We start from the raw sequence: 114,188 nt of genomic DNA on the forward strand, positions 1-114,188 counted from the left end.
AAAAAACAATTGGCATCGATTTCGGCACGCTGTTGAGTTCTCAAGAATCGGTTGCCACTTCGCTTCCGGCCCTTTCAGGCCTTTCGCTCGGCGACTTCTCTAGGTTATCCTTTCTTCTGAGCGAGTGTCAAATCCGCGTTTTCTTGTTTTAAAAACAAGAAATCTCGTTTTTGCTATCCGCCCGGGACAACCCGTAAAACTTTGCCACCCTCTTTGCCTGGAGTCAAATCGGCCCTTGTGATGAACAAGGCATCACAAAGTGAGCCTCTTTTAGAGGCTTACTAGGAAGGGGATGACGCAGGTGAAACCTGCATCTACCGATGCGCTCCCGAACGGGGCAACTTGTCTAAGGTACACCGAAGGCAGGGCCGTTTCAAACTCAGGCCGCAGCCGTGTCGCGCCCCTCAGGGAAGTACATCGGGCAGGTGCGCCTCTCTATAAGAGGTGTCTTCTTAGTCCAGCTCCGCCCGACAAGTACTCAAACCCCTACCTCTCCTCCCCAACATCCATAAGGAACCGACCGGGTAAACCGGCCCCCGCGTAGGCCGTCGACGCCAGCTCGTGGGCAGCAGATGAGGAGCGCGCGTCCCTCTCCGCTCAGATCCGCCTCGAGCTTCGGCCCGGAACGGGATCCGAGGACCGGTCGGCGCACCACGCCACGCAATCTGCAGGAAGAGATTGCAGATGATTCTCAGTGTCGCTACGTTTTGCGGGTGTCTGCCCTGGCCCGTCCGGCCGTATCGACGTCCCCCCGCTGGGTCGACCATCCCGGTCGGCTCATGCTTCTCTGTTGCCTCCTGACCGTATTCCTCTGCGCGTCACTCCTGATCGCCATCTCCAGTGGAAGCGCGGTCATCCCCCTGACCGACACACTCCACTACCTCACCCAAGCCGTCACCGGCGGCGTCATCGATCGGGCCGATTTATCCGCCTACCAAATCATCTGGCAGGTCAGAACTCCCCGAGTACTCATCGCTGCCCTCGTCGGAGCCGGGCTCAGCGCCACCGGCGCCGTCATCCAGGCCATGGTCCGCAACGTCCTCGCCGACCCCTTTCTCCTCGGAGTCAGCGCCGGCGCATCCGTCGGAGCCGTCAGCGTGACCATCGGAGCAGTAGGAATGAGCTCGCTCGGGCTGAGCGCGCTGGCCACCAGCATGGGAGCCTTCTTCGTCACCGGAGGAGCCTTCGCAGGTGCATTATTCGCCAGCGCCCTCGTCTGGGCTGCGGCCTGGCAACGCGACACCGGTGTGACCCCCGTCAGGCTCGTCCTCACCGGCGTCGTGCTCGCAGCCGGATTCCACGCCATCATGAGCGTTCTCATCTACCTGGTCCCCGACACCGAATCGACAGCGACAGTCCTCTTCTGGTCGATGGGATCCTTCGGCGCCGCGTCCTGGGCCGTCCTACCCATCGTCACCGCCTTCGTCCTCCTCGGGCTGATCGCCTACCGAAGGCACGCCCAAACCCTGGACGTCCTCGCGCTCGGCGACGAAGCCGCAGCCAGCCTCGGCATCGACGTGACCTCAGCCCGTCGAACACTCTTCGTCCTGCTCTCCCTCACCACCGGCGCCGTCACCGCCGTCAGCGGCTGCATCGGCTTCGTCGGACTCGTCGTCCCCCACATCGTCCGCATGATCGTCGGCGCCACCCACGCGCGCGTCCTCGTCGTCGCACCCCTCGTCGGCGCCATCCTGATGGTCTGGGTCGACCTCCTCGCCCGCACCGTCGTCGCACCCAGAGAACTTCCCCTCAGCGCCATCACCGCCCTGATCGGAGTGCCCGTCTTCATCGTCCTGCTCCGACGCCGCGGCCACATCCTCGGGAACCGCTGATGACCGCCCACCTGAGTACCCACGGCCTCGGCATCCGGATCGGCGCCACCACCATCGTCGACGACCTCGACCTGACCGTCCCCTCAGGAGAAGTCGTCGGACTCCTCGGACCCAACGGCAGCGGCAAGTCAACCGTCCTCCGCACCGTCTACCGATCCTTGGCCCCCAGCCGAGGAACCCTCCGCCTCGACGGCAAAGAACTCACCACGATGAGCCTGCGCGAGAGCGCACGACATATCTCCGCCCTCGCCCAAGACAGCAGCTCAGACCTCGACTTCACCGTCGAAGAAGTCGTCCGCCTCGGCCGGACCCCCCACCAAAAACGCGGACGCAGCCTCACCCGAGGTGAACTCGAACTAACCGAAAAAACCATGGCGCAGATGGACATCCTCCACCTCAGACACCGAGGAATCCTCAGCCTCTCCGGCGGCGAACGCCAACGCGTCCTCATCGCCCGCGCACTCGTCCAAGAACCCCGGCTGCTCGTCCTCGACGAACCGACCAACCACCTCGACATCGCCCACCAACTACGCCTCCTCACCCTCCTCCGCAGCGGCATATGCACCGTGCTGACCGTCCTCCACGACCTCAACCTCGCCGCAGCCGCCTGCGACCGGATCTACCTGCTGGACGCCGGACACATCGTCGCCAGCGGACCACCCGAAGACGTCATCACCCCGGAAACCATCCGGACCGTCTACGGCATCGACGTCCTGGTCATCCCCCACCCGACCACCAGACGCCCCCAAGTCCTACACACGCTTGAATCCCTGGAGACCGCCACATGACCCGCCCCCGACCAACCCGCGCCGCACTCGTCCTCACCCTGGCCGCAGCCACCGCACTGACCGCATCCTGCGGAGCCAAGGTCGCCGACAACACCACCACAGCCGACGGGAAGAAGACCACCGGAGAAACCAAGGTCCAACGCTGCGGAGAAACCGTCACCTACCGGAACCCCCAACGCGTCATCGCCTACGAAGGCGGATCCGCCGACAAGATGTTCGCCCTCGGACTGACCGACCGCATCCTCGGCTACGTCATGACCCCCACCAACCCCGACCCGACGACCTCCCCCTACGCAGCCGAGTACGCCAAAGTGCCCCTGCTGTCCTCCGACCTGCTCAACAAAGAACTCGTCGTCGAGAAAAAAGCCGACATGGTCGTCGCCGGATGGAACTCCGGCTTCTCCGAGAAACGCGGCATCACCCCCCAGATCCTCGACGGACTCGGCATCGCCAGCTTCATGCACACCGAATCGTGCTTCGCCTACCCCGGAGCACCCGAAACCATGAAACCGCTGCCCGCCCTCTACGCCGACCTCGAACGACTCGGCAAGATCTTCCACGTCGAAGACCGCGCCAAAGCCAAGATCGACGAACTCAAAGAACGCATGGACAAGGTCCGCAACACCGGGAACCAGCTCCCCAACAAACCCAAAGTCTTCCTCTACGACTCCGGCACGGACCAACCCGCCACCGCAGGGAACCAGGTGCCCGTTCAGGAGATCATCGACGCAGCCGGCGGCACCAACATCTACGCAGACCTGAACCAACGCTGGACCAAAACCAGCTGGGAATCCGTCGTCGAAGCCAACCCCGACGTCATCATGGTCATGTCCTACCGGGACAAACCCGCGGCCGAGAAGATCGCCTTCCTCAAATCACACCCCGCGCTCTCCCAGGTCGCCGCAGTCAAGAACGACAAGTTCTACGTCATCGACTACAACGAATGCATCTCCGGCCCCCGCAACATCGACGGAGCCGAAAAATTCGGGGACTGGCTACAGAAGAACCGCTGAAACACCATCCACACAGAACTGCGGTCGCCCGACGGAACAACACGACATCCGCCAGGCGACCGCAGCCATCGAACCGACAGATCACTCCTTCGCCAGGGAGTCCCCCGCAGAAGCCCCCACCGCGAGTTGCCGCGTCCACCGGTACAAGCCCCAGACGACCGCAGCGAAAGCCAGCACACCGAGCCACTGAGACATCGCAGCAAAGTCCTTCCCGACCAACGCCAGCGGCTCTTCCTTACCACTGGCCGCCACGATCCCGGCGAAGACCACACCGAACAAGCTCTCACCGACGATCAGACCCGTCGCCAACAAGATGCCCATCCGCTTGCTCCGCTCCGGGTCCTCGGTACGAGCTGCCCACCGGTCGTACCCCAGGCCCAGCACCGCACCGATCGGGATGACGATCGTTGTCGCCACCGGGAGATACATACCCATCCCCACAGCCAGCGGAGGAAGACGCAGCCCCTTCCCCAGGAACCCGAGGGTCTCGTCGATCGCGACCACGACACACCCGATCAAAGCGCCGGTGCCGATCAGACCCCAGTCGAGAGAGCCGCCGAAGACCCCCTTCGCCAGCGAGGAAATCAGCGAAGCCTGCGGCGCGGGCAGCGCATTCGGGCCGGCGCCCGGCGCACCCACGAAACCGAAACTGGTGCTGATCAGATGCAGCACCGGCGGGATGACCAACGAACCGAAGACGACACCGATGACCAGAGCCACCTGCTGCTTCCACGGGGTCGCCCCGACCAGCTGACCGGTCTTGAGGTCCTGCAGGTTGTCATTGGAGATCGTCGCGACACCGAAGACCACCGCCGCTGTGAACAGCGTGTAAGCCACCAAGGCCTCGGTGTGCCCACCGGAGTCGCCGAAGACCGCCTTGATCAGCAGCGCGGCCGTGATGACCACCAGGATGCCCACACCCGAGATCGGACTGTTCGAAGCCCCGATCAGACCGGCCATGTAACCGCAGACGGACGCCACGACCAGACCGATCAACAGGATGAAGAGGATGCTGGTCAGGATCAGACCCACCGCACCCTCAGCCAGCGGCGTGCCCTGCACGAAGAGCCACAGCAGGACACCGACCGGCAGCATCGACGCCACGATCACACCGAGGACCACATTCATCGACAGATCCCGCTCCGTCTCGACGACCTGCTCGCCGCCACGACGGGCCTTGGTCGCCGCCAAGGCCTCCACCACACCGCGCACGATGGGGCCGATGATCTTGAGCAGCGTCCACACAGCGGCGACCGCGATCGTCCCGGCACCGATGAACCGCACATCCTGAGCGAAGACCGAACTCACCGCAGCCGACAACGGCTCGCTGTCGGACAGCTTGTCCGCGGAGAACACCGGCAGCAGCACGCCGTACGCGATGACCACACCGACGACCATGGCCACACCGACGGTGATACCGACCAGGTGACCCACACCGATCAGAGCCACCGACAGGCTCATCCCGAACATCGTCCCACCGGAACCCACCCGGAAAGCCGAAGCGATAGAACTGCTCACCACCTTGAACGACGCCAGCAACGACAGACCGGCCGACGCCACCGCACCGATGATGATGACCTGCAACCCACGGGCGTTCTCCTCCGCGCCCGCGCTGGTGTCACCGACACGCAGCACCTCAGCGGCAGCCACACCCTCCGGATAAGGCAGATCCGATCCGGTCACCAACGCCCGCCGCAACGGGATCGAATACATGACACCGAGAATTCCGCCCACGGCACAGACCGCGACCGTCGTCCAATAAGGGACACCGGTCCACCAGCCCACGATCACCAGACCCGGCAGGACGAAGATGATCGCAGAAAGCGTGCCGGCCGCCGAGGCGATCGTCTGCACGATGTTGTTCTCGACGACAGTGTGATCCGCGAAGAAACGGAGAATCGACATCGAAATGACCGCGGCCGGGATCGAGGTGGCGAAAGTGAGCCCCACCTTCAGCCCGAGATAGACATTCGCCGCGGTGAAGACCACCGTGATCAGACCACCGATGATGATGCCCCGAATAGTCAGCTCGCGGGGGCCCGATCTCGTCCGCGCTGTCTGTGATGTCGTGACGGGCAAGGCACTCTCCTCCTCGAGGGCGCTCCAGAACGGCAAGCTGCTCGCCTACCGACCCGGCCGTTCCCGGGCAGACACGGGTGTGGCTCCCGACGGCGACATTCATGCTAATCCTCTAAGACTGTCCGACAAGGTCATTCACGTCTTTTACGGTCTCGCGCCTCAGCCGTCGGAAACCGGGCCCCAGAATGACCAGGGCCCCTCCCCGGATAACCCGATCAGATCACTCCGCCTCGCTCACCGCTCCCTCGGCCACGACCAGATCCTGCCAGGACATACCCACCGTCTTCACGACATTCGGCCGGTCGACAGCCCGCTCCACCCGACCCAGGACCACATCGCGCAGGACATGCAGATCCGCCTCGGCAAGAGCGCCCTCCTCGATCGCCATGATCACGTCGCCGGCCTCCCGCAACGCCGTAGCCACATCCTCGACGACGACCTGCGAACGACCCAGGAGCCCCGCATCCAGTTCGCGGCGGTCCGGCTCGTGAGAACCGATCGCCACGACACAAGCACCGTCCGCCACCCATTCCCCGTCGATGACCGGCTCGGCGGACGACGTCGCACAGACCACGATCCCGGCCCGACGCACCGCCGCCTCGACATCGTCACGAGCCGTCACCGCGTCGCAGTCCAACCCCAGCTCGCGCACCTGTTCCGCGCAGGCCTCCGCCCGGTCACCCTCGACATCCACCACGCTGACATGACCGATCCGACGGATCGCAGCCATCGCCTCGGCATGGCCCCGGGCCTGCGGCCCCCCACCCACCAGGACCAGCTCGGCCACCTCGTCCGGAGCCAGCACCTCCGCTGCGAGCGCCGAAGTAGCCGGGGTCCGCAGGGCCGTCAGTGCCGTGCCGTCGAGCAGGACACTCGGGGTCAGGGTCTCGGCGTCCATCAGGACGTACCAGGCCTGGATGCGGGGAAGGCCGCGGTCGGGGTTCTTCGGGGCGACCGAAAGGACTTTCACGCCCGCGGAGGTCGACGTCGAGGAGGGCATGAGCAGGAGTTGACCGGCGCCGGCGTCGGGGCTGCTGCGCGATGGATCGAGGGCCGGGTCCAGCCCGCCCTCCACTGCTGCGCGGAGCAGGGTGCGGGCGCGGTCTGCGCTCACCCGTCGCAATACCTCGTCGGCGTCGATCCAGGTCGGTGTGCTCATCTTCTTCCTCCTACAGTCGACATCTCTTCGTCGGTGGGGCGGTCCTCGACCACGGCAAGTCGTGGTGCGAAGGACACCGAGATCGCGGAGATCACGCCGAGTGCGACGATGTACGCCGCGATCGGCCACCAGCTCCCCGACGCTTTGAACAGCCATTCGGCCAGGAGTGGCGCGGTGCCGGAGAAGACCGCTGCCCCGATCTGGTAGCCGAGGGTGATTCCGGTGTATCGCACTTTCGCACTGAAGGTTTCGGACATCAAGGTGCCCAGGGTCGCGGTGACCGGAGCCCAGGCGACTCCGAGCATCAAGGCCGAGGCCAGGTAGAAGGCCGGCATCGATCTCGTGTTGACCAGGAGGAAGTACGGGAAGGCCATCGCGGTCAGGAGTGCCACTCCGACGAGGTAGGTGCGGGTGCGGCCGACCCGGTCGGACAGTGCTCCGAAGGCGGGGATGCAGAAGCAGCTGACCAGCGCGCCGAGCAGTACGGCGTTGAGTGCGTCCTGTTTGTCGTAGCCGATCTTCATGGCGTACGACCCGATGAAGGTGACCACGATGTAGAAGGGCGCGGTCTCCACGGCTTTCGCGCCGACGGCTACGAGCACCGAGCGCCAGTGTTCGCGCAGTGTGGTGGCCAGGGGGAGTTTCTCGACGGTGCCTCCTTCCTTGACCTCACGGAAGGCGGGGGTCTCACCCAGGCCGTCGCGGATCCACAGGCCGATGACCACCAGGACGAAGCTGAAGACGAAGGGGATCCGCCAACCCCAGGTCTCGAAGGCCTGTCCGGGCAGTGTGGTGGCCAGGAGGATGGCGGCATTGCCCAGGAGGAGGCCCAGGGTCACGCCCATCTGGGGGATGGCACCGAAGAGTCCTTTGCGGCGGGCCGGTGCGTATTCGTAGGCGAGCAGTAGTGCGCCGCCCCATTCGCCGCCGATGGCGAGGCCTTGGACGATGCGGAAGAAGTACAGCAGGAGGGGTGCGGCCACGCCGATGGTCGCGTAGGTGGGCAGCAGGCCGATGGCGACTGTGCCGAGTCCCATGATGGACAGGGTCATGACGAGGGTTTTCTTACGTCCTACGCGGTCTCCGATGTGGGCGAAGACGATGCCTCCGAAGGGGCGGACGACGAAGGTCAGCAGGTTGCCCAGCCAGGCCAGCATGAGGGCGACGAAGAGGTCGTCGTTGGGGAAGAACTGTTTGCTGAAGATGATCGGGGCGACGCTGGCGTAGAGGAGGAAGTCGTACCACTCGATGGCGCTGCCGGAGAGACTGCCGATCAGCACCCGGCGGTGGGTCGCTTTCGGGTCGGGGGTCATGCGACGGGGATGCGGGTCAGGGAGCGGCGGAGGATCCGGTCGACCAGGGTGGTCGGTAGTCGGTCCAGGAGTTCACGGCCTCGGTCGAGGCGCACCGGGTAGCGGGTTCTCGCCCTGCGTGCGGTGGCCGCGTGGAAGACGGCTTCGGCCAGGACGGAAGGGTCGGAGGCCTTGGCGTCTTCTTCTGCGACCCGTGCCCTGGCTGCGCGGGCCAGGGGTTTGAAGGGTGAGTCGTCGGGGACGGCGTCGAAGGTGGCGGTGATCCGGGAGGTCATCTCGGTGCGGAAGGGGCCGGGTTGCATGAGGGTGACGTCGATGCCGACGAACATGAGTTCGCGTCGTAGTGCGTCGGCGTAGGCCTCGATGGCGTGTTTGCTCATGGCGTAGGCGCCGTTCATCGGCATGGCGTGTTGTCTGCCGGTCTCGGAACCGATGAGGATGATCCGCCCTCCTGCGCGTCGGACGAGTTGCCAGGAGGCCTGGATCGTGCGGTGGGTGCCGAGGACGTTGACGTCGAGGATGCGGTGGATGTTCTGGGTCGGGGTGTCCATGAGTGGGCCGATGCCGGTGACTCCGGCGAAGGTGGTGACGGCGTCGAGCCCGTGGGGTGTCCATTCCTCGATGCGGTGGAGTGCCTGGGTGACCGAGTCGTCCTGGGTGACGTCCATGTCCAGGGTGAGGATGTCGGCGGTGGTGCGGTTGCCGAGGTCGGGTGCGGTGAGGTCTGCGGCTGCGACGCGCCATCCTCCGGCGAGGAAGCGTTCGGCGGCGGCTGCGCCGAGTCCGCGGGCTGCTCCGGTGATGAGGATGGATCGGGTTCTGTTCTCCGGCGGGTCTTCCACCCGGGGAGCGTACGACGGTTCTTCTCGGTGGCAGCGGGTTGTTCATCGGGTTTTTCGTGGTTCGGGCGGGGTGGCGGGTTTTCTGGGTGGGGGAGGCTTGGTGGGTTCCGGCCGGTGGGCGGCTTAAGGAGCATCCCCTTCCGGCTCACCAAATCGTTAGTGACACAATCGGAGTCGCGGGCAGCCCCCTTGCGGCGGGCGCCTTTTGGGGCACCCTATGGCCCGGCTTAGTTAGGCAAGCCTTACCTTAGTGATGACGACGGCGTCAGTCCCCCACCCACCACCGACAGACGCCCACATCCGGCGTCCCTCGACGGTGGCCCCCAGGCACATCCACCACAAGGAGACACAGATGCAGGCCCCGACGGAGAGCGAGGCCACACGCGTCTCGCCTGACGGGAACCTCGACCGCACACTGCGACCGCTCCCACCCTTCCGCAACCGCCACCAACCCCTCATCGGCGCCGGCGTCATCATCGCCGCCTTCCTCTTAGGACTCCTCGCCAAAAAACCCGAGACCTTCGCCCTGTACATGGGCACCGGGCTGGCCCTCGGCTACATCCTGACCCGCAGCAGATTCGGCTTCGCCGGCGGCGTCAAACGGATCTACATGACCGGAGAAGGCAGCCTCTCCAAAGCACTCCTGCTGACCTTCGCGATCGCCGCCATCGTCACCGCAGGAATCCACTGGGCCGCAGTACAGGACGGCGCCGTCGCAGCCTGGAACGCCGGACGCGGCGACAAAGTCATCCCCGGAACCCAGGTCATCCTCGAGATCGGCCTCCCACTGATCCTGGGCGGCGTCATCTTCGGTGCAGGCATGATCATGGCCGGCGGATGCGCCTCAGGCACCCTGGCCGACCTCGGCGAAGGCGCCGTACGCGTCCTCTTCTCCCTGCCCTTCTTCATCCTCGGCTCCATCCCCGGCCACTGGCTCCGAGCCGTGATGACCGACAGCCCCGTCGGCACCGGAGTACGCGTCTACCTCCCCGACCACCTGGGCTACTCCGGAGCAGTGATCGCCACCCTGCTCGGCCTGATGGGCCTGTGGATCCTCGTCCGACGCTACGAGCAGTACCGCAAGCGCGAAGGCTACTACCAGGTCGAACAATGGGACGCCGACGAACGGTACATCCCGCAGGAAGACACCGGAAAACCGTTCCGATTCTTCAGCGCCCGCACATACCACCACCTCATGGTCACCCGGTGGGACTTCCGCACCGGCGGCATCCTGCTGGCCTTCATGTTCCTGTTCATCCTCATCACCACCAAGAAGTCCTGGGGAGTGACCAGCGCCTTCACCGTGTGGGCCGTCGCCTTCCTCGACCTCTTCGGAGTCCACATCACCCACCCGTCCTTCGCCTCGATCAACGCCTCGGCAGCCGGTGGCCTGCTGAACCACAGCGGTTCGGTGCGCGACGTCGGCATCATCTTCGGTTCGGCCTGCGCCCTGCTCCTCGCCGGGCGTTTCCGCCTCGACACGAAATTCTCCAAGGTCGACGCCTTCACCTACGCCGTCGGCGGCCTCTTCATGGGCATCGGCGCACGCCTCGCCGGCGGCTGCAATATCGGTGCGCTGTTCTCCGGCATCGGCAACCTCTCCCTGTCCGGGTGGGTCTTCGGTGTCGCACTGTTCGCCGGCGGCATCCTCGCCCTCAAGTTCTTCCACGGCCGGATCAACCTGGTCGGCCCAGAACGTCACACCCTGCCCCCCAACTACCCGCCCGTCCCGTCCGTCGAAGAGACCTCCGGCGCGAAAGACGTGCCTGCCTCGAAAGGAACCAGCGCATGAGCAAGAAGATCGTGGTCGTCGGCGGAGTCGCCGGCGGCATGTCCTTCGCCGCCCGCTGCCGACGACTCGACCCCACCGCCGAGATCGTCGTCTTCGAACGCGGACGTGACGTCTCCTTCTCCAACTGCGCACTGCCCTTCCACCTGTCAGGCATCGTCGAAGAAGCGTCCAGCCTGGTCCTGGTCACCCCGGAGACCTTCCGCCTGCGGTACAACCTCGACGTGCGCCCCCGCCACGAAGTGGTCTCCATCGACCGTGAGGCCAAGAAGGTGACGGTCCGGAAGGTCGACGACGGCACCGAATTCGAAGAGGCGTACGACGTCCTGTGCCTGTCCCCGGGGGCGAACCCGATCATCCCCGACATCCCGGGCAAGGACGCTGACAATGTCCACGTCGTCCGCAATGTCGTCGACATCGAACGTCTCAAGCCTGCCTGCGATGCCGCGGACGAGATCGCCGTGATCGGTGGCGGGTTCATCGGCCTGGAAGTGATGGAGAACCTCCGGCTGGCCGGTAAGAAGGTCACCCTCGTCGAAGCCGCCGACCAGGTGATGCTGCGCCTCGACGCCGACATCGTCCAACTGCTGCACCGCGAGATCCACGACCAAGGCGTCGACCTCGTCCTGGGTGACGCGATCTCCGGCATCGACGGCGACACCATCACCCTGGCCTCCGGACGCACCGTCACCGCCCAGACCGTCGTCATGGCGATCGGTGTCACCCCGGAGACCACCCTCGCCCGCGCAGCCGGACTCGACATCGGCACCACCGGTGGTATCAAGGTCGACCACAACTACCTCACCAGCGACCCCTCGATCTACGCGGTCGGCGACGCGGTGGAGGAATTCGGGAGGCTCACCGGGAAACCGATGCGGCTGGCCCTGGCCGGCCCGGCCCAACGGCAGGCCCGCGCCGCCGCCGACCACGTCCACGGCCGGTACAACCGGCGCACCGGAGTACTCGGATCGAGCGTCCTGCAGGTCTTCGACCTGACCGCGGCGTCCACCGGACTCAACGAGGCCGAATGCGCGGCCCAGGGCCTGAACTTCGACTCGATCTACTACATCAACGCCGAGAAGGTCGGCCTGATGCCGACGTCGACCCCGCTGCACCTGAAACTGATCTACGAAGTGCCCACCGGACGGGTCCTGGGCGCCCAGGCCGTCGGAAAACACGGCGTGGACAAGCGGATCGACGTGGTCGCCGCGCTGCTCATGCAGGGCATCACCGTGCACGATCTCGCCGAACTGGAACTGTGCTACTCGCCGCTGTACAGCACCGCGAAAGACATCCTCAACATGGCCGGATTGGTGGCCACCAACCAGCTCAACGGTGAGATCCGGCAGGTCAAGCACCGAGACATCCGCCGGCTCATCGACGAAGGCGCCACCATCATCGACGTCCGTGAACCCGACGAGTACGACCTGGGCCACATCAAGGGTGCGTTGAACATCCCGTTCAGCCAGTTCCGCGACCGGCTCGACGAGATCCCTGCCGACCGTCCGGTGTACCTGCACTGCCGGATCGGTCACCGCTCCTACTACGTGACCCGTGAACTGAACCAGATCGGCTTCCCCGAAGCGGTGAACGTGAACGGCGCCTTCCTCGGGTTGAGCAATTTCGAGTACTTCCACGACGTGGTGGGCCAGCGCGAGCGAGTGGTGACCGATTACAACTTCAGTTGAGACGAGACCGGTCGACTCCGGGGAGGCCACCCATCGGCTGACACGGGTCGACGTCGTCGCCCTGGTGGTGGGCGCGATCATCGGTTGGGGTTCGTTCACCCTGCCGGGGTCGCGCTTCCTCCAGAGCTCAGGGGTCGTCGACACGGCGATCGGGTTGGGCATCGGCGCCGTGCTGATGGTGTTCATCCAGACCGGTTACCACGTGATGATGGTGCATCACGGCGACGAGGGTGGCGAGTTCAGCTACGCCTACAAGCATCTCGGGCCGGGGGTCGGTTTCGCGGTCGGTTGGTCGTTGCTGTTGGCGTACATCAGTCTCGTCGGGTTGAACGGGACGGCGTTCGTGCTGGTTCTCAAACGCGTCTTCGGTGAGGCCGTCTCGATCGGCTATCTCTACTCGGTGGCCGGTTACCCGGTGTACGCCTCGGATGTGGTGATCGCCAGCGCCATCATGATCGTGTTCGCCTGGTTGAACATCCGCGGGTTGCGGGGGAGCGCCCGCGCTCAGAACGTCCTCGTTCTGGGGCTGGTCGCCAATGTCGTCGTCGTCTTCGTCCTGATGTTCTTCCTGGTGGATCTGGACCCGTTCACCCGGAGCTATCTGGACGGGTGGTCGGTGTCGTGGGGGCGGGTCGGAAGTGTGGTCGCGATCGTCCCTTTCTTGTTCGTCGGTTTCGACGTGATCCCTCAGGTCTCCCGGGATCTGGGGTTCGCGCCGGGCATGGCCAGTCGGTTCGCCGTCCTCGGTATCGCCTTGGGTTCGTTGTTGTATGCCGCGTTGAACACCCTGACGGGGATGGTGTTCTCCCCCGAACAGGTGTCCGCGGTGACCTGGCCGACCGGCGCCGCTGTACAGGCCGTCCTGGGGCCGGTCGGTCTGGGCGCGTTGATCCTGGCCTTGGCCGGCGCGGTGATGGGCGGCATCAACGCTTTCATGTTGTCCTCGGGCAAGTTGGCGGCGTCGCTGGCCAACCATCGTTTCCTGCCCGCGCAGTTCCTGCGTCGTAATCAGGCGGGGGTGCACGACCGGGCTGTGCTCTTGGCGTTGGGGATCGGGTTGATCGCGCCGTGGGCCGGACGCGAAGTGGTCAATTACATCGTCAACATGTGTTCGGTGCTGGCCGGGGTCGCTTATCTGTCGACCTGTCTGATCTCGACCCGGGTGGGTGACGGCGCTGAACGGTGGCGTGCTGTGGTCGGTGTGTTGGCGTCACTGGTCTTCTTGATGTTGTTGCTGTTGCCTGGCTCGCCGGGTCGGCTGGGTTCGACCGAGTTCGTCGCGCTGGCCGTATGGGTGGCGGCGGGTGTCGTGGTCTATCTGGCGCGTCGCCGGCAGGCCTGGTTGGGGCCGATCGACGAGGGGTGAACTGTGGCCTCATCGTCCACAGCTGTGAACTGCGTGGTGTCGTCACGAATCATCTGGCAGAAGAACGGAACCGATTAACACAGGTTTAGATGGGTGACAGTCCTCCCTGCGCGGGTGCAGGGTTACCAAGACCACTCTGCGAACACCATTCGGTTTGGTCTTTTTTCTGCATGATGGCTGGGTGCCGGGGCATACCACGCGACACATCGTTGATGACGACGAAGGTTGTTGCGCTGTAGTCAAACCGCTGTCAAGGCTGTAGCTGTGACGCAGGTGACACATAGCTATTGGCGCCGTATTGAGCCTGATGTCAGTCAGGAGCTACACCACTATTCCACAGCTAGATCCTTTGGCATGAGGAGTTGAAAGTGGCAAATAGACATGCATGGCATTTCGGACTATTTGCAAGTGAATTAGCAGGCTCGCTCGGCCTTCAGATTTCTCTTTTTATCATACCTTTGGCAGCCATCAAGGTGTTCGATGCGAACCCTATTCAGATCGCTACCTTGAATGTATTGGACTCAGTTGCCGCGCTGGCTTTCGGCCTGATACTCGGTCACGCGGTCGACAGTTTTGGTGGCGCACTGACTATCACAATAGCAAATATTGCCCGGGCCGTGGCCTGCATTATGGTAACCGTGTCGCTACTGTGGAGTGCACACATCTACTACTTATTCGCTGGCATGTTCGTTCTCGGAATTTCTTCGCTGATGAACGATGCAGGAGTCAGCGCAGCAGTAGTCCAGTTTGCGGGACGGTCACCGCATTCCCTGAATCGCTTAAACGCTTTACTGCGGGGGTCTGCCGTGGTAGCTAATACAGGCGGGCCAGGTATTGCCGGCGCATTACTTCTTGCCGGGGGCTTCGCCGCCGCGACTTTTGTAGGCGCACTGTCATTCACTCTTGCCGCTGGCTGTGGCCTCCTTGCTTGGAGGGTGGGACGTAGCCGCTTCGAGATACTTTCCCCTTCCATGGCTCTGGCGACCAGATCTCAGCCAGAGCCTTTGGATCCCAGCCCTTCTGCTGGTGGATCTGCACCATCGACGCTACCCGGGAGCACAACGTTTCAGGACGCAGGACCTGCTGTCGAAACATCTTCCTCGATGTCACGCGATGAGAACAGGAAGGCGCGCTCGATACTCGCAGGCCTTTCCTTCATCTGGCGGCATGGAGCACTCCGTCCCCTCACCACCTCATCTCTGCAATTCAATTTTTTCAGCGCCATATTTCAGGCAGTATTTTTATTATATTGCGTACGCACCCTGAGCCTCACCAGTACAGATTTAGCGATGATCGGAATGGCGGCAGGCGCCGGAGGGTTGCTCGGGAGTATCCTCGCGACATTTCGCCTTATTGGCGATCATGCCAGGAGGTCATATGCGATGTCTCTCATGGTTCCAGGGGGCAGCATTGCACTGATGCTGGTGGCACAGCTTGCCGGAACGGCATTTTCCCGCATATTTCTGGTAGCCATCGCTGAATTTTTATTCAGCCTGTCCATGGTCGTTTGTATTGTTCTTTTCAATACGCAAAGACAAGTCGAAAGCCCAGAGGGGTTGTTGGGACAGGTAGCAGCCGCTGAACGTGTCATTGCGCTCGGCGGTGAATTGCCAGGTGCCGCACTGGGAGGCTTCCTGGGAAGCACGGTTTCCCTTGAGGCTTCCTTGATGGTGGGCGCCGTAGGCATGATGCTCTCCGCGGTATGGGTGTGGACGATGGGCCCATGGAGCAATAGCACTGTGGGCAGCGACTAAGCAGACGTTGAGTTTGAAAAGGGATCGAGCAGGACTGGGTACACGGATGTTCAAGGCCGTGTATCAGCTGATCCACGGTGCAGCCCGCCGCCGCGACACCCCTTCCCGGGACGACTGGGTTCGGTCGAGTTTGTCGCCCGACCTCGTGGGTGACGAGGTCGGGTCCCGGGCACCTGGATGATCAGTTTGCGCCGAAATGATCATTGCGGGTGATCATTCGGGCAGCAACGATGGGCGGATGACAACGACTGGAGCATCTGCCGTCACTTTCGATCATGCCGGGCTGTATGTCGTCGATCTCGAACGATCGCGCATTTTCTTCCAGACCTATTTCGGCGCCATCGCCAACGCTGGCTACCACAATCCGCGGACCGGGCTCCGCACCTACTTCCTGACGTTCGGCGATCAGGCGCGGTTGGAGATCATGACTCGTCCGGATATCGACGTGCCGATGGGCGAACGCCAGCTCGGTTGGCATCATGTCGCCTTCACCCTCGGGTCACGGACTGCTGTGGACGAGAAGGTAGCCCGTCTGGCCGCGGACGGTTACGAGGTGGCGGACGGTCCTCGAGTCACCGGTGACGGCTACTACGAGGCTGTAGTGCTGGACCACGAAGGGAACAGAATCGAGCTGGTGGCCTGACCAGGGCTGTGCGAGGCCCGGCCGGACCGCAAACTACCTGATGGTTCAGGTGGCCGCCGCGGCCTGGCCGGTGAGCACCGGCGCAGCGGCGCTCGTACGACGGTTCTGCGCGACAAGCACGAGTGCCAGCCCGACCACGAACCAGGCGCACAGGACCAGCAGGGGCCGGTTCGCGCCGGCGCCGTCGAAGTATGCCGCGCTGCGCAGTAACTGGCTGCCTGCGCCCGGCGGCAGCGCCTGCCCGAGTCCTTGCCAGGGCTGGGCGAGGAACTCGGGTGCGCTGGCCGCGCCGGACAACGGGTTGCCGAGCAGGACGATGGTCGCCGCGCCGAGGCCGAGGCCGGGCGTACCGGCGAGTGAGTTCAGGCCGAGCAGTAGCGCGGAGGAGGCGGCGATGGCCAGGGTCATCGCTCCGGCTTCGAGTGCCCAGTTGCCGCCGAGGACGCCGTACCAGTGCAGTAGCGAGACGAGAGTCGCGCCCAGGGCGGCGGCGGTGCCGAGGACCCAGGCCAGTTGGGTCCAGCGTCCGCGGACGAGCCGGGTGAAGGCGATGACCGGAACGATCGCGCCGATGACCAGGGGCAGCATCGTGGCTGCCAGTCCTGCGCCGCGGGAGTCGTTCTCGGGGAGGGGTACGACGGTTTTCACCGGGATCTCGCGTCCGGTGGTTCGGCTGAGGCCTGCGGCCATCGAGGTCAGCGTTTGGGCCACGACGGGGCTTGCTGCGGGTGCGGTCAGCACTGTGGCGCCGGTGGGGGATGCGGTGATCCCGCCGTACACCTCTCGGGCGCGGATGGCGGTGGCGAGTGCGGTCTCGTCGGGGTACGGGGTGACGGTGAAGGCTCCGGGGGCTGTCTGGTTGAGGCGGGTGGTGATCTGCGCTGTTGCGGGCGCGGGTCCGGTGACACCGATCGGGACGTCGTGGGGGGAGCTTTTGACGGCGGGAAGTGCGAACGCGCTGAGGACGAGGCCCATCAGGAGGGTCAGGCCGACGATGACGGCGATCGGGTGGGGTGTGTGGGTGTGGTCAGACACGATCGACTCCTTTCAACAGGCGTTGAATCAACGGTAGATCGCCGCGGGCGATGTTTCAACACCTGTTGGAACCACGTACGGTGACACCATGACCTCACGCCGCCCCGGGCCCAGAGCCGACCGCGCCGATGTGCGCGGCGATATCCTCACTGCCGCGCGGGAACTCTTCGCACGCAAGGGATTCCAGGGCACGACGCTGCGGGCGGTGGCTGCTGCTGCGGGTGTGGACGTGGCGCTGGTGCCCTACTACTTCGGCAACAAGCAGGGCCTGTTCACGGCCTCGCTCGAGCTTCCGGTGGATCCGCGCGCCAAGATCGACGAGGTCTTCGCGGGGGGCCGCGACGGTCTCGGCGAGCGCCTGATCCGCACCCTGGACGGACTGTTCCAGGACGCGGTGGTGGGGCCCGCCATCATCGGTCTCATGCGGGAAGCGATCGGCGACGGGGACACCGGGCTACGTCGAGATTTCATCGTCGATGTCGTTCTGGTGGCCTATACGCGACATATTCAGCTTCCTGATGCTGCGGCCCGTGCTGCTCTGGCCGCGTCCCAGCTCGTGGGGATCGGGTTGGCTCGCTACGTCATTCGTGTCGAGCCGTTGGCAGGCATGTCCACGGAGGAGCTGGCCCGCTACGCCGGACCGACGCTGCAGCGCTATCTGGTCGACCCGATCCCCTGACGGGAAGGTCGTCCCTCTGGTTCTCCGCTGTACTGACCTTTGAGACGAACCAACAGCCGCATGTGCAGCCCAGCTGCCGGGGGGTTTACGCGCTCAACCGTGAGTTCATAGTGAGTCGTCATGATGTCGTGCACGTACTCGAGAAGCGGGTCTGGCACGTAACCAAGCTTCTCTCCGCCCTGCGTCACGAGGAGCGCCCGAGCGTTGGCCGGGTTGCCCGGTTCGTGGCGCAGGGAGAGCTGATCTCCGGGCTGCAGTCGGTCGATCGACGCACGCTCGTGATCCGTCAGATAACGAACCCCATGCACAAGAAACGGCAAACTCACTGCCCCGGGCTGCGGCAGGGGAGTCAACTCGTACGTATCACCCGTTCTACCACCACCGGAGACAGCCAATACCTCGAAAGGGCCAGCCTCCGCAGCCAGACCTAAGTGTTCCATCATCGCTGCCTTCTCAGGACGGTGAGGGTCCATGACCCTCTCAGCAAAGATTGGGAACAGTGTGTCGCTGGAGTGGATCCTGCCGAGCGGCAGGCCGGGAAGAGGACGTGCTGCTCCGTCCTCATACACGAACGTGTAATGCCTACCGTCGAACCCGAGGGTGCCTACGCGCACAAACGCTCGCGTCTTGGGGTCTTGGCGGCTGACAAGCAGCCAGTCAGTTCTAAGCAGCGTAGTCATCGCTCAATCTCCTTCGGTTCTCCAGTATGACGGCTTGGATGAACGTACTGGCGACCTCTGACAGCCGACCGGGCGGCGCTTGCAGCGCCACTCCGACGGTCGACTCGTCCAGGGCCGCCAGCCGAGACAGCCAGATACCGGCATCGGACCTGGCAGCAGCTTCGTGTGCAAGGTCTACAAGGAGCTGTTTTCTAGGTTCAAAAGGGTTCGCTCTCCCCCTGGCTGCGAAGGCTTCCGGTCTCAACGTTCTCCGTTTGTCCTCGGTCAGGCCCGCCCCCAGCGCGCTGCCATGGTCGTACGTCGCCGCAAGGCAGCGCGCGCCATCCTGATCAGACTCGAGAAGCGCCCAGTTTCCGGGATGCCGGTCAGTGTTGCCGGTCAAAGCGTCCAGAACCAGATACCCAGCAAAGACCCCGAACGCACTGAGGTCTGTCGTACCAGGAGGCGGACGAACGCCAGTAAGAACCTGCTGCACCGCGTCGAGCGTATATCCAACGTCACGCCGCATCCGACCCGCCCGACGTCCCGTCGAAGGTTCTGCTGCTCGGCGCTCATACCCTTGGACCTCCGGTAGATAAGCCGCGCCCGTGTTGAGGCTGTACCCGTTCGGAGTGACATTGCGGGAGATGACACCCAACTTGCCATCGCAAACCGCAAAACGGCACTCAGCTGCTGGTAGACCGATACCGATGGCAAGACGCGACACGAAGACCTCTGCACAGTCGGTGATAGCGTCCTGGGACCCGTCGCCCGTCCTTTGCCTCGACTTCCAGAGCCAGTGCTCTTGACGTACCTCGTCTGGAGACTTGGCCAGCCAGCGCTTATTCGGGTCCCGTCCCCCGGGCTCGTCCCGGATCACGGCCCAGGACGTGACGTCAACAACAACCTCGTCTTCGGCTGTCACCTGGGGGCATTCTGCAGCGGCCATAGCGATATCTTTTCAGTGGCTGAGCGATCTGCCGAGTCGGGCGGGCCATGCTGGCCTCTGACTTCCTGACCCTAGGCGTGCCTTCGAACAGCTCATACTCGGCGAACCCACGTCGCTTCCGTGCCTTGGCACCGCCGCAGCACTGATTGCACGAAGGGCCTGTCGTCGCGACGGTTCTTGCGACTACCCCAGAATTCCTGAAGAGTCAGAGGGCACTGGTCTCAACAGGAACCTCGTGGACAGGGGGACTGCTGTGCGCTCACAACCCACCACATGGGTATTCACCAAATACTGCGACTGGCTCCCGCTCGTGCTCGTGCTCATGCCCAGATGCGCTGCGTCTTCGGACTAAGTAGCTAGGTGGACTCTGCTGACTCATTAAGGGATCCGAAGAACGCTCTCCGTGGCGCGGAAATCGAGTGCGGCGTGGCGGATACTCGCTGAGAGCGAAGTCGCCATCACCGTGATCAGTTCGTCGTCGCGTTGCAGATTGTTGTCGGCTTCGTCGGCGTCGGTGAGAGCTCCCGCGGCTGCCCCAGCGGCACCTGTTCCGGGAGACTCGAAGAGTCGAAGGAGTTCGCGACGAGCGAGGCTATCACCGTCCACCTCTCGCGTGACTAGGCACCCAAGGGAGTACGCAGCGACGCGCCGCACACGTGGGTGTGGGTCCGCACCAAGTGCTATGAGCGTCGGTATCCATTGGCCATCACTTCGACTCATCAGGGCCGCCGCCGACTCACGGTCCGAACCGTTCCCCCCTAGCAGGCGAGCCACGATCTCACCGACATCGCGTCGTTCGTCCATCCCCAAGATCGCCTCGGCCGCTAAACCGTTGAGTCCAAATGAGAACCGGAAACCGCGCGGAGGCGCCGTCAAGTACCAATTAAGTGAGCATGCCAGGTCCGCACGAACATGGTCCGGTGCTTGCCTCCCCAATCTCGCCAGCACGCGCATTAACCCGCGGAGCTGTTCATCGATCAAGACTCGGCTGTTTAGTGCATCCACTAAAGGCGCCCAGTCGGCGAGCTCGGGGTAAAAGAGGTTGAAGACGGCGAGGTCACGAGTTGGCGCATTGTTTGCAAAGTGGCCCGAGGCTCCCTCAGCGATTTCGGTCCTTACAGCTTCAGACAGAGCAGCTATGGCGCCCCGGACGGCCTCGTTGGGCAGTCCCGTGATGTCCCCGACAGCCGGAATAACCGAAAGATCCGCTTCGGAAAGACGTCGCAGCACCTCCTCGTCGAAGGAGCCGCTGATAGCTCTTAGAAGCCGCCTGCAAGCATCAGGGATCGGTGAGGGGAGTTTGGAGGTGAGGACCTTAAGGCTCTGGCTGTGAACCGCAGTGAGCGCCTGAGGGGGGTATTCGTCGATGATGTGGGCGATCATGTGGGACTCCGCGCCATCGGCGTCAAGTTCCACACGGCGCAAGTAGTCCCAGACTTGCCGCAAAACACGTGAGTCGCCGCTCGCCGTGAGACTCTGGAGAACTTCTAAGAGTCGACAGCGAACGTCGAATGTCGGACGCGTGCGCTTCGTGTAGGGCTCCGGGTCGCATAGTGCGTCAATGGTCCATTCCGCCAGCTCGCAGGTTCGATCTGGGGGGAGGAGATCGGCACCATGAATCAGCAGCGCCAGGTCCGCATCGGCGCTGGTGTGCGTCGAACGTTCTGGACTCACCGTTGACGCTGCGGCGCGGACGGCTGCGGCCGAGACCCATGCGCAGATGTGGGGCACCGCCTGGTTGATGCCGTCGCGGTCTCCGGCTTGCCGCAGATTATCTAGTTGGTTGGCCAGGTGTTCGACTTCATCACCGGCGCGAGCACGCCATGGTGAGGTGAGCTGGTGGCGAGCGTAGAGACCAAGTTGGGTGCGAATCGCCCGTTCATCGCCTGCCATGAGTGCCATCACGTAGGCCGAGGCCAAGTAGCGGCCAGCTGAATCAGAACCACCCATCATCGGCAGGGGCTTATGAGCCCAGGCCTTGAACTCGTCGTCGAGGTGTTCACTTCCACCCCATGCAGTCTGTTGCGCGCGCCACCAGGACGCTGACGAATCCAGGTTGGTGATCACAGTGGCCAAGTTCGTTTCGTGCCATGAACCGAACAGCATCTCCGCGCCGGACGCGGCAAGGGCGCCGGCCGTCGCGTCTCGGGAGTAGGCCGCCAGACAGCGCTGCACCTTAACAGCGACTTCCCTAGCCTCTTCAACGCTTCCGATCAGCTGCAGACAGCGAGCCCTATGTACGAGCAACCAGGCGTGGTCAATAGGGGACTGGTCGTCTCGCTCGAGTTCCCTGTCCAGGAGAACAAGGGCGCCCTCGACATCGTGGTTAAGAGTCCTCGACACTGACGCAATCACGATTGCCGCGACCCTCTGTCCGGGCTGCGTCGACAATCGCAGCAGTTCTTCCACGTGCGAGGCGTCGTCCTCGAACAGCAACAAGCGCATTACCGCGACCGCCCGCCATCCCCAGTCAGGCGATGTTTCGGCTTGGTCCAAGGTGAGGCCCCAAGTTCCTTTCCCGTTGTCGGCCATCATCCTGGCTCGTGAGTCTCCGGCCAGGATGTGCCCCAGTGAGGGGCGCCCCAGGATGAGCATGGCGAGTGCCTGAAAGCCTGAAAGCTCTCCAACCGGCGCGTTTGGGTGCGGTGCAATCAGGCGCGGCGTGAGCAAGGCATGTCGGATGAGATCTGCGTGCGGGATGTTGCTAGCTCCCGCCCAGGCGGTCCCGTGCCAGGTTGGGCTCGGGATGGCCGAGGTAGCTACGTCGGTGAGATCTTGTCGGTGATCTGCGCCTATGAGGTTGGCTCGAGGAACGAGAATTTTAGCGCCCTTGCCAGTAGCGAGGACACGTTTGCGAACAACGTGCACCCAGTAGCAGTCGTTCGTCGCAGGGTCAACGAGCACCAGAATGTGCGGCATCGCATCCCCACACCAATAGTCGAAGTGTGAGGCATCCTCGTCCCGGAACCACCAGCCCTCGACGTTACCCTCGGCGGTGGTCCGAGGCTCTCGAAAGAAGCTGGCTCCCGTCTTGACCTGCGCGCCCATGATGGCCGGGAGTTCATAACGTCGCTCGTCGCGAGGCCGCAGAAGGAGATCGGTGCCCAGGTCGTGCTTCGGGTTAGGTATGGCAGCCCAACCCATCGACTCGAACTTGTGCTGCACAAGTGACTCCCCCGATGTCCCGGCAGCCTCACTGGCCGGAGCTCGCATACTCACTCGTCACTCCCTTCACGCCCAGCCGCACAACGACGTCAGTCTCGCCGTCTACTACGATCCGACCACTGCTTACACCCCTACCACAGGGCAACGTCGTCCACTCTCAGATCTCTGCATGGACGTCATAACCAGCATGGGCTCCGGAGGCAGCCCGATCGCCCGCGTATGTCGAGCGACACCGAGGCGTTCGATCGGGAAGAACAGCCAGTTCATAGATCCAATGGCCATCTCTCCAGTAAGTACCCGCTCTGAGACTCCCTGGTGTCGTCAGCCAGATCGGGTAGCAAAGCTGGGGTGAGACTCAGCGGTCCGCTAGGCAGGAGCGCCACCTGGTCAGGGCTGCGCGCTTCCCGGAAAATCTCCTGGCACACCCAGCTCACGCCCTTCATCATCAGCAGCAAAGTCGCGATGGGATGGTGTCACAGTGGTGACGGCACCAGTGGAGGGCCATCGTCTGCGCAGCGACAGCGGAGTGGTTCACGATCGTCCTCATCGCTTGATCAGCGCTCGTAAACACAAGCGAGCTGTCATAGACCTCACGCAGAGGCAAGGAAAGGGAATGAGGTACTTCATGAAGACGATTTCACCGCAGAGGCCGCCGCTCACGTTCGGCTCGCCCCTGCTCCTGAGCTAAGCGAGATAGATCGGGCGTTCCTGCTTCTCCGTCTGGGCGACATGGGTTAACTCGGCTAGCTGTATCTCTGACCGTTTGATCAAAGTAGAGGGCATCTCGACTACAGATCAGTAGTTGGTGGCCATGTTGGTGAAACGGCTGTAATGCCCCTGGAAGGCGACGGTGATCGTCTTGGTCGGGCCGTTACGGTGCTTGGCGACGATGATGTCGGCCTCGCCCTCGCGGGGGGAATCCTGCTCGTACATGGATTCGCGGTGGAGCAGCATCACCATGTCGGCGTCCTGCTCGATCGAGTTGTGCACGGCGACGCCATTGGCGACGAAATTGTGCGCGCCCAGGACAGTGGCGTCGTAGACCTCTTCAACCCCGTCGAGCTCGATGCTCTCCACCACGTCCCACATGACGTCGTTGACAGCTTCCAGGTCGAGACCGTCACCGTCGAGACAAGCAGCGATCTGCGGGAGAGCATCGTCACCGTCGGCCCCGTCGACCAGAGCCGTCGCTACCCGACCCCAGGCCCCACGCGCAGCCAGATCGGCGGCCTCCGCGCCCTCGGCAACCTTGATCACCCGGAGTTCCCCGGTGTCAGCGGACTCCACGGTCGACCCGTCCGCGCAGGACACGCCAGCCATCTCCGCCACCAAGGCATCGGCGGTCACCACCTCAGTGGTGACCGCGGTGGTCTCCCGCACGATGTCCAGCAGACGCAGCGCGTCGACGGCGGCATCACCATCGACACCGATCTCCTGCAGGAAACGGCGCTGGCAGTCGACATCGACGATGTCGAACATCCACCCGGTCTCGTCGCCCACCAGCTGACCGGTGATCCCGAAACGCCACAGCAGAAGCGCCACCCGATCGAGCAGACCCCGGTTCGGTGCGAAACAGAAGAGCTGCCCGCCGGCCTGCTCCTGCGGAAGCATGACCCCGCCGGCGGCGGTGAAGAACGCGCGGAGGAAGATCGCGATCTGCCGCTTGGGCAGACGGAAGATCGCCTGCGGGATCACCGCACCCGGTGAAGCCACGCACACCTGGGCCGCAGTCGCGACATCGCCGTCCTGCCAGCTGTCGTCCGACCGCTCAGGTGCCGGAATATGCCGGGGCGCAGCGACCCGCTGACCGATCCGCAGATCACCCAGGGAACGCCAACCGTCGAAGGTCAGGAAGGGATGGTTCTCCGTCGCACGGACCGTACGACCCGCAGCGGTCGTGAGCCGGAAGACCGGCCGCACCCCGGTCGGGAAGGCGTGAGTCATCAGGCGGGGCACATAGCGCAAGGACTCGTCCAGGGCCCAGACCGGGACGTCTTTCTCCCCGGAGACGACCAGCTCGGCGATGGAGACCTCGGCACCGGTGTCAGCCCGCAGGATCCGGGTGTCGCCGGTCAGGCAACCCGACTCACGCAGGTCACTGACCTGCGGCTTCTTGTCGGTGCGCTGTTCTGGGCCACGGTTCAGCTGGGAGAGCGCGATGACCGGCACCTCCAGCTCCTTGGCCAGGAGCTTCAGCGCCCGGGAGAACTCGGAGACTTCCTGCTGGCGGCTCTCGACCCGTTTGCCGGAACTCATCAGCTGCAGGTAGTCGATCACGATGAGTTTGAGATTGTTGCGCTGTTTCAGACGGCGGCACTTCGCCCGGATCTCCATCAGCGACATGTTCGGCGAGTCGTCGATGAACAGCGGCGCGGTGTCGAAGTCGGAGGCGAGCCGGGCCAGTTTCTCCCAGTCGCGGTCCTCGAGCTTTCCGCGACGGACCTTGGACAGGTTGATGCCCGCCTCGGCGGAGATCAGACGCATCGTGATCTCCGAACGGCTCATTTCCAAGGAGAAGATGACAGCGGCCTGTTTGTGCTTGATCGCGGCGGCACGCACGAAGTCCAGGGCCAAGGTCGACTTGCCGACGGCGGGCCGGGCGGCGATGACGATCATCTGACCGGCATGCAACCCGTTGGTGAGTTCGTCGAGTTCGGTGAACCCGGTGGGGACCCCGGCCATGTCGCCGGAGGCGCCCCCGGCGGCCTCGATCTCGTCGTAGGTGGGTTCCAGGAGGTCGCGCAGCAGGTGGTAATCCTCCGAGCCGCGTTTGTCGGCGACTGCGTAGACCTCGGCCTGGGCCGCGTTGACGATCTCCTCGACGTCTCCACCGCCCTGCCCGTAACCCATCTGCACGATGCGGGTACCCGCATCGACGAGTCGGCGCAGAGTGGCGCGTTCGGCGACGATCTGGGCGTAGTAACCGGCGTTGGCCGCCGTGGGCACCGAGGAGATGAGCTGGTGCAGGTAGGACTGTCCACCGATGCGGGTCAGCTCACCCCGTTTGGTGAGTTCGTCGGCAACGGTGATCGCGTCGGCCGGTTCGCCGCGTCCGTACAGGTCGAGAACGGCGTCGTAGATGAGCTCGTGGGCCGGCCGGTAGAAGTCGGTTCCGCGGAGAGATTCCACGCAGTCGGCGATGGCGTCCTTCGACAGGAGCATTCCACCGAGGACGGACTGCTCGGCATGGATGTCCTGGGGTGGTGTCCGGTCGTCCGGGCCGCCGCTGGATGAGGCGAACTGTTCCTCGAGCTCAGAAAGCGACATACCGCTGAACCACGCTCCCTTCCCCCTGGACTTCCCTTGATGGCCACACGTTCGAGAACTGTTGTTCCTCAGTCTCTTCCGACCGACCGACAATGCTGTGACCTGCGTATCAACGCGGGAGACGCGGGCGATGACCATGATCGGTACGAACCTGTCACGCCCGCTTGAAGGTGCGGACAAGACACGCTAGGGCGATAACACGCCTGCGCTCAAGAACACCTGTGGGTAACGCTGTGGACAACTTGGGGATAAGTGGGGCTCCATCGGTGGAGAAAGTCTGCAAGGTGTGGACGAAGCTGGGGACAAGCAGGGCAATCCGCCACAGCGCGAGCCACTGACCGGCATGGATACGAGACGCAGGCTGTTGAACAAAAAAGTTCAACGCAGAACCGCCTTTATAAGACTGATCGTCTCGAAATACGAGCAGAAGCCTTATTCCAGTCACTCACGGACGAAACTGAACGGCCGCCTGTTTCCATTCGGAACAGATGCCTCCACGGTGCTGTGGACACAGCTGTGGACAACCGACCCGCACCACCAGGTCGACCAGGCAAAAGAGCCACCCGAAGAGATCTCCCACCGCCACACGCTGGGCTTTTACCCCTCCCGGGTCAAGAAAGCGTCAAATGTCCAGCTCACAGCCCTCCTGGGGATAACTCACCAGTAGCCGGGGCCCCGGAACGCAGATCACAGCGACAACACCGGCGACCCACGCCCGACCTGACACCACGTTGTCGACAGCAATGCGTACAACGGACCCAATATCCGCAAACGCCGATCACTACAGCCTGTCATCGACACCGACCAGGCCGAAGCGACCCCCACACCCCCACCGGAACACCACCTAGACTTCACCGGTGAACGCCCACGCCCCGTCCGAGGGAACACCGCACAGAGCGGTCCTCGCCCTCGCACTGCCGGCCTTCTTCACCCTCATCGCCGAACCACTGTTCCGCCTCGCCGACTCAGCCATCGTCGGACACCTCGGCACCACCCCCCTCGCCGGCCTCGGCATCGCCGGAACCATCCTCTCCACCGCCGCCGGCGTCTTCGTCTTCCTGGCCTACGGAACCACCGCACTGGTCTCCCGCACCTTCGGCGCCAAAGACACCCGCGCCGCCATCGGCGCAGGACTCGACGGCATCTGGCTGGCACTCGCACTGGGCCTCCTCACCAGCCTCGTCGTCGGCCTCACCGCCGACCCCCTGTGCCGCCTGTTCGACCCCTCACCGGCCGTCCTCCACGAAGCCACCACCTACCTGCGGATCAGCGCCCTCGGACTCCCCGGGATGCTGCTCGTCCTGGCCGCCGCAGGCATCCTCCGCGGACTCCAGGACACCCGGACCCCGCTGATCACCACCACCCTCGGATTCATCACGAACGCCCTGCTCAACCTCTGGTTCGTCTACGGCCTCGACCTAGGGATCGCCGGATCCGCCTGGGGCACCGCCATCGCCGAGAACGGCATGGCCGTCGGCATGCTCGCCGTCGTCGCCCACCACGCCCGCCGCCACCACGCACCCCTACGACCCCACCCCCGCGGAATCCTCCGCGCCGCCGCCGACGGACTCCCCCTGCTCGTCCGCACCCTCTCCCTGCGTGGAGTACTGCTCCTGACCACCTGGGCCGCCGTCGCACTCGGCGACACCCCCCTCGCCGCCCACCAGGTGACCACCAGCATCTGGGCCTTCCTCATGTTCGCATTGGACTCCCTGGCCATCGCAGGACAAGCCCTCACCGGACGATCCCTCGGCGCCGGCGACCGCACCGCGACCCGCACCACCACCACGCTCATCTCCCGATGGGGCATCCTCGTCGGGCTCGGACTCGGCATGCTGCTCCTGGCCACCCACCGACTCCTCCCCGCCCTGTTCACCAGCGACCCCGCCGTCCACTCCGCCATCGGCGCCGCCCTGATCGTCATCGCCCTGGGCCAGCCCATCGCCGGACTGGCCTTCGTCCTCGACGGCATCCTCATCGGCGCCGGCGACAGCACCTGGCTGGCCCGCACCCAGACCCTCCTGCTCGTCGGCTACACCCCCCTCGCCATCGGGATCCACCACTGGGCGGACCCCCTGAGCGCACTCGGCCCCGCCACGGCCACCGCCGTGCTCTGGGTCGCCTTCCTGATCTTCATGAGCGTGCGAGCGCTCGCCCTGCACCGTCGAGCCGCCCGCGAGGACTGGATGGTCGTCGGCGTCAGATGACGGCCGCCCCTGGAGGTCGCCGCGTCCGTCCGGCACTACTGTGGCCGCGTGACTGCGCCGCTCCCCATCCACATCGATCGCACCAGCACACAGCCTCTCTATCTCCAACTGGCCAGGCAGCTGCTCACCGGGATCGACAACGGCGAGCTCCCCCCAGGTTCGCTGCTGGAGACCGAGGTCGACCTCGCCCGGCGCCTGCACCTGTCCCGGCCCACCGTCCGTCGTGCCATCGCCGTCCTCGTCGCCAAGGAACTCCTCGTCCGACGCCGCGGGGTCGGGACCGTCGTCGCCACCGGAAAAGTCCGCCAGCAGGCCGAGTTGAACAGCCTCTACGACGACCTGAGCGCAGAGCACCGTTCGCCCCGTACCAAGCTGCTCACCCTCGAAGAAGGGGCCGTGCACCGTCAGGCTGCGCTCGCCTTGGGGTTGCCGCCCAGGACCGCTCTGATCCACATCACCCGGTTACGTTCTGTCGGCGACATCCCCTTGGCGATCCTGGAGAACTGGCTCCCCCCGGACAGTCCGGTGCTGCCCGCGCTCACCCCTGAACGGCTCGAGCAGGACGGTCTCTATTCGATCCTGCGCGGCGAGGATCTGGCCCCGCATACTGCGGAGCAGACCTTCGGCGCCCGTAATGCCACCGGTGCGGAACGTCAGCTCCTCGACCTGACCAGGGCCGACCCGTTGTTGACGATGTGGCGTAGTGCCTATGACGCCGACGGTCGGATCATCGAATGCGGCGATCACCGTTATCGCGGGGATCAGTACAGCATCAGTGTCACTGTCGCCCTGGACGACGGTGAGAGGCGTCATCGACCTGGAGGGCAGCCGCACCCTGACCTCCGCTGAGGCGTCCGGCAGCTTGTCGGGGCGGTCAGGTCGGGGCGGCCGGACCCCCGGGGGCAGCTGTCCGGGGCCGGTCAGCCCGGGAAGCCTGGACGGGGTTCAGTCCTGGTAGCCCTGTGGGTTGTTCGATTGCCAATGCCAGGAGGAGGCGCAGATGTCGTCGATGGTGCGTGTCGCCTGCCACCCCAGATCGTGGTGGGCCCGGCTGGGGTCGGCATAAGTCTCCGCGAGGTCGCCGGCCCGGCGGTCCACGAGCTCGTAGGGGATTTCACGGCCGCAGGCCCGTTCGAAGGCGTGCAGGAGTTCCAGCACGCTGGTTCCCCGGCCGGTCCCGAGATTCCAGACGCCGACCCGGTCCTCCATCCGGTCGAGGGCTGCCAGGGCGGCGACGTGCCCGGCGGCCAGGTCGTCGACGTGGATGTAGTCGCGGACACCGGTGCCGTCCGGGGTGAGGTAGTCCCCGCCGAAGACGCGCAGTTTCTCCCGTCGTCCGACGGCCACCTGAGCGATGAAGGGCAGCAGGTTGTTCGGTGTCCCTGAGGGGTCCTCGCCGATCCGGCCCGACGGATGCGCCCCGACCGGGTTGAAGTAACGCAGCAGAGCGACCCGCCAGCGTTCGTCGGTGGCGGCGACATCCTTGAGGATCTGTTCGATCATCACCTTCGTCCACCCGTACGGGTTGGTCGCCCCGGTCGGCATGTCCTCGACCATCGGTGGGCGCGATCCTTCTCCGTAGACGGTGGCCGAGGAGGAGAAGACCAGTCGGTGCACGTCATGGGCCGACATCGCCGCCACCAAGGACAGGGTGCTGCCGATGTTGTTTCGGTAGTAGTCGATCGGTTGCTCCGTGGATTCGCCGACCGCTTTGAACCCGGCGAAGTGGATGACGGCGTCGACCGGTTCGGCGGCGAAGAGGTCCATCGTGCGTTCCCGGTCCTCCACGCTGAACCGGTGCACCGTGAGGGGGCATCGGGCGAGTTCCTCGAGGCGGTCGATCACCAGGGGGGACGAATTGGAGAAGTCGTCGACGACGACGACATGGTGTCCCGCCTCGACGAGGTGCAACACGGTGTGCGAGCCGATGTATCCACAACCGCCCGTGACCACTACGCGCATCACCCGAGTCTAGATCTATCCCATTGCCGTTCAAGAGATTTCGTTAAAGTCACCTGATATCGGCATGCAAGGCAAAACCCACGCGACACAACCCGCCACCCCTCCACGGACAGACGGTCGCCCACCGACCGGTCACAGCAGCGTCCACCCGCCGGACGGACGGACGTCCGTGCAGCACTACCCCCCAACCGACCCAGCTGACAGCCTGAGCCCATGAAGGCTGCCCTCGTACGACGCACGACAGCCGCCCCAGCGCTGCACCACCACCTGACCCCCGTCCTCGGCGACATCGCCCCCACCCGCATCGCCCCGATCCTCGGGCCCCGAATGTGGTGGGCCGGGCCCCTCGACGTCGAAGGACTCCTCCTCGGCGCGCTCCAAGCAGCACTCACCGCGGCCAACGACCTCCTCGACCACGACCGGTTCGCCGTCGACGCCCGCCAACTCAGCACCTGGACCGCATCCCCCGAACACCTCCGCGTCGACGGACGCCCCCTGCACCCGGTCGAACACCCCACCCGGTTCTTCCCCTGCCAAGACGGATGGATCCGCGCCCACGACAGCCGACCCCACCACAACCACCCCCCGGCGCGGTGCCTCCACACCGACAGCCCCGAAGCCCTGGCCCGGACGATGACCGCAGCCCAGGCCGAACACCTGATCCGAGAACACGGCGGCACCGCGGCAGCCGTCCGGACACCCCAGGAATGGCTGGCCTCCGACATGGGACGAACCGTCGGCGCCCGCCCCTGGATCGACGCCACCCTGCCAGACCCCGACACCAGCCGAATCCCCGAAAACCCGCCGCTACGCACCCTCACCGGACTACAGATCATCGACCTCACCGACCTCGCACTGGGCCCGACCTCGACCCGACTGCTCGCCCTGCTCGGCGCCGACGTCCTCCGCGTCATCCCACCGCACCGGTCGGCCCCGACCGGAAGACAACTCGACACCGGATTCGGGAAACGCACCGTAGAAATCGACCTCGCAACCACGGCCGGGCAAGACCGACTCGACGAACTACTCGCCGGCGCCGACGCCGTCGTCCACTCCTGCCACCGACAGGAGGACGCCACCTGCGCCCTCGACATCCCCGCCACCACCCGACGACACCCCCACCTGGCCGTCGTCGACATCACCGCCTGGGGGAACACCAGCCCGTGGCGACACGAAGCCGGATCCGACGCCGTCGTCCAGGCCGCCACCGGCATCGCCCACCTCTACTCCCGGCCCATCCACGACACCGAAGAACCCGCCGACGTCGACATCACCAACCCCACCCTCGTCTGGCGGCCGTCCCCCCGAAAACCCAGAACCCTGCCGGTACGGGCGCTCAATCAGGCCACCGGATACGGAGCAGCAGCAGCCACGCTCGCCCTGATCGCCCGGCGACGTCGACAAGGCGCCGCCGGCACAGGCCGACTCTCCCTGGCCCGGACAGCCCACGAACTGTTGAACCTGCCCAGCCTGGACGGGACGGCCCAGGAACTACCCGGCACACTCCACGAAATCGACTCCGACTACGGCCTCCTCACCTACGCCCGGCCTGCCGTGCTGGCCGGAGGCGTACCGGTGGACTACGCCGGCCCCCCGACCTGACCGGACCCAGCGGACGAAGACCCCTCCAACACCGACACCGGCACCACCCGACGCACCGACCCGTCCGGCAACGGCCTCGCATACTCCAGGAAGACCCGGCCCGAAGCGCCCACGGCGATACCCAGACCCCGCGCTGCCAGACGCAACCCCTTGGCCTGATGATCCGCGCGCCCCAAGACCACACCGGCACAGGCCCGGGCCGCGCCCACCGCGCCACGCGCCACGCCCCCTGCGCCCACCTGAACCCGGCGAAGCGAAGAAACCGAACCCCCAGGGAAACCCGTATCCAAAAGTCCTGTCGAATTCCCGTGGCTGAACGCCCGGGTCAACACCCACCTGCGATTGGCCCGCGACCCCGGCACCTGATCGACCACGGCAGCTTCCTCGCAGTACACGATCCGCTCCCCCGCAGCGGTCAACGTCCGGGTGAACAGCGTGTCCTCGCCACCGGTCATCCCGGTACGGACGTCGAAGAGCAAACCCATCCGACGCACCACGGCCAGATCCACAAGCAGGTTGGACGTCGGCGCAGCCGGAACGACAGTCCCGGTAGGCCAGGTGCGTCGCACGAAGAAACCCCCCGCGAGAACCCACGGGTCCAGATCCTCCGGGTAATCGGCCAACACCCGACCGGCCACCCCCGCCGCACCGCTGGAAAGCCAGGTCCGGACCATCAGGGCCAGCCAGAGCGGGTGCGGACGTTCGTCGTCGTCGATGAAGACCAGCGCATCGTCGTCCGCACACGCCGCCAACGCCTGATTACGCGCCGAAGCGATCCCCGGCGTCGTCTCGGACACATAGGTCACCCCAGGAAGGGCCGCCTCCTCCACCACGGGCCGAGCGCCCTGCCCCGGATCGTTGTCGACGATCACGACCCGGCCGGTCACCCCCTCGTCGAGATCCCGGATCTGCTCCACCAGCAGGGGTAGCAACGCGGTCAGATGGTCATTGCGCCGATAGGTCGGCACGGCCACGGCCACGCGGATCCCCCGCCCCGATGGCACCCCGCCCGCAGTTTTGTTCTCGCTCATTCCCCAGGAACACCGACCTTGTCGCCGCGGGCCAACAGTTGCATCAGATATTCGCCGTACCCGGACTTCCGCAACAGCCCGGCGCGTTCCTCCAAACCGGTGTCGTCGAGGAAACCCCTCCGCCAAGCAGCTTCCTCTGGGCACCCCACCTGAAGCCCCTGCCGGGCCTGAATGGTCCGGACGAAGTCGCCGGCGTCGTTGAGGTCGGCGAAGGTCCCGGTGTCCAGCCAGGCCGTCCCCCGAGGCAGCGTGACGACCTTGAGCCGCCCCTGGTCGAGATAGGTCCGGTTGATATCGGTGATCTCCAGTTCGCCTCTGGCCGAAGGCTTCAACTGGCGGGCGATCTCGACCACATCGTTGTCGTAGAAATACAACCCCGGGATCGCATAATGGCTTCGCGGGCGGACAGGTTTCTCCTCCAAGGAGATCGCCCTCCCGTCGCTGTCGAACTCCACGACACCGTACGAACTGGGATGAGCCACCCAGTAAGCGAAGATCAACGCCCCGTCGATCTGCTCCGCCAAGCTGAGATGAGTGCCCAGGCCCTGCCCGTAGAAGATGTTGTCGCCCAGGACGAGCGCAGCCGGATGCCCGTCGAGGAAATCCGCCCCGATGGTGAACGCCTGAGCCAACCCCTTGGGCTCGGGCTGCTGAGCGTAGGTGATCGAGATACCGAACTGTGAACCGTCGCCGAGGAGCCGAGCGAAACTGTCCGAATCGTGCGGAGTCGTGATCACGAGAATGTCCCGGATACCCGCCAGGATCAACGTCGACAACGGGTAGTAGATCATCGGTTTGTCGTACACCGGGACGAGCTGCTTACTCACCCCCTGGGTGATGGGGTGCAGACGCGACCCTGTCCCCCCGGCCAGAATGATCCCGCGCATCACATCGTCCTTCCTGCTCGGACCGCCGGACCCGGCGACCGCCCCATCGTCTTCCTCGACCTCATCGGCGGATCAGAGCCACAGCGGAACGAACTTCACCGATATCCGCGCGAACCCGGCGGAGCACGAGCGCACCCACCCCGACCGCCGCCACCCCCGCCAGCCCACCGGCCAACAACTGCGCCACCGACCACCAACCTGAAGTGGCACCCACCGCGGACCAGGCCGCGAAACCCGACACCCCGGCCACCGCGATGATCCGCAGAGCACCCAGATAGAGATCGTCCACGACGACACCGGCGCACCGCCCCATCCACCACAAGGACAACGGCCAGGTCACCGCAGGAGCCAGCGCATACCCGGCGGCGACACCCACGAGACCGAACCACGACCCCGCCACGACGCAGGTGATCTTGATCGTGGAAGCCACGAAGGTGAACCGCATCAGATCGCGCGTCAACCCCCGGGAGACATAAACCCAGTAACCGACGAAAGCCAAGGTGTCGAAGGCCGCAGCGACCGCCAACCAGGCCAGCAGCGGCGACACCGACGACCAGGCCGGGCCGAGCAGCAAGGCCACAACCGGCTCGGCAGCCCCGGCGACCCAGGCGAGCGCCACCACCAGGGTGTAACCCAGGCAGAGCTGACCGCGCGCCAGGAAACGGCGATAGGCGACCTCGTCGTCCTGGAGGCGGGCGAAGACCGGGACCGCCACCCTGGTGATCGGAACCCGTACCAGGTTGTACGACTGCATGAGCAGCTGGAACGCCCGGTTGTACAAGCCCAGCGGACCTTTGCCCAGGCGCAGACCGATGACGAAGGTGTCGGCATTGTTCGCCGCATATCCGACGAGCTGGCTGGCGACCAGATACCAGCCGAAGGTCATGAAGGAACGGACATCGACGCCTCGACGGGGACGCCCTGGAAGCCAGCGCGCGACCCACAACAGGACGATCATCATCACCACGCCGGTCGCGACCTGCTGAACGGCCAGGGCCCACACGCCGAAACCGGCTGCCGCCAAGGTGATCGCTGTGGCGACTCCGCCGATCTGGGCGGCGACATCGACGACGACCAGGGCCCCGAAACGGAGTTCTCGCATCAGTCCCGCCCGATATTGGGTGGCAGCCCCGTTGAGCACGAAGGTGAGCGCCAGCACCTGGCAGATCCCGGTCAGCGCCGGTTCGTCGAAGAGCATCGCGACCAGTGGCGCGGCCGCAGCGAGCAACCCGGCGAGGAGGACGCCCAGCCCGGTGTTGATCCAGAACAGGGCATCCCGTTCGTCACGGGACAGCGTCGGGGCCTGCACCGCGGCCGAGCTGAGTCCGAAGTCGCGGAAGATCTCACCGACGCCGATGATCACCATGACCATGGCGATCAGGCCGTACTCGGCGGGTTGCAGCAGACGCGCCAGGACGACGATGCTGCCGGTCTGGATCAGGACCCGCAGGATCTGGCCGCCCAGGCTGGTGGCGGCGCCCCGCATCGCGGCCCGGCCGAGAGCGGTCGTCTTCGACTTCCCGGTGGGATCTTCTCCCTGCCCGGTCATGAGACCACCACGGAACGGATGCTGACTGCAGGCGCGCCCGCTGCTCGTCCGACGTGCAGATAGCCGCCCCGCCAGCGCGTGTCCGTGGTCTGGACGCCTGCGCCGTCGGCGAACCCCCAACGCAGGCTGCCTCGGCTGACCTCCAGCCGCATCCGGGACCACCGGCTCCAACGTTGATCAGGGCCGGCGACGTCGGCGGTCAACTGGTCGCTTTCCTTCTTCCCGTGGTGGTGGGCGCCGACGGCGAGCTGACCGGAGGGGGAGAGTGTGGCGTGGTAGCCGTCACCCACCCCGCCCTCGTGGTCGTAGTAGCGGTCGTCGAGATGGCCGAAAGCGAGCACGAAACCGGCGTTGGCAGGGGAGTTGGAGGAGGGTTTGTCGAACCTGATGTCGAATTCGACCCGATAGTCGCCCTCCGGTGAGGAGATCGGGCAGAGGCTGCCGAGCAGGAGGGAGGCCGCCTTCTGACGAGAACGTAGTCGCACTGCGCCGGGGTCGGGCCATTCGAGCCGGTCGGCCTCCGCGTAGGGGTCGAGCACCAGGTCACCCGGTCCGAGCATGCCTTCTCCCCAGATCACCGACTTCCGGGGCGGGACCGTCCCGGAGGTGTATCCGACATGGGAAGAGATGAATCCCTGGACCATACGCGCCCGGAAATAGTCGATATCGCTGCGCCGGTGCACCGGGTGCACCCAGACCGGTATCCCGGTGCGCACGGCAGCGGCCAGGGGCGCTTCCGGAGTGCGGGCGCCTTCGATGGTGCGGGCGGGGAGGACCAGGACGTCCCGGTGTCGGGAGAGTTTCGCCGCGACCTGTTGCACGCTCTCAGGGGTCAGGCCTTCGACGGTGCCGTAGTAGGCGAAGACGGGGAGCCCTGCCCTGGCGGCTTCTTCGATCCGGTGGGAGGTCACCGGCACTTTGATGAAGACTCGATCCTGCAACTTGCGTCGCCAGATGGTGTCCAACAGGAGTGGAAAACCGGCGTCGTCCTTGGCTTCCAGGCAGAGGATGGCCCGTTCGGAGACGACATCCAGTGTTTTCTCGAGTGTGGTAATACCTGCCGCGCCGGTGCCCTGCCATCGCGGTCCGAGGCCGGGTTGCACCGCTTTCACCGAGGCCAGTTGGGCTTGGGTCCTGCTCGATACCTTGCCGGTCGTATTGGTGGTGCGTTCCAGGGTCAGGTCGTGTTGACAGACCAGGACCCGGTCGGAGGTCAGGACGGTGGAGATCTCCATACAGGTGCCGCCGTCCTCGACGGCCCGGGTGTATCCCTCGAGGGTGTGTTCGGGGATGACCGCGGCGACGCCTCTGTGGGCGATGTGCACCACTCCGTGAGCAGAACGCCGCCATTGGTCGACAGTGGTGACCGTCGGGGTGGTAGCGGCTGCGCCGGGGGCGACGGCGTTCTGGCCGGTGCGGATGGCGGCCCAGGCGCCGACGCTTGCCAGGCCGACCAGGCTCACCCCGCCGGCCAGGACAGCACGCCGGGAGATCCGGTTCACCGTGTCCTGTCGTGCCTGTCCGGCGGGGCTCTTCTCCTCGTCGGTGGGCTCAGCCGTCACGACTTTCTCCTTCGGCGGATGTCCGGTGGCCGGGTTCCTTCAGCGACGAAGGTTCTACGGCTCGGGGCACCGGCGGGATGTAGACGGTCGGCTCGTCGGTGGAGGACACCTTGGAACTGGGGCGGCGGACGGCGGGGATGCGGAAGCGGTCCGCCTTGGAGATCTGGGCGTCGTCGTCGCGGGCCGTGACCGGTCCAGTGGCGGCCGGTCTGGCGGAGGCCATCGGTTGGGTCGGCAGGGACACCTGCGCGGCCCGTTTGATCGCGGCGGAGGAGCGGTCGTTCTTCTGCGATGCCTCGGTCTGCTGATCGCCTGCCACCGGCTGTTCCGGGGGGGAGTTCTCCGCGGTCTTCTCACCGGCCGGGTCGGGCGCGTCCGCGGGCGCGTTCTCTTCCGCTGAGGCCCGGGTGGCTGGTGGCTGCTCGACTGCCCGGGAGTTTTTCCCCTTTTTCCCGGGGGCGCCGTCCGCATCTGCGGGGGTGGACGCCGACGCGGGGCTCTTCCGTTTTCTCCAGGTCTGTTTCTTGCCGGTCGAGGGTGGCTCCGCAGCCGGGATGGCGTCCGCTGGAGGGACATCGGTCACCGACCCGGGATTTCCCTTGGAGCGGTAGAAGCCCCACAGGCAGGCGAGGAGGACACCGATGAGCAGCCCGCTGGCCCCACCGGTCAGTGTGTTGCGGCTGGTCTTCGGGCTCTGTGGGGCGCTGGGTGGGCCGGATCGGGACACCGTGACCACCTGCACCATGGGTCGTCCGTCGGCATCTCGCGGCGCGAGTTGACGGACTGCGGTGCCCAGCTCGTCGGCGATGGCATCAGCGATCGTCGAGCTGCGTTGGGCTTCGGGGTCGGTGGCTTTGATGTCGATCAGCACGGTCTCCTTGGAGGAGGAACCGGTGACCCGTCCGGACAGCCCTTTGGCGCCGCCGGCGATCCCGAGACGTTTGGCGACCGGGTCGAGGACGTACGGTGAGGTGGCCAGGTCGGCGTACGACGCCACCTGCGACTGGACGAAGGTCGCCCCTTGGGAGAGGTCGGATGCGCCCCGGCTGGCGGCGACCGACACGAAGACCCTGGCGGAGGCGGTATACGTCGGGGTGCTGAGCTTGGAGACCCCGAACATGGCTGCGGCGCCGATCAGGGTGCATGCCAGCACCGTCAACCAGGCACGACGTACCGCGTGGAGGATGTCGCCGACGGTCATCGGGCGTTCACCGTCCTTCCGTCCGTTTCACCGTGTGGGCATCAGGCTCCTTATCGACACCTACCGGTACGGATGTGACCGTCTGGTCGCTGTCTTCGGGGAAGTCCCCCCGGAGGGCGTTCCGATACGCGGCGACGTGCAGGGCTGCGGCATGCGGCCAGTCGCGGGCATCCAGTCGGGGGCGGGGGGTGCGTCGGGCGCAGGCGGCGAGTGCGTCGTCGAGGTGTTCGCCGGTGAGTGTCCCGGTGAAGGTGTTCACCCATCCTGTGCCGACTTCTTCGGCGAGCCTCCGGTTGACCTCGTTGTCGGGCACGAGGACGGGCCGGCCCAGGGAGAGCGCCATCAGGACGGTGCCGGAGTTGTGCATCTCCGGGGCGGGCAGGACGACCAGTTCGCTGCCGGTGACGGTGGAGACGAGTTCTTCGTCGGTGAGGAACCGGAGGTTCAGGGTGATCCGGTCGTCGCCGGCGGCGAGGGTGCGCATCTCGGTGGCGAGTTGGTCGGTGGAGGGGCGTCCGGCGACGACGAGCGTGGTCGCCGTCGGGTTGTCCCTGGTCTCCCGGAAGGCCTTGATGAGCTGGTCGACGGCTTTGTAGCGTCGGATCAGGCCGACGAAGGCGATGCGTCCCGACGTGCTCTGGCGCGTTTCGTAGCGGTCGAACCATTCCCGGTAGTGGCCGTGGGGGACGGTGGCTTGAGGTCCGTTGGGGATCGGGGTGCTGTCGTTGACTCGGATGCGCAGTTCGGTGCGTGCCTCGAAAAGCCGCAGGAGTTTCTCCTGCTTCGGGGAGATTCCCTGGGGCAGTTCGAGGTTGTGAACGGTGCGGACGATGGCGGTGCCACGCGCCCGGAAAGCAGCCAGCATGGTCACGAAGAACAGTTGGCGGACGGCGGTCTTCAGCGGTGAGTGCCCGCTGACCAGGATCTCCGGCCAGTGTGCGTGGAAGACGTCGTAGCGACCGGTCAGCGCACGTCGCCAGCTGAAGGTGTGCAGTTCGACGTCGTCGCGGGCTTGGAGTGCGTCCTTGAGCATGACGATGTACGGATTGGTCGTCGGCCGTGGTTCGGGGAAGGAGGCCAGGACGCGTACCGGGCGGGTGGTGGGCGCGTGGGTTCGGCGCACCTGGTGGTGGCGCATCATCCACAGCCCGGCGAGGGTGCCTCTGGCGGCGGCCCAGATCAGTCGGGGGTTGGTCAGCACTGCTCGGCGTCCGCTCCACAACAGCATGCGACGGGCTGCGGGCAGGCTGGTGCGGGCCCATCGTGCCCGTCCGGGTCGGTCGAGGTTGCGGGCGGCGAAGAGCAGCCGGTTGCGCACGTTGTAGTAGATGAAGGTGGGCGAGTGTCCGGTGCGTCCGTGGGTGCGGTGGGTGGCGCCTTCGTCGTGGATGGCGTGTGCGGTGCGGACGACGGCCACGTTCCCGCCGAGTTGACGTACCCGCCAGGAGAGCTCGACGTCTTCCCAGTAGAGGAAGTAGTCGGGTGCGAAGCCGTCGACCGATCGCCACAGTGCGTCGCTGATCAGGAGGCAGGCGCCGGTCAGCCAGGGTGCGACAGCGGTTTCCCCGGCGGCTCGTTTACGAGTGGCCAGGGTGTTTCCGTCCTGCAGGTAGAGGTCGTGGCCGTCGGACCACAGGGTGCCGTCGGGGCGGGTGATCACGGGCCCGGCGAGTGTCATCGGGTCGTTGTCGACGACGGAGGCGAGTTCGACGACGGAGGCTGCGTCGATCTGTGCGTCGGGGTTCAGCAGGAGGTAGAGGTCGGCGCCGAGTTCGCGGGCTGTGGAGACGCCGATGTTCATGCCGTGGCCGAAGCCGCCGTTGACGTCCTGGGGGACGCAGTGCCATCCCTGTTCTCGGCAGAGTTCCTGCGCTTCGGTGCGGGCCTGGTCACTGTGCCAGTTGTCGACGACCACGATCGCGGCGTCCTGCAGAAGGGGGTCGGTCGATGCGGTCATCTGTTGATGGACGGCGACCAGGTTGATGCGCAGGAGTTCGGCGGAGTTGAAGTTGACGACGACGACCGCAATCCGTCCGCCGCTCATCTGGTTCCCTCCGTCTGCGTGTCTACGTCAGTGGCGGTGGAGGGGGTTGTGGTGCCGCGGTCGAGGTCGCAGACGAGCTGGGTGACCGAGGCTCGGTAGCTTTCGGGGGCGAACCGGATGAGTGCTCGGTCGCGGGCTGCGGCGGCTCGGTCGATCATCTGTGGCCAGGCGTCGATGACACGTCGGACCGCTTCGGCGAGTGCCAGGGCGTCTCCGGCTCGGGCGAGGTCGGCGCTGTCGATGCCGGAGACCGCTTCGGGCAGGCCGCCGATGTTGCTGACGACGACGGGTCGTTGGGCCAGGACGGCTTCGACGGCAGTGTTGCCGAAGGGTTCGGCCATGACCGAGGGCACGAGGGCGATGTCGCAGGCTGCGAGTTCGGACCAGACGTCGTCGGTGAATCCCTGCAGGGTGACGATTCCGGCGTCGATCAGGTCGGCGGCGTCCGAGCGCAGTTGTTCCTCGAACCATTCGTAGCCGTCGAAGACGGAGCCGACGATGCGGAGGTGGGCGTCGGTGCCGGTGTCGCGCAGGCGACGGAGTGCGTCGATGGCCACGTCTGGGCCTTTGCGGGGGGAGATCCGGCCGACGAAGAGCAGTTTCACCGGGCCTTCGAGCTTCTCGCGGGGTGCGATGGTGGCTCCGGTGGGTGCACCGACTCCGTTGGGGACGACGGTTCCTCGTCGTTCGAGCGCGGGGACGGCCTCGTTGAGGACGTTCGCGGAGAAGGCGCTGTTCAGGATCACCTTGTCGGTGAGCAGAAGTGGGGCTGCCAGTCCGGTACGGACGACCCTGGATGCGGCTTGTTCGGCCTCGTGGACGTGGCAGACGACGCGGACGCCGCTGAGTCGGGCGGCGAGTAGCCAGGTCGGGATGGTCAGGGTGCTGACGTAGACGACATCCGGCCGGTGGCTGCGCAGCAGGGAGATCGCCTGCACCAGACCGGTGGTCATCTGCCAGGGCAGGGTGATCAGCCCGCGCGGGGAGAGCGCTGACTTGCGGAGGACCGGCATGTCGGCGATGTCGACGGAGGCTCCGGTAGCACGCAGTTGGGTGCCGAGGGGACCTTCCCCGGGGAGGACGACCTGGACGTCGTGTCCGGCGAGCAGGAAACCGGTCACCGCCTCGGCGAACATCCGGTCGGACCCGTAGCGTTCGGCGCCGGGGTGCACGGCCATGATCCGGTGGGAGTGCTGTGCGGTTCTCATGCGGGCACCTCGGCGAGCGCGGCCATGTCCCGGAACCATTTGGGCAGGCCCAGGGCGACGTAGCCGGCGGTTCCGGCCAGGAGGATCCCGTAGGCGCTCAGGAAGACTGCGGGGGTGCCCCAGGCGAGGAAGACGAGGCACATCACGCCGTAGTCGGTGGGTGCCACGGCGAGCGAACGCAGTACCGAGGCTTTCTGGGTGTTGCGGGCGGGTGCGACGCCTTTGGTGCGTTTGAGGAGGTCGCCGAGGATGAAGGCGAAGAAGTACAGGTTGGCGACCAGGACGTAGGCCGCGGGGACGAGCAGCAGCGCACGGTCGAGGTCGGTGAACCGGTAGAGCGAGATCAGCACGGTCAGGTGGAGCAGGCTGATCTTGACGCAGTCGACGACGTGGTCGAGCCACTCACCTGCGGGGGAGCCGCCTCCGGTGAGGCGGGCGAGTTGCCCGTCGGCGGAGTCGAGGGCGTATCCCAGGACGAGCAGAAGGCTGACGAGCAGGCCTGTGGTCCATGACGGCTGGAGGGTGGCCAGGCAGATGATGCCCAGCAGCGAGGTGCTGCCGCTGACGAGGGTGACCTGGTTGGGGGTCATGCCGAGGCGGTAGGCCACGGCGGCGAAGACTCGTCCGAGGGGTCGGTTCACGAAACGTGAGTAGGCCGGTGCACCTTTGTTGCTCTTCTGGTAGGAGGCCAGGAGGCGGACGGTGTCGGCGATGCTTTTCGAGGACCGTGCTGTCTGGCGGGTGGTGTCGGTCATGGTTCAGGCCTCGATCGTGGTAGCGGTCCGGGCGGTGTCGGTGACGCCCTGGGGGTGTCGTCGGGGACGCCGGTGTCCACGTGATCCGCTCTTGCGCAGCCGTCCGTCGAGGAGTCGTTCGCACAGTTCGCCGTAGCGGGTGGCGACGTCGTCCCAGTCGTAGTCGGCGGCTCGGAGGCGGGATCCTTGTCCGCGCAGGCGCGTGGCTGCCAGGTCCGATTCGGCTTCGACGACGAGCCGGGCGACGTCCTGGGGGTCGGCGAAGTAGCGTCCTGCGCCGAGGACGACTTCCCGGTTGAAGGAGACGTCGACGGCGTTGACCGGTGCGCCGGCGCCGATGGCGCGCAGGAGTGAGGGGTTGGTTCCGCCGACGGAGTGGCCGTGCCAGTAGACCAGGGCGTTGGCGTAGAGCTGGTCGAGGAGTTCCTGGTCCCAGACCCCGCCGAGGAAACGTACTCTCGAGTCGGCGAGGGATTTCACGTGGGCGATGTAGGCGTCTGCGTAGGGCGCGCTGCCGACCACGACGAGGGGGAGTTCGGCTGAACTGCGGGTGTAGCCCTCGACGATCATGCTGACGTTGTTCTCGGGTTCCATGCGGGCGACGACCAGGTGGTAGCCGTCGACGGTGAGGCCGAGTTCGGCCAGTCCCGGGTGGGCGGTGCGCTCGACGTGCGGGGCTCCGTAGGAGATCAGTTCGGTGGGGACGGAGAATTCGTCCTCGTAGTAGTCCTGGATGCCGATGGCGTCGGCGATGAGGGCGTCGGACCAGCGGACGGCGAGTGCTTCGGCCATGCGGTAGTAGCGCTGGCCGGCGGGGCCCCATTTGGCGCGTTTCCATTCGAGGCCGTCGACGTGGGTGGCGACGGGGATGCCTCGGGCGCGGAGGAAGGGGAGCAGTGGGGCGTTGGCGGCGTTGAAGACGAGGGCGACGTCGGGTTCGTCGAGGGCGACGAGGCGGGCGACGGAGAGCGCGGTGTGGCTGAGGGTCTCGAGCGATCTCTTGGGCAGCGCCGGCAGCCAGACGAGTCGCATCCCGAGGTATTCGTCGGGTCCTCGTTCTTCGCCGCGGCAGTAGACGATGACTTCGTGTCCTGCGGCGACGAGTCGGCGTCCGACTTCTTCGACGCAGGTTTCGAAGCCGCCGTAGCGTGCCGGGACTCCTCGTGTTCCCACCATGGCGATACGCATGTCTTCCCCCTGTTTTCCTGTCTTGCCCGAGAGCGCGGGCTTCCCCCTGTGTGTGGCGGCCGGGCCTCTCACGAGAACAACTCACAATCGTGAAATTGACTGTGCGCGAAGCGCATTCTCGAGATATCCCGTCTTGTTACCGGCCGCCGGCCTCTTGTATCCCATCCGCATTTTTAGTCAATTTCCTTCAGGCCCAGAGACTCCCATCTCTCCGACCCTTTTGACCTGCGGGAGGGTGGCCATTCCCATGCCTGGCCGTTGCTACGATAACCGATGTTGGACGACCGTTCCGAACGGTTATGTGGCTATGACGGTGACATAACTAACGAGGCCATGGGAAGCCTGCAGAGCGCCGACCAACAGGGGCGATCCGCCATTTTCATGAACACCATTCATGAGCGGTCAGCAAGGGCATACAAGCAGGCCAGAGAGCCATGCGCAGCAGCGCAGCACTTTTTCGCCATGCCCCGAATGAGCCCCTGGGGAAAACACACCGCTGGGTAAAAGGGGGAGCGGCAATGCACCGCACAGCGTCCGAACAGATTCACGACGACCAGAAAAACAACCCGAGTCAAACCGTAACTGGTTATGTCTCAGGGGTATTCGACATGTTCCATATCGGTCATCTCAATATCATCCTGCAGGCCCGCCAACACTGCGACCGACTCATCGTCGGTGTCGTCTCCGATGACGTCGTCCGCAACGTCAAAGGAAAATCACCGGTCATCCCCCTCGACGAACGCATGGCCATCGTCCAGCACCTCGCAGCCGTGGACGAAGTCGTCGTCGACGCCCACGCCGACAAATTCGACAGCTGGAAAGAACTCCGCTTCGACGTCATCTTCAAAGGTGACGACTGGCAGAACGCCCCCAAAGGCCGCAAACTCGAAGAGGACCTACGCGGAGTAGGCGCACGCGTGGCCTACTTCCCCTACACCCGACACACCTCCAGCACCCTCCTGCGCGAGGTGCTCTCCAAACTGGCAGCCACCCCCATCCAGCCCCTGCCGGACGAGAACCGCACCCCGGCCGAAGCCTGCACACACTGCGGGCACGACATCACCACCCCGCACGAGGTCAGCGCATGAAACCCACCTACCTGGTCACCGGCGGCGCAGGCTTCATCGGCGCCAACTTCGTCCGACACGTCATCAGCCACGACGACGCCCGCGTCATCGTCCTCGACAAACTCACCTACGCCGGCGACCCAAGATCACTCGCCGACCTTCCCAACGACCGGTACGAACTCATCGAAGGCGATATCGCCGACGCCACCCTCGTCGACCGCCTCGTGAAGAAGAGCACCGCCGTCGTGCACTTCGCCGCCGAATCACACAACGACAACTCCCTGGACGACCCCAGTCCGTTCATCCGGACCAATCTCGTCGGCACCTTCGAACTCCTCGAAGCCGTCCGCCGCCACCGGGTCCGCTACCACCACGTCTCCACCGACGAGGTCTACGGCGACCTCGCCCTGGACGACCCCCAACGGTTCACAGAACACACCCCCTACCGGCCCTCCAGCCCCTACTCGGCCAGCAAAGCCGGATCGGACCACCTCGTCCGCGCCTGGACCCGCTCCTTCGGGATCGCCGCCACCATCAGCAACTGCTCGAACAACTACGGCCCCTACCAGCACGTCGAAAAATTCATCCCGCGCCAGATCACCAACATCCTCGACGGACAGCGTCCCCGCCTCTACGGCACCGGCGCCAACGTACGCGACTGGATCCACGTCGACGACCACAATGCCGCCGTCCTCCACATCCTGACCGAAGGACGCATCGGACAGACCTACCTCATCGGAGCCGACGGAGAAGCCAACAACAAAGCCGTCGTCGAGCTCCTCCTCGAACTGATGGGCCAACCCCGCGACGCCTACGACCATGTCACCGACCGCCCCGGTCACGACCTGCGCTATGCCATCGACGCCAGCCTGCTCCGAGAAGAACTGCACTGGTCACCGCGATATGACAATTTCCGGGACGGCCTGGCCGCGACCATCGACTGGTACCGCACCCACGAGAACTGGTGGCGTCCCCAGAAAGCCACCACCGAAGCCAAGTACGCCTCTGCCGGAGAGCGCACGCTCACCCCGGAGGACAAAGCATGACCGGCCCCACTCTCCGGAACACCGAGATCCCCGGACTGCTCGTCCTCACCCTCCCCGTCCACGGCGACCAGCGCGGATGGTTCAAGGAGAACTGGCAGCGGGAAAAGATGACAGCCGCAGGCCTTCCCGATTTCGGTCCGGTGCAACACAATGTGTCCTTCAACGCAGGTCATGTGACCCGAGGGTTCCATGCAGAACCCTGGGACAAGCTCGTCTCCGTCGTCACCGGACGTGTCTTCGGAGCCTGGGTCGACCTACGGTCAGGACCGACCTTCGGCCAGGTCGTCACCACGACGATCGACCCGGGGGCCGCCGTCTTCGTCCCACGGGGCGTCGCCAACGCCTACCAGAGCCTGGAAGAAGGCACCGCGTACACCTACCTGGTGAACGATCACTGGAGCCCCCAGGCCACAGCCGGATACACCTTCGTGAACCTCGCCGACCCGGCACTGGGCGTCGACTGGCCGCTTCCGCTGGCCGAGACCACCCGCTCCCCAGCCGATCTGGACCATCCGCCGTTGGCCGAGGTGACCCCGTTGACGGCCGGACGCTGCCTTGTCCTGGGCGCCGACGGCCAACTCGGACGAGCACTCCGGACGGCACTCCCCGAAGCCGAATTCCTGACCCGCGCCGACTGCGACCTGTCCGATGCGAACTCGCTGGACCGGATCGACTGGAGCGGGGTCGACAGCGTGATCAATGCCGCCGCCTACACCTCCGTCGACCATGCCGAAAAGCTCGAAGGACGCCGGCAGGCCTGGGCGGTCAACGTGGACGGCGTCGCCCGCCTGGTCGACCACGCCAGGAAGCACCGCTTCACCCTGGTCCACGTCTCCTCCGACTACGTCTTCGACGGCACGGTCGAAGAACACCACGAGGACGAACCGTTCAGTCCCTTGGGCGTATACGGCGTGACGAAAGCGGCAGGTGACCGGATCGTCGCCGGGCTGCCCCGCCATTACCTGGTCCGGACCAGCTGGGTCGTCGGCGAAGGACGCAACTTCGTGTCGACGATGGCAGACCTGGCCGGACGAGGAGTGTGCCCGGACGTCGTCGACGACCAGTACGGCCGGCTGACCTTCACGCAGGATCTGGCTGCCGGCATCGTCCACCTGCTGCAGAACTCCGCACCATATGGCACCTACAACCTCAGCAACAGCGGACCGGCGCACTCCTGGGCGCAGATCGCCGCTGAGATCTTCAGGCTATGCGGCCGGAACCCCGAAGAGGTCACCCCGGTGAGCACCTCCGTCTACGGAACCGGCCGCGACATGGCCCCACGCCCCAGGCACAGCGCATTACGCCTGGACAAGATCATCGCCACCGGCTTCACCCCGCCGCCAGCAGCCGAACGGCTCGCCGAGATGGTCTGCACACAGAGATCCTGATCACCGGATCCCAGAACGAGATGTCCCGATGTCCCCACCGGCCTGAGACCCGGCGGGGACATCGGGATCTGCTTTCCCGGTCGATGCCGAGACACTCTCCGGATCCTGCCCGGCGGAGCTGTGCTCCTCGTGCGATTCCGCGGCTGCCGCGCAGGCCATACCTACCAAAGCCCAGTAGAAGACCTCGTACTGGGTGATGAAGGCCACGCTGAACAACCCCGGCGTCTGCGCCAGGACTCCGGCGAGAGGCGCCGAGTACCGTCCGCGGAGAAGAGCCACCGCGCCGACCAGGAGAATCGCCGAGGCGAGAGCGATCGGCAACCATCCGTAAGTCATAGCGCCCAGCAGGACGGCATTGTCGATCGAACGGAACTGTCCGAAGTAGAGCGTGCCGCTCGGGGAGATGTGAGCCGAGGAAGCCAGGCCGAAGAGTTCGACGGTATCGGCAAGGTCCCAGAGCCGACCCCGATACAACGCGCTCTCCTCCGCCTCCGAACCGGCCTCGTCGACGGTTGCCAGGATGAACGGCATCGCCACCACCGCGAACAGGGCCATGCCGGAGAGCACCCAGCCCCGGATACGCCGGGACAGCCCCGAAGCGGGAGACAGGACGGTCAACGCCAGCCCCACACCGGCCACGATCAAGGACAGCCGGCTGAAGGAGAGCACCAAGGCCCCGGCCATCACCGCCCCGGACAGGATCTTCACCCACGGACGGAAGCTGGAGACCACCATGAGCGGCAAAGCCATCGCGATGGAACAACCGAAAGCGATCGAATGCCCGAACGCGGCCTCCGCGCGCCAGTAGCCGGCCCGTTCCTGCAGGACAGCCCACGCTCGATAGGCAGAATTACCTTTACCCATCGGGAAATCGAAAAAGATATTCGTTCCGCTCAGCGATTCCACGATGCCCATCGCCGCAGCCACCCCGAAAGCCACCGTCAGACAGCGCCCCAGGAAGTCACCGCCGACCCGGGCATAGAGCACCCGACCCACGGCATAACCGACGCCCCACTTGACCACCGGAACCGTCGCCGCCTCCAGCGTCGACGCCCCCACCTGGGAAGCGACCACGCACAGAGCGAAGAAGACCACCACGGCCAGGTCGTACCACCGCAGCGGAAGGCGCCGCCCCTCACGGTCGGTGAACAGCAGCGCCAACACGAACAACCCGACATAGGCGGCCGGTTGAAAACCGATACCGACGGTGATCCCCGCCCACACCGGCACGAAGGTCACGGCCAAGATCCACGTCACGGCCAGCAGCTTCGGGCGACGCCACATGAATCCGGAGAAGACAGCAAGGAGGGAGCCCGCCAGGGCCAGCATCGCGATGCGATCCGGGCTCATGGCGGGCTCCCTCCGAAGGTGGCCTACGGCTACTTGACCGCGGTCACCTTGATGTCGTCGACGAGCATCTTCAGCTCAGGCGTCGTGGCGGACCCGGACAGGTAGCTCTGCAGGGCCAGGCCACCGGTCGTCTGCAGGGCAGCGGTCGAATCGGTGGCGGACACCATCCAATCGGCAGGTTCTTCCGTGCCTACAGCCCAGACCTTGGCCTTGACGGTGGACATCCCCTTCCCGGTGATCTGAAGACGTACCTCGTAGGTTCCTCCAGCGGCGTGGCGGACCTTGGGCACGATCAGCGCCGCGCCCAGGTCGGTGTCCGTCCCGCCGACACGACGGATCGGAGCCACCCGGAGAACCCCGGTCTCGTGCACCCACAGGCGGGCACCGTAACCGTCACGCAGTGTCCCTCGTCCGATGATCTGGGAGAAGATGCCGCCGCCGGTCGCAGCCTGGTCGTAGCCGACTCGCATCCGAAGCTCGGTGTCACTGCCCGTCCCGGCGAGCTGGGCCCCTCGTGAGGTCCGCGGCTCGAGGGTGATCGCGCCTTTCTCCCCGTCCACCACGTACTTCGCCGCGGTGCTGTCGGCCTTCCAGGCGCCTCCGTTGTCGGCATTGCCCCACCCTCTGGTCGACTTGCGGGTGAAGGTGTCCGCGAGGAGCACACCGTCACCAGCAGCCGGCGGCACGGGTGCAGGCGCAGGCGCGGCTTCCTTCACGGTGACCTCGGACGTGGTGCTGTTCTTCACACCCTTGTCGTCGGTCACGGTCAACTCGACCTTGTACGTACCGGCCTTGGCGTACTTGTGGGTGGCCCGGGCCTCCCCGACCGGCGCGCTGCCGTCGCCGAAGTTCCACGAGTAGTTCGTGATCCGGCCGTCGCTGTCGGTGGAGGACGAGCCGTCCACGGCGAGCTCGAGGTCCGTGGTCTTCGACGTGAAGGCTGCCTTCGGGGCCTGGTTCGCGGCCGGAGCAGGGGCCCCGTCCGTTCCCAGACGACGGTGGGCTGCGATCTGTTCAGCCGACAATGCCGTCCCGTAGACGGCCGCCTCGTCCAGCTGACCGGTGAGCGACCAGGTACTCGGCCGGGACTTCGACCCCGACTGGTCACCACCGATGTACCACCGTCCGGTGACCGGGCCGCCCGGACGGTAGCTCGGGTCATGAGCCACGCGTTCCCCGTCCACGTAGAGCGCCAGACCGTCAGCGCCCATGGTGGCAGCCACGTGGACCCATTGGCCGTTGTTGTAGCTGCGGGAGGACTCGATCTGCCGGCCCCTGTTGTCGGCGGAGATCCCGATCCGACCGTCGTTCATCATGTAGAGGTGACGTTCGACATTGATCGTGACACGCCCCCAGAAGTTGCGTTCCTCGGTCGCGAAGCTGAGGAAACGGCCGCCTGAGGTGGAGTCGGTCCGCAACCAGGTTTCCACGGTCGTGGCGCCGCTGAGCGTTTCCTGGCCGGAGGTGTTGGCGTTGCCGTTCACCGTCCCGTCGAACTTCATACCAGTGCTCTTGCTGTCTTTCAGAGCACCGGCGACTCCACGTTCCACGCCGCTTCCGACCTGGGCGTTCATCCCACCGGTCAGGTCGATGGCGTCTCCCGAGGGCTCGTCGAGCCGCCAGTAGTGTCGAGCGCCGTCGAGAGCGATCGCCTTGCCGTAGGCCCCCAGCTCAGGACCACCCTGGACAGTGACCTCGTTGCTCCGTTCACTCCAGGTCACCTGGCCGGTACCGTCACTGACCTTCACCGAGTAGGTGTGTTTACCCGAAGGCGCACCGGCGTCGAGGAGTCGTCCGTCCGGGAGCGTCCAGAAGTTGGTGTTCATCCTGGTCTCGGAGACCACTTCTTCAGCAGCGGTTCCCCGGTCTCGGACCAATTCGTATCGGAGGCCGGCATTGTCCGGATCCCACGCCGACTGGAAGTTCACGGTGACGACAGGACCGGATACCGAAGCCGCCGGCGCGCGCAAGGTGCGTGCCGGACGGGTCTGGAAGGTCGGCGGCAGCGTCTGCGCGGCCGGGTTGCGCGGGAAGCGAGCCAGGCCCTGCTGTTTGGTCCCGTTGACGGTGGGGAACTCACCGGCGATCACGACATAGTCGTCGTTGCCGTCGACATGCCAGGAGGCCTGGTACTGGCCGGTCGCGGTGCCGATGCCCAGTTGCGGGTGGAACTGCAACATGGCCGGAGCCATCTGGTCACGGAAGTCGAATCCATAGGCATTCGGTTTGAGCACCGGCTTGGACGGCTCGGTGGTCAGCGCCATCAGGTGTTCCCAGCGGCTCCGGGGCTGGGTGTCCCCGAAAGCTCCGATGGTGGAGCAGTCATGGGCGTGACTGGACACGTAAAGCGCGCCACCCAACGGTTTCGTGCTGTACGTGTCTCCGAGGCAGTCGCTCACCCAGCGCAGCGAACCGTCGTTGAGGTTCGCGGAGAAGGTGCCCTCCAGGTTGGCCTTCGTCCCGTAGGCGTAGCCACCGCCGTAGACGGCTCGGCCGTCGGTCGAGAGATTGGTGATCGCCGCCTGTGGCCCGACGTAGATGCGGTTGTTCATCGCCCAGGGCAGCAGTTCGCCGGTGGTGGGGTGTACAGCTGCCGTGCCGGAAGCTTTCTGACCGCTGAGGGTGGTGAAGGCTCCTGCCACCACGACCTTCGACCCGTCGGGCACTGCCAGCAGGGCCCACACGTAGCCGTCGTCGGCTTTGGGCGCCCAGGAGGTCATCGATCCGTCGGAGGTCCGGAAGGCTGCCAGACGACGGCGTGCCGACCCCTGCGCACTTTCGAAGGAACCACCTGCGTACAGGGTGTCCTTGGTGACGGTGAGGGCTTTCACCTGTCCGTTGACATTCGGGTTGAAACCGGGGACGAGCGCACCGGTGGCGATGTCGAAGGCTGCGACATGGCCTCGGGGCTGGCCGTCGACGGTCGTGAAGTCGCCACCGACGTAGAGGCGGGTGCCGTCGGGAGAAACCGCCAGGGCCAATCCCTGGGCGTTGAGTTTGTGGTCGAAGGAAGTGACCCGTTCACCGGTGCGGATGTCGTAGGCGATGAGGTGGCCGACCTCGATCTCTCCGGGCCCGCCGGCCCACATCCCCGCAGGACGGGCCTTGGTGAAGTTTCCGGTGACGTACACCGTGTTACCGACCACCAGCTGTGACCAGGCGACCCCGGTGATCTGCCAGGTCGGCAGGGCTTGGGCCGACGCGGTGGCCGGGGTTCCTTCGGTGGGGCGGGTGTCCGCATACGCGCTGGACGCCGGGGTGAAGGGTGCCAGGCTGACGGCGAGCGCCAATGCGCTCGCGCTGCAGACCAGCCGGGTGGGACGGCGGCGTGATGCGGACATGTCGCTTCCTCGGGTGTGTGGGTGGTGGTGGGTGCTGGTGTGGTCTGTCATGTGGCGCTCCGGAACACCGCGGGTGCGTGAACGGCGTCGATGTCGACGACGATGCGGGTCTTCTGGTCGTGCGGAACAGTGAATCCGTAGGTGGCGCGGGCGTTGGATCCTGGTGCGAGTTCGCCGGTGAAGTCCTTGGTGCCTTCGGAGTAGGCACCGGTGGCGAGCTGCTCCGGGTTTCCGTAGCGGGCGCTGACGACGACTGCCGAGAGGTCCAGCGGTTTTCCTGTCCCGTTGTGGATCTCGATGTCGTGGAGCTGTTGGGGCGCGCCGACGAGCACTCCGGGTCCGGCGCCGGAGGCGGTGCTCTGCTTGACCGAGGTGACGCGCACGGTGACTTTGTCGGAGTAGTCGACGGTCTCGTTCATCTTCTTCTCGGCGGCAGGCAGCCTGGTTCCGGTCTTGCCGGGGCGTGTGACCGGGGTGATCTCGGTCGGCGCCTTGGGGTCCGGAGGCCTGGTGACCGGCCCCCCGGTCGGCTGAGCGGAAGCCGCCTGCTTCTCCGCATTTCGGCTGGCTTCGGCTTTCGCACTGTCGGAATCTGAGCCGAGAGAACATCCCGCAGTGGATGAAATGATTACTGCCGCAATCGCATACACAGAAAAGCGCATGCTCTTACTTCTTGAGTACTGCATAGGTATTTCCCCCTGCTCGGTGGAACGCCAGTCGCGCACCCCCGGAAGTCAGCGCCCCCCGCGCATGACAGCGACCGCTATGGCTGAACGGCTGTCCAACAGAATACATGGCCGGGCAACTGTCGGGAACGCCATTTCTGCTGGTTGAGAACTTTTCGCAGCGCCACTTCCCGACACCGCCCCTCCCCCGTTCCAGGTAAACCTATGTCATTAATTTGAGATTCTTTGCAGCAGAGTAAATTCCAAGTCGAACACTGTTCTTATAGAGCGTGGTCCTCATCGCACACCTCCGCGAAAAAGTCCCTGTGCGGGCTTTTCGACGAAGGAATATCGACCAGAAGAGAGGAGAAGCACCTACACCCCCAAGGACCTGGCCTGTCTGTGACACCGGAGAGTGCTTCTCCCCGCCGCCCCCCGACGAAGCCTGCACACACTCGCCGCGCCTGTGTCCGGCCGGCTCCCCCACTCGACATGACAGCAGATCGCCACTTCCCGACAGCGACTACGGATGCAAGACTCCCCGTGGTACCCCGAATTCGACAGAACGGCTCGAATTGCTGAATTCTCACGCCCGCCCCGCAGCAGCCCCTTCCTCGACAGGCCCCCCGGCCCACCGGGCCACCTCTGTCGCAGCCAGGCCACAGCACGCCGTCCTGTCTTCCACCTGGCTGGCACGTCCATGGCTGTAGGTCTGGCTCTGCTGTTCTGCGGTGTGCTGGCCTACGGATTCGCCGGGGTCCTGCTGACGTCCGGATCCCAGGTCTCGAAGGGTCCGCTGCGCTCCCGCTCCTGGTGGGCCGGCACGACCTTGCAAGGAGTAGGTTTCCTCGTCACCTTCGCTTCTCGCCACGAATTGCCGTTGCTCCTCGTCCAAGCATCGATCGTGGCCTCGCTGGGGGTCACCGCCACAGTGCAGCAATGGCGCGGAGTGATCAGATTGACCAGTGGGGATTCTCTCGCGATCGGGGGAGTCGTGGCAGGTCTCGCCGGGCTCTCCCTGAGCTCCCGAACCGGCACCGTCGCCCCCGTAGGATGGACAGCTCTTCTCTGTGTCGCAGCCGTTCTCGCAGTGACCACGGCAGCTACGGTCCATGCTTTCCCAGGAGCGACAGCCGGGATCCTATCCGGTCTCTCCTTCGGCGCCGGTGCGATCGCGGCGCGGTTCGTCGCCGCACAGCCCGACAGGTGGGTCGGAACGACCCTGCGATGGTCCTGGACCGACCTGATATGGCTGGTGCTGATCGGTATCGCCATGGTCTCCGGCCAGGCCCATGTCACCCAGGGCCTCAGCCGCGAACACCCCGTCACGGTGTTGGGCTGCATGCACATCGCCGGCACTGTCTTCCCCGCACTGACCGGTGCCTTCATCGCCGGAGAACGACCACGAGAAGGTTTCGTTCTGCTGATGCTCTGCTCGGTGGCAGTCGTCGCGCTGTGCGCCTACCGACTGCTCCGCCTGAAATCCACCCCTTCAGCCGTGGATATCCCGTCGCCAAGGACGTCTGAGTAGAGAGAAGAACCCTTTTCCGCGGGCACCGACAGCTGCAGTCACGCCTCCGGAGCGCCTTCCGAACAGCCGAAGGGCGGCGCACCCTTTACGGGGATGCACCGCCCTTCGGCATGTCGGACGACGCCGAGCAATCAGGCCGAGACGACCTGCAGCTTCAGCGTGGCCTGCACCTCGGGGTGCAGGCGCACCGTCGCCTTGGCGTCGCCGAGGCTACGCACCGGGGCGACGAACTCGATGGTGCGACGGTCGATCTTCATCCCCTCGGCTGCTGCGGCATCGGCCACATCCGCCTGGGAGACCGCACCGAACAGGCGACCGTTGGCCCCTGCGCGAGCAGCGATCTTCAGCGCACGCGACTCGAGCTGACCCTTCAGGCTCTTGGCATCGTCGAGGCTCTTGATAGCCCGCGTCTCCCGCGCCTTACGGATGGAATCGACCTGCTTCTGTCCGCCCTTGGTCCACGGGGTGGCAAGGCCGCGAGGCAACAGGAAGTTACGACCGTAACCGTCCTTCACCTCGACGATGTCACCAGCGGTTCCCAGACCGGAAACTTCGTGCGTCAGGATGAGTTTCATCTGCGTTCTCCTCTCCGGAACGGGCTCAGCGAGCCGAGCTCGAGTAGGGCAGGAGCGCCATCTCGCGGGCGTTCTTCACGGCCTTCGCGATCAGACGCTGCTCCTGCACGGAGACGCCGGTGACCCGACGGGCGCGGATCTTCCCGCGGTCGGAGATGAACTTCCGCAGCAGAGCGGTGTCCTTGTAGTCGATGTTCTCGATCTTGGCGACCTTGAGCGGGTTCGCCTTCTTCTTGGGCTTACGCACAACGGGCTTGGCCATCGTGGTGCTCTCCTTCCGAGAGCCCGGGGAGTGCCCCGGGATGGATTCTTACGTCAGGTTCGCGGTCTGACCCGCGACATGGCCGTGACAGAGGTCGATGGAAAACCACCTCTGACAGGCCTGGTGATACTCGACTCGTCGACGACAGACGAACCCGATCCCGCGGTCGCCTGCCGTCGCACCGTCAGAACGGAGGTTCGTCGTAGCTGGGACCGTTGCCCCAGCCGCCGCCGGCGTTCTTCGCGCCACCGGACGGACCGGTCGCCCACGGGTCGTTCTGCGGTTGCCCGCCCCCGTAGCCGCCGCCCTGCTGGCCACCACCGTTGTTGCCGTAGTTGCCATTGCCGAAGCCGCCGTTGGCGGCCCCACCGGAACCACCGAACCCTTGGTTACCCCCGCCACGCTGGGTACGTGTCACCTTGGCCGAGGCGTACCGGAGAGAGGGGCCGATCTCGTCGACCTCCATCTCCATGACGGTGCGCTTCTGCCCGGTCTCCTTGTCGTCCCAGCTGCGGGACTTCAAACGACCGGTGACGACGACACGGGTACCACGGGACAGCGACTCAGCGACATTCTCGGCCGCATCCCGCCAGATGGAGCAACGCATGAACAGCGTTTCGCCGTCCTTCCATTCGTTGCTCTGCCTGTCGAAGGTACGAGGGGTCGACGCCACAGTGAAGTTGGCGACGGCCGCCCCGGACGGTGTGAACCGCAGTTCGGGGTCAGAAGTGAGATTGCCGATGATCGTCAGAGTCGTCTCGCCGGCCATTCATGTCCCCTCATCGTTGTCGAGTCTCGTGCTGATACGCGTGCGTCACGGCCCTCTCGAAGGAGCAGGCCCTCACGCACACGCGCGGGCGTCAGGCGCCCGGGCGCAGCAGCTTCGTGCGCAGGATCATCTCGGACAGGCCGAGCTGACGGTCCATCTCCTGAGCGGTCGCCGGCTCGGACGTGAAGTTCACGACCACGTAGACGCCCTCGGACTTCTTCTTGATGTCGAAGGCCATACGGCGACGGCCCCACACGTCCACGTTCTCGATCGTGCCCTTGTCGTTCTTCACCACGGTGAGGAACTTCTCGAGCATGGCAGGAACCTGGCGGTCGTCGATCTCAGGGTCGACGATGATCATCATTTCGTACTGACGCATGCGGAACACCCACCTCCTCTGGTCTAGGCGGTCACGGTCTCTCCGTGACAGGAGGGTTGCAGCGTCGTCCTCGCGCCTCGTCCGGCGGATCGGCCGCTGAGAGGCATCCGCGAGTCAACTGTTCAAGGGTACCCGGCCCGAGCGCACCCGCCGAATCCCCGGGACCGGCGTGTGGCTGCTCCTTCTCCCTGCCATCTCAGCGCAGAACCATCGTCAGACGATCCTGACGCCCCGACATCGCCCCGGCCAGCTCGTCGTGCTCGGCGACGTCCTCAGCCATCGTCGCCTCGCCCGGAGAGCAAGCAGGCCGACACCAGGCCTGACGCCAGGCCGACGCCACCAACCAACCGATTCCGGCCAGCCGCACCACGGAGAAGAACAGGAACCAGGGCATCGGCAGCGCACGAGCAGAATCTGACAATCCACCCAGATAGAGCCAGATCGCTACGAAATAGCACAATTCAGCCGACACCCAGATCAGGTGATCCCGCCACCGCAGACCGGCCAGAGCCACCAGCGGGAGCAGCCACAGCGACGACTGCACCGGGATCGTCCGACCGGTGACCAGTGCCAGGCCGACGACGATGATCGCCACCTCGGCGACCGTCGGCCGTCGTGCCGCGGCCAGGGCCACGCCCGCCCCGGCCAGCAGGGCGATCACCCATCCGAGCACCGAGAAGGTCACCGCCCACCCAGCAGTCAGTTCCACCCCCCACAAACGCGGCAGGAACCACAACGATCCGTAGTCAGGTCCTCCGCTGAACCACAACCGATAAGGCGCCAGCAGTCCGCCCAGATCGGACAGCCCCCGCGCCGAACCCGACCACACCGAAAGTCCGAAGACGACGAGGAAGACCCCGCAGAAGGACAACAGGGTCGCCCCTGCCATCGCAGACCACGCACGCAATCGCCCTGATCGCAAGGCCAACAATCCCACGACCAGGACGAGAAGCACCGTATAGGTGCGGGCAGCCGCAGCAGCACCGAAGAGCACCCCGGCCCACTCGGGCCGCTCCCGCGCCCACAGCCACAACGCCGAGGAAGCCAGGGTCACTCCGAAGAGATCCGGCGAGACCAGCGCAGTCGTCACCAGGATCGGACTCGCCGCCACGTGCGCCGCCCGCCACGGCCCCTGAGTGCAGGAACGGGCAGTGACCACGATCAGGACGGCCAGGATCGCCACCGTGAGGACCGCCCACAACACGAAGTTCCACCGCTGTTGGTCGAAAGGCTCCCCCCCGGGAGTGGCGAGCGAGACGGCCCACATCAACATGCCGGTCAGCGGCGGCTGGGAGAACACGGCAGCATTCGGAACATACGGAAAGCTGCCGTCGACGAGCGGAGTACCCGCATACAGGAAGGGCAGATCCGAATAACAAGCCCGCCAGAAAGACTCAGGGGCTCCCCACCCGTTGGCCAGGCAGTGGCCCTTCTGGAAGAGCCCCAACGCGACCATCACCGAACCCACGAAGGTGAGCCCCGCCAACGAGGACCGCCAGACCCGGGCGCCCTCGATGCGGACATGCCGGCCGAGCGACCCACCGAAAAAGGCCGCCGCGGCCCTGGGGACTGGGTCCTGATGAGGATTCGGGATGATTCGCGTGGCCCGCGTCTGCACAGCGCCCTCCTTCATCGGAAACAGTCACCTGGAACCGCGACGGCATATCTCTCTGGGTGGTCTACCTCTGGTCGCCTATCTCGGAGGAGCAGGCGCTTCCCAGGGATTCCGTCCCGGCGGTGCGATCGGAAGCCTCGGATCGGACGGGAATCCTGGAGGATTGTTGGGATCTCCTGGCCTCGACGGCGGCCGGTAGGGATAACCACCGCCACCCGGAGGCCTGCTGTCATAGGGCGGACGCGGCGGGTAGCCGGGGCGCGAGGGGTCATCGGGGAATGACGGCGGCAACGACGGCGTACGGGTCGTCGGAGAAGCCGTCGGGGACTGCGTGGGCCGAGTCGGACGGGGGCTGGACGTCGTGGGGGGCGGCGGCGGCACGTAAACCTTGTCGTCGCCGATACCGGAACGGTTCGGGAGTTCCATGGTCGGCTTACCCTGCAGGATCCCCTTGGTGAACTGGGTCCAGATCTCGACGGGCATCTTGCCCGACTCCAAGCTGGGCAGACCGTTCATCGAGATGGGGGTCTTCCCGTCGGGCCCGGGGAGCTCGATGCCCACAGCGGTGGAGACCTCGGGGGTGAATCCGGCGAACCATGCGGACATGCTCTCCGAGGAGGTTCCGGTCTTACCCGCTGCCGGGCGCCCCAGCGAGGCGGCCGCCGCGGCAGTTCCACCGGGCTGGACCACGGACTTCATCGAGTTGATGGTGTCGGCCGCCACTTCTTTGCTGAAGGCCGAGTTGAGCTCCGGCTTGGTCTCGAAGACCTTCCGGCCGTCGGATTCGGTGACCGATTTCACCATGTACGGCTTCGCGCGCTGCCCCTCACCGGCGATCGTGGCGTAAGCATTGGCCAGGTCGAGCGGCCGCACCGAGGCACTCCCGAGCACATTTCCGACGTTGGACGCCAGGCCCGGAGTATTCGCCGGAGCCTCGCCGTCCTTCGGTGGAATCCCTGCTGCCAACGCGGCTTTGAGGGTGTTGTCCGGTCCGACCTTCTCGTTGAGGCGGACGAAAGCGGTGTTGATCGATCCGGCCATCATCTGGGACATGTCGACCTGCCCGTGGTCGGCGTGGTCCCAGTTGGCCACCGGCTTGGGCTCGCCCGGCACCCGGTAGGGGGTGCCGCTCTCGAATCGGGTGCGGGTGCTGATGCCCTGTTGGAGTGCCGCGATGGTGGTGAAGGCTTTGAAGGTCGACCCGGCCTGCATGTGACCTTGGGTCGCATTGTTGAAGGGGTGCTTCACCGAGTCCTGCCCCCCGTAGAGGGCGAGGACCGCACCGTCCTTGGGTTTGATGGCGACCATGCCGACCCGGACGCCGGCGCCGCGGCCCGACTTGGGCCGGTTGTCCTCGACTGCCTTGACGGCGAGTTCCTGGGTCTTCACGTCGAAGGTGGAGACGATCCGCAGCCCCCGGCGGTCGATGTCCTCCTGTTTGATGCCTTTGTCGAGCAGGTCTGCCTTGACTGCGTTCACCAGGTACCCGTTGGTACCCCCGACCTGCTTCTTCGACTTGTATTCGACGACCTTGGGGAAGGTCATCGACTTGCGTTCGCCTTCGTCGAGCCATTTCTTGGTGACCATGCCGTCGAGGACGTAGTTCCACCGTTCCTCGGCGACCTTCGCGGAAGCCGGGCTCAAAGCGGGGTCGAGGCGGGATGGCTGGTTGATGATCGTGGCGAGGAGCGCGGCTTCGGCCGTGCTGATCTCGTTGACCGGCTTGTTGAAATAAGCCTTGGCTGCGGTCTGAATACCGTAGGCATTACGACCGTAGTAGATCGTGTTGAGATAGTTCTCCAGGATTTGGTCCTTGCTCATCTCCCGGTCGATCTTCACCGAGATGATGATTTCTTTTCCTTTACGGGAAAGGGTCTGGTCCTGGGTGAGGAAGTAGTTCTTGACGTACTGCTGGGTGATGGTCGATCCACCGCCGGCGTCAGCTTGACCCCGCAGGGTACGCACCACGGCGCGGCCGATACCTGAGATCGACACACCGCCGTTCTCGTAATAGTCGCGGTCCTCCGCAGCGATCACGGCGCGGCGGGCCGTGAGGGGGATCTGCGACAGGGGGACGGACTCTCGGTTGACCTCGGAGAGCCTGTCGAGCTCGGTCTTGCCGTCGGCGTAGTAGACGATCGAGGCCTCGGCCTTGGCCAGGTCGTTGGGGGAGGGGATGTCGATCATCGAGTAGGCGACCCCCGCCAACCCGATGCTGAGAAGCGTCATCGCCAGGAAGGTCAGGCCCACTCCCTTCCAGGTGATGAAGCGGCGGCGGCGCGGTGGTCCGCCCGGCCTTCGAGGTCTCTTCCGGCGGAAACGGCTCAGGACCCCACCCTGGGCTCGACCGACGTACACCCCGGCGGGTGTCCGAATCACCCCGCCGCGTGGACCACTGGACTGCGTCACGCGATTCACTCCCGTTCGGTGCTCCGTGCCCGGCTTCTCATCGCTTCAAAATCCGCCACGAGGCACATGGACGTTCATCTCAGTATGACGATCAGAGTTTCCGTAAAACTCCCCGACACCCTCTCGAATGCCCGGCAGCATGCCATCCGGACCTGTGCTCGAGCCAGGGAGAGCGCTTTCCGCTGCCGGGGACGTGTCGGATCACACATGGATACACACCTCGGCAAATAGGTGACAAACACAGCCTTTGTCACCTAGTCTCGAGCCGCGCGGCACCGATGCCGACATGAAGGACATTTCCTGTAGCACCGCAACACCCTCTCCATTCACCACTAAGAGCGCTGTGCTGCACCCATATTCATCGGAAGGGATATCCATGACAGCCATCCGCGTCGCCCTCGCAGGCGTCGGGAACTGCGCCAGCTCACTGGTCCAAGGCGTGCACCACTACCGGGACGCCGACCCCACCGGCACGGTCCCCGGGTTGATGCACGTCGACTTCGGCGGCTACCACGTCCGCGACGTCGAGTTCGTCGCCGCCTTCGACGTCGACGCGAAGAAGGTCGGCCTCGACCTGGCCCAAGCCATCAACGCCAGCGAGAACAACACCATCCGCATCTGCGAGGTCCCGGAGCTCGGAGTCACCGTGCAACGCGGGCACACCTTCGACGGCCTCGGCAAGTACTACCGGCAAACCATCGAGGAATCGACCGAGTCCCCCGTGGACATCGTCCGAACCCTCAAGGAACGCCGAGTAGACGTCCTGGTCAGCTACCTCCCCGTCGGTTCCGAGGACGCCGACACCTTCTACGCCCAGTGCGCCATCGACGCCGGCTGTGCCTTCGTCAACGCCCTGCCCGTCTTCATCGCCTCCGACCCGGTCTGGGCGAAGAAATTCGAGGACGCCGGCGTCCCGATCATCGGCGACGACATCAAATCCCAGGTCGGTGCCACCATCACCCACCGCGTGATGGCCAAGCTCTTCGAAGACCGTGGCGTCGTACTCGACCGCACCTACCAGCTCAACGTGGGCGGCAACATGGACTTCAAGAACATGCTCGAGCGCGAGCGCCTCGAGTCGAAGAAGATCTCCAAGACCCAGTCGGTCACCTCCAACCTGGAAGGCCCGTTGGCGGGTAAGAAGGAAGACCGCAATGTCCATATCGGCCCGTCCGACTACGTCGCCTGGCTCGACGACCGTAAATGGGCCTATGTCCGCCTCGAGGGGCGGGCCTTCGGTGACGTCCCGCTGAATCTGGAGTACAAGTTGGAGGTCTGGGACTCCCCCAACTCCGCCGGCATCATCATCGATGCCATCCGTGCAGCCAAGCTGGGCCTCGACCGTGGGATCGGGGGGCCGCTGCTCTCACCCGCGGCCTACTTGATGAAGTCCCCGCCGGAACAGCGTCCTGACGACATCGGTCGCGCCCAGGTGGAGGCCTTCATCCGTGGCGAGGTCGATCGCTGACCCCTCGCATTCGCGAGTGTCGAGTCCGCCCGGGTGACATGCGCCGCTCGGAGGCTGCCCCAGCTGCTGTGGCCGGTGTCCCTGCAGCTTCTCCAGGCAGTCTCCGGGCGGCGCATCAGGTGAAGCCGCCCGCCCGCTGCCGTCGCAGTTCTTCTCACCGGACTCAGGCGTTGACCACGGATTGAACTGACGTTTAATATCTTGAATATGAGTTCAATCAACGGGGATCTCACCACCAGAGCACGCATCCGCAATGCCGCCCTGGCCGAGTTCGCCGCCACCGGATTGAACAGAACCACCATCCGAGCCATCGCGGCCCGCGCAGAAGTCTCCCCCGCTCTGGTCATCCACCACTTCGGCAGCAAAGACGGACTCAGAGCCGCCTGCGACGAACACCTCCTCCACTGGCTCCGCACCGAGAACACGGCAGCCTTCGCCGGGCTCCAACTCCCTACACGGGCCGAATACATGCGCGCTCAAACAGAGTTCACCACCCTCTACGGCTATCTACGATGCGTCGTCACCGATGGCGGCCCAGCAGCCGACCAACTCTTCGACCAGATCGTCGACGACACCGAGAGCTTCCTCGCCCTCGGAGAAGAAGCCGGAACCGTCCGCCCCTCCCCGGACCCCCGCGCCAGAGCCGTCATCTCCTCGGCCATCGGCCTCGGACTCCTCGCCTTCGACGAACAGATCGCCAGACACCTCGGCGGAAAATCCCTCCTCGACCCCCACGTCCTCGACCGTTACATCGCCTACACCCTGGACCTGTACACCCACGGAATGCTCACCACCCCCATCACCTTCGCGAACGACCCAGAAACCCGCCAGGAAGACAACCGGGAAAGGACACCACCCACCGGAACGGAGTGAACGAGATGACAGCAGTCATCGACATCGCCGACCTTCACAAGAGCTACGGGACACACCGCGCATTACGAGGCATCGACCTCCATCTCGCCCCCGGCGAGGTGTACGGATTCATCGGCCCCAACGGCGCAGGCAAGACCACCACCATGCGCATCCTGCTCGACATCCTCCGCCCCGACCGCGGCACCGTCCGACTCCTCGGACAAGACCCCCGCACCGGTGGAGCGACACTCCGTTCCCGGATCGGATATCTCCCGGGCGAGCTACGCCTCGACGGCCGCTACGACGTCGCCACCCTGCTGGACCACTACCTCGACCTGTCCACCCACGAACAGAAACGTCGTCTCCCCAGTTGGATCCCCCTCGCCGAGCGCCTCGGACTCGACCCCACCAGACAGGTCAGAGGCCTCTCCAAGGGAAACAAACAGAAAGTCGGCCTCGTACAGGCCTTCATGCATCAGCCGGAACTCCTGATCCTCGACGAACCGACATCCGGATTGGACCCTCTCGTCCAAGCCGAGTTCATCACCATGGTCCGCGAAGTCCAACAGGACGGCCGCACGATCTTCCTGTCCAGTCACGTCCTCTCCGAGGTCGAACACACCGCCGACCGTGTCGCGATCCTCCGCGAAGGGCTCATCGCCCAGGAATCGACCGTCGACGAACTACGACACTCACTCGGCCTACGCCTGCGACTCAGCCTGGCGGAGAAAGTCGGAACAGAGCACTTCATCGGCCTACCCGGCGTCCGCACGGTCACCGTCGCCGCGCCCCGACCCGCAGCCCAGGCCGAGACCACCGACCTCGTCCTCGACCTCGACGGAACCCCGGACGCAGTCGTCAAGACCGCCTCCAGATACACCGTCCTCTCCCTGGAGGCCGAACGGCCCGACCTCGAAGAAGTCGTGATGCGCCTGTACACCCACGACGATCAGGAAGGACAGCGATGAACACCGCACCCCTGTATCGACGGTGGCTGGCAGACCACCACCGTCAGACCCTCAGCTGGACAGCAGGACTCATCGGCGTCTGTCTGCTCTACCTACCACTCTTCCCGTCCATGCGGGACAGCGGACTCATCGGCGACAAGCTGAACGTCATGCCGAAAGAAATGATCGAGACCTTCGGCATGGACATCATGACCATGTCCACCGGCTGGGGATACACCCACCAGACGGTCTTCGGCATGCTCGGCCTACTCCTACTCCTGGTGCTGGCCGTCAGCCAGGGCGCAGCCGCCGTCGCCGGCGACGAGGAATCAGGCACGCTGGAACTGACCCTGTCCCATGCCACCGACCGACGCTCCGTCCTGACCGCCCGGCTGCTCGCCGTCACCAGCATCATCATCGGGACGACCGCTGCCCTCACGCTCGGAGTAACCGCACTCGCCGTCCCCGCAGGATTGGAACTCACTGCACTCGGCCTGTTCGCCGAAGGCACCGCGCTCGCCCTGCTCGTCCTCACTCATGGCTTGATCGCGCTGTCCGTGGGCGCGACGACCGGACGGAGGACGGTGGCCGTGGGTGCCGCCACCGTGGTCGGCGTGCTGGGCTGGTTCGCCCACAACATGGGTGCCAGAGCCGCTTCCTGGCTTCCCGACCTGTCGCCTTTCCACTGGGCCTTCCGCGCACAACCACTGCAGGGCGAGGTGGACCTCCCCGGCCTGTGCGCTTTGGGAGCGACTTGTCTGGTCCTGGCCATGACCGCCTACGTGGGTTTCTCCCGCCGGGATCTACGCACCTGATCTGCCGTTCAGGCCTGGGTGCGGCCTTCCTCGTCCCACCAGCGGCGTAGTTCCGCCTCGGCTGCTTCCTTGCCGATGGGGCCCTGGTCGAGACGGACCGCGAGGAGATGTTTGTAGGCCCTGCCCAGCAGAGGACCCGGCGAAATACCCAGAACGGCGGCGATCTCGTTCCCGTCGAGTTCGGGACGGACCTTCTTCAGCTCTTCCTGGGCGGTGAGGCGCTCGATCCTGCCTTCGAGGCTGTCGTAGGTCCGCGAGAGGCGTGTCGCCTTACGTGCATTTCGGGTGGTGCAGTCCGCCCGGGTCAACCGGTGAAGGTGTGGGAGGAGGTCGCCGGCATCGGTGACATAGCGGCGTACTGCCGAGTCGGTCCATTCTCCGGTGCCATAGCCGTGGAACCTCAGGTGCAGTTCCACCAGGCGTGCTACGGCCTTCGTCGTCTCCTTGTCGTAACGCAGCGCACGCAGACGTCTGGTCGTCATCTTCGCGCCGACCACTTCGTGGTGGTGGAAGCTGACCCCGCCTCCGGGTTCGAATCGACGGGTCGCCGGTTTGCCGATGTCGTGGAGCAGCGCGGCCAGGCGCAGGACAAGGTCGGGGCGGGGTACTTCTCCGCTGATCCGATTTCCTGCTGAGCTTCCTCGGGGGTCTTCCTCGGCGGGGACCGTCTCCAGCGCGATGGCCTGGCGCAGCACGGTCAGGGAGTGTTCGTAGACGTCTTTGTGTCGATGGTGTTCGTCGATCTCGAGTTGGAGTGCCGGTAGTTCCGGCATGACCTGGGTGGCCAGCCCGGTGTCGACGAAGGCTCGGATGCCGGCCACGGGATCGGCGGAGACCATCAGTTTGTTGAACTCGTCACGGATGCGTTCTGCGGAGACGATCTCCAGTGAGGCGGCCATCTGACACATGGCTTCCCGGACGGCCGGGTCGAGCTCGAATCCGAGCTGGGCGACGAAGCGTGCTGCCCGCATCATCCGGAGCGGGTCGTCACCGAAACTGACCTCGGCGGGCCCTGGCGTCCGTAGACGTCGGGCAGCCAGGTCCTCCAGCCCTCCGTGCGGGTCGACGAACTCGAGTGCAGGAAGTCTCAACGCCATGGCGTTGACGGTGAAGTCCCGGCGGACGAGGTCGTCGACCAGGTTGTCCCCGAAGGCCACGACCGGTTTACGACTGGCACCGTCGTAGGCGTCGGCCCGGTATGTGGTGATCTCCACCGTCTGATCCACTTTGCGCAACCCGATGGTGCCGAAGGCGCGACCCATGTCCCATTGGGCGTCGGCCCACCGGGAGGTGATCGACTCGATCTCCTCCGGACGTGCGGACGTGGTCAGGTCAAGATCGAGCGAGCCCCGGCCTAGGAAGGCGTCCCGGACAGGACCGCCCACCAGCGCCAGTTCGTGCCCGGCTTCGGAGAAGAGGACGCCCAGTTCCTGGAGCAGGGGAAGCACCGGCGCGAGACGGCGAACCGCTTCCTTCAGAAGAACATCGACAGAAGAGTTATGGGAGTCCGACACAATCCCCAAGGGTAAAGGAGTTGACCGTTCCGGACCGACGTCGTCCCAACCGTTGTGGCCTCGGTGGGCAGCGCCTGAACACAGGGCCCCTGGCCGCTTCGGCGAGGACGGTACGGCGACATAGCGAGCGCTGGCGGGCCGGTTACAGTGGCAGAATGACCCTGCCTCCGCGACCTGATCGGCTGCCTCGCCGGTTGCCTGCGGTGCTTGAGACCTCGGCAGGGGGGATCGTCGTCGATGTGGTCGAGGGGCAGGCCCGGATCGCCGTGATCGCTCGTCGGAACAGAGCCGGACGCATTGAGTGGTGCCTGCCCAAAGGTCATCAGGAAGGCGATGAAACACTGGAGGAGACTGCAGCCCGAGAGGTCGCCGAGGAGACCGGCATCGAGGGCCGTGTCCTGACGGTGCTGGGCACGATCGACTACTGGTTTTCCACTCAGGAGAAGCGCATCCACAAGGTCGTACACCACTATCTCTTGGAGGCCATCGGCGGCGAGCTGACCGTCGAGAACGACCCCGATCACGAGGCCATCGACGTAAAGTGGTTCCCACTCACCACAGTTCACGAGAAACTGACCTTTCCCAACGAACGACGCATCGCCCGCCTGGCTTGGGAGAGGCTGGCCGGACAACAATGACCTCCCAGCAGCTGTCCCGGCTGTCGGTGTCCCGATGGCCGCAGAGGCGGTGGTTGCCGTCTGCGCTCACCGTCGTCATCGTGTGTGGTTCCCTCGCCCCGGCGTCCGCTTTCGGGAGCATCTCGTCATCGGTCACGGTGTCGACGGTCTCCGGAGTCGGTATGGACGACCCGCTGCCCTCGGAGGTCCCGGGCACTCCCGGGGATGCTGCTTCTCGTAGCGACCGGCCGGGGAACCCGCCTCATCCTGACCTGCTCCCCCGCACGAATACAGCGGCGGAGATGCACATCCGGTTGGATTCGGTGAGCCCGTCGGTGGTTGCTCCCGGGTCACCGGTCGAGGTCCGGGTCACCATCAGTAACGAGTCGAAGTCCGAGGCCGCCGATGCCAAGCTGAAAGTCCGGATCGGTCGGCCCGCTGGGTCCCGGAGCGAGCTCGACAACGAGCAGCGGCCGTCCGCGTTGTCTCAGGTCCTGCCCGATCTGCCCATCATGACCCTCCCTGCAGGGGCGTCGACTTCGATTCCGATCACTATTCCCGCCGCGAAGATTCCGCTGTCGAAACCATTCGGTGTGCTTCCGCTGATGGTGGAGGTCACGCGAGGTCGTCAGAGCTCCACCTTGACCACTTTTTTGCCGTTCATGCAGGTCAAGGAGTTCGAACCGCTTTCGTTGGCGGTGACCGTCCCGGTGACCCCCGATGCCAATCCCCAGTTGAACAGTGCAGATTTGGCTGTTCAGGAGAATGCGTGGGCGCAGTCGACCGGCAGCGGCAGCCGGGTGGACCGTATCTTGTCCGGCACGGCCAACAGCCAGGTGACCTATGCCGTCGACCCGGCCCTGTTGGGGACGAATACGCCTGTGACATCGACACCTTCCCCAACGTCTCCGGCCGCCACACCGTCGGTGAATGCGCAGAACGGCAGCAAGGACGCTCCGGGAACACCTCCTCCCGAGCTACCGCTCCCGCACAGTCCTTCCCGTGCGGCGTTGACCTCCCGGTTGGCGACGGCGGCCAAGAACCACCCGGTCTGGGAGCTTCCTCAGGACGATCCTGATCTCGCACAGGTCATGCGCAGTGAGTCACCACCTCCGCTCCTGGAACGTCTGGTCCGTTCGGACGGTCAGCTCGGCCGTCGCCTGTCGCCCTCGTCGTTGAAGAAGGTCGTCTGGCCTCAGACGTCCTTGACCTCCTCCGAAAGACGTCAGGTCGCCGGCGCCCACGGGAAGGCCGCTCCGGACGCCTTGGTCTTGCCGCTGTCCGAGACGCAGGAGCCGGGCACCACGGGTGATGCTTCCCGCAGGTTCGGGGACGGCACGAAGGTCGTGGCCTACGACGAGAAGCTGAGCCGCATCCTGGCGAACAGCAGCACCTCGTCCAGCGCAGGTCTGGTGCAGCGTTTCCTCGCCGAGACGATGGCGATCCTGCAGGAATCGCCAGGGCGGGCCCGTCGAGTGTTGGCCGTGGCGCCGCGTAATTTCGATCCCGATTCGGGCACTCTGGCGACTCTGATGAAAACGATCTCGGGGACGCCGTGGGTACGGCCGGTGGACAGTACCTCCCTGATCGCGGCTGCCGGCGAGCCGGATGCAGCGACGGCGGTCTCGTCCGCCGATGCCAAGTCCGCGACAGGGGTTCCGGGCGACCCGCTGCAGGTCGGAGCGTCCCCGTTGAATCGACAGCAGCTGTCCGAGGTACGTGATGACCTGCGCCGTCTCGAGGGCCTGGCTGCAGTGCTCCCGGCTGGGGCACCGAGCCCCGCGATCGTGCACAAGGTCAATCTGAGTCTGCTCTCGACTCGGTGGCGAGGTTCGTTGGATGCCTGGCGGGAAGCGAAGCGGGTCACCGGTGAGCGGGTCAACCATCTGATCGGCGGCGTCTCGGTCGCGCCGACGCAGGTTAATTTCTTCGCTGAATCCGGTACTCTTCAGGTCACTGTCGTCAATACCTTGGATTCCGAGGTTCGTGAGGTACGTCTACGCCTCGTCCCACAAGGGCGCAGTCCCCGATTGCGTGTTCCCCGTGAGCCTTATCTGCTCACTATTGCTGCGCGCAGCCGTGCAGTCGTCAAAGTCCCAGCTGAGGCGATTGCGGCAGGGCCAGCGGTCGTGTCTGCGGAAGTGAGCAGTCCGTCCGGCACTAGGCTCGGGGCTCAGGACACCACACTGACGATTCAAGTGCAGCCGACAAATGGGTGGCTCATCCTCGCTCTGGGTGGAGCGGCAGGAGCGGTCTTTCTTGTCGGACTTCTACGCACAATTCGCCGGAACCGTCCCCGTCTGAGCGCGGAGGACCTCAAGGAGATCGACATCGAATGAGCACCGGGACCAGCGCCGAGGGACCCGCCAGAACGCGGGACGACGGGGCCCCTTCGACAAAGGGTGACGGTGTTGCCCGAGGCAGTGTTCTCATGGCCTCGGGCAGTCTCGTATCTCGAGGGCTAGGCGTAGTCCGGACGTCGTTGATCGCTGGGCTTTTCGGGACCCATACGGCTTCGGGCGACGCCTGGCAGGTGGCCAATACCCTGCCGACTACCGTCTACATGTTGTTGGCAGCAGGTGTCATCAATGCAGTTTTTGTGCCGCAGCTGGCCAAAGCGGCTGAACAGCCTGACGGTGGGAAGGATTTCGTCGATCGGCTGATCACTCTTTCTTTGCTCTGCCTGGGTGGGGTCACTCTTCTGGCTATTCCTTTGGCCCCGTGGCTGGTCACTGCCTTTGCCAGTCATTGGCCGGAGAGCACGTTCAACCTTTCGGTGCAATTTGCCTATGTTGTGCTGCCGGCAATCTTCTTCTACGGGCTGTATGCGGTCCTGGGACAAATCCTCAGCGCGAAGAACCATTTCGGCGCTTATGGCTGGGCTCCTGCGGCATGCAATATCGTCTGGCTGGTCGGTCTCGGCACTTTCATGTTGATGTACCCGGGCCAGGGCGCCAAGGTTGAGGACTGGACCGGACCGATGATCCTCATCGTGGGTGGGTCGTTGACCGCAGGGGTGGCACTTCAGGCGTTGGTGCTGCTGATCCCCTTGTGGCGCATAGGTTGGCGTTACCGACCCCGTTTCGGTTTCCGTGGGGTCGGGCTTCGTAGTGCCAGCCATGTCGCGGGGTGGACCTTCGCGGGTATCGCCGTCACCCAGGCTGCGATGGCCGTCACGTCCAATGTGCTCACCTCGTCGAATGGAAAGGGCGTTAGCCGACTCGGCTATGACAGCGTCTTCTTTCTCTTCATGACGCCGCACGGTCTGATTTCGGTCTCCCTGGCGACCGCGCTTTTCACCGCGATGTCGACGGCCGCTGCGCATGGTGACCTGATCGGTGTCCGCGCTCAGCTTCGACGGGGATTGAGGCTGATTGGTGTCGCCACTATTCCCACCACGATCGCTGGCCTGTGTGTCGCCACAGCAGGAACGGCCATTGTTTTCCCAGCCAATGATCTGGCGGACACCCGTGCGATGGCAGATGTGTTCCTGCTGTTGATCCTGGCGTTGCTCCCGTATGGCGTGATGTTCTTGGTCCAACGGGTTTTCTATGCTTTCGAGGACGCGAAGACTCCGTTCTACTTGTCCGCATTGGCTGCGGCGATCTTCGCCGGTGTCTCGTGGGCGTCGACCTGGATTCTGGAACCGCAACATCTCGCATTGGGGGTTGCAGCTGCGGCCACCCTTTCCGATATCATCGCGGCGATCATCGGTATGCGGTGGGCTGCGGATCGTCTCGGTGGCATGCAGTTACTCGATGTCTGGGAGACGTGGACGAGATCTCTTTTCGCGTCGCTCGGTGCTGGATTGCTGACGTTGTTCGTGGTCGGCGTCTGCCAGGTTTTCGTCCCGGGGAGACTGGGCGCCCTGGTCATTCTGATCGGCGGCGGCGCTTTCTACGGAGTGACATATCTGGGCGCTGGACGTTGGCTCCGTATCCGCGAACTGGATGACCTTTTAGGACCGGTACTCAAACGACTGCCCGGAGGCGTGGGCAGGAGCGGACGGCATCGGCCATGACACTCGACCGCATCTAAAATGGCGAAACGACGGGACGGGCTCGCCAGGCGGCGCGCCGACATCACCAAGGAGGCGCCGTGCAGGACATAGCTCCCGGTCGTACTATCGGCGGCCGGTACACCCTCAACGAACGTCGGCTGGCCTCCGCCGACGGTGTCGAGGCATGGAGCGCCACGGACACCACTCTCCAGGCGGAGATCACCGTGACGTTGTTCTCCTCGGCCTCGAAAACCTCAGCAGCGGTCCTGGACGCGGCCCGACGTGCTGCGCATGTCCAGGACCACCGGTTGGTCCGCATCCTCGACGTCGGCAGTGCCGACAACCTGTCCTGGATCGTGGAGGAGCATCACGAGAGTGCACGCAATCTCATCGAGATCGTCGAGGAACGTCCACTGAACGGTGAGGAGGCTCGGACCGTTCTGGGAGAAGCAGCCTCCTGCCTGGCGACCGCTGCCCGCCGAGGCATGCACCATCTACGGCTCACTCCCTACTCTGTGCTGATCACCCAGGACGGTGATGTGAAGCTCACCGGGTTGGGCACTGTCCTCGCTCTCGAAGGAGAAGAGGAGCCGCCCCGACATCGAGCCGAATTGCTCGACACCTTGGGGCTTCTCGGGATCGCTTACTACTCGCTGACGACGCGTTGGCCCTTCCCCAAGGAGGTGCCCGGCATCCTGCCCGCGCCCCGGGTGGTGGGTGGCGTTCCGGCGCCTTCTGAGATCGCAGCCGGCGTGCCGGCCGACCTCGACATGCTGTGCCGTAAGGCCTTGAACGGTCATGCCGGTCCGAAGAGCCCCGGCCAGCTGGCGCAGGAGGTACTTCCGTGGCAACCGTCCATACGGGGTGATCGTTCCGCTCCTTCTCCTGCTCCTTTGATCGAGGCGGGCAAGAAGCCTGCAGACCCGGAGCAGAAGTCCCTGGAGAAGCCCGTGCCGGTGCCGGCAGATACCGGTGCGATGACACAGCCGCTGCGGAAGTCGGCGGTGGCGAAGGCCGCAGCCATGGCGAAAGCCGTCGGCGCGGGGGCTGGCATGACCGCGGCTTCGGTCAAGGGTGATAGCGCGCCTCCTCCGGATCCGGACCAACTCACCCAGCCTTTGGTGAAACGTAAGACCGCGCAGGTCAAGGAGCTGCTCACCCAACCGTTGGCGAAGCGTAAGCCACCGCTGGGGCCGCAGGGCGCGCAGAGGTCATCTCCTGACGGGAGCGGATCGAGTTCAGTTGGTCCGGTCCCGCAGAAGTCGACCGGAAAGGGACCTGCAGCCGGGCCCTCGGGACCGAAGAACGGCAAGGGCCTGGCTGCCGGGGTGGAGTCGACAGCGAAGAGCAGCAGCGACGGTGGGAAGAAAGCGGAACCGGGAACCTCCGACGACAAGAAGGCCAAACTCGGCACCTTCGCGCGTGCAGCGGCTGACAAGGCTCAGCTCAAGCGGGAGAGCATGTCGGCGCGTCTGGCTGCGGAGCGTGCCGCGCAGAACCGCCCGCATAAGGCCGTCCATCTGTCCGATATCCCTGATTCAAATGTCGGATTCGAGTCCCCCGCACCGTTGATCCAGGTCGATCCCGACGAAAAGCCAGGCACTCATTCCCGGCTCGTTCTGGGTGTGATCTCAGCGGTCTGCGTCGTCGCTTTCATCCTGGCCATGGTGGTCGTGATCAGCAGCATCGGCAGTCTGACCGGTCAGGACTCGAAGGCAGCGCCGGGGGCGACTCCCTCGGCGTCGGCGACTTCGTCCTCTTCGCCGTCGTCGTCGTCGGAAACTCCACGTACGCCGGTGCGTATCCGGGACGGTGTGGCCGTCGATCCCGATGGTGACGGCAAGGAGAACGACAACCAGATCCCCCGTGCCTTCGACGGTGACGCGCAGACGAAGTGGCAGTCGGAGCGGTACAACGCCGACCCCAACTGGGGTGGTACCAAAGGTGTCGGGGTTGCTTTCCGGCTGACTTCGCCCAAGGCCTTGAAAAAGGTGACGCTGACCTTCGGCCAGGTCGGTCAGACCGGCAGCATCTACGTGGGTTCCCGGCCTCAGATCTCGTCGTCCACCAAGGTCGGTGAATTCAAGGATGCCAGTGGTCAGACAGAGGTCGAACTGACCAATGCTGACGAAGCCCAGTACGTGATTGTCTGGTTCACCAAGGCGACGAGGGACAGCGGAGGATACCGGGTATCACTTCACGAGATCGTCCCTGTGGGATGACCGCTCCGTTCCTGGACGTCGTGAGCGCCTCGGATCGTGATCTGCTCAGCGCACATAGCGCAGGGCATCCCGAGGCTTTCGCCGAGTTGTTCCGACGGCACCAGGATCGGATGTGGGCGGTGGCGCTGCGGACCACCGGTGATCGTGAAATGGCGGCAGATGCCGTCCAGGAAGCTTTTCTGTCGGCTTTTCGTAAAGCTGATTCGTTCCGCGGAGAATCACAGGTCACGACCTGGTTGCACCGCATCGTCATCAACACCTGTCTGGACCGGCTACGCCGGATCCGACCCACTGCGGACTTGGACGACGTCCCGGCGACGCTCCTGGCCGAAACAGGCCGGTATACCGAGTCCGTGGACACCGCTTTGACGGTACAGGCCGCTTTACGAACGCTTCCGGACGGTCAGCGTGCGGCTCTCGTCCTCGTGGACATGCACGGGCTGCCTGTTGCCGAGGCCGCTCATATTCTGGATGTGGCCGAGGGGACCGTGAAATCCCGCTGCGCGCGAGGTCGAGCTGCACTGTCGTCCCTATTACGGGGTTCTTCCCATGACGGAAATTCCTCGTAGAGCAGGGGCTCGAGGACTTCTTCAGGTGCTTCTGCATCCTGTCCGACGGAACCAACCTTCCGCATGAAACGTCGAAAAGACTGAACACCTACCGCCGTGAGCAACTCCTGCGGCGCTTCCCTTCAGCGCACGTCAACGATCAGAGGTGACTGTGACCGGCTCAGATGCGCCCGACAGGCGCCGCAACCGTGAAGAGGACCCTACTGGCGTCCATGACTTGTTGTCCTCATTACCCGAGCCCGGTCCGATGCCACCCGATTTGGTGGAACGTATCAATGCCTCTCTGAGGCAAGAGGCCGAGCTGCGGAAAAACTCCCAGGACAATGTCACTTACGCACTCTTCGCCGGGCGGACGACTCGTTCTCATCATGGTCGTTCCTGGCAGGTGGCGGCAGGGGCTGCGATCTTCCTGACTGCTACTGCTGCGGCCGTTGCCGGGTTGGGTGGCTCGGGGGAGGGGCTGGTCGGGATGTTGAGCTCTCCTCTTCAGAAGGCTTCGCCGGCAGCGTCGTCCTCGGCCACGAGTGCACCGAATGCTTTCGTCGGGCAGAACCTTCCCAGTAAGGACAAGGCTTCAGCGGCCCGTGGTACGCCCGTCTTCAAGCTGAGCACCGGAGGATATTCGGCACGCACCCTCCTCGAACAGGCCAAGGCTCTTTCGCAGGAGAGTTCGGTGGGGATGTCCGAGGGCGCTCCGGAGTCCCCGCACATCGGACCGATCGGCACCCCGTTGGGGCTCTCCTCCTGTCTGAAGGCGTTGGGGTTGCCGGGGGACAGCAGAGCGGTGGTGGACATCTCCACCTATGAGGGGAAGCCGTCAGCGGTGATCGTCACCCGCGTCGGTGAACATGATCAGGTCCACGTGGTGAAACGCAGCTGTTCCGAGGGTTCTCCGGAGCTAATGGTCGGCCCTTACTCCCTATGAGAGACGGATCAGCTAAATTGTCTTCTTGGACAATCAAATTCACAAACCCTCGGGGTACTCACGAACCCTACTTCCCCGCCAGGGTGTGACCACTCGGAGCTTGCGCCTGGAATGATGGGGGTCCGGACTGCGTTGCACACGGCCAGTGACGGTTCAGCACTCGACCCGAGGGAACCTTGACAGCAAGGAGCAGCATGAGCACCACGGACGTGCGCAATGTCATCATCATCGGTTCCGGACCTGCCGGTTACACCGCTGCGGTCTATGCGGCCAGGGCCAACCTGAGCCCCCTCGTCTTCACCGGTTCGGTGACCGCGGGCGGCGCGCTGATGAACACCACCGAGGTGGAAAACTTCCCGGGGTTCCCCGAAGGCATCATGGGACCCGACCTCATGGACAACATGCGTGCGCAGGCTGAGCGTTTCGGTGCCGAGCTGGTGGCCGACGATGTCATGTCTGTCGACCTGACCGGGGAGATCAAGACGGTCACCGATGGCGCTGGGGTGACCCACCAGGCACATGCGGTGATCCTGGCGATGGGTTCGGCCTATCGGGAGCTCGGTCTGCCCGACGAAAAGCGTCTTTCCGGCCGTGGGGTGAGCTGGTGCGCTACCTGTGACGGGTTCTTCTTCCGTAACCAGGACATCGTGGTTGTCGGTGGCGGAGACTCCGCGGTCGAGGAGGCCACCTTCCTGACGAAGTTCGCGCGATCGGTCACCCTCGTCCACCGTCGTGACGAATTGCGTGCCAGCAAGATCATGGCCGAGCGTGCGCACAGCAATGAGAAGGTCAAATTCGCTTGGAACTCGCAGGTCGTCGGGATCCAGGGCGAGGACAAGGTCACCGGCATCACCTTGCAGGACACTCAGACCGGTGAACAACGCTCCATCGAAGCCACCGGCGTCTTCATCGCCATCGGTCACGACCCTCGCAACGAGCTCGTGCGCGGCCAGGTCGAACTCGATGACGAAGGCTACGTGCGATGCCTCGAGCGCAGCAGCCGCACTAACCTGAGCGGTGTCTTCGCTTGCGGTGACCTCGTCGACCACACCTACCGTCAGGCCATCACCGCTGCTGGGTCCGGATGCTCTGCCGCGCTGGACGCTGAACGCTACCTGGCTTCCCTGGAGGGTTGACGGGTTACTCCACCGAAAGGTGACCACCTCTTCGAGGTTCGGATCAACCGGCTCTCGACTCTCGACCGACATTCTCAGATCTGAGATGAACTGACGAAAGGACCCTGACTCATGGGAGCTGTGCGCGCTACCTCCGATGCCACCTTCTTCGAGGACGTACTGAGCAGCGACAAGCCGGTGCTCGTCGACTTCTGGGCCGAGTGGTGTGGCCCGTGCCGCAAGGTTGCTCCGATCCTGGACGAGATCGCAGCCGAGCACGGTGACAAGCTGACAATCGTGAAGCTGGACATCGAGGCCAACCAGGAGACCGCGGCGCAGTACGGCATCGTGAGCATCCCGACGATGAATGTCTACTCCGGCGGCCAGGTCGTCAAGTCCATCACCGGCGCACGTCCGAAGCCCATGCTCCTGAAGGAACTCGCCGAGTTCATCTGAGCACAGCCAGTGCGTCGGCTCCGATAGGGCACTGGGTTCGCACCGACTGGTCCGACCCTTGTAGCCCGGAGCAGGAAAAGCTTGAACGCGCGCGGGGCATGTTTCACGTGAAACATGCCCCGCGCGCGTTCTTTCAATAGCTTCAGAGTCCTACGTCTGCGCTCAGGTCGAGGTCATCACCAGCCCGGTTTCAGTCGTCCGTAGGACCTGGGGAAGGGAAACCCCAACTCAACACCTGAGGAAGCTCTCCCTCCGCCAGAGCTCGGAACACCCGATGCTCGTGAGGAACAACTGGCTCAGGAAGATCACTCAGTTCGCACCACCTGAGTTCCGCAGCTCTGTGTGCTTCTTGGAGAGAAAACTCGCCTTCCCATTGATCACAGGCGAAATAAACATCGACACGCTGATTGACGGGTTGGTCGTCCTCATGCCGACGATGCACCACCGTGAGCGGCACGAGATCCTCTTCACGGATAACGACCCCAAGCTCTTCGGCTGCTTCGCGAACCGCCGCTCCGAAGAAACTTTCACCGGCTTCGACATGACCGGCGGCACCACACGCCCAGTGCCCATCCATGAAACCGGTACCTTGTCGCAGCTGAAGCAGCACCTGCCGCTGTCCGTCGAGACGTCGTCGGAAAATCACGTATACCGCGGGTACCAGGGCAAAGCGCACAGACTCCATAGGTTCCACGCTATCGCTCACGAGCCGCAGCACCGTCTGAAGGCACGCAGAATCCTCTTCAGTCGGAGAGCTGGTCGGCCTGTTCACTTGCTGCCACGTTGAGTGCTTTCCTGCTCGAGCACCTTCATGATGCGGTCAAGGTCTTCCACTGAAGCGAACTCGACCGTGAGACGGCCCTTGCGTTGACCCATCACCACACTGACCCTGGTGTCGAGCCGGTTGGACAAAGCTGTGGCCACTTCCTCTAAACGCCCATCCGTAATCGGACCGCTACGCGCCCGGCGTCGGGAAGCAGACTCCATCGGCATCGCTCCCAGTGTAATGATCTCCTCGACGTTGCGGACCGACAACCCTTCGGCGACGATGCGCTGAGCCAAACGCTCCATCGCTGCAGGATCGTCCAAACCAAGGAGAGCCCGAGCATGGCCAGCATTGAGGACACCAGCGGCTAACCGCCGGGCCACCAGGGGTGGCAACTTCAGCAAGCGCAGAGTATTTGAGATCTGCGGACGGGAACGCCCGATCCGTTGAGCCAGTTCTTCGTGCGTACAAGCGAAATCGTCGAGCAGTTGCTGGTATGCGGCGGCTTCTTCCAACGGATTGAGTTGGCTGCGGTGCAGGTTCTCGAGTAGGGCATCGCGCAGAAGATCGTCGTCCGTGGTTTCCCGGATGATCGCAGGGATCGTTTGCTCACCAGCTTCCTGGGATGCACGCCATCGGCGCTCTCCCATGACCAGCTCGAAACGTGCATGACCGTCCGGGTCTTCCTCCGTCCCCTGCCCTGGAACTACTGCACGAACTACGATCGGCTGAAGAACACCGATTTCACGAATACTGGTGACAAGCTCATCCAACTCATCAGGATCGAAGACTGTCCGTGGTTGCCGCGGATTTGGCCGGATATCCGTCAATACGATCTCGGCAAAGCGTGCCCCGGGGACGTCTCGAAGTCCATCCTCCGATTCCTGTCGATGCCCGCTTCCTCGCTGCTGTTCCACAGAAGCTCCCTGATCGAGGGCAGAACTGGGGCGGATTCCGTTTTGCGCCGAGGAAGCTGCCGCTGTTTCACGTGAAACAGATGAACGTCGATCGTCAGCGACCTCAAGACCGACCCCGTCTTCCTTCTCCGGACCTGTGGGGATAAGCGCGCCCAAGCCTCGGCCTAACCCACGCCGTCGCTCAGCTGACACCTTCGACCTCCATCATCGCGATCTCCATCGCTGCGTCGGCATAGGACAGAGCTGCCGTACTGGCAGGATCGTAAGTCATCACCGTCAGCCCGTGGCTCGGGGCTTCAGAGACCCGAACCGAGCGAGGAACCCTCGTTCTGAGTACACGATCCGGGAAATGCTGCCGTACTTCCTCTGCAACCTGGGCAGAAAGTTTCGTGCGAGCGTCATACATCGTCAGCAGGATGGCGGACAAATGCAACTCAGGGTTGAGGTGTTTCTTGATCATCTCGATGTTCTTGAGGAGCATCGAGAGACCTTCCAAGGCGTAGTACTCGCACTGGATGGGAATGAGCACCTCGTCGCCGGCGACGAAGGCATTGAGGGTCAGTAGCCCCAGGCTGGGCGGACAGTCGATCAGGACGAAGTCGGGGGCTAGCTCTCCGCACTGCGCGACATAGGTCGTCAACGCTTTCTTCAAGCGGGTCTCCCTCGCCACGAAGGAGATCAGTTCGACTTCGGCTCCGGCCAGGTCGATCGTCGCAGGCACGCACGAGAGTCCTTCGATATCAGCGCAGGGTTGCACCACATCGGCGAGGGCGACGTCATCGATCAGGACCTCGTAGATGCCGGGCGTGCCTGGCCGATGGGAGATCCCCAATGCAGTACTCGCATTCCCTTGAGGATCGCTGTCGATGACCAACACTCTCCGCCCCTGAAGAGCCAAGGCTGCAGCCACGTTGACCGCAGTCGTGGTCTTGCCGACACCGCCCTTCTGGTTGGCGATAGTCATCACACGAGGGGAGGACAGAGGCACGCTCTGAGACTTCCGTCCGCCGGACACCCTGCTCTCAGCAGGGGAGGAGACCGCCTGTGCTCCCTCGAGAATCCCCTTGTTGTCAGTATGCATATTTCTTCTCATTACCTGTCTGCGGCATTCTCCGTGAACGATGAGCCTGGGCCTCTCCTCCGTCGGGCCCAAATCGAGCGTAATCCCCCGCTCACCATGGAGACGCTAAGCGCTGCTGGTGAGCCTCGATTCTCCGGTCAGGAGCCCGACAACGTTTCACGTGAAACGTACATCAACGTATGGGTGTCCGGCCCGGTAGCAGCCACTACTCCCTCGCTGCGGAACGCTACTCAGCAGATGAGCATCCCTGCTGGCGACAAGGCCGCCAAACGCCCACCCAGAGGTGGAGCAGGCCCATATGTCTTGATGTCAGCACACTTGCGGGAACAAGCAAGAGTCACCCGCTCAGGCTGAGGAAGCTCGATGATTCCCCCGCGGAGAAGAAGCGGACGGCTTCGCGATGCCTCGCCTGGCACGCGAAGCCGATCGACGGGCCTTCGTACCGCGCGCGCCTTTCGGGCCCAAGGCCAAGGAAGCGACCGTCGTCGCCGGATCAACGACTCCTATCCCGGCCATGACGATGTCTGCGCTCACAAAGCCCAGCTTCCGGAGCGCAGCTACATCCTGTCGAAGCTCTTCGTCCACCGACGCGCCTTTCAAGGCCAGGAGTTTCCCTCCTGGGCTCAGCAGAGGAGCGCTCCACGTACCTAGGTTCACCAAACGAGAAACAGCCCGCGCAGTCACGATCGGGGCGATGAGCTCTCCGTGGAAAGCCTCCGCCTTGCCGCGTCGGATCTCCACCGTCTCAAGCCCGAGCTCCGCGACCGTCTCCTCCAGCCACACCGTACGACGCAGAAGCGGCTCGACCAGGATGACATGGATGTCAGGCCGGGCTATGGCCAAGGGGATACCTGGCAAACCCGCGCCTGACCCGACGTCGATCACCGTCACGCCCTCAGGAATCAACTCCCCGACGACACCGCAGTTCAGAACATGCCTTTCCCAGAGACGAGGGATCTCACGGGGACCGATCAGCCCGTGCCGCACCCCGCTGTCAGCAAGCCGATCGACATAGGCACAGGCCAGCGGCAGCCTCTCCCGGAAGCAGTCGGCGGCGCCTGACGGGGCCGCCGGTACCTCACTCACCGGATCGGCAGCAGCAAGGTCTTCTCTTCGCGAGTCGGGCACGATATTCCTGTCCGGACTCAGTTGGGATACACCACGACGAAGCGGCGAGGTTCGGCACCGTCGGACTCGCTCACCAGGCCAGAGGCGAGGACCTCGTCGTGCACGACCTTACGTTCGAATGCCGTCATCGGGTGCAAGGCGACCTTCTCAGCGCCGTCACGCACTTTGGCGATGGCTTCGCGGGCCTCGCCCAAGACCAGGCGTCGGCGTCCGGCCCGGTGACCGGCGACATCCAACATCAGTCGAGAACGATCCCCGGTCGAAGCCTGCACCGCTAGCCTGGTCAGCTCCTGCAGCGCTTCGAGAACCTGGCCTTCCGTACCGACCAACCGACGAGGAACCCGACCGTCCTCGGAGTCCACGATGGCCACTGCGGCCCGGTCACCGTCGACGTCCACGTCGATATCACCGTCGAGATCAGCGATGTCGAGAAGCCTCTCCAGAAAATCGGCCGCGACCTCGCCCTCACGTTCCAGCTGAATCGCGCGTTCCTTGGTCAAAGGTTTGGTGCCACGTCCGGAGACACCGTTCTGGCCGGGGGTTCCCTCGTCCCGGTCGTCCTGCGTACCGACGACTACATCGCCCTCGAGGCTGGCTACCTGCTGCTCCGTCATGTGAATTCTCCTGAGGCTGCGTGGACCTGGAATGTCCGCGGGGGTTCTGAATAGCTCATGACATTGACCTGGGCGCCGGCTCTGCCGAGCAGCTAGATCGACGAGGTCGATGCCCCATGCCGTCGGGCCTGCTAGCGCTTCTTCTTACGTCGCACCGGCTGCTGACGCTGACCGGAGAGTTTCTTCAGATTGTCCTGAACCGGCGATTCGGGGCCCTCCTCCGCGGCCCCGCTCTGGAGACCGGGGAGAGAGAAGACCTTGTGCTCCTTGCCTGCACGACGACGACGCTCGGCCAGGTCCTTCTCGGCCTGGCTGCCCGGGGCAGGCATCCGCTTGATGACGTAGTACTGCTGGCCGGCTGTCCACAAGTTGGTGACCAGCCAGTAGATGAGAACACCGATCGGGAAGTTGATGCCGGAAACCGCAAAGATGATCGGCATCAGGTAGAGAAGGATCTTCTGCTGCTGCGCGAAAGGGTTGTCCAGCGCGGAGGCCGGCATGTTCTTGCGCATCAACTGATGTTGGGTCCAGAAGGTCGTGACCGACATCAGGATGATGAGAACGACGGTGAGGATCTTCGCCTCGGTCGACCCGGAGTACAGGAAGGTGCTGCTGAGCGGCGCGCCGAAGATCGTCGAGTTGTCCGCCTGCTTGGCAAGAGCAGCGGTGAGCGGCCCTGCGGCGTGCACACCACTCTGCGGGTCTGCAACCCTGCCCAGGTTGTTGAGCACGCTGAAGAGTGCGAAGAAGATCGGCATCTGCAGCAGGATCGGCATGCACGAGCTGAAGGGATTCGTCCCCGTGCGCTTGTACAGCGCCATCGTCTCCTCGTTGCGCGCGCGCACCGAGTCCGGGTCGGTCTTGCCTTTGTACCTGGCCTGGATCTTCTGCACTTCCGGCTGGATCAGCTGCATCCGCCGAGAAGACTCGATCTGCTTGACGAACAGCGGGATCAGGAGGACCCGAACGAGGACCACGAGCCCTGCGATCGAGGCGGACCAGGTCCATCCGCTTGCTGCGGGTGCCCCGATGGAGGTGAACAAGGTGTGGAATCCGACGAGGATCCACTCGACGGCCCACCGGAGTGGCCAGAGCATCTGGTCGTACCAAGACATCAGTGCATTCCTCGTCTCAAGTGGGCGCTTCGCCCAGTTCCTTCGTCATCCGTTCCGGATTCTCGTCCCGGTTGACTTCTGCTGCTCTCGCGTGCGCAGAGGACAGCAGCCTTCTGCTCGCCGATGTCCTGCTGAACATCATCGCCCAACCGTGCCCATTCGGCTTCACGCTGTTCGGCCAGGGCCCGATGTGCTTGCCAGTCCGGGCGGCCATCGGCCCTCCGTGGGGGGACATGATCCACCCCACCTGCGCACCAAGGGTGGCAGCGTCCGAGCCTACGAGCGCCCAGCCAGAGCCCGCGTAGCGGGCCGAACCGACGTAGCGCCTCCAGCGCATAGACGGAGCAACTCGGGTAGTACCGGCAAGACCGAGGCAGCAGGGGCGATATCAGCAGCTGGTAGACACGGATCAGCATCTCGAGCGGCCACGAGAGCAACCGTGCGAGAGGGCCAGTGCGTTCCACAGCTGGCTGATTCATCGAGTCAGCACCGAGGAGATCTGACGCTCGAGATCGCGTGCGAGCTGCTCATAAGTGGCCTCAGCGGCAGAGGGCCTCGCTCTGATGACCAGGTCGACGCCAGTCGGTAGCACGGTGACATGCCTACTCATCAAAGCTCTGACCCGGCGTTTGGTGCGGTTGCGCACCACGGCGTTACCCACAGCTTTGGACACGACGAGACCGACGCGGGGCGGTGCTCCTGCCCGAGCGTCGGTCTTGATCGCATGCACCACAAGCCGCGGGCCGCCACTTCGACGGCTACGGACCGCTGCTGCAAAGTCCGCCTTTTCACGAAGGCGGTGACGTGCAGGCAGCACGCCGCCTACGCTCAGGCCGAGAGTTCCGAGCGGCCCTTGCGACGACGCGCTGCAAGGATGGCGCGCCCTGCACGGGTTGCCATGCGCTTACGGAAACCATGCGTCTTGGCGCGACGACGGTTGTTGGGCTGGAAAGTACGCTTGGTCACGATGGTCTCCGGTCACGAGCGGGTTTGACGGCCGGCCTCCTGGCCGCGATCGGACACCCACGCAGCAGTGACAACGGGGCCGAGGCCCCATCGCTGGAGAGCCAGACCCTCACCACTGCGCATGGGCATGCGAAGACGGCCATGATTGGCCTATAGGGGAACGGTACTTGCCCAGCCGAACATGGGTCAAACCACAAAGCCTCCCAGACGTGATATGCAGGACATTCCTGTGCCCGAAAGCGGCTGACAACCCGCGCGCGAACTCCGCGGAAAGTCCGGAGCCTCGCCCGGAAATCTCTACAGAGGCCCTTCTTCAGAAGAAGCTGTCCCCCACAGCCGACTCGACTTGGGGAAAGAACAGGTCAGAAGCCATACACATATGTTGATAAACCTGTGGACAACTCTGCGTCGCGCTGGTCTGCACAACCTTCTCGTGCGTACGATGACGGTCTGCCCCTATCCGGGTGCCATAGCGTCTACCAGCAGGGATACTCCGTGACCGACCAGAGCGACGACTACACCGACATCTGGCGGGACGCCCTCGACTCCCTGGAGCTGACCCCTCGTGACCGGGCGTTTCTTCATCAGGGTCGTCTACTCGGCCTGTTGAACGGAACCGCCATCGTCGCCGTGCCCGACGACTTCACCAAGGACGTCATCGAGACCAGGGTCCGCACCGAACTCGCTGCCGCACTCTCCGCCCGGCTCGGCGAGCCCACCACCGTGGCCGTCACCGTCGATCCACAGCTGAGACATGACGCGCCGGCGATGGACGACCCGATCATCGATCCATTGCCGATCCTTCCGAGCGACCAGCCCTCGGAAGGAGATCCGATATCGACTCTCTCCGATCCGGAGCAGCTTCAGGAGAACTCACCCACCTCGATCCGACGCCAAGAGAGTGGAGGCAGGGTCGCCTCTGGAGAAGCTCGGCTCAATCCGAAACACACCTTCGACAGTTTCGTGATCGGAGCCAGCAACCGCTTCGCTCACGCGGCTGCTGTTGCCGTGGCTGAGGCTCCTGCGGAGGCCTACAACCCTCTCTTCGTCTACGGTGATTCAGGGCTGGGTAAAACCCATCTTCTCCATGCCATCGGTCACTACGCCCGGCAGATTTATCCCAATGTCCGCGTGACATACGTCAATTCCGAAGAGTTCACGAACGATTTCATCAACTCGATCCGCGATGACAAGGCTGCCAGTTTCCAACGCAGGTACCGCGAGGTCGACGTCCTTCTGATCGACGACATCCAGTTCCTGGGGGGCAAGCTCCAGACCCAGGAGGAGTTCTTCCACACCTTCAACACCCTGCACAACAGCAACAAGCAGGTGGTCATCACCAGTGATGTACCGCCGAAGATGTTGCAGGGTTTCGAAGCTCGGATGCGGTCGCGCTTCGAGATGGGGCTGTTGACCGATGTCCAGCCTCCGGATCTGGAAACCCGAATCGCGATCCTGCGGAAGAAAGCGATCCAGGAGCGGCTGACGATCCCCGACGAGGTGTTGGACTTCATCGCCTCGCGGATCTCCACGAATATCCGCGAGCTCGAGGGCGCACTGATCCGGGTGACTGCTTTCGCCAGCCTGAACCGTCAGCCCGTGGACCTCACCTTGGCGGAGATCGTTCTGAAGGATCTGATGCCGGAGGGAAACTCAAGTCAGATCACGGCTGCCGCAATCATCGCCCAGACCGCTCAGTACTTCGGTCTGACAGTGGACGACGTCTGTGGGAGCTCCCGTTCTCGGATCCTCGTCACAGCCCGGCAGATCGCCATGTACCTGTGTCGTGAGCTGACGGACCTGTCCTTGCCCAAGATCGGCCAGCAGTTCGGAGGGCGGGATCACACCACGGTCATGCACGCCGACCGGAAGATCCGGACATTGATGGCGGAGAAGCGCAGCGTCTACAACCAGGTGACTGAGCTGACGACGAGGATCCGCACGACGTCTGTCTGACTCACGTAGCAGCAGCCGCACGTAACTGTCTCAGCCAGTCGTGTGTTCTCGCGGTCCGGCGGTGGGCGGCAGGCTCCCCACCGCGCGAGGGGAAAGCCGTCTCGCGTACTCGGCTACTCGGCAGGGAACGGCAGGCCGCGACCCGTTTTTAAGCACGTCACCGGGGTTGTGGGTGGTTGTCCACAGCTCTGTGGACAACCACCCACAACTGGGGACAGAGCTTGTCCGGCCTGTATTTCCGGAGGTCACAGCGGGATTACGGCTCCGCCCTGGCGAGGCTTCCGCCTCCCCTGTCCACACCGTCATCCACAGCTGTGGATAAGGCGAGTCCGGGAACTACAAAAAACTTGTCATTCGGTGGCTGCCACGTGCTCATACGTCATACACAGCTGTGGATAACTCTGTGGATAACGAGGCGGCGGGCACAGGGAAAATTGGGCCATCAGGCGGTCTGTCGCCGATGACGCAGGCTCTTCGCGGCCAACACGGCCGTGACATGCCGATATGGAGGGCACACCTCGTGCACAGCCCGGTGGAAAACTTGTGGACGAACGCCCAGTTCGTTGTGGACAACCTGTGGGTAAAAACGGGTCGCCTGTGGATTCCTGTCATTCGTCCACAACGGACGTCAGTTATACACAGGCGTTGTCCCCAGGTAAATCACAAGTTCTCACTGCGGTTGAGCTGCACAAAAGGCAGTTATCCACAATATCCACAGGACCTACTACGACTATGAGACTTAAGTGGCATGAACGAGTCCGAGTACGAGCGCTGTGGACAACTTGCCCCTACAGGCCCCAGATCGACCGATTGGGGACAGCCTTGAGGTCTCCAGCAGATTTTGTGACCTACATCACATTTAGTGGTTGCGACGCTCCATGCGCAGCGGGCCGATTGGTCTTGGTCGACATCGGCACTACAGTCGGAAGGCACTGAATTCGGAGTACAGAGGGGCGGAGAGTTCGCATGAAGATCCGTGTGGAGCGTGATGTCCTCGCGGAGGCCGTCACCTGGGTCGCCCGAGGCCTGCCTAATCGTCCGCCCGTCCCGGTACTCGCCGGGGTACTCATCACCGCGGACGAAGCCGGGACCCTGACCCTCTCGGCTTTCGACTACGAGACTTCCGCACGCATCATCGTGCCTGCCGACGTGAGCGAGCCAGGCACCGTCCTGGTGCTGGGACGACTGCTTGCAGACATCTCCCGGAACCTGCCGATGCGGCCGATCGAGATCACCACCGAAGGCAACAAGGTTCAGCTGACCTGTGGATCTAGCAGGTTCAGTCTTCTGCAAATGCCGAGCGATGAATACCCGTCGTTGCCGATCTCTCCCGATCCGAGCGGTTCCGTCGCAGGAAACCTGTTCACGCAGGCCGTGGCCCAGGTCTCGATCGCGGCGGACAAGAGCGACACCCTTCCTATCCTCACCGGGGTCCGAGTCGAGATCGAAGGCTCGAAGATGACCTTGCTCGCGACCGACCGGTACCGGTTGGCCATGCGCGAACTGGATTGGAACCCCCGCGACCCCGAGGCAGCCGGAGTGTTGCTGGTCCCGGCGCGGACTCTCTCCGAGACCGCAAAGTCCCTGGGTGCTGCGGCATCGGTGGAGATCGCCTTCGGCGAGGCCGCAGGCGGAGACGGACTCATCGGATTCGAAGCCGGACAGCGACGGACGACGAGTAGGCTTTTGGACGGGGAATACCCCAAGGTCTCCTCGATCTTCCCGTCCAGTGCCGAGACCGAGGCCGTCGTCGAAACCTCCGCTCTGGTGGAGGCTGTCAAACGTGTATCGCTGGTGGCAGAACGCAACACCCCTGTCCGACTGCGTTTCGCGGAAGGACAACTTTCGATCGACGCCGGAACCGGGGACGACGCCCAGGCCTCGGAAGCCATCGAGTGCTCGTTGTCCGGTGAGGACTTCGAGATCGCCTTCAACCCGCACTATCTCCTGGACGGCCTGCACGCCATCGGGACGGACCACGCTCGGTTGGCCTTCACCCAGAGCAACAAGCCGGCTGTGCTGAGCGGGCAGAGCTCTGCAGACGGCGAAGCGGACAGCTCCTACCGATATGTGCTGATGCCAGTGCGTTTCGCGGGCTGACCGGGGTCGCTGTCAGATCGGTCGACTCGGAGCGCGACGGGAAAGGAAGATGCTGTGAGAACGCATGTCGTCTGCCTCGACCGCGTGTCGACCGTAGCTCGCTGAGGTAGGTGTGCGACTTCGGCATCTGTCTCTGATGGACTTCCGCAGCTATGCAGCTGCGGAGCTACCTCTGTCTCCCGGAACGACCATCTTGGTCGGGGCCAACGGCCAGGGGAAGACGAATCTCGTCGAAGCTGTGGGATATCTGGCTACCTTGGGCAGCCACCGGGTCTCCCAGGACGGCCCCTTGGTGCGGCAAGGCGCGCAACGTGCTCTGGTGAAAGGTGCGATCGTCCGCGCCGACCGTGAGCAGCTCGTCGAGATCGAGATCATTCCGGGGAAGGCGAATCGTGCACGGCTGAACCGTTCGACGCAGACCAAACCCAGAGACGTCCTCGGAGTTCTACGGACAGTGCTGTTCGCACCGGAGGACCTGGAACTGGTCAAGGGTGACCCGGCCGAACGCCGACGTTTTCTGGACGGTCTACTGGTCGCACGCCAACCACGCTGGGCGGCCACACGCTCGGACTACGAGCGGATCCTGAGGCAACGCAACGCCCTGCTGAAGTCTGCCGCACCTGACCTGCGTCGCAGATCGTCCCGAGGGCGCGGAGGCCAGCGTCAGGTGTCCTCAGGGCATGACGAACGGGTCGCAGCGGCGCTGCACACCCTCGACATCTGGGACGAACAACTGGCCGGCGCGGGCGCGCAGCTCCTCTACGGGAGGCTGCGGATCCTGCGCGACCTGAGCCCCTTCCTCGCTGAGGCGTACGACGAAGTGAGCGCCTCCACTTCGTACGCCAGGGCGACATACCGCTCATCCCTCCGGGAAGGAACTGCCAGAGCCGTCCTGGAGGGCGAAGTACCTACGGTCGACGAGTTGCGAGAAGCTTTTCGGGCAACCCTCGTCGAACAGCGGGCGGCCGAGGTCGAACGAGGGGTGTCGTTGTCGGGGCCTCATCGGGACGACCTGATGCTTTCCCTGGGGGAACTGCCCGCCAAGGGCTACGCCAGCCACGGAGAATCCTGGAGTTTTGCGCTTGCGCTGCGCCTGGCCTCTTTTCAACTGTTACGGCGGGACCTGCAGAACGACCCGGTGCTGATCCTCGACGATGTCTTCGCGGAGCTGGACAGCGGACGCCGGGAACGGCTGGCGGCTCTCGCCGCCGACGCAGAACAGGTACTGGTGACAGCTGCGGTAGCGCAGGACATCCCTTCTGCACTGCAGGGCACGGTCTGCGAGGTCACTCGAGGAGTGGTGTCGGCGGCCGACAGGTCTGTAACGGAGACCCAGATCGCTCCCGGTGGGGAAGGTGCGTGCGATGACTGAGAGCCCACGCATTCCCATATCATCCACAGATCCTGTGGATAACCGGGCAATTTCTGTGGATGAAGAGGGAAACCCTCTCCCCGATCATGCTTCTCGAGATGCCGCCCATGCAGGAGCGGCGCTCTCCTCCGCAGCTGAGATGTCCATCGACTCGGCGGTCGAGGCCGCAGCGGCGTCAGCCCTGGCCAAGGCCAGGGAGGGCGCTCGTTCGGCGGGGCTTCGACCGACTTCGGGACGGGGGCGTACCCGGCCCCGGATCCGGCCCTCGGAGTACTCGGGAGCGCGAGCCGACGGACGTGACCCGGTCCTGGTCGGAGACCATCTGGGCCGGTTGCTCTCCGAGCGTGGATGGCAGGTCGAGGTCGCCGTTGGTTCGGTGATCTCCCGTTGGCCGGCAGTCGTGGGCCCGGAGGTGGCCCAGCACGTCACCCCGGAGACCTTCGAGGACGGCGTGTTGACGGTACGAGCCGATTCGCCCAGCTGGGCCACCAACCTCAGATACATGGTTCCACTGCTCCTGGAACATCTCGCCGCCGACCTAGGAGAAGGAAAGGTCACCGATCTGCGGATCGTCGGCCCGGCTTCACAGACCCGACGCAGGGGACAGCGATACCTCCCCGGCGGGCGTGGAGCACAGGACCCCTACGAGTGATCCGGTCGGGTGGGAACGGTCGACAAGGGACGGTCCGCTGTCTCGGGGATCGGTGCGCCCTCCGGTGAAAAAGCTGGTCAAGCCCCTATGGGATCTCGGATCCATCCCATGGCCAGGTCGATTCAGGCCCCATGTGATTCATGGCGAGATGTCCGAAGAGTCGATTTTTCGGAAAGGGCCCTCAGGCGCGCGTAAACCCTGGGGTGGATACAGGGAGTCATGAGCCCGCTCGTTCGTGGCTCAGTGTGGCTCGCCAGGGCCCCGCTGATACATCTCTGTCCTACGGCGCGGGTAGACTGTCGATGCTACAAACGTCTCGTCGTTCGTGCCGGGGCCGTACACCGACGAAGCCCCCACACCAGGGGCTCGTAGAACGACCGACACGAACGCCCATTCCCGGCAGGAGCGTCGTGACCGAGTCCAACGCTGAGCATCCCCTTCGCGAGGCATCAGAGAACCAGGCAACACCGACGGACCACATCGGGGAAACCGATCCCAATTACGACGCCAGCGCCATCACCGTCCTCGAAGGACTCGAGGCCGTGCGGAAACGCCCTGGCATGTACATCGGGTCCACCGGAGAACGAGGCCTGCACCACCTGGTCTGGGAAATCGTCGACAACTCGGTCGACGAGGCGCTCGCCGGATACGCCGACCGCGTCGATGTCACCCTCCTCGCAGACGGCGGAGTCCGCGTTCGCGACAACGGACGAGGCATCCCCACAGACATCCACCCCGCCGAAGGCGTCTCGGCCGTGGAGCTGGTCCTCACCCAGTTGCACGCAGGCGGAAAGTTCGGCGGCGGCGGGTACAAGGTGTCCGGTGGGTTGCACGGCGTCGGCTCCTCCGTCGTCAACGCCCTGTCCTCCAGACTCGAAGCCGAGGTGCGTCAGAAAGGCCACGTCTTCCGGATGGCCTTCGAACGCGGGGTCGCCGTGGCCCCCCTGGCACGCATGGAACCCACCGAGGAGACCGGGACCACGATCACCTTCTGGGCGAGCTCGGAGATCTTCGAGACCACGACCTACGACTTCGAGACCGTCCGAGCACGTTTCCAGCAGATGGCCTTCCTCAACAAAGGGCTGACCATCACGCTCACCGACGAACGCCCCCAAGCGATCCAGGTCGCGGAGGACGAACTCGAAGAGGAAGCCGAACTCGCGGCAGCCGAAGAGGTCACGGAGCCGACCAAGGACACCGCCTCCGCAGCCGCTGAGGAAGCCCGATCCGGTGAGGTGGCCAAGGACGCGCAAGGACGCGCCACCGGACGCACCGTGAGCTACCGCTACGACAACGGACTCATCGACTACGTCACCCACCTCAACGCCAGCAAGCGCAGCGAACACGTCCACCCCGACGTCATCGCCTTCGAGCTCGAGAACTCGGACCGGAACCTCTCCCTCGAGGTCGCCATGCAGTGGACGACCGCGTACAGCGAGTCCGTGCACACCTACGCCAACGCGATCAACACCCACGAAGGCGGCACCCACGAGGAGGGTTTCCGCGCAGCCCTGACCCGTCTCGTCAATGAATTCGCGCGTAAACAGAACCTCCTCAAGGACAAAGACGAGAACCTCACCGGCGACGACATCCGCGAAGGACTGACCGCGGTCGTCTCGGTCAAGCTCGGCGAACCACAGTTCGAGGGACAGACGAAGACCAAACTCGGCAACTCCGAGGTGAAGGGATTCGTCCAAGGCGCCATGACCAGCGAGTTCAGCGACTGGCTGGAAAGGCACCCGAACGAAGGAAAGGACATCGTCCGCAAAGCCGTCCAGGCGGCAGCGGCACGGATCGCCGCGCGGAAGGCCCGCGAGAACACCCGGCGTAAGGGCCTGATGGAATCCGGGGGTCTGCCCGGAAAGCTACGCGACTGCCAGAGCAAGGACCCCAGCGTCTCCGAGATCTACATCGTCGAGGGAGACTCCGCAGGCGGCTCGGCGAAGGACGGACGGAATCCCTTCAACCAGGCGATCCTGCCCATCCGAGGAAAAATCCTCAACGTCGAGAAAGCCCGCATCGACAAAGTGCTGGCCAACCAGGAGGTCCAGGCCCTCATCAGCGGCTTCGGCACCGGCGTCGGTGAAGACTTCGACCTCGACAAAGCCCGGTACCACAAGATCGTGCTGATGGCCGACGCCGACGTCGACGGCATGCACATCCGCACCCTCCTGCTGACCCTGCTCTTCCGCTTCATGCGTCCGCTGATCGAGGCCGGATACGTCTACCTCGCCCAGCCGCCGCTCTACCGCATCAAATGGAGCAACCACCCCCACGAGTTCGCCTTCTCGGACCGTGAACGGGACGAGATGCTGCGGGCCGGCCAAGGGCAAGGATGGCGTCTACCGAAGGACTCCCCCGTACAGCGCTACAAGGGGCTCGGCGAGATGAACGCCACCGAGCTGTGGGAGACCACGATGGACCCCGACCACAGGGTCCTCCTCCAGGTCACGCTGGACGACGCCGCTGCTGCCGACGAGATCTTCTCCGTGCTGATGGGTGAAGACGTCGAATCCCGCCGCAGCTTCATCCAACGGAACGCCCGCGACGCGCGATTCCTGGACCTGTGATGCCGGGCCCGACGGGGAACGACGACCGTCGGGCCGAGGCCAGGGCCCCCTTCCGGGGGGGCCACATCCCGGACAACGATCTACCAACCACCTTGCGAACAGGACGACGAGCGTGAGTGACGAGCAGACTCCCGGCGGCACACAGCCCATCGAGGACGCAGCGGACGGTGCGAACGTGGCCGTCGGCCACGACCGCGTCGAACCGGTCGACCTGAACGCAGAGATGCAGCGCAGCTACATCGAATATGCGATGAGCGTCATCGTCAGCCGAGCGCTGCCCGATGTGCGGGACGGGCTCAAACCGGTGCACCGGCGTATCACCTACGCCATGTACGACGGCGGGTACCGACCCGACCGTGGATACAACAAGTGCAGCCGTGTCGTCGGTGACGTGATGGGCCAGTACCACCCGCACGGCGACACCGCGATCTACGACGCGCTGGTCCGCCTGGTGCAGCCGTGGAACATGCGTTACCCCCTGGTCGACGGGCAGGGCAACTTCGGCAACTCCGGTGACGACGGCGCCGCGGCCGCTCGGTACACCGAGTGTCGACTCCAGTCGCTGGCCATGGAGATGGTGCGGGACATCCATGAGGACACCGTGGACTTCCGGCCCAACTACGACGGAAAGAACCTCGAACCGGACGTTCTGCCTGCACGTTTCCCGAACCTCCTGGTCAACGGGAGCGCTGGCATCGCGGTCGGGATGGCCACGCAGATCCCGCCGCACAACCTCCGTGAGGTCGCCGAAGCAGCACAGTGGGTGCTGGCACACCCGGACGCGACCAAGGAAGAACGCCTCGAGGCCTGCATGGGCATCATCAAGGGGCCGGACTTCCCCACCCGTGGACTCATCATGGGGCGGAAAGGCATCGAGGACGCGTACCGCACCGGCCGCGGATCGATCGTCATGCGGGCCTCCGTCCAGGTCGAGGAGATCCAGGGGCGGACCTGTCTGGTGGTCACCGAGCTGCCCTACCAGGTCAACCCGGACGCACTCAACCGCAAGATCGCGGAGCTGGTGAAAGACGGGCGACTGGCCGGCATCGCCGATCTGCGCGACGAGACCTCCGGACGTACCGGGCAGCGGCTGGTCATCGTGCTCAAACGTGACGCCGTGGCCAAAGTCGTTCTGAACAACCTCTACAAGCACACCCAGCTGCAGACGACCTTCGGCGCCAATATGCTCGCCCTGGTCGACGGCGTGCCGCGGACCCTGCCGGTGTCCGCCTTCGTCCGGTACTGGGTCGAGCACCAGATCGAGGTCATCGTCCGTCGGACGCGCTATCGCCTGAAGAAGGCCGAGGAGCGGATCCACATCCTGCGCGGGCTCCTCAAGGCACTCGACGCCCTCGACGAGGTCATCGCCTTGATCCGTCGTTCCCCGAGCGCCGACGAAGCCAAGTCCGGCCTGATGGGACTGCTCGAGATCGATGAGATCCAGGCCCTCGCGATCCTGGACATGCAGCTGCGGCGCCTGGCAGCCCTGGAACGCCAGAAGATCATCGACGACCACGACGAGCTGGCCCGGCAGATCGAGGATTTCAAGGACATCCTGGATACCCCCGCGAGACAGCGGTCCATCGTCTCGGAGGAACTCGCCGAGATCGTCGACAAGTACGGCGACGACCGACGTACGCAGATCATGCCCTTCGACGGCGACATGTCGATGGAGGACCTGATCCCCCAGGAGGACGTGGTCGTCACCATCACCCGCGGCGGATACGCCAAACGCACCCAGGTCAACGCCTACCGCAGCCAGAAACGAGGAGGCAAAGGGGTCCGCGGGGCTCAGCTGCGCGGCGACGACATCGTCGAACACTTCTTCGTCACGACGACCCACCACTGGCTGCTCTTCTTCACCAACCTGGGGCGGGTCTACCGGGCGAAGGCCTACGAACTCCCGGAGGGGAGCCGCGAGGCCAAGGGACAGCACGTCGCCAACCTGATGGCTTTCCAACCCGAGGAGCGGATCGCGCAGGTGATGGCGCTGCCCGACTACCAGGTGGCGCCCTATCTGGTGCTGGCCACCAGGAACGGTCTGGTCAAGAAGACCCGCCTGGCCGAGTACGATTCGCCCCGCTCCGGGGGGTTGATCGCGGTGAACCTGCGCGACGGCGACGAACTGGTCGGCGCCCGGGTCTGCTCCGCCGACGACGACTTGCTGCTGGTGAGCCGCCAAGGACAGAGCCTGCGTTTCCATGCCACCGACGACGTGCTGCGTCCGATGGGACGGGCGACCAGCGGGGTCACCGGGATGAAATTCCGTGGAGTCGACGAGCTGCTGTCGCTCTGTCTGATTCCTGACGGTGACGACCCGGACGTCTTCGTGGTCTTCGAGAACGGGCTGGCCAAGCGGACCCCGGCGTCCGGTTACCCGGTCAAGGGTCGAGCAGGGCTGGGTGTCCGCGTGGCCGCGATCTCGGAACGAGGCGGAAACCTGGTCGGTGCCCTGACCGTCGGTGAGAACGACGAGGTCATGGTCGTCATGGAGAAGGGGAAGATCGTACGCAGCCGGGTCGATGGTGTCCGTCGGACCGGGCGGAACACCATGGGAGTTCAATTCGCCAAACCGGACAACGGTGATGCCATCGTTGCTGTTGCCCGAAATGCCGAGGCTGAGGGTGAAGACTCGGATACGAATGAGGATTCCGCTGGTGGCGGCCTCGAAAATAGCGCCCCGATGAGGAACGATGAGGGAAATGACGAGACCGTCTTGGACACCGGAGTCACCTCTTCGGAGTAATGAGGGTAGCGGTAGCGTGGTTCTGAAAGATGACGACGCCGGAGGTGGCGAGTGACGACGAAAAGCGGCGCGCCTGGAGTGCCGAGCGCAGCTCGGGGAGAGCCGCGCCCGACGCCGGGCAAGAAGACAGGTCCGGCGAAGACGGCCAGCATGCCTACCACGCCGGTGCCGGTTTCCCCTGCTAAATCTGCTGGAGGTGCGGCGAAGTCGGCACCTGGTCCGGCAAAGCCGGCCGGAGGGCCTCCGCAGGCTTCTCCTGGGCAGACCAAGCCGATTCCCGGGCGGGGACGCCCTGCTGGGGTTCCGCCCCGGCAGCCTCCGCCTGCGCAGCCCAAGGCCGGGCCGGTGAAGCCGCCCCCGGCGAAGCCAGGGTCGGGGCCTGCGCCGAAGGCAGCGCCGGGGCCGGTCAAGCCGGCTCCTGCTTCGGCTCCTGGAGCGTCACCGGCATTGGGGTCTGCCGCGCAGCAGCAGGGTGGCGTGCGTCAGTCCGACGCGCGCAGGGTGAAGTTGACCCTTTCCCGGATCGATCCTTTCTCGGTGCTGAAGATTTCCTTCCTGCTCTCCGTGGCCTTGGGTATCGCCGGAGTCGTGGCGGTATCGGTGTTGTGGGGTTTGCTGAGCGGAATGGGTGTTTTCTCCACGATCACCGACTCGATCAACGAGCTCCAGGCCGGAGCGTCGAGCAACAGCCGGATCGATGTCTCCGACTGGTTCTCCCTCGGGAGGGTTGCGGCCCTTTCTGTGGTCTTCGGGGTGTTCAACATCGTGATGATGACGGCGATCTCCACGCTGGCCGCAGTGATCTACAACGTGTGCGCAGCCATGGTCGGCGGCGTTCAGATGACCCTTTCGGATGACTGAACAGGACCGGGGATTCCGTGTCCTGGTCGCGTTTTGGACGAGCGGAGAACGTGCGGTAGCCTAAGGTGCCGCCAGGTCGCAAGCCCAGGCGTGATGGGCCTATAGCTCAGACGGTTAGAGCGCTTCCCTGATAAGGAAGAGGCCACAGGTTCAAGTCCTGTTAGGCCCACCCAATTGAGAGGCCCCGGAGAAATCCGGGGCCTCTCAATTTTTATCCGGATTCCGCACCACCCCTGGTCATCTCCTGTTCTCTGCACGCCAAGCGGTGGCCCGAGCCGTCTTCGCGGCCTCACAGGGCTTCAGCGACGTCAATTAGCCTGGAAGGCGATGGTCGCGGAGACCGGCTCGTCGACCCGGGCTCTGCACATTGCGCCATGTCCTTCGTCGGACGACAGCCCACGATCGGAGAAACCTTTGCCGGCTGCCCTTGCCCGCGGAATCGCCTCATGGACAGTCTCGGTGCCCATCGGCGCCGTCCTCCTCCTGGCAGTCAGCTGGGGAAGGGACATCCCTCCGCTCCTCGTCGGCGTGGTCGCTGTCGTCCTGGCGATGAGCGTGCTGGCTGCCGTGCACCACGCCGAGGTGGTTGCGCACCGGGTGGGAGAACCCTTCGGATCACTCGTCCTCGCCGTGGCCGTGACCGTCATCGAAGTAGGGCTCATCGTGACGTTGATGACCGCCGGCGGGGAAGGAGCAGCCACCTTGGCCAGGGACACGGTGTTCTCCGCTGCGATGATCACGATCAACGGGATCGTGGGGCTCGCACTTCTGGTCGGTGCTCAACGGCACGAACTCCTCTACTTCAACGCCGAAGGAGCCGGCGCGGCACTGGCCACCGTCCTCACCCTGTCGACCCTGGGTCTGGTGCTCCCCACCTTCACGACCGCTGAGCCGGGGCCGCAGTACTCCGGCAGCCAGCTGGCCTTCGCCGCCGTGTCGGCGCTCGTTCTCTACGGGTTGTTCGTCCTCACCCAGACGCGCCGTCACCGGGATTTCTTCCTGCCTGTCGAGGTGGGTGCGAGCTCGCACGGTGAAGGACTCGAGGAGGACGCCATCCACGCCGAGCCGCCCACGCTGCGTGCCACCTTCACCAGCCTGGCCTTGTTGATCTGCTGCCTGGTCGCCGTCGTCGGACTGGCGAAGGTCGAATCCCCGGCGATCGAGGCCGGAGTGCGCGCAGCAGGGTTGCCGCACTCCTTCGTCGGCGTGGTGATCGCCTTGCTCGTTCTGGCACCGGAGACCCTCGCCGCGGTGCGCGCGGCACAACGCAACCGGATGCAGACCAGTTTCAACCTGGGGCTGGGGTCAGCCATCGCCTCGATCGGTCTGACGATCCCCACCATCGCCTTGCTCTCCTTGTGGCTGCCCGGGCCCATCCACCTGGGCCTGGACCCGCTGCAGATGGCACTGCTGGTGATCACCGGCGCGGTGGCCACGTTGACGATCGTGCCCGGGCGTGCGACCAGGTTGCAGGGCGCCGTCCACCTGGTGTTGTTGTCGGCCTTCGTCTTCCTGGCCGCCAACCCCTGAAACCCTGGCGGGCAGACAGACAGCGCACTACGGTAGGTGCCCTCGACGAAGGAGCAACACAAGATGGCGATTCCCCTGGTGATCGACACCGACACCGCCCAGGACGACTGTGTGGCACTGCTGGTCGGCCTCCTCGACCCGGCGGCCGATCTTCGCGCCATCACGATGGTGGCCGGCAATGTGGGTTTCGACCGACAGGTTCGCAATGCCTGGATGACGCTTTCGGTCGCAGGTCGACTCGGTGAGGTCCCGGTTCATCTGGGATGTCGTCGTCCGTTGATGCGGGCGTGGGTCTCCGCGGAGGACGTCCACGGGGACGGCACCGGCGGGCTCACGATGGACGACACCGGATGCGAGCCCGAGTCGGAACACGGCGTCGATGCCTTGATCCGTCTGGCCGAGGAACACGCGGGTGAACTCACCGTGGTGGCCATCGGACCGCTGACGAATATCGCCGCTGCGGTGTCGAAGGACCCGGGTTTCGTGGACAAGGTGAAGACCTTGGTCGTGATGGGCGGTTCCAACAACGGGCGCGGAAATATCACTGCCGCCGCAGAGTTCAACTTCTATGTCGACCCAGAGGCGGCCAGGATCGTCTGCGAGGCCGGGTTCAAGGATCTGGTGGTCGTGCCGTGGGCGCCGCTGACCGTCCGTGATGCCACCTTCGGACGTGACAGACTCGCGCGGCTGGCATCGCTGGATACGCCGCTGTCGCATTTCTTCAGCAGGATCATCGACGCGACATTGGCCTTCGACGAGGCAGTGGGGATCCCTGGATCAACCCACCCGGATTCGTTGTCCGCGGCGATCGTGCTCCACCCGGAACTGGTGACCCGTTTCGCGCCCTATCACGTCACTGTGGAGACCTCCTCCGAAGCGATGAGGGGATACTCGGCGATGTCCTGGCTCGGGCCCCAGGCCGCAGCCCAGGTCGCCGAGGGGAGCCCGGTGAGTGAAGTGCGCACCGTTCATCAGCTCGTACCGAATGCCACTGTGATCGAGGAAGTCGACGCCGACGCCTTCTTCAGCTATGTGGAGGCTTTGTTGGGGAGGGGGACATCGCCCTCACGCCCAGTCGCGTAGGCTTGAGCCATGCGGAAATTCGTCGTATTGGGCGTGGCCGTCGCCACGGGATTCTTCGTTGCACGCAAGCTGCAGGCGAAGCAGGAGGACCAGGCGTTGTGGGCTGAGGCCACCGACCCTGCACCGGCCCCGGTTCGGCATCTGGGCTGAGACGTCGTAGGCTGTCCTTCGACACCCGCTCTGCGGGGAGGGCGCGAATGCGTCCGTTCGGGGCCTTGGCGCAATTGGTAGCGCACCTGCTTTGCAAGCAGGGGGTTAGGGGTTCGAGTCCCCTAGGCTCCACTCGATCTACCAGCGAGAACAGAATAGCGGACAGGCTTTCTGGACGACCGATTAAGTTACCCGCTCAGTTACGGACGAAATTTACTGACCGGTGCGTGACTTCGTGCGGAGCGCGCTCATCGCAGCGAGGCCTTGTCCGATATCCCGTCTCAGTTCTGCGGATTCCCGGCAGGTCCTCGCGCCACACCCCTTCACCGATATCGCCGTCGCCTGGTGAAAGTTGCCTGGCGCGAGGACGCCGATCACACGATCTCCACCGGCGGATACTTAGGGGTCCACATCCGCTGGAAGACGTCGTCGACCGGATCGGACAACGGCCGCCGGGCCACACCCTCGGCCTCTGCTGCTCGGGCCACAGCCAGGGCGACCTGAGCCGACACCGGGCGGAGCTCGTTGATCGAAGGCAGCAGGGACGCGCCAGGACGGTAGGCATTGGCATGCGAAGCCAGAGCCTGAGCTGCCGCCGCGATCATCGAATCGGTGACCCTACTGGCCTGGCAGGCAGCGACACCCAACCCGATCCCCGGGAAGATGAGGGCGTTGTTGGCCTGGGCGATGTAATGACGGATCTCCTGATGGTCAACTGGTTCGAAAGGACTCCCGGTGGCGATCAGCGCTTTTCCGTCCGTCCAGTCGATCAGCTCAGCCGGAGTGGCTTCGGCGCGTGAGGTCGGATTCGACAGCGGCATGATGATCGGCCGTTCGCAGTGCCGGTGCATGGCTTCCACGACCTCCCGGGAGAAGGCCCCGCCCGCAGTGGAAGTGCCGATGAGCATCGTCGGCTTGACCTGGCGCACCACGTCGAGCAGATCGATCCGCTGCCCGGGCGAGAACCCCCAACCCTCGACTTCGGTGCGAGACCGGGCGAAAGGACGCTGGAAGTCGAGCAGATCAGGCATGTCGTCGACGTACAGGCCCTGGATCCCGATCGGATAGAACTGGCGGACGGCTTCGCTGCGAGGAATGCCCTGACGGCCCATGTGGTCCAGCAGAAGATTGGCGATACCGATACCTGCACTGCCCGCGCCGAAGGAGACGATGCGGTGGTCGGCCAGCGGATGCCCGGCCACCTCGACCCCGGCAAGAATGGCCGCGAGCACGACGGCAGCGGTGCCCTGGATGTCGTCGTTGAAGGTGCAGTGGTCGTGCCGGTAGGTCTCCAGGATGCGGTGGGCATTGCCGGTACCCAGGTCTTCCCAGTGCAGCATTGCATTGGGGAAGACCCGGGAGGTGGTCTCCACGAAGGCACGGATGAACTCGTCGTACCGCTCGCCGCGTACCCGGGCATGACGCTCTCCCAGGTAGAAGGGGCTGGTGAGGAGCCCGAGATTGTCGGTTCCGGTGTCGAGGACGACAGGGACCGCGCGGCGGGGATGGATGCCGGCCGCTGCGGTGTAGACGGAGAGTTTGCCGATGGCGATCTGGATGCCGCCGATGCCCTGGTCGCCGATGCCGAGGATGCCTTCGGAGTCGGTGGCGACGACGAGGTCGACCTCGTCCGGGTCCAGACCGTGTTCGAGCAGAGACTTCTCGATCAGGTCAGGCCGATCGATGGACAGGAAAACCCCTCGAGGGCGGCTGTATTCGACACTGAAACGTTGGATGACCTCGCCGATGGTGGGCGTATAGACGATCGGCATCATCTCTTCGAGGTGGTCGGCGAAAAGCCGGTAGAAGAGAATCTCGTTGCGATCGCGCAGGTTGGCGAGATAGTTGCTTTTCGCGAAGGGGGTCTTCGCTGATTTGTACTGCTCGTAGACGCGGCGTACCTGGTTGGACATGGAGGTGACGCCGGTGGGGAGGAGCCCACTGATGGCGAGCTCTTCGCGTTCGTCCTCGGTGAAGGCGGTTCCGCGGTTGGTCATGGGGTTGGCGAGGACGGCTCGTCCTCGGGCGTGGATGCGTAGCGATCCGTCGCGGTGCGTGGTGTCGAGCTCGTAGTCGGGCATCGGTCCGTTCCCTCGGCCGTGGGCGCTGGCCTCGCGATCGTAGTGCACCGGTGCAGGCCGTGGCGCGGTTGCGGGCTACCGAGATGCAGTTCAGCCGTCGGCAGCGGGTATCGGCGGTGGGGTGATTTCGGATGAAAAGCTGTGAATTTTTATGAAATTTGTTGGTATATAGGCGAAACGATTGACATATGCGTCATCGTGCATATTAGTATCGGCGCATGAGTTCTGAGCGCATGGAGATCGCCTCGCGTTGGCTTGCCACGGCAGACCTGTTCAAGGTGCTCTCCGCCCCGTTGCGCATCGGGATCATCGAGCTGTTGGTCGAACGGCCCCGAAATGTGTCCGAACTCGTGGACGCACTCGGAGCCCCGCAACCACTGATCTCCCAACACCTGCGGATCCTGCGCGAGACCTGCCTGGTCCAAGGGAACCGGTCCGGACGGGAGACCACCTACAGCTTGATGGACGACCACGTCGCCCACATCGTGCGAGACGCGATCGCCCACACCTCGGAACACGATCCGAGCAAACCCAAAGAGACCCACCAACCCCGGAAGGATCCGACATGAGCCACGTACTCGCCGAGCCCCACACCGACCACCAGCACGGCCCGAACTGCGGACACGAAGCTGTCGTCCACGAGGACCACATCGACTACCTGCACGACGGCCACGCCCACCGTCTTCACGAGGACCACGTGGACGAGTGCGACACCTGCCAGTGCGAGCACTGCAGCGACCTTTGCGTGACCTGCTCCTGCACGGACTGCGCCTGCCCCACCTGCAACCACAACACCTGCCAGTGCGAGCACTGCAGCGACCAGTGCGTCAGCTGCGAATGCACGGACTGCACCTGCCCCACCTGCAAGCACGCGGCCTGATCGCGCGTCCGTCGCGCACCGAGGTCGGAAGAAGACCTGCCCCATCGCCGGCGTCCCATGACGGCCATGGACAGGCAAGAGAGGGCGTCATCATCATCGGATGACGCCCTCTTCGCAGGATCACCGGCGGTTACACCATCACGTCGACGCGACCGACGCCGAGACCACCCCACCCCGAGGCCGCAACAGCTCCCCCAACTCCGCAGGAGAGTGCGCGACAGCCATCGCCTCGACCCACTCCGAAGCCTCCCCGTACCCCCAGGAGACCGCGATCGTCGGTACCCCATGCGCTCCTGCCCCGACCACGTCATGATGCCGGTCGCCCACCATCACCGGACTCGACAGATCGGCCCCCGCCGCGCGCAACCGCTCCAAGGCAGACGCCACCACGGCAGCCTTCGTCCCGGAACTCTCGTCCGGAGGCGACCCACAGACCGCGACGAAACACTCACCGACCCCGTACCCGGTCACGACCTCCACGGCCATCGACTCCAACTTGGACGTCGCCACCGCCATCGGAAGCCCCGCCGCAGCCAGCTCCCGAATCAGGTCGAGCATCCCCTCGAAGGGCGGGGTCCGGTCCAACCGGGCATGCAGCGTAGCCCGATAACGACGGATCGCCTCAGCGACCTGCTCCTCCGGGATCTGCACGACCTCACGCAAGGTCTGCCCCAACGGCGGACCCACGATGCGCCTGGTCTCGATGCCGGACAAGCCGGGAAAACCCATCCCGACCAAGGTCTCGTGCAGCGTCGAGACGATCGTCTCACCGGATGCGCTGATGGTGCCGTCGAGATCGAAGAGGACAGCGGTCGGCTGCCCCGGCATAGATGTCACAGAAACCTCACTCGTCGCCGACACATGACAGGAAGGTAGGACGTCGGTGGCCCGATCATCCGACCGGGCCACCGACGTCCTACCTGAACTGTCAGTAGGTCTTCTTGTCCTTGTCCGTGCCGGACGCCGGCGGCATGTCCTCTGCGCGGGCCTCGGTCGACGGCGGGATCAGATCGTGGTTCTCGAGAGGCACCTCGGACACCTGACCCGACGAGGACGAGAACATGGCAGCACCGCTGCCGACGGGGGACGAGGACGCCGACATGGTGGACTCCCGACCCTCGGTCGGAGGGACATACGGGTCCGCCAACGGGCGCGCCCACGGGTCGTCCTGCTCCGCAGCCTTCTTGTTCACGTACCAGGCGATCACACCGGCCACCGCGACGATGCCCGCCGCGGCCAACAAGCTCGAGCCGAAGCCGCGCTTGCGCCGTTTCGGTGCGACGACGGCGTCACCCTTGAGGACCATCGCGGCATCGGACGCCCGGTGCATGGCATCGGACTCCTTCACCTTCTGCAAAGCGTCCGACTTGGCCGCGGCACCAGCCGCGACCGCGGCGGAAACCGCACCGACGACCTTCGGGACAACCTCGTCGACAAAGGTGTCCTTCGCCTCGGAGACCCGGGGGAGGACATCCTCCTCGACCTTGGCGCGGGCCTCACCGAGCTTGGGTGCGACCGCGGCACCGGCTGCGGCCAGAGCCGGCGCAGCCAGGTTCTTCCCGTGGTCGGTCTGCTCGGCGACCTTCGTCCGGACCTTGGACGCGGCTTCGCTGGCGGCGGGGATCAAGGAGTCCTTCAGTTCACTGACATCGGCCGTGCTGACCGGCAGCTTCTCGATCGTAGGGACGGTGACCTTCTGCTTCTTGCGCTGGAACACGGTTTTCCTCGCTCTCCTAGCATCGCCATCGGCATCGAGACCGGAAGACGGACGACGTTGCGGTTCTCACCAAGCCCACTGCCCATCCTGCCGTTTTTCATGCCTCCTGAACCAACGTATGACGACTCGGGAACGATCCCGGAGGAAGGCCGCAAGGTGTTTCATCACATTCGTCCGACATCGGGGCAGGTTCAGGTCGACCAGCGGTGGGAGGCTCATGGAAGGATGGCGTCCATGAACGTGACGCTGCACACCAATCACGGCGACATCAACGTGGTGCTCTTCCCGGACCACGCCCCCAAGACGGTCGACAACTTCGTCGGGCTGGCCCAGGGCACCAAGGAGTACAAGGACGACGCAGGGCGTACGAACCCCACCCCGTATTTCGACGGGCTCACCTTCCACCGGATCATTCCCGGATTCATGATTCAGGGCGGATGCCCCCTCGGCGAAGGCTTCGGCGGACCCGGGTTCATGTTCGACGACGAGATCAGCCCCGACAAGGACTTCTCGAAGCCGTACATCCTGGCCATGGCGAACGCCGGCAAGCGCGGGGGGCGCGGGACGAACGGCTCCCAGTTCTTCATCACGGTCGCCCCGACGACCTGGCTGCACGGCAAACACACCATCTTCGGTGAGGTCGCCGACGACGAGAGCCGTAAGGTCGTGGACGTCATCGCCGGCGTCCGTACGGGGGGGAACGACAAGCCGGTGGAACCGGTGGTCATCAACAGCGTGACCGTCACGGAATGACCTGTCGAGGAGTTCCACGCTCGTAATCAGAGCGTGAGGAACGTGCGACGCCCCCCGGCACCCCCGGGGGGCGTCGCACGTTGGGGGACGTGACAAGGAGGAAGCTCATGACCACGCCGTACGGTGCACCTTCGCCGGTATCCGGTCCTATGTGCCCGCGCCACCAGGGTGTGTTGACATATGTCACCTGCCAGCGGTGTGGACGGCCGGTCTGTCCTCGATGCCAGGTACCGGCATCGGTGGGAGTCCACTGCGTGGATTGTTCTGCGGAAAGCCGCCGGAATCGGCCTGCCGCCGTGCGGCGGGCACTGTCCGCGGAAGCCGCCCCCTATGTCACCTACGGATTCACCGCGGTGATCTGCGTGGTCTACGTGGTGCAACTGCTCGTCCCCTCGCTGACCCTGCAGATGGCTCTGGTGCCGCTCCTGACGTGGCGAGAGCCTTGGCGTCTGTTGACCAGCGCGCTGGTGCACGACCCGAACTTTCCTCTGCACCTGGTGGGGAACGCACTGCTCCTGGTGCTTCTGGGACGAGTCGTGGAACCTGCCCTGGGGCATCTGCGCTACGCGGTGATGTGCGTGTTGAGTGCCCTGGGTGGTTCGGTCGCGATCGTGTGGATGAGCGCGCCGCCGGACAATCCGATGACCCGGGACCTCAGCTGGGTGACACCGGTTCTGGGCAGTTCGGCCATCGGCTACGGCCTGATGTGTGCGCTGCTGGTGCGCGAGATGCGGGGGCGGGGCGATGTGCGTGGGGTCACCGTTCTCATCGTCCTGAACGTGGCTTTCTCGTTGATGATGCCGAATGTTTCCTGGCAGGGACACCTGGGCGGTGCGGTGGCAGGCGCGGTGGCCACCTGGCTGCTTTCGGCGGTGGGCTCACCGTTGAGACCGAAGGCGCTCGCCTGGGCCGTGGGTGGGGTCGGTAGCTTGTTGATGGTGGGGGCGGTAGTGGCCAGATTTGCTGTGATATCCCCTTATTGGGGCGGTTTCTCCGGGTGATTCCCTGATTTTGCGGAGGGGATCTTCTGTTCGCGGATCTCCTTGCGCACCAAGGGGATCGGTGAGTTATCCACAGACTTATCCACAATTGGGGATGAATAACAGCGGTGTAATCACAGCGGTGTGAACAACTGTGGACGAAGGGGGTTTCTCATTCCGAAAGGTGCCGTGGCCTCGGCATACGAGGCAGTGTCAGCCACCCGCCGATCGACTTATCCACAGGGATTATCCACAGCCCATGTGGATAAGTGGACGAAGCTGTGGGAAAACCAGGCCTGGGCGCACGACAGCCCGCACCAACACGCACACACGCAAAAACGCGGCCACCCACGGCAGCCGCATCCTGCTCAGAATCAGGTCAACGCCAGTTCGTCGTCATCAGGAAGCCCACCATCAACAGACCGCCACCAGCCGCCAGGTTCCAGTTACCCCACGCCTGAACCGGGAACTTCCCCAGACTCGCGTAATAGACGACGACCCACAGGCACCCCAACACCATCAAGGTGACCATCATCGGAGCCCACCACGAAGGGCTCACATCATCGATCTTGGCTTTCGACGGAGCCACCGGACGACGCACGCTCGTCGGAGCAGACTTCGCCTGTTTCTTGGTCGGGCGGGACTCACTCACTACGAACTCCTGATCGAACGCGGTCCACAAGAACGCCAGAATACCTCTCTAGGGTAAGCGCCGTCGGATCGACGGACCCAGGAGTCCCCTCAGGAAAGGAAGAACTGACCAGACCGGGCCGGGCCCGGGCACGTCCTCGACGGAAAGCACCCCAGGAAAACATGTCCGACACAGGCGAGTTTCCCTCAACGAAGGGCGAACCGAGTCGACAATCAAATGTGACCAGCGAAACAGGAGCCGATCCGGAGACACCGACCCAACGCCGGACCGGCGCGGTCGTGACCGGAATCATCGGAGAACTTCTCATCACCTTCGGGCTCCTCGTCCTCCTCTTCGTCGGCTGGCAGGTCTGGTGGGTCACCCGCGCGGCATCCCAGGCCTCCGCCACCGTCGTCTCCGACCTCGGCCGAGAATTCGCAGACCCCGCACTGACCGGCACCTCCTCGACGCCCGGCCCCGCCCCAGCCACCGCCAGCGCACTCACCAACGCGGGCACCCCCACCGGCAAAGCCTTCGGACTGATCACCGTCCCCCGCCTCGGCAACGGACCCCAACCCGTCCTACAAGGCACCTCCACCGCCCAACTGGACAAAGGAATCGGGCACGACCCCACCTCCGCGATGCCCGGCCAGATCGGCAACTTCGCCACCGCAGGACACCGGGACACCTACAGCCACCCCTACAACCGCATCGACGCACTCCGCGAAGGAGACAGCATCGTCGTCGAGGTCAAGGACGGATGGTCCGTCTACCGCGTGGACAACTCCAAGATCGTGCTACCGCACCAGGTCGAGGTCTTCGCGCCGGTGCCAGACCGGGTCGGGGCCACCCCCACCGAATCCTGGATGACCCTCATCGCCTGCGAACCACACTGGACCGCGCAGAAACGCTGGGTCGTCCACGCCAAACTCCAACACTGGGTACCCCGAAGCCCGGCCACCCCCGACGCCGCAGCCAGCCCCGTCGTCCGCGCCGCCCTCGCCGCCCCCACCGACCACCCGACGGGACACTGACATGTACGCCGCGCTCTGGAAAGCACTCCCCGGACCCGCGCCCCTCCGAGCCCTGATCTGCCTCGTCCTGCTCGTCGCGGTCGTCGTCATCTGCTTCACCTGGATCTTCCCCTGGCTTGCCGAACGACTCCCCGTCAACGACCCCAGCATCTCCGCTTCGGTCACGACCCCGACAATCGCACCAGTACGCTGACGGGCTAAAGACCTCATCGAAAAGCGAAGAAGGACGCCGTGACCAGGATCCTCGTCGTCGACAACTACGACAGCTTCGTCCACACCATCGTCGGATACCTCGAACAACTCGGCGCAGAATGCGACATCCGCCGCACTGACGCCGTCGACGCCGACGCCTGCGTCTCCTACGACGGCGTCCTCATCTCACCAGGTCCGGGAAGCCCGGAATCGGCCGGGGTCAGCATCGACATGATCCTCGCCTGCGCACAGGAGAACATCCCGATGCTGGGTGTCTGCCTGGGACATCAAGCACTCACCGTCGCCTACGGAGGCGTCGTCGACCGGGCCTCCGAACTCCTCCACGGAAAAACCTCACCGGTGATCCACTACGGACACAGCATCTTCACCGGGCTGCCCTCACCGTTCACCGCGACCCGTTACCACTCCCTCATCGCAGTGGAAGAAGAACTCCCCGACTGCTTGACGGTCACCGCTCGCACCGAATCCGGGACCATCATGGGAATCAGCCATCGGGACAAAGAACTTCACGGAGTCCAATTCCACCCCGAAAGTATCCTCAGCGAAGGAGGACACCGGCTCATCGCCAACTGGCTCAGCCTGTGCGGACAACCCGACGCCGTCGACCGAGCCGCAGGACTCAGCCCCCTCGTCCGCCGCGGAGCTGCCGCTAACGCCTAGGCAGAACCGGCATCGGCGGTGGTGCCGGCGGCGGTGCCGGCGGCGGCACCGGCTGCGGCAACGAAGCCGTCGGCGACGGAGGCTTAGGCGAAGCCGTCGGCTTCGACGGCGGTAACGGATCCGAAGGGACCGTCACCGTCACCGTGGGAACCGCGCGCGGACGCTCACGGATGATCAACGTCCGCACCTCAGTGCCCATCGGAACGCTCTGGCCTGCGTAGTCATGACGCTGAACGGTGCCTGCCGGGCCATTGGCATCCACATAGGAGGGCACCAGCTTCAACCCCAGCTTCATCAGGATCGACCGGGCCTCGCTCTCCGGCTTCCCCGACAGATCCGGCACCCGGACCTTGCCATTGCTGACATACAAGGTGACCGTTGCACCCTCGGGAACCGTCGCACCGGCCTTCGGGTCGGTACGGACCACCCGATCCGGCCCCTGCTCATTGCTCTCCACCGACTCGACCCGCACCACCAGCCCGGCATCCTTCAGGATCGACTGCGCAGCGGCCTGGTCGTAATTGGTCAGCTCAGGGATCGTCACATTGCCAGGCCCCGAACTGACGTCCAAACTCACCCGGCTCCCCGTCGGTGCCTGATGGCCGCCATCCGGGCTCTGCCGCACCACGATGCCCTCGGCAGCCTTGTTGGGGACCCGGCGGATATCGGCCGCCAGCCCCAACCGCATGAGCTCGTCCTGCGCATCCTGCAAGGTCTTCGTCCGGACGTCGGGGACAGTCACCCCGCCGACATCGCCGATCTTCCCCTGATAAGCCAAAACCCCCATCGTGACCACCAACGCCAGACCGATCGCAGAAGCCACGGCGATCAACAACTGACGACGACGCGAAGCCTGCGGAAGCACCAAGGGCAGCGAATCCGTCGAAGATTCCTTCTTCTCAGGTGTCTCCCCGGCCTGACCCCCCGCCCCGGCCTGGCCTTCACCTGCGCCCTCGGCCGTCGCCACGTCCTGGACAGTGGTCTCGGCATCAGCCGGATCCACCGCAGCCGGTACGGGAACCGCGATGCTCGGCTTACGCCCCGCAGCCAAGGCCTCCAGATCGGCAGCGAACTCGCTCGCGCTGGAATACCTGTCCTGCGGCTCCTTGGCCAAGGAATGCAGAACCACCGCGTCGATCTCGGCCGACAAGGTCTCGTCATAGGTCGACGGAGGCTGCGGAGTCTGCCCGACATGCTGGTAGGCGATAGCCAGCGGGCTGTCTCCGGTGAAGGGCGGACGCCCGGTCAACAGTTCGTAGAGCACACATCCGGACGAGTACACATCGGCCCGGGCGTCGATGCTCTTCCCCTGAGCCTGCTCCGGAGAAAGATATTGGGCGGTACCCACCACCACCGACGTATTCGTCAAGGTCGCCGCAGAATCAGCGATGGCGCGAGCGATACCGAAGTCGGTCAGTTTGACCTCGCCCTCGGTGGTCACCATGACATTCGCCGGTTTGATGTCACGATGCACCAGACCGTTCGCATGGCTGAAGGAAAGCGCCCGCAACGTGGCCGCCATGATCCGGCAGGCCTCCGGCGGTTCCATCGGCCCGCCACGTTCGTGCAGCATCTCGCGAAGGGTCTTGCCGTGCACCCGCTCCATCACGATGAAGGGCACCGCGATATCTGCCCCGCCCAACTCCGTGGCCGAATCCTCGCCGGAGTCGTACACCGCGACGATCGACGAGTGGTTCAGACCGGCGGCAGACTGCGCTTCCCGCCGGAAACGTTGCAGGAAGCTCACATCCCGGGCAAGGTCCGAACGGAGGACCTTGACCGCGACCTCACGGCCCAGACGCGTGTCCCACCCCGCATGGACCTCAGCCATGCCACCTCGACCGATGAGTTCGCCGATCTGGTAGCGGCCGACCAAGACCCTTTCGTCGGTCATGGTCGGTTCACTCCCCTCAGCAGGCATCGGCTCGGTCAACACTGCTCCCTATCAAAACGTCTGGACAAGATCGTGCGGTCGCCGACTCAGTTACGAGACGAGGGGGTCGTCGACGGCGTATTCGTCGACGGGGAAGGACGTTCCCGATCCCGCATGCCCATACTGACGGTCAACGTGATTTTCCGGTCCAACGGTTGGAGGCCTGAAGGACTGATGGCAACGACCGTACCCGGTGGAAGCTCCGACTCCACATCCTCGGTCACGATCTGTGTGAAGCCCCGACGGGTCAAAGCGCCGGCGACGATCTGAGCGTCCTTGCCACGGTAGGTGGCCAGATCGATACTTGCCGAGGCCGCAGGCTTCGGCGGAGGCGGCGGCGCATTGCTCGGACGCGCCGGAGTCGAGGAGGACGACGAAGAAGAGGACTCGGACGGGGTACTCGGCGGAGCAGAGATCGACACACCGGACGACGGTTTCGGCGTCGGCTTCGACCCCTCCCCGACGAGACCGGTCATCCTCAACACCGCGAAGATCGCCACCAGGGTCAACACCCCGAAACCGGCCACCATCCAGGGGTTGGTCTTCCGCTCCGGCAACGCTACCGGCCGGGACGGCCCGGACGGACGCCCACCCTGTCCCGCACCATACCGGTCGGCAGGATGCGTGGCATATGCGGTAGGAGAGGTCAACTGCCTGGTCGAGGACTGCTCCGGCATCTGGCGGGTGGCGAACCCCTGAGGCACCGCGGCCGCCGCAGCAGCAGGACCACCCTTCATGGCCTTCGCCACGGCACGGGCGCTCTCCGGGCGTTGCGCAGGATCCTTCGCCAAGCAGCTTTCGATCACCGCTGCCAGTGCGTTGGGCACCGAGACCGGCAACGGCGGGGGCACATTGTGGACGTGGGCCATCGCCGTCGCCACCGCCGACCCCTCGTCGAAGAGACGCTCACCGGTCAGCAGCTCGTAGGCCACACAGCCCAACGAATAGATGTCCGAACTTCCCGAGACGGTCTTGCCCATCGCCTGCTCCGGAGAGATGTACTGGGCCGTGCCCATCACCTCGCCGGTACGCGTCATCGGAGCCGCGTCCTTCGCCCGGGCGATACCGAAGTCGGTCAACTTGGCCACGCCGTCCGGGCGCAACAGGATGTTCGCCGGCTTCACGTCACGGTGGATGACCCCGGCTTCGTGGGCGGCCTGCAGAGCCTCTGCACACTGACCGATGATCATCGCCGTCCGCCGTGGTGACTGCGCGCCCTGCTCCCGGATGATCTGGGAAAGTGGCTCGCCCTCCACGAACTCCATGACCAGCCACGAGGCGCCGTCGTCCTCGCCGTAGTCGTACACCGTCGCGATATTCGGGTGGCCCAGCAGAGCCGTGTGCCGCGCCTCCTCACGGAAACGCTCGGCGAAGCCCTCCTGCTGGGCCAGGTTCGCCGAGAGGAGCTTGATGGCGACGGTGCGGCCCAGGACCCGGTCGCTGGCCCGCCAGACCTCGCCCATACCACCTACCGCGATGCGGGAGACGAGGGTGTAGCGATTACCGAAGACGGTACCCGGCTCGATGCTCATCGATTGATCACAGCCTTCATGACTTCCTGCGCCAAAGGTGCGGCGTTGAACGAGGGACCGGGGCCCGGCGCAGGCAGACCGCCGTTTTCGACGAGAACCGCGACAGCAACTTTCGGGTCGTCGGCCGGGGCGAAGGACATGAACCAGGCATGAGGTGCGAGGGCACGGCCCTGAGCATCGTGGTTCTCCGCGGTACCGGACTTACCCGCGACCTTCACACCGGGGATGCGAGCAGCCGCACCTGTTCCGACCGGGGATTCGGTGACCTGGACCATCATGCGGTTCAACGCGGCGGCGATCGGTTCAGTCGTCGCGCGGGAGTATTCCTGAGGTTTCGTGGTGTCGATCACGTCCAGCCCGGAGCCACGGGTCTGACGCACCAGGTAGGGCTTCATCACCGAACCCTTGTTGGCGACACCGGCCGCGACCATCGCGATCTGCAACGGGGTGACGTGGACATCCTGCTGACCGATGGCCGTGTAGGCGATCTTCGGGGGGGTGTCCATGACTCCGGTGGTCGACGGGGTGACCTTCATGGGGATGGAGAGTTTCTCACCGACCCCGAATTTCTTGGCCTGGGCCTTGAAAGCATCCGCACCCATGTCCAAACCCAACTGCGCGAAAGCAGTGTTGCAGGACATGGCCATCGCCTCGGTCATGGTCACCTCACCACTGCCGCAGGGTCCACGCCAGTCGTTGGGGAGCTTCACAGAGGTCTGCGGGATGGGCAGCTGAGCGACACCGGTCAGTTTCGAGTTCTCGTCACGGCCCTGCGCCATCCCGGCCGCAGCCGTGATGACCTTGAAGACCGAACCTGCCGGATAGAGGTCACCGGCGATGGCCCGGTTCACCAACGGCTTCGAGGCGTCGGTGTTCAGACTCTTCCACGCCTTCTGTGCGCTGCTGCCGTCCAGGGTGGCGATGGTGTTCGGGTCGTAGTGGGGGTGGCTGACCATCGCGAGGATGGCACCGGTCTTGGGGTCGAGGGCCACGATCGCACCCCGGCGGTTCCCCAGAGCCTTGTCGGCGGCCTGCTGAGCCTTCGGATCGATGGTGAGTTCCAGGTTCACCCCGGCAGGCCGTTTCCCGGTGAGCAGGTCCCCCAGACGTCGGTAGAACAAGGCGTCCGACTGCCCGGAGAGCAACTCGTTGTTGGTCAACTCCAAGGCGTTCGCCCCGTACCCCAAGGAGAACCAGCCGGTGAGATGACCGTACAAGGGCCCCTGCGGGTAAGAACGTTTGAACTTGATGTTGCCGTCGTTCTTGTCGGAACGGGCGATCTGGGTCTGGTCGACCAGAATCGCACCGCGCTCCTGTTCGTAGGCGGACAACAAGGTACGTCTGTTCCCCTTGCTGTCACGCAGCGTCTTGGCGTCGGCGTACTGGACCCATGAACCGAAGACCAGTAGCAACGCGAACATTCCCGCGACCAGGACAGACAGTCTGCGGATAGGCGCATTCATGGACTCTTCACCACACTCGTGGGCGCGTCGGCTGCGGCAGAGGTCTCATCGGGATCCGGCAGCGGCCGACGCGCGTGATCGCTGATCCGAAGCAGGATCGCCACGATGGCCCAGTTGGCCAGGAGCGATGAACCGCCCGCAGAGAGGAAGGGCGTGGTGAGACCGGTCAACGGAATGACACGCAGGACACCACCGACGATGGTGAAGACCTGCAGCGCCATGGTGAAGGACAGACCCGCGGCCAGCAGCTTGCCGAAGCCGTCGCGTGTGCCCAAAGCGGTCCGTAGACCACGTTCGATCAACAGAGCATAGAGGACGAGAACCGCGAAGATCCCCACGAGTCCCAGTTCTTCGCCGAGACTGGCGATGATGAAGTCGCTGTCGGCCAACGGCGTCAGGTTCGGACGACCCTGCCCCAGACCGGTGCCCAACATCCCACCTGCGCCCAGACCGTACAAACCCTGACGCAACTGATAGCTCTGGTCGAAGTACTCCGGCGCCCAGGGATCCAACCAGATGTGGACTCGGCGCTGAAGGTGGGCGAACAGCAGATAGGCCACGAAAGCCCCACCGCAGAACAGCGTCATGCCGATCGCGATCCAGCTCTTACGCTCCGTCGCGATGTACAACATCCCTACGAACAGTCCGAAGAAGAGCAGCGAGGTCCCCAGGTCACGCTGGAAGACCAGGACCGCCACCGAGAGCGCCCAGGCGATCAGGATCGGACCCAGGTCACGTGCCCGGGGAAGACGGATACCGAAGATTTCCTTACCGGCCAGGGACAGAGCGTCGCGGGTCTGGATGAGGTAACCGGCGAAGAAAACCGCCAACAGGATCTTCGCCAGCTCGCCAGGCTGGAAGGAGAACGGACCGATGCGGATCCAGATCTGCGCGCCACCGGCCTCGATACCGATCACCGGCAACAGCGGGAGCAGCAGGGCGACCAGGCCCGAAGCCATCGCGGTGAAGGTGTACCGGCGCAGAATCCGATGATCACGCAGGGTGACCAGGACGATCGCGGCCACCACCATCGACAACCCGGCCCACATGATCTGACGTGGGGCGACACCGGAAACACTGCCGACAGCGATGTCCAGCCGGTGGATGATCACGATGCCCAGACCGTTCAACAAGGTCGCCACCGGCAGCAGCAGCGGGTCGGCATAGGCCGCCCGCCATCGCAGGACCAGGTGGAAGGCGATCGCGAAGGCCAGGACCCAGATGCCCTGGGTGAACAGGTCGACCGGGATCTTCCCCGCAGTGGCCAGACCGACGTTCAAGTAGGCGAGCAGCACGATGAGGACAGCGAAGATCAACAACACCAATTCGATGTTGCGACGCGTACGGGGACGAAAAGTACTCACCGTGGTCATGGTGAGGTCCCGCAGGACGAACTGAACCTCTTGCTACGGCACTCCTGCGCTTCCCTGCGGAGTTCGTCGATACGTTGCCGGGCAGCGTTGAGATCGTTGGTGCGCATCTCACCGTCCAACCTGGTGCGCCACATCTCGGGAAGATCCGACACCGGGATGTCCGTCCGGCTCTCCACCTGGGACAGATGGAGAGGACCCAGCGTCTGGGGGACCCCCCGATAGATGGCGACCTTTCCCTCGGACTGGCCCACGTAGTACTGGTTCTGCGCCCACTGCCAACCGCTGAAGGCCGCAGCACCGAAGGCCAGGGTCAACACCGTGATGATGACCACGGCGCGTACCCACGGACGGGGGCGGGGGTCGTCGTCCTCGTCGTCGATGTCCTCCTCATGAGGGGCCCCGGCCGCCATACGAGCCAGGGCTGCCGCCTTCTCGGCAGGTGATGCCGGCACTCCGGACACACGATGACGCCGTTCCGCGGCCGCGCCCACGATGGTCGGCTGAGGGGAGACGTCGACCGCAGTGGGCACGATGTCGCCCAGGACACAGGTGACATTGTCGGGGGCGCCGCTGCGCATGGCCAGGTCGACGAGCCGCCGAGCGGTCTCCAACGGGTCGTAGCCCATCCGGATGACCTCTGAGATCGTGTCGAAGGCGACATAATCAGACAGGCCGTCCGAACAGATCAGGTACCGGTCACCGATCCGAGGCTCCCGCATCGACAGGTCGGGCTCGTCACCGGGCGCCCCGGTCAGTACCCGGGTGACCAGCGAACGCTGCGGATGGTACTCGGCTTCCTCCTTGGTGATCCTTCCCGAGTCGACCAAGGTCTGGACGAAACTGTGGTCCTTCGTGATCTGGAAGAACTCCTCGCCACGCAACAAGTAGGCCCGGCTGTCCCCGATATGGACCAGGGCCAGACCGTGCGAGCCGGCCTTCATCAACGCGGTCAGGGTCGTCCCCATCCCCGCCAACTCAGGGTTGGCCTGCATCTCGGTGGCCAACGAGATATTGGCCTCCGAAATGGCCGCAGCCAGGATGTCCAAGGCGTCATCGGAGCCGTGGCTGTCACCGTCCAACGGCGCCAGCCTGGCCAATACCAGCGAAGAAGCCACATTCCCGCCGGCATGTCCACCCATGCCGTCGGCGACCGCCAACAGATGAGGGCCGGCATAGCCGGAGTCTTCGTTCCGCGATCTCACCAAGCCGACATCAGTGTGAGCCGCGAAGTCCAGGGCGAAGGTCATCGACTACCGCCTGAGTTCCAGCACCGTGGTGCCGATCCTCAGCTGGCTGCCGTCACGCATCTCAATCGGCTGCGAGATGCGCTGACCAGACACGAAAGTGCCATTGGTGGAGTTGAGATCCTCGAGATACCAATGTCCTGCCTCCTCGAAGATGCGGGCATGACGGCCCGAAGAGAAGTCGTCATCCAGGACGAGAGTGCACTCCGGGTTACGACCCAGGAGCACTCCCGAAGAACGGAGCGGCACCGTCGTTCCGCGCAACGGACCCTCCACGATGACCAGCGAACGTAACCCACGCCCCCGACGCTCTGCACGGCTCGAAGGCACGTTCGAGGTCGGACGAACCTTCGCCCGACCGTCGGCGGCCTTCTTCACGATGCGGGTTCCGTACAGATCGCTGCGGATCACCCCGACGATGCTGAACACGAAGAGCCACATCAGGATGAGCAGACCGAGCCGTACGGCGGTGAGGGTGAGTTCGCTCAATGTCCCTTCACCGCCTGCCCGAGCGGATGACCAGGCTGGTCCTCCCGAGGGTGATCCTGTCTCCGTCGGTCACATGCTGGCTGGTGATGCGGTCACCGTTCACGAACGTGCCGTTGGTCGAACCCAGATCGCGCACCGAGATGGCGAAATGCGGCCCGTCGTGCGTCACCCGGATCTCGGCATGCCGACGGCTGATGCCCGCATCCTCCAAGGTGATGTCGACATGCGGGTCGCGGCCCAGCACTGTCAACGCGCTCAGCAACGGATACCCGTGACCGTCCATGTCCAGCCACGGACGCTCGCTCGGATCGACCCGAGCCGCCGACGGACGAGGCGGAGCCGGAGCTTCCCGAGGATCCCGGTCGTAGTCGTCGTAATCCCTTCCACCGTAGGCAGCCTCCCTGCCCGCGGGGGGCTGGGCAGGCCAACGGTCGGCTGCAGGGGCGGCCGGAACCGCAGCGGCTGCTGCCTGGTACGGGTCGTAC

The 114,188-nt window shown here is 64.6% G+C and carries 96 protein-coding genes, 2 tRNA genes and 1 pseudogene; 48 read left to right on the plus strand and 51 right to left on the minus strand.

What is annotated here, in order from left to right; translation table 11 throughout:
• The first annotated feature begins 713 nt into the window (after positions 1-713).
• From AUCHE_RS12850 to AUCHE_RS12860, 3 genes are read left to right on the plus strand one after another with little or no spacing between them, the layout of a single operon-like run.
• Complete coding sequence (locus tag AUCHE_RS12850; RefSeq protein ID WP_245706984.1) at positions 714-1,832, plus strand: FecCD family ABC transporter permease; 1,119 nt, start codon at positions 714-716, stop codon at positions 1,830-1,832.
• Positions 1,832-2,620, plus strand: coding sequence for an ABC transporter ATP-binding protein (locus AUCHE_RS12855; protein ID WP_006503758.1), 789 nt, complete (start codon positions 1,832-1,834; stop codon positions 2,618-2,620). Before AUCHE_RS12850 ends, AUCHE_RS12855 begins: the two co-directional genes overlap by 1 nt.
• A complete protein-coding gene (locus AUCHE_RS12860) occupies positions 2,617-3,633 on the plus strand; it encodes an ABC transporter substrate-binding protein (protein ID WP_006503759.1) in 1,017 nt (338 codons plus the stop codon). Before AUCHE_RS12855 ends, AUCHE_RS12860 begins: the two co-directional genes overlap by 4 nt.
• An 81-nt stretch (positions 3,634-3,714) precedes the next feature.
• Here AUCHE_RS12860 and AUCHE_RS12865 read toward each other — a convergent pair whose 3' ends face one another.
• From AUCHE_RS12865 to AUCHE_RS12880, 4 genes are all read right to left on the minus strand, one after another.
• Positions 3,715-5,712, minus strand: a complete 1,998-nt coding sequence (locus AUCHE_RS12865; RefSeq protein WP_006503760.1) for an OPT family oligopeptide transporter — start codon at positions 5,710-5,712, stop codon at positions 3,715-3,717.
• Between the two features lie 220 nt (positions 5,713-5,932).
• Positions 5,933-6,871 (minus strand): ornithine cyclodeaminase family protein, encoded by a 939-nt coding sequence (locus AUCHE_RS12870; protein WP_006503761.1) that lies wholly within the window; start codon positions 6,869-6,871, stop codon positions 5,933-5,935.
• Positions 6,868-8,184: an MFS transporter gene (locus AUCHE_RS12875; protein WP_006503762.1), complete on the minus strand. Its 1,317-nt coding sequence runs from the start codon at positions 8,182-8,184 to the stop codon at positions 6,868-6,870. Before AUCHE_RS12875 ends, AUCHE_RS12870 begins: the two co-directional genes overlap by 4 nt.
• Positions 8,181-9,026, minus strand: coding sequence for an SDR family NAD(P)-dependent oxidoreductase (locus AUCHE_RS12880; protein ID WP_006503763.1), 846 nt, complete (start codon positions 9,024-9,026; stop codon positions 8,181-8,183). Before AUCHE_RS12880 ends, AUCHE_RS12875 begins: the two co-directional genes overlap by 4 nt.
• A 352-nt stretch (positions 9,027-9,378) precedes the next feature.
• Between AUCHE_RS12880 and AUCHE_RS12885 the strand changes: the two genes are divergently transcribed.
• From AUCHE_RS12885 to AUCHE_RS12905, 5 genes are all read left to right on the plus strand, one after another.
• Positions 9,379-10,818 carry a YeeE/YedE family protein gene (locus AUCHE_RS12885; protein WP_006503764.1) on the plus strand — a complete coding sequence of 480 codons (1,440 nt, stop codon included), beginning with the start codon at positions 9,379-9,381 and terminating at the stop codon, positions 10,816-10,818.
• Positions 10,815-12,503: an FAD-dependent oxidoreductase gene (locus AUCHE_RS12890; protein WP_006503765.1), complete on the plus strand. Its 1,689-nt coding sequence runs from the start codon at positions 10,815-10,817 to the stop codon at positions 12,501-12,503. The genes AUCHE_RS12885 and AUCHE_RS12890 overlap by 4 nt, the downstream gene beginning before the upstream one ends.
• A 37-nt stretch (positions 12,504-12,540) precedes the next feature.
• The gene (locus tag AUCHE_RS12895) at positions 12,541-13,869 is read left to right on the plus strand and encodes an APC family permease (RefSeq protein ID WP_281242675.1); all 1,329 of its coding nucleotides are present in this window, start codon (positions 12,541-12,543) and stop codon (positions 13,867-13,869) included.
• A gap of 368 nt (positions 13,870-14,237) precedes the next feature.
• Positions 14,238-15,623, plus strand: coding sequence for an MFS transporter (locus tag AUCHE_RS16340; protein WP_006503767.1), 1,386 nt, complete (start codon positions 14,238-14,240; stop codon positions 15,621-15,623).
• A 238-nt stretch (positions 15,624-15,861) separates the two neighbouring features.
• Entirely contained in the window at positions 15,862-16,266 is a 405-nt protein-coding gene (locus AUCHE_RS12905; RefSeq protein WP_006503768.1) for a VOC family protein, read from the plus strand.
• 45 nt (positions 16,267-16,311) lie between these two features.
• Here AUCHE_RS12905 and AUCHE_RS12910 read toward each other — a convergent pair whose 3' ends face one another.
• Positions 16,312-17,301, minus strand: a complete 990-nt coding sequence (locus tag AUCHE_RS12910) for a hypothetical protein (protein WP_006503769.1) — start codon at positions 17,299-17,301, stop codon at positions 16,312-16,314.
• A gap of 88 nt (positions 17,302-17,389) precedes the next feature.
• Between AUCHE_RS12910 and AUCHE_RS17805 the strand changes: the two genes are divergently transcribed.
• Positions 17,390-17,980, plus strand: a complete 591-nt coding sequence (locus AUCHE_RS17805; RefSeq protein WP_006503770.1) for a TetR/AcrR family transcriptional regulator — start codon at positions 17,390-17,392, stop codon at positions 17,978-17,980.
• Here AUCHE_RS17805 and AUCHE_RS16790 read toward each other — a convergent pair.
• From AUCHE_RS16790 to dnaB, 4 genes are all read right to left on the minus strand, one after another.
• The gene (locus tag AUCHE_RS16790; RefSeq protein ID WP_006503771.1) at positions 17,956-18,660 is read right to left on the minus strand and encodes an HIRAN domain-containing protein; all 705 of its coding nucleotides are present in this window, start codon (positions 18,658-18,660) and stop codon (positions 17,956-17,958) included. The genes AUCHE_RS17805 and AUCHE_RS16790 overlap by 25 nt on opposite strands.
• Positions 18,644-19,588, minus strand: coding sequence for a HipA domain-containing protein (locus AUCHE_RS12925; RefSeq protein ID WP_006503772.1), 945 nt, complete (start codon positions 19,586-19,588; stop codon positions 18,644-18,646). The genes AUCHE_RS16790 and AUCHE_RS12925 overlap by 17 nt, the downstream gene beginning before the upstream one ends.
• A 378-nt stretch (positions 19,589-19,966) precedes the next feature.
• Positions 19,967-22,801, minus strand: a complete 2,835-nt coding sequence (locus tag AUCHE_RS12930; RefSeq protein ID WP_006503773.1) for a DUF4365 domain-containing protein — start codon at positions 22,799-22,801, stop codon at positions 19,967-19,969.
• 747 nt (positions 22,802-23,548) lie between these two features.
• Positions 23,549-26,020: a replicative DNA helicase gene (gene dnaB, locus AUCHE_RS12935; protein WP_006503774.1), complete on the minus strand. Its 2,472-nt coding sequence runs from the start codon at positions 26,018-26,020 to the stop codon at positions 23,549-23,551.
• Positions 26,021-26,306: 286 nt separating this feature from the next.
• Between dnaB and AUCHE_RS12940 the strand changes: the two genes are divergently transcribed.
• The 3 genes from AUCHE_RS12940 (at position 26,307) to AUCHE_RS12950 (ending at position 29,076) form a co-directional block, all read left to right on the plus strand.
• Positions 26,307-26,687: a hypothetical protein gene (locus AUCHE_RS12940; RefSeq protein ID WP_006503775.1), complete on the plus strand. Its 381-nt coding sequence runs from the start codon at positions 26,307-26,309 to the stop codon at positions 26,685-26,687.
• Between the two features lie 190 nt (positions 26,688-26,877).
• Positions 26,878-28,227 carry an MATE family efflux transporter gene (locus AUCHE_RS12945; RefSeq protein WP_006503776.1) on the plus strand — a complete coding sequence of 450 codons (1,350 nt, stop codon included), beginning with the start codon at positions 26,878-26,880 and terminating at the stop codon, positions 28,225-28,227.
• A gap of 48 nt (positions 28,228-28,275) precedes the next feature.
• Positions 28,276-29,076: a GntR family transcriptional regulator gene (locus AUCHE_RS12950; protein ID WP_006503777.1), complete on the plus strand. Its 801-nt coding sequence runs from the start codon at positions 28,276-28,278 to the stop codon at positions 29,074-29,076.
• A gap of 96 nt (positions 29,077-29,172) precedes the next feature.
• Here the strand turns inward: AUCHE_RS12950 and galE are convergent, their stop codons facing one another.
• Entirely contained in the window at positions 29,173-30,189 is a 1,017-nt protein-coding gene (galE, locus tag AUCHE_RS12955) for a UDP-glucose 4-epimerase GalE (protein WP_006503778.1), read from the minus strand.
• A 213-nt stretch (positions 30,190-30,402) separates the two neighbouring features.
• Between galE and AUCHE_RS12960 the strand changes: the two genes are divergently transcribed.
• Complete coding sequence (locus tag AUCHE_RS12960) at positions 30,403-31,791, plus strand: CoA transferase (RefSeq protein ID WP_006503779.1); 1,389 nt, start codon at positions 30,403-30,405, stop codon at positions 31,789-31,791.
• Here the strand turns inward: AUCHE_RS12960 and AUCHE_RS12965 are convergent.
• The 9 genes from AUCHE_RS12965 to AUCHE_RS13010 all read right to left on the minus strand — a co-directional run bounded on the left by AUCHE_RS12965 (position 31,770) and on the right by AUCHE_RS13010 (position 43,216).
• Positions 31,770-32,822, minus strand: a complete 1,053-nt coding sequence (locus AUCHE_RS12965; RefSeq protein ID WP_006503780.1) for a glycosyltransferase family 2 protein — start codon at positions 32,820-32,822, stop codon at positions 31,770-31,772. The genes AUCHE_RS12960 and AUCHE_RS12965 overlap by 22 nt on opposite strands.
• Entirely contained in the window at positions 32,819-33,709 is an 891-nt protein-coding gene (gene rfbA, locus AUCHE_RS12970; protein ID WP_040322525.1) for a glucose-1-phosphate thymidylyltransferase RfbA, read from the minus strand. The genes AUCHE_RS12965 and rfbA overlap by 4 nt, the downstream gene beginning before the upstream one ends.
• A gap of 61 nt (positions 33,710-33,770) precedes the next feature.
• Positions 33,771-35,258: a lipopolysaccharide biosynthesis protein gene (locus tag AUCHE_RS12975; RefSeq protein WP_006503782.1), complete on the minus strand. Its 1,488-nt coding sequence runs from the start codon at positions 35,256-35,258 to the stop codon at positions 33,771-33,773.
• Positions 35,255-36,820, minus strand: a complete 1,566-nt coding sequence (locus tag AUCHE_RS12980; protein WP_006503783.1) for a glycerophosphodiester phosphodiesterase — start codon at positions 36,818-36,820, stop codon at positions 35,255-35,257. The genes AUCHE_RS12975 and AUCHE_RS12980 overlap by 4 nt, the downstream gene beginning before the upstream one ends.
• Positions 36,810-38,021, minus strand: a complete 1,212-nt coding sequence (locus tag AUCHE_RS15880) for a Wzz/FepE/Etk N-terminal domain-containing protein (protein WP_006503784.1) — start codon at positions 38,019-38,021, stop codon at positions 36,810-36,812. Before AUCHE_RS15880 ends, AUCHE_RS12980 begins: the two co-directional genes overlap by 11 nt.
• A gap of 7 nt (positions 38,022-38,028) precedes the next feature.
• The gene (locus AUCHE_RS16350; protein WP_006503785.1) at positions 38,029-40,065 is read right to left on the minus strand and encodes a glycosyltransferase; all 2,037 of its coding nucleotides are present in this window, start codon (positions 40,063-40,065) and stop codon (positions 38,029-38,031) included.
• On the minus strand, positions 40,062-41,273 hold the full coding sequence (locus AUCHE_RS13000) for a glycosyltransferase family 4 protein (protein WP_006503786.1): 1,212 nt from the start codon (positions 41,271-41,273) through the stop codon (positions 40,062-40,064). Before AUCHE_RS13000 ends, AUCHE_RS16350 begins: the two co-directional genes overlap by 4 nt.
• Positions 41,270-42,028: a CDP-alcohol phosphatidyltransferase family protein gene (locus tag AUCHE_RS13005; protein WP_006503787.1), complete on the minus strand. Its 759-nt coding sequence runs from the start codon at positions 42,026-42,028 to the stop codon at positions 41,270-41,272. The genes AUCHE_RS13000 and AUCHE_RS13005 overlap by 4 nt, the downstream gene beginning before the upstream one ends.
• A 3-nt stretch (positions 42,029-42,031) precedes the next feature.
• Entirely contained in the window at positions 42,032-43,216 is a 1,185-nt protein-coding gene (locus AUCHE_RS13010) for a DUF1972 domain-containing protein (RefSeq protein WP_006503788.1), read from the minus strand.
• A 608-nt stretch (positions 43,217-43,824) separates the two neighbouring features.
• Here AUCHE_RS13010 and AUCHE_RS13020 point away from each other — a divergent pair.
• Genes AUCHE_RS13020 through AUCHE_RS13030 form a run of 3 tightly spaced genes read left to right on the plus strand, consistent with a single transcriptional unit; the run spans position 43,825 to position 46,717 of the window.
• Positions 43,825-44,304: an adenylyltransferase/cytidyltransferase family protein gene (locus tag AUCHE_RS13020; protein ID WP_245706985.1), complete on the plus strand. Its 480-nt coding sequence runs from the start codon at positions 43,825-43,827 to the stop codon at positions 44,302-44,304.
• Positions 44,301-45,329, plus strand: a complete 1,029-nt coding sequence (rfbB, locus tag AUCHE_RS13025; protein WP_006503791.1) for a dTDP-glucose 4,6-dehydratase — start codon at positions 44,301-44,303, stop codon at positions 45,327-45,329. The genes AUCHE_RS13020 and rfbB overlap by 4 nt, the downstream gene beginning before the upstream one ends.
• Positions 45,326-46,717: a sugar nucleotide-binding protein gene (locus AUCHE_RS13030; protein WP_006503792.1), complete on the plus strand. Its 1,392-nt coding sequence runs from the start codon at positions 45,326-45,328 to the stop codon at positions 46,715-46,717. Before rfbB ends, AUCHE_RS13030 begins: the two co-directional genes overlap by 4 nt.
• On the opposite strand, the gene AUCHE_RS13035 is transcribed toward AUCHE_RS13030, so the two are convergent.
• From AUCHE_RS13035 to AUCHE_RS17010, 3 genes are read right to left on the minus strand one after another with little or no spacing between them, the layout of a single operon-like run.
• The gene (locus AUCHE_RS13035; protein ID WP_006503793.1) at positions 46,718-48,067 is read right to left on the minus strand and encodes a hypothetical protein; all 1,350 of its coding nucleotides are present in this window, start codon (positions 48,065-48,067) and stop codon (positions 46,718-46,720) included.
• 29 nt (positions 48,068-48,096) lie between these two features.
• Positions 48,097-51,408, minus strand: a complete 3,312-nt coding sequence (locus AUCHE_RS13040) for a PKD domain-containing protein (RefSeq protein WP_006503794.1) — start codon at positions 51,406-51,408, stop codon at positions 48,097-48,099.
• Positions 51,409-51,455: 47 nt separating this feature from the next.
• Entirely contained in the window at positions 51,456-52,070 is a 615-nt protein-coding gene (locus AUCHE_RS17010) for a hypothetical protein (protein WP_006503795.1), read from the minus strand.
• 703 nt (positions 52,071-52,773) lie between these two features.
• Here AUCHE_RS17010 and AUCHE_RS13050 point away from each other — a divergent pair.
• Positions 52,774-53,604, plus strand: coding sequence for a hypothetical protein (locus AUCHE_RS13050; protein WP_006503796.1), 831 nt, complete (start codon positions 52,774-52,776; stop codon positions 53,602-53,604).
• A 131-nt stretch (positions 53,605-53,735) separates the two neighbouring features.
• Here the strand turns inward: AUCHE_RS13050 and rplI are convergent, their stop codons facing one another.
• The 6 genes from rplI to AUCHE_RS13080 form a co-directional block, all read right to left on the minus strand.
• A complete protein-coding gene (gene rplI / locus AUCHE_RS13055; RefSeq protein WP_006503797.1) occupies positions 53,736-54,179 on the minus strand; it encodes a 50S ribosomal protein L9 in 444 nt (147 codons plus the stop codon).
• Between the two features lie 25 nt (positions 54,180-54,204).
• The gene (rpsR, locus tag AUCHE_RS13060; RefSeq protein WP_006503798.1) at positions 54,205-54,441 is read right to left on the minus strand and encodes a 30S ribosomal protein S18; all 237 of its coding nucleotides are present in this window, start codon (positions 54,439-54,441) and stop codon (positions 54,205-54,207) included.
• 184 nt (positions 54,442-54,625) lie between these two features.
• On the minus strand, positions 54,626-55,210 hold the full coding sequence (locus AUCHE_RS13065) for a single-stranded DNA-binding protein (protein WP_006503799.1): 585 nt from the start codon (positions 55,208-55,210) through the stop codon (positions 54,626-54,628).
• A gap of 91 nt (positions 55,211-55,301) precedes the next feature.
• Positions 55,302-55,589, minus strand: coding sequence for a 30S ribosomal protein S6 (gene rpsF, locus AUCHE_RS13070; RefSeq protein WP_040322556.1), 288 nt, complete (start codon positions 55,587-55,589; stop codon positions 55,302-55,304).
• Between the two features lie 196 nt (positions 55,590-55,785).
• Complete coding sequence (locus AUCHE_RS13075; protein ID WP_006503801.1) at positions 55,786-57,207, minus strand: glycosyltransferase family 87 protein; 1,422 nt, start codon at positions 57,205-57,207, stop codon at positions 55,786-55,788.
• 75 nt (positions 57,208-57,282) lie between these two features.
• A complete protein-coding gene (locus AUCHE_RS13080; protein ID WP_143115247.1) occupies positions 57,283-59,433 on the minus strand; it encodes a transglycosylase domain-containing protein in 2,151 nt (716 codons plus the stop codon).
• A gap of 556 nt (positions 59,434-59,989) precedes the next feature.
• On the opposite strand from AUCHE_RS13080, the gene AUCHE_RS13085 reads away from it, so the two are divergent.
• The 4 genes from AUCHE_RS13085 (at position 59,990) to AUCHE_RS13100 (ending at position 63,695) form a co-directional block, all read left to right on the plus strand.
• The gene (locus AUCHE_RS13085) at positions 59,990-61,081 is read left to right on the plus strand and encodes an inositol-3-phosphate synthase (RefSeq protein WP_006503803.1); all 1,092 of its coding nucleotides are present in this window, start codon (positions 59,990-59,992) and stop codon (positions 61,079-61,081) included.
• A gap of 207 nt (positions 61,082-61,288) precedes the next feature.
• Positions 61,289-61,954, plus strand: coding sequence for a TetR family transcriptional regulator (locus tag AUCHE_RS13090; protein ID WP_006503804.1), 666 nt, complete (start codon positions 61,289-61,291; stop codon positions 61,952-61,954).
• 5 nt (positions 61,955-61,959) lie between these two features.
• A complete protein-coding gene (locus AUCHE_RS13095) occupies positions 61,960-62,901 on the plus strand; it encodes an ABC transporter ATP-binding protein (RefSeq protein WP_006503805.1) in 942 nt (313 codons plus the stop codon).
• On the plus strand, positions 62,898-63,695 hold the full coding sequence (locus AUCHE_RS13100) for an ABC transporter permease subunit (protein WP_006503806.1): 798 nt from the start codon (positions 62,898-62,900) through the stop codon (positions 63,693-63,695). The genes AUCHE_RS13095 and AUCHE_RS13100 overlap by 4 nt, the downstream gene beginning before the upstream one ends.
• A gap of 8 nt (positions 63,696-63,703) precedes the next feature.
• On the opposite strand, the gene AUCHE_RS13105 is transcribed toward AUCHE_RS13100, so the two are convergent.
• Positions 63,704-65,218 (minus strand): CCA tRNA nucleotidyltransferase, encoded by a 1,515-nt coding sequence (locus tag AUCHE_RS13105; protein ID WP_407639828.1) that lies wholly within the window; start codon positions 65,216-65,218, stop codon positions 63,704-63,706.
• Positions 65,219-65,364: 146 nt separating this feature from the next.
• On the opposite strand from AUCHE_RS13105, the gene AUCHE_RS13110 reads away from it, so the two are divergent.
• From AUCHE_RS13110 to trxA, 8 genes are all read left to right on the plus strand, one after another.
• The gene (locus AUCHE_RS13110; protein WP_006503808.1) at positions 65,365-65,847 is read left to right on the plus strand and encodes an NUDIX hydrolase; all 483 of its coding nucleotides are present in this window, start codon (positions 65,365-65,367) and stop codon (positions 65,845-65,847) included.
• Positions 65,844-68,165 (plus strand): DUF6049 family protein, encoded by a 2,322-nt coding sequence (locus tag AUCHE_RS13115; protein WP_006503809.1) that lies wholly within the window; start codon positions 65,844-65,846, stop codon positions 68,163-68,165. Before AUCHE_RS13110 ends, AUCHE_RS13115 begins: the two co-directional genes overlap by 4 nt.
• A 92-nt stretch (positions 68,166-68,257) precedes the next feature.
• Positions 68,258-69,847: a murein biosynthesis integral membrane protein MurJ gene (gene murJ, locus AUCHE_RS13120; protein WP_074788567.1), complete on the plus strand. Its 1,590-nt coding sequence runs from the start codon at positions 68,258-68,260 to the stop codon at positions 69,845-69,847.
• A 77-nt stretch (positions 69,848-69,924) separates the two neighbouring features.
• Complete coding sequence (locus AUCHE_RS13125) at positions 69,925-72,048, plus strand: protein kinase family protein (RefSeq protein ID WP_006503811.1); 2,124 nt, start codon at positions 69,925-69,927, stop codon at positions 72,046-72,048.
• Positions 72,045-72,617: an RNA polymerase sigma factor SigM gene (gene sigM, locus AUCHE_RS13130; RefSeq protein ID WP_006503812.1), complete on the plus strand. Its 573-nt coding sequence runs from the start codon at positions 72,045-72,047 to the stop codon at positions 72,615-72,617. Before AUCHE_RS13125 ends, sigM begins: the two co-directional genes overlap by 4 nt.
• 247 nt (positions 72,618-72,864) lie before the next feature.
• On the plus strand, positions 72,865-73,542 hold the full coding sequence (locus AUCHE_RS13135) for a hypothetical protein (protein WP_006503813.1): 678 nt from the start codon (positions 72,865-72,867) through the stop codon (positions 73,540-73,542).
• A gap of 194 nt (positions 73,543-73,736) precedes the next feature.
• Complete coding sequence (gene trxB, locus AUCHE_RS13140) at positions 73,737-74,678, plus strand: thioredoxin-disulfide reductase (protein ID WP_006503814.1); 942 nt, start codon at positions 73,737-73,739, stop codon at positions 74,676-74,678.
• 111 nt (positions 74,679-74,789) lie between these two features.
• Positions 74,790-75,113 carry a thioredoxin gene (gene trxA, locus AUCHE_RS13145; protein ID WP_006503815.1) on the plus strand — a complete coding sequence of 108 codons (324 nt, stop codon included), beginning with the start codon at positions 74,790-74,792 and terminating at the stop codon, positions 75,111-75,113.
• 190 nt (positions 75,114-75,303) lie between these two features.
• Here trxA and AUCHE_RS16355 read toward each other — a convergent pair whose 3' ends face one another.
• The 10 genes and pseudogenes from AUCHE_RS16355 to rpmH form a co-directional block, all read right to left on the minus strand.
• On the minus strand, positions 75,304-75,798 hold the full coding sequence (locus AUCHE_RS16355; RefSeq protein ID WP_074788568.1) for an NUDIX domain-containing protein: 495 nt from the start codon (positions 75,796-75,798) through the stop codon (positions 75,304-75,306).
• 83 nt (positions 75,799-75,881) lie between these two features.
• Entirely contained in the window at positions 75,882-76,796 is a 915-nt protein-coding gene (locus AUCHE_RS13155) for a ParB/RepB/Spo0J family partition protein (RefSeq protein ID WP_006503817.1), read from the minus strand.
• Between the two features lie 181 nt (positions 76,797-76,977).
• Entirely contained in the window at positions 76,978-77,760 is a 783-nt protein-coding gene (locus tag AUCHE_RS13160) for a ParA family protein (protein WP_040322564.1), read from the minus strand.
• Positions 77,761-78,222: 462 nt separating this feature from the next.
• Positions 78,223-79,005 (minus strand): 16S rRNA (guanine(527)-N(7))-methyltransferase RsmG, encoded by a 783-nt coding sequence (gene rsmG / locus AUCHE_RS13165; RefSeq protein WP_006503820.1) that lies wholly within the window; start codon positions 79,003-79,005, stop codon positions 78,223-78,225.
• 17 nt (positions 79,006-79,022) lie between these two features.
• A complete protein-coding gene (locus AUCHE_RS13170) occupies positions 79,023-79,619 on the minus strand; it encodes a Jag family protein (RefSeq protein WP_006503821.1) in 597 nt (198 codons plus the stop codon).
• Between the two features lie 131 nt (positions 79,620-79,750).
• Positions 79,751-80,734: a membrane protein insertase YidC gene (gene yidC, locus AUCHE_RS13175; RefSeq protein ID WP_006503822.1), complete on the minus strand. Its 984-nt coding sequence runs from the start codon at positions 80,732-80,734 to the stop codon at positions 79,751-79,753.
• 16 nt (positions 80,735-80,750) lie between these two features.
• The gene (locus AUCHE_RS17595) at positions 80,751-80,948 is read right to left on the minus strand and encodes a hypothetical protein (RefSeq protein WP_245707006.1); all 198 of its coding nucleotides are present in this window, start codon (positions 80,946-80,948) and stop codon (positions 80,751-80,753) included.
• 28 nt (positions 80,949-80,976) lie between these two features.
• Positions 80,977-81,213: pseudogene (yidD, locus tag AUCHE_RS17600) on the minus strand (membrane protein insertion efficiency factor YidD); the annotation flags it as partial.
• Positions 81,210-81,551, minus strand: coding sequence for a ribonuclease P protein component (gene rnpA, locus AUCHE_RS13185; protein WP_006503824.1), 342 nt, complete (start codon positions 81,549-81,551; stop codon positions 81,210-81,212). The pseudogene yidD and the gene rnpA, both read right to left, overlap by 4 nt.
• 11 nt (positions 81,552-81,562) lie before the next feature.
• Entirely contained in the window at positions 81,563-81,700 is a 138-nt protein-coding gene (gene rpmH, locus AUCHE_RS16360; RefSeq protein WP_006503825.1) for a 50S ribosomal protein L34, read from the minus strand.
• Between the two features lie 495 nt (positions 81,701-82,195).
• Here rpmH and dnaA point away from each other — a divergent pair, with 495 nt between their 5' ends.
• The 8 genes from dnaA to AUCHE_RS13225 all read left to right on the plus strand — a co-directional run bounded on the left by dnaA (position 82,196) and on the right by AUCHE_RS13225 (position 94,126).
• Positions 82,196-83,656 carry a chromosomal replication initiator protein DnaA gene (gene dnaA, locus AUCHE_RS13190; protein WP_006503826.1) on the plus strand — a complete coding sequence of 487 codons (1,461 nt, stop codon included), beginning with the start codon at positions 82,196-82,198 and terminating at the stop codon, positions 83,654-83,656.
• A gap of 966 nt (positions 83,657-84,622) precedes the next feature.
• Complete coding sequence (gene dnaN, locus AUCHE_RS13195) at positions 84,623-85,756, plus strand: DNA polymerase III subunit beta (RefSeq protein ID WP_006503827.1); 1,134 nt, start codon at positions 84,623-84,625, stop codon at positions 85,754-85,756.
• Positions 85,757-85,868: 112 nt separating this feature from the next.
• On the plus strand, positions 85,869-87,128 hold the full coding sequence (gene recF / locus AUCHE_RS13200; protein ID WP_006503828.1) for a DNA replication/repair protein RecF: 1,260 nt from the start codon (positions 85,869-85,871) through the stop codon (positions 87,126-87,128).
• A gap of 139 nt (positions 87,129-87,267) precedes the next feature.
• Positions 87,268-87,780, plus strand: coding sequence for a DUF721 domain-containing protein (locus tag AUCHE_RS13205; protein WP_006503829.1), 513 nt, complete (start codon positions 87,268-87,270; stop codon positions 87,778-87,780).
• Between the two features lie 410 nt (positions 87,781-88,190).
• Complete coding sequence (gene gyrB / locus AUCHE_RS13210; RefSeq protein WP_006503830.1) at positions 88,191-90,350, plus strand: DNA topoisomerase (ATP-hydrolyzing) subunit B; 2,160 nt, start codon at positions 88,191-88,193, stop codon at positions 90,348-90,350.
• A gap of 112 nt (positions 90,351-90,462) precedes the next feature.
• Positions 90,463-93,096: a DNA gyrase subunit A gene (gene gyrA / locus AUCHE_RS13215; protein ID WP_006503831.1), complete on the plus strand. Its 2,634-nt coding sequence runs from the start codon at positions 90,463-90,465 to the stop codon at positions 93,094-93,096.
• Between the two features lie 477 nt (positions 93,097-93,573).
• The gene (locus tag AUCHE_RS17605) at positions 93,574-93,957 is read left to right on the plus strand and encodes a DUF3566 domain-containing protein (protein ID WP_006503832.1); all 384 of its coding nucleotides are present in this window, start codon (positions 93,574-93,576) and stop codon (positions 93,955-93,957) included.
• Positions 93,958-94,052: 95 nt separating this feature from the next.
• Positions 94,053-94,126 (plus strand) — tRNA-Ile (locus tag AUCHE_RS13225).
• Between the two features lie 139 nt (positions 94,127-94,265).
• On the opposite strand, the gene AUCHE_RS17610 is transcribed toward AUCHE_RS13225, so the two are convergent.
• Positions 94,266-94,424 (minus strand): hypothetical protein, encoded by a 159-nt coding sequence (locus AUCHE_RS17610; RefSeq protein ID WP_006503833.1) that lies wholly within the window; start codon positions 94,422-94,424, stop codon positions 94,266-94,268.
• Here AUCHE_RS17610 and AUCHE_RS13230 point away from each other — a divergent pair.
• The 4 genes from AUCHE_RS13230 (at position 94,417) to AUCHE_RS13240 (ending at position 96,852) form a co-directional block, all read left to right on the plus strand.
• Entirely contained in the window at positions 94,417-95,487 is a 1,071-nt protein-coding gene (locus AUCHE_RS13230) for a calcium:cation antiporter (protein WP_006503834.1), read from the plus strand. The two genes, AUCHE_RS17610 and AUCHE_RS13230, sit on opposite strands and share 8 nt — an antisense overlap.
• A 63-nt stretch (positions 95,488-95,550) precedes the next feature.
• The gene (locus AUCHE_RS13235; RefSeq protein ID WP_006503835.1) at positions 95,551-96,570 is read left to right on the plus strand and encodes a nucleoside hydrolase; all 1,020 of its coding nucleotides are present in this window, start codon (positions 95,551-95,553) and stop codon (positions 96,568-96,570) included.
• A 9-nt stretch (positions 96,571-96,579) separates the two neighbouring features.
• The gene (locus tag AUCHE_RS17120) at positions 96,580-96,720 is read left to right on the plus strand and encodes a DLW-39 family protein (protein WP_006503836.1); all 141 of its coding nucleotides are present in this window, start codon (positions 96,580-96,582) and stop codon (positions 96,718-96,720) included.
• Positions 96,721-96,779: 59 nt separating this feature from the next.
• A tRNA-Ala gene (locus tag AUCHE_RS13240) sits at positions 96,780-96,852 on the plus strand.
• A gap of 242 nt (positions 96,853-97,094) precedes the next feature.
• On the opposite strand, the gene AUCHE_RS13245 is transcribed toward AUCHE_RS13240, so the two are convergent.
• Positions 97,095-98,801 carry an NAD-dependent malic enzyme gene (locus AUCHE_RS13245; protein WP_006503837.1) on the minus strand — a complete coding sequence of 569 codons (1,707 nt, stop codon included), beginning with the start codon at positions 98,799-98,801 and terminating at the stop codon, positions 97,095-97,097.
• A gap of 218 nt (positions 98,802-99,019) precedes the next feature.
• Here AUCHE_RS13245 and AUCHE_RS13250 point away from each other — a divergent pair, with 218 nt between their 5' ends.
• Together AUCHE_RS13250 and AUCHE_RS13255 are read left to right on the plus strand one after the other, a co-directional pair.
• The gene (locus AUCHE_RS13250; RefSeq protein WP_006503838.1) at positions 99,020-99,370 is read left to right on the plus strand and encodes an ArsR/SmtB family transcription factor; all 351 of its coding nucleotides are present in this window, start codon (positions 99,020-99,022) and stop codon (positions 99,368-99,370) included.
• Positions 99,367-99,681: a hypothetical protein gene (locus AUCHE_RS13255; protein ID WP_040322535.1), complete on the plus strand. Its 315-nt coding sequence runs from the start codon at positions 99,367-99,369 to the stop codon at positions 99,679-99,681. Before AUCHE_RS13250 ends, AUCHE_RS13255 begins: the two co-directional genes overlap by 4 nt.
• 138 nt (positions 99,682-99,819) lie before the next feature.
• On the opposite strand, the gene AUCHE_RS13260 is transcribed toward AUCHE_RS13255, so the two are convergent.
• A complete protein-coding gene (locus AUCHE_RS13260; protein WP_052024928.1) occupies positions 99,820-100,509 on the minus strand; it encodes an HAD hydrolase-like protein in 690 nt (229 codons plus the stop codon).
• 100 nt (positions 100,510-100,609) lie between these two features.
• Positions 100,610-101,398 (minus strand): hypothetical protein, encoded by a 789-nt coding sequence (locus AUCHE_RS13265; RefSeq protein ID WP_006503841.1) that lies wholly within the window; start codon positions 101,396-101,398, stop codon positions 100,610-100,612.
• Between the two features lie 234 nt (positions 101,399-101,632).
• Here AUCHE_RS13265 and AUCHE_RS13270 point away from each other — a divergent pair, with 234 nt between their 5' ends.
• On the plus strand, positions 101,633-102,151 hold the full coding sequence (locus AUCHE_RS13270) for a peptidylprolyl isomerase (protein ID WP_006503842.1): 519 nt from the start codon (positions 101,633-101,635) through the stop codon (positions 102,149-102,151).
• A gap of 296 nt (positions 102,152-102,447) precedes the next feature.
• Entirely contained in the window at positions 102,448-103,152 is a 705-nt protein-coding gene (locus AUCHE_RS13275) for a rhomboid family intramembrane serine protease (protein ID WP_052024929.1), read from the plus strand.
• A 358-nt stretch (positions 103,153-103,510) separates the two neighbouring features.
• Here the strand turns inward: AUCHE_RS13275 and AUCHE_RS13280 are convergent, their stop codons facing one another.
• The gene (locus AUCHE_RS13280) at positions 103,511-103,783 is read right to left on the minus strand and encodes a cell division protein CrgA (protein ID WP_006503844.1); all 273 of its coding nucleotides are present in this window, start codon (positions 103,781-103,783) and stop codon (positions 103,511-103,513) included.
• A 218-nt stretch (positions 103,784-104,001) separates the two neighbouring features.
• On the opposite strand from AUCHE_RS13280, the gene AUCHE_RS13285 reads away from it, so the two are divergent.
• From AUCHE_RS13285 to AUCHE_RS13295, 3 genes are read left to right on the plus strand one after another with little or no spacing between them, the layout of a single operon-like run.
• Positions 104,002-104,796, plus strand: coding sequence for a class E sortase (locus AUCHE_RS13285; RefSeq protein ID WP_006503845.1), 795 nt, complete (start codon positions 104,002-104,004; stop codon positions 104,794-104,796).
• 1 nt (position 104,797) lies between these two features.
• On the plus strand, positions 104,798-104,989 hold the full coding sequence (locus AUCHE_RS13290; protein ID WP_006503846.1) for a hypothetical protein: 192 nt from the start codon (positions 104,798-104,800) through the stop codon (positions 104,987-104,989).
• A 38-nt stretch (positions 104,990-105,027) separates the two neighbouring features.
• Positions 105,028-105,669, plus strand: a complete 642-nt coding sequence (locus AUCHE_RS13295) for an aminodeoxychorismate/anthranilate synthase component II (RefSeq protein ID WP_006503847.1) — start codon at positions 105,028-105,030, stop codon at positions 105,667-105,669.
• Here AUCHE_RS13295 and pknB read toward each other — a convergent pair.
• The 7 genes from pknB to AUCHE_RS13330 form a co-directional block, all read right to left on the minus strand.
• The gene (gene pknB, locus AUCHE_RS13300) at positions 105,659-107,563 is read right to left on the minus strand and encodes a Stk1 family PASTA domain-containing Ser/Thr kinase (protein WP_040322577.1); all 1,905 of its coding nucleotides are present in this window, start codon (positions 107,561-107,563) and stop codon (positions 105,659-105,661) included. The genes AUCHE_RS13295 and pknB overlap by 11 nt on opposite strands.
• 86 nt (positions 107,564-107,649) lie before the next feature.
• On the minus strand, positions 107,650-109,134 hold the full coding sequence (locus tag AUCHE_RS13305) for a serine/threonine-protein kinase (RefSeq protein ID WP_006503849.1): 1,485 nt from the start codon (positions 109,132-109,134) through the stop codon (positions 107,650-107,652).
• Positions 109,131-110,597, minus strand: coding sequence for a peptidoglycan D,D-transpeptidase FtsI family protein (locus tag AUCHE_RS13310; protein WP_006503850.1), 1,467 nt, complete (start codon positions 110,595-110,597; stop codon positions 109,131-109,133). Before AUCHE_RS13310 ends, AUCHE_RS13305 begins: the two co-directional genes overlap by 4 nt.
• Positions 110,594-111,970, minus strand: coding sequence for an FtsW/RodA/SpoVE family cell cycle protein (locus tag AUCHE_RS13315; protein ID WP_006503851.1), 1,377 nt, complete (start codon positions 111,968-111,970; stop codon positions 110,594-110,596). The genes AUCHE_RS13310 and AUCHE_RS13315 overlap by 4 nt, the downstream gene beginning before the upstream one ends.
• Positions 111,967-113,217, minus strand: coding sequence for a PP2C family protein-serine/threonine phosphatase (locus tag AUCHE_RS13320; RefSeq protein WP_006503852.1), 1,251 nt, complete (start codon positions 113,215-113,217; stop codon positions 111,967-111,969). The genes AUCHE_RS13315 and AUCHE_RS13320 overlap by 4 nt, the downstream gene beginning before the upstream one ends.
• 3 nt (positions 113,218-113,220) lie before the next feature.
• Entirely contained in the window at positions 113,221-113,703 is a 483-nt protein-coding gene (locus AUCHE_RS13325; protein WP_006503853.1) for an FHA domain-containing protein FhaB/FipA, read from the minus strand.
• A gap of 7 nt (positions 113,704-113,710) precedes the next feature.
• Positions 113,711-114,188: FHA domain-containing protein (locus AUCHE_RS13330; RefSeq protein WP_006503854.1), on the minus strand; the 478-nt coding region annotated here is incomplete at its 5' end.

Origin of the sequence: Austwickia chelonae NBRC 105200, assembly GCF_000298175.1 — a bacterium.
Classification (GTDB): Bacteria; Actinomycetota; Actinomycetes; order Actinomycetales; family Dermatophilaceae; genus Austwickia; species Austwickia chelonae.

What these genes read in the sequence shown, in the direction of transcription:
- AUCHE_RS12855 (WP_006503758.1), top strand. Translation starts at nt 1,832, where the DNA reads ATGACCGCCCACCTGAGTACCCACGGCCTCGGCATCCGGATCGGCGCC.
- AUCHE_RS12860 (WP_006503759.1), top strand. Translation starts at nt 2,617, where the DNA reads ATGACCCGCCCCCGACCAACCCGCGCCGCACTCGTCCTCACCCTGGCC.
- AUCHE_RS12870 (WP_006503761.1), bottom strand. Translation starts at nt 6,871, where the DNA reads ATGAGCACACCGACCTGGATCGACGCCGACGAGGTATTGCGACGGGTG.
- AUCHE_RS12875 (WP_006503762.1), bottom strand. Translation starts at nt 8,184, where the DNA reads ATGACCCCCGACCCGAAAGCGACCCACCGCCGGGTGCTGATCGGCAGT.
- AUCHE_RS12885 (WP_006503764.1), top strand. Translation starts at nt 9,379, where the DNA reads ATGCAGGCCCCGACGGAGAGCGAGGCCACACGCGTCTCGCCTGACGGG.
- AUCHE_RS12890 (WP_006503765.1), top strand. Translation starts at nt 10,815, where the DNA reads ATGAGCAAGAAGATCGTGGTCGTCGGCGGAGTCGCCGGCGGCATGTCC.
- AUCHE_RS12905 (WP_006503768.1), top strand. Translation starts at nt 15,862, where the DNA reads ATGACAACGACTGGAGCATCTGCCGTCACTTTCGATCATGCCGGGCTG.
- AUCHE_RS17805 (WP_006503770.1), top strand. Translation starts at nt 17,390, where the DNA reads ATGACCTCACGCCGCCCCGGGCCCAGAGCCGACCGCGCCGATGTGCGC.
- AUCHE_RS16790 (WP_006503771.1), bottom strand. Translation starts at nt 18,660, where the DNA reads ATGACTACGCTGCTTAGAACTGACTGGCTGCTTGTCAGCCGCCAAGAC.
- AUCHE_RS12925 (WP_006503772.1), bottom strand. Translation starts at nt 19,588, where the DNA reads ATGGCCGCTGCAGAATGCCCCCAGGTGACAGCCGAAGACGAGGTTGTT.
- AUCHE_RS12930 (WP_006503773.1), bottom strand. Translation starts at nt 22,801, where the DNA reads ATGCGAGCTCCGGCCAGTGAGGCTGCCGGGACATCGGGGGAGTCACTT.
- dnaB (WP_006503774.1), bottom strand. Translation starts at nt 26,020, where the DNA reads ATGTCGCTTTCTGAGCTCGAGGAACAGTTCGCCTCATCCAGCGGCGGC.
- galE (WP_006503778.1), bottom strand. Translation starts at nt 30,189, where the DNA reads ATGCGCGTAGTGGTCACGGGCGGTTGTGGATACATCGGCTCGCACACC.
- AUCHE_RS12960 (WP_006503779.1), top strand. Translation starts at nt 30,403, where the DNA reads ATGAAGGCTGCCCTCGTACGACGCACGACAGCCGCCCCAGCGCTGCAC.
- AUCHE_RS12965 (WP_006503780.1), bottom strand. Translation starts at nt 32,822, where the DNA reads ATGAGCGAGAACAAAACTGCGGGCGGGGTGCCATCGGGGCGGGGGATC.
- rfbA (WP_040322525.1), bottom strand. Translation starts at nt 33,709, where the DNA reads ATGCGCGGGATCATTCTGGCCGGGGGGACAGGGTCGCGTCTGCACCCC.
- AUCHE_RS12975 (WP_006503782.1), bottom strand. Translation starts at nt 35,258, where the DNA reads ATGACCGGGCAGGGAGAAGATCCCACCGGGAAGTCGAAGACGACCGCT.
- AUCHE_RS15880 (WP_006503784.1), bottom strand. Translation starts at nt 38,021, where the DNA reads ATGACCGTCGGCGACATCCTCCACGCGGTACGTCGTGCCTGGTTGACG.
- AUCHE_RS16350 (WP_006503785.1), bottom strand. Translation starts at nt 40,065, where the DNA reads ATGAGCGGCGGACGGATTGCGGTCGTCGTCGTCAACTTCAACTCCGCC.
- AUCHE_RS13000 (WP_006503786.1), bottom strand. Translation starts at nt 41,273, where the DNA reads ATGAGAACCGCACAGCACTCCCACCGGATCATGGCCGTGCACCCCGGC.
- AUCHE_RS13005 (WP_006503787.1), bottom strand. Translation starts at nt 42,028, where the DNA reads ATGACCGACACCACCCGCCAGACAGCACGGTCCTCGAAAAGCATCGCC.
- AUCHE_RS13010 (WP_006503788.1), bottom strand. Translation starts at nt 43,216, where the DNA reads ATGCGTATCGCCATGGTGGGAACACGAGGAGTCCCGGCACGCTACGGC.
- AUCHE_RS13020 (WP_245706985.1), top strand. Translation starts at nt 43,825, where the DNA reads ATGTTCCATATCGGTCATCTCAATATCATCCTGCAGGCCCGCCAACAC.
- rfbB (WP_006503791.1), top strand. Translation starts at nt 44,301, where the DNA reads ATGAAACCCACCTACCTGGTCACCGGCGGCGCAGGCTTCATCGGCGCC.
- AUCHE_RS13030 (WP_006503792.1), top strand. Translation starts at nt 45,326, where the DNA reads ATGACCGGCCCCACTCTCCGGAACACCGAGATCCCCGGACTGCTCGTC.
- AUCHE_RS13035 (WP_006503793.1), bottom strand. Translation starts at nt 48,067, where the DNA reads ATGAGCCCGGATCGCATCGCGATGCTGGCCCTGGCGGGCTCCCTCCTT.
- AUCHE_RS13040 (WP_006503794.1), bottom strand. Translation starts at nt 51,408, where the DNA reads ATGTCCGCATCACGCCGCCGTCCCACCCGGCTGGTCTGCAGCGCGAGC.
- AUCHE_RS17010 (WP_006503795.1), bottom strand. Translation starts at nt 52,070, where the DNA reads ATGCGCTTTTCTGTGTATGCGATTGCGGCAGTAATCATTTCATCCACT.
- AUCHE_RS13050 (WP_006503796.1), top strand. Translation starts at nt 52,774, where the DNA reads ATGGCTGTAGGTCTGGCTCTGCTGTTCTGCGGTGTGCTGGCCTACGGA.
- rplI (WP_006503797.1), bottom strand. Translation starts at nt 54,179, where the DNA reads ATGAAACTCATCCTGACGCACGAAGTTTCCGGTCTGGGAACCGCTGGT.
- rpsR (WP_006503798.1), bottom strand. Translation starts at nt 54,441, where the DNA reads ATGGCCAAGCCCGTTGTGCGTAAGCCCAAGAAGAAGGCGAACCCGCTC.
- AUCHE_RS13065 (WP_006503799.1), bottom strand. Translation starts at nt 55,210, where the DNA reads ATGGCCGGCGAGACGACTCTGACGATCATCGGCAATCTCACTTCTGAC.
- rpsF (WP_040322556.1), bottom strand. Translation starts at nt 55,589, where the DNA reads ATGCGTCAGTACGAAATGATGATCATCGTCGACCCTGAGATCGACGAC.
- AUCHE_RS13080 (WP_143115247.1), bottom strand. Translation starts at nt 59,433, where the DNA reads ATGACGCTTCTCAGCATCGGGTTGGCGGGGGTCGCCTACTCGATGATC.
- AUCHE_RS13085 (WP_006503803.1), top strand. Translation starts at nt 59,990, where the DNA reads ATGACAGCCATCCGCGTCGCCCTCGCAGGCGTCGGGAACTGCGCCAGC.
- AUCHE_RS13090 (WP_006503804.1), top strand. Translation starts at nt 61,289, where the DNA reads ATGAGTTCAATCAACGGGGATCTCACCACCAGAGCACGCATCCGCAAT.
- AUCHE_RS13095 (WP_006503805.1), top strand. Translation starts at nt 61,960, where the DNA reads ATGACAGCAGTCATCGACATCGCCGACCTTCACAAGAGCTACGGGACA.
- AUCHE_RS13100 (WP_006503806.1), top strand. Translation starts at nt 62,898, where the DNA reads ATGAACACCGCACCCCTGTATCGACGGTGGCTGGCAGACCACCACCGT.
- AUCHE_RS13110 (WP_006503808.1), top strand. Translation starts at nt 65,365, where the DNA reads ATGACCCTGCCTCCGCGACCTGATCGGCTGCCTCGCCGGTTGCCTGCG.
- AUCHE_RS13115 (WP_006503809.1), top strand. Translation starts at nt 65,844, where the DNA reads ATGACCTCCCAGCAGCTGTCCCGGCTGTCGGTGTCCCGATGGCCGCAG.
- murJ (WP_074788567.1), top strand. Translation starts at nt 68,258, where the DNA reads ATGGCCTCGGGCAGTCTCGTATCTCGAGGGCTAGGCGTAGTCCGGACG.
- sigM (WP_006503812.1), top strand. Translation starts at nt 72,045, where the DNA reads ATGACCGCTCCGTTCCTGGACGTCGTGAGCGCCTCGGATCGTGATCTG.
- AUCHE_RS13135 (WP_006503813.1), top strand. Translation starts at nt 72,865, where the DNA reads ATGCCACCCGATTTGGTGGAACGTATCAATGCCTCTCTGAGGCAAGAG.
- trxB (WP_006503814.1), top strand. Translation starts at nt 73,737, where the DNA reads ATGAGCACCACGGACGTGCGCAATGTCATCATCATCGGTTCCGGACCT.
- trxA (WP_006503815.1), top strand. Translation starts at nt 74,790, where the DNA reads ATGGGAGCTGTGCGCGCTACCTCCGATGCCACCTTCTTCGAGGACGTA.
- AUCHE_RS16355 (WP_074788568.1), bottom strand. Translation starts at nt 75,798, where the DNA reads ATGGAGTCTGTGCGCTTTGCCCTGGTACCCGCGGTATACGTGATTTTC.
- AUCHE_RS13160 (WP_040322564.1), bottom strand. Translation starts at nt 77,760, where the DNA reads ATGACTATCGCCAACCAGAAGGGCGGTGTCGGCAAGACCACGACTGCG.
- AUCHE_RS13170 (WP_006503821.1), bottom strand. Translation starts at nt 79,619, where the DNA reads ATGACGGAGCAGCAGGTAGCCAGCCTCGAGGGCGATGTAGTCGTCGGT.
- yidC (WP_006503822.1), bottom strand. Translation starts at nt 80,734, where the DNA reads ATGTCTTGGTACGACCAGATGCTCTGGCCACTCCGGTGGGCCGTCGAG.
- AUCHE_RS17595 (WP_245707006.1), bottom strand. Translation starts at nt 80,948, where the DNA reads ATGGCCGCCCGGACTGGCAAGCACATCGGGCCCTGGCCGAACAGCGTG.
- dnaN (WP_006503827.1), top strand. Translation starts at nt 84,623, where the DNA reads ATGAAGATCCGTGTGGAGCGTGATGTCCTCGCGGAGGCCGTCACCTGG.
- AUCHE_RS13205 (WP_006503829.1), top strand. Translation starts at nt 87,268, where the DNA reads ATGTCCATCGACTCGGCGGTCGAGGCCGCAGCGGCGTCAGCCCTGGCC.
- AUCHE_RS17610 (WP_006503833.1), bottom strand. Translation starts at nt 94,424, where the DNA reads ATGGGCACCGAGACTGTCCATGAGGCGATTCCGCGGGCAAGGGCAGCC.
- AUCHE_RS13235 (WP_006503835.1), top strand. Translation starts at nt 95,551, where the DNA reads ATGGCGATTCCCCTGGTGATCGACACCGACACCGCCCAGGACGACTGT.
- AUCHE_RS17120 (WP_006503836.1), top strand. Translation starts at nt 96,580, where the DNA reads ATGCGGAAATTCGTCGTATTGGGCGTGGCCGTCGCCACGGGATTCTTC.
- AUCHE_RS13245 (WP_006503837.1), bottom strand. Translation starts at nt 98,801, where the DNA reads ATGCCCGACTACGAGCTCGACACCACGCACCGCGACGGATCGCTACGC.
- AUCHE_RS13250 (WP_006503838.1), top strand. Translation starts at nt 99,020, where the DNA reads ATGAGTTCTGAGCGCATGGAGATCGCCTCGCGTTGGCTTGCCACGGCA.
- AUCHE_RS13255 (WP_040322535.1), top strand. Translation starts at nt 99,367, where the DNA reads ATGAGCCACGTACTCGCCGAGCCCCACACCGACCACCAGCACGGCCCG.
- AUCHE_RS13260 (WP_052024928.1), bottom strand. Translation starts at nt 100,509, where the DNA reads ATGCCGGGGCAGCCGACCGCTGTCCTCTTCGATCTCGACGGCACCATC.
- AUCHE_RS13270 (WP_006503842.1), top strand. Translation starts at nt 101,633, where the DNA reads ATGAACGTGACGCTGCACACCAATCACGGCGACATCAACGTGGTGCTC.
- AUCHE_RS13290 (WP_006503846.1), top strand. Translation starts at nt 104,798, where the DNA reads ATGTACGCCGCGCTCTGGAAAGCACTCCCCGGACCCGCGCCCCTCCGA.
- pknB (WP_040322577.1), bottom strand. Translation starts at nt 107,563, where the DNA reads ATGACCGACGAAAGGGTCTTGGTCGGCCGCTACCAGATCGGCGAACTC.
- AUCHE_RS13305 (WP_006503849.1), bottom strand. Translation starts at nt 109,134, where the DNA reads ATGAGCATCGAGCCGGGTACCGTCTTCGGTAATCGCTACACCCTCGTC.
- AUCHE_RS13310 (WP_006503850.1), bottom strand. Translation starts at nt 110,597, where the DNA reads ATGAATGCGCCTATCCGCAGACTGTCTGTCCTGGTCGCGGGAATGTTC.
- AUCHE_RS13315 (WP_006503851.1), bottom strand. Translation starts at nt 111,970, where the DNA reads ATGACCACGGTGAGTACTTTTCGTCCCCGTACGCGTCGCAACATCGAA.
- AUCHE_RS13320 (WP_006503852.1), bottom strand. Translation starts at nt 113,217, where the DNA reads ATGACCTTCGCCCTGGACTTCGCGGCTCACACTGATGTCGGCTTGGTG.